The following is a 115,343-nucleotide window of genomic DNA, read 5'->3' as shown; positions in this document are numbered from 1 at the left end:
TTCGAGTCCACCATGAACCCGGCCGCGCCACACGCGGCCTGACCAACTTGTCACCTACCCGTGCAGCAGGCCCGCCAGGTGAATGTTTGACCACCGAAGCTGGAGATCTGGCCCACCATGTCGAGACTGATCAACGCGGACAGAATCATCACGGCGACGTCGAACCTGCGCAGCGAATGCCGCAGCCGCAGCGGCTCACCGTCCGCCGCCGATCTCGGAGGATCCTTCTGCACAGGGGGATTCGTTCCCATGGTCGCCAGCTCCTGTCGATGGCCTTCGGAGGTTTCATCAAGCCTGCGACCTCGAAGACCCTCTGTACAGTCGTTGTTTTCTAGCTTTAAGATCGATTCAATCGAACTTGCGAGGTGCTCCGTGGCCGACTACACGCTCCGACAACTGGAATACTTCGTGGCCGTGGCGGAGGCCAACAGCATCACGCGTGCAGCGGCGGCGGTCCACCTGTCGCAATCGGCCATGTCCACTGCGTTGGCTGATCTCGAAGGCGCGCTCGGGGTACAACTGGTGGTCCGGCATCACGCCAAGGGCATCACCCTGACCCCGGCTGGACGCGAGTTGGTGGTCGCGAGCCGCCAATTGCTGGCCTCCGCAGCCGATCTCCGATCCGCAGCCCAAGGACTCGGCAGCTCGCTGAGCGGCACACTCTCGGTGGGGTGCTTCCAGGTAGTCGCGCCGTATGTGTTGCCGACGCTGTTGTCCGTGGCGTCACAGAAGCTTCCGAGACTGGAGCTGAGAACGACCGAGGTCGACCTCGCAGATCTCGCGGAGGGCGTAGCCGACGGGACGTTCGAGCTGGGAATCGGCTACGACCTGGTGGACGACCCCCGCCTCAAACGTTGGCCGCTTCGCACGATCTCTCCTCACGTCCTGGTATCAGGGTCACATCCGTTGGCCCAGAACGCCAGCGTGCACTTGTCGGAGCTCGCGGACGAGCCCATGGCACTGCTCGATCTGCCGCACAGCCGGGACTACTTCCGGCGCATCTTCGCTGCCGCAGGGGTCGAACCGAACGTCCGCTATCGGTCGACGACGGTCGAGACCTGCCGCGCCCTCGTAGGGCGTGGTCTGGCCTACACGGTTCTGAACTTCCAGTCGGCGGTTCCCATGGCCCTCGACGGACATCCCGTCGCAAGCGTTCCCATTGCGGATGCATCGCCAGCGCTGACGATGGTGCTGCTCAATGCGGTGGCGGCGAAACCCACCCGCCGAGCGACAGTCGTAGCCGAGCTCTGCAGGGACCTGTTCGGCAGCGAGGGGGCGTAGCCGGACGCGGCTGTCCGCGATCGTCCCACCGTCAAGACGAAGATGCCGGCCGTGGGAAGACGGGTTCGATCGTGAGTTGCGTGACCTCGCGCCGGAATGGCACCGGAGCGTCACCGAGCGGTGCATCGAGCTCCTCCGCGAACCGGTGCCCGGACCACACCGCCGCCGCGATCGTTCCGGGCGCCCATGCGTCGCCAACACCGCGCACACTCTGAACTCCCGCATCCGACCACTCGCTCGCCCGGTCATGCAGGGCCGTATACAGATCGTCGTGCGGAAGGCGAGCGGTGACGAGAACCACGGAATCCGCATCGATCCACCCCGTACGACCGGTGAACCTGCACGCCGTGACGACGCCGTCCACCATGACGGTCGATACCGCAGTATCGGTGCGCACTTCGACTCCCGCTTCGATGATCCGCTTGCGGATCCGATGAGCTTCCATCGTGTTCGTCGTCCACTGCGAGACCTGCGGAACCGGCGTCACCAAGGTCACCACGAACCCCTCACTGGCCAGGAGTTCGGCGATGACGGCGCCGAGGTAGTAGTGATCGTCGTCGAACAGAACCACTCGGTGGCCCTGCGGACGCGCACCCGCGATGATGTCGTCAGGAGTGAGAACGTCGACACCGGGCTCGATATCGATCGGTCGAGTATGCCAGCGCCCCACCCCATCCCGCCGCCACGAGGCACCGGTCGCCACCACGACGTGATCGAATCCGACGTCCAGGACGTCGTCGGCATTCATCGCCGACTCGCGGTAGAGCTCGACGTTGTCGAGTCGGGCGATCTGATGTAGGCGGTAGTCGATCACGCGGATCCACGCTGACAAGCCCGGAAGTTTCGATTCCCCTACCACCCGGCCACCGAGAATCCGGCTCGCCTCTGTCACCGTCACCGGGTACCCACGATTTCCCAGTGCTCGGGCCGCCTCTAATCCGGCGGGGCCGGCGCCGATGACGAGGACCGACGACGACGATCGCTTGGGAGCGATGGACTCGGGGTGCCATCCGCGACGGAACTCTTCCCCCATGGTGGGGTTCTGCGTGCAGCGGATCGGCGACATGGTGAAGTCGCCCGAGACGCAGATGTTGCAGCCGATGCACTCGCGGATGTCGTCGAGGTCACCCCGCTCGATCTTGTTCGGCATGAACGGATCGGCGATCGACGGGCGCGCGGCACCGATGAGGTCGAGGATGCCGCTGGTGACATGGCGCACCATCGTGTCGGGTGAGGTGAATCGCCCCACGCCGACCACTGGTTTGGATGTGAGGTCCCGGAGGCCGGTAACGAACGGCTCCTGCTCCCCCTCTGGACCGAATCGAGAGGTGACGGAGTCATCTTCCCAGCTGCCGAGCACCAGATCCCACAGGTCGGGGAGTTCGCCGATGAGACCGAACACGTCCTCCATCTCAGCGCGGGTGATCCCTTCGTCTCCGAGCAACTCGTCGACCGAGATCCTGCACGCCACAGCGGCCTTCCCCTCGACGATCTCGCGAGTGTCCTCCAGTATCTCGCGGATCAGCCGGACCCGGTTCTCCAGGCTTCCGCCGTATTCATCGGAACGGTTGTTGTATCTGCGTGACAGAAAGTGGTGTAGGCCGCCTATCGCGTGCCCGGCGTAGACGTAGACGATGTCGTAGCCAGCCTGGAGCGATCGGCGGACCGAATCCGCGTGCCAACGGCGCATATCAGCGATATCGGCCTTCGTCATCGCCCTGGCCTGCACGGGATCTAGATTCCACGAGACCACCGGGAGGTGCTGCGGCGCCAACGGCGTCTCCCGACTGATCAGGTTCGGGCTGTTCAGACCGTTGTGAGCCAGTTCGATTCCGGCCAATGCCCCACCTTCGTGGATCTGCTCCGCGATTCGCGCGATCGCCGGTAGGTCATGGTCGTCCCAGAGGCGTAGTTCGATGAAAGGCCCGATGTCGGATGTCGGATGGATCTCGACCTGTTCGGTGCACACCACGGCCCACCCGCCCTCGGCTTTGACACGGCGCATCGCCGCCTCACCGGACGGGTCTCGATATCCCATGCCATTGCAATGCGGCACCTGGAAGAAACGGTTGCGTGCCGTGACGGGTCCGATCCGAACCGGCTCGAACAGGATGTCATAACGAGGGTCGCGCATGGACTTTCCTCCGTCGGGGATGATCAGCGAGCTGATCGACGTGTATCGGCTGTGTGGAACTACGGCTGACTCAAACGGACTCCAGTCGCCGCCGGATAGAGGACCGGGTCGCGGCGTCGACCACTGTCCCGGCGAGTGCGACGGCACCCTGAGCGACCGCTGTACCGGCCGCCGCAGAGAGCGTGGCGGCGGCGAACTCGGGCTGGTGATTGACCGCGGGGAGTGAGTCGATCCCGATGTACGGGTGTATAGCCGGCAAGGCCTGTGAGACGTTTCCCATGTCGGTGGAAGCGCGCGCCATCATCGCGTCGCCCCCATCGTCGAATCGCCGGCCGATCGCACGAGCCCGAGACTGACAACAGGCCAACAACTGCTCATCGGTTCGGAATTCGGCGTAGGGCTTGGATTCTGGCGACACGGTGAGTTCGGCCCCGGTGGCCCATGCCCCTGCTTCGAAACAGCGCATGACTCTCGGCTCGATCGATTCCAGTTCTGCCAGGGTCTCGGCGCGAACGTACCATCGGCCCTCGGTGTGCTCAGCGATCGAGTTCGGCGCCTCGCCGGCGTGAGTCACCACGCCGTGCACCCGCACAGATGACGGGAGTTGTTGGCGGAGCAATCCGATCGCAACCTGAGCCACGGTGAAGGCATCAGCGGCATTGACACCGCGATCCGGGTATGCGGCGGCGTGCGCCGCCTTTCCTCGGTAGTCGATATGACTGTGCGACACCGCGAAAGGCTTGGCACGCGCAACATCGACCGGCCCTGGGTGCACCATGGCCGCCGCATGCTGACCGGCGAATGCTCCTCTTTCGAGCAACTCGATCTTGCCGCCACCGCCCTCTTCGGCCGGCGTGCCCAGCACTGTGAGCGTCAGGCCCAGATCATCCACCAGCGGGGCCAGCGAAATCGCTGCACCGACTGTGATCGCTGAAATCAGGTTGTGCCCACAGGCATGGCCGAGTCCCGGCAGTGCGTCGTACTCCGCACAGAGGGCGAAATGCAGTCCCCCGGTGCCGATTGTCGCCGCGAAGGCGGTATCCACACCGACATAGCGCTCGGTCACCTCGAAGCCGTGGTCCGACAACTGTGCGGCAACACGTCGCGCAGAACGCACTTCCTCCCAGGCGACTTCCGGGTGGTCGAACAGATCACGCGCCAGGTCGAGTAGGTTCGGATGCACTCCGGCGACGACGGACTCAATGGCCTCGTCCAGCGAGGTCATAGATCCCCCTCAACGCCGTACGACGGGGCACGGGTGGGATCGAGAGCCCGAAGCCGGTAGTCGCCTTTCTGGGGCTCCCAGATCCGCCACAGCCGTTTCAATTCCGATATCGGGTCGTCGGCATCGTCGATACGCAGATCCGTCACGGGCCAGGCCACATCCTCGACCACCATCAGACCTGCGGAGCGAACCGGCCCCGCCTCGCCGCCCGCGCCGAGTGCTGCGCTCAGTCCATCCAGCAGCCGGACTTCGAAAGCTGGTGCGGAGCTGTGCCGATAACCCGCCAGCATCTCCCTCACCACCGCCTCATCCGCCAGGAGATTGCCTGCGGCCACGGCCTGCTCTCCGACGGCATGCCCGTGAACCCCGAGACTTCGGGCGCCCGAGTGAACTGCTGTCCTACCGCGGGCATCGACAATCGTCACTTGGCGATAGGCGGGAAACTCTTCCCGCGCCAGAGCCCACTCCAGTGCGGAACGGGCATCAGCGCCTCCGGCGAGTGAACCTAGAACCATGGTCCCCAAGCCGGGATTGGTCACGTTCTGCGATGCGACGACGCCGGTCCCGGCCCGAATGTGGGCACACCGGGACGCCACCGCGGGACTCGACGAGGCGATGAGGGCCTGCTGCACGGGTAGGTGACAAGTTGGTCAGGCCGCGTGTGGCGCGGCCGGGTTCATGGTGGACTCGAATGCGATGGGTGTCAATCGTCCAAGGCGGCGTTGTCGGCGCCGGCGGTGGTAGGTCCGTTCGATCCAGGTGATGATCGCGGTCCGCAGTTCCTGCCGGGTGGCCCAGCAGTGGCGGTCGAGGACGTTGTTCTGCAGCAGGCTGAAGAACGACTCCATCGCGGCATTGTCGCCGCAGGAGGCGACTCGGCCCATTGATCCGCGTAGTCCGTGATATTCCAAGGCACGTCGGAATTTTCGGCTCCGGAATTGCGATCCTCTGTCACTATGAACTATGCATCCGGTGACATCACCGCGCATCGCGACAGCGTTGTTGAGGGCGTTGACGGCGAGCCGGGCCTTCATCCTCGAGTCGACGGAGTAGCCGACGATCCGCCCGGAGTAGGCATCTTTGATCGCACACAGATACAGCTTCCCTTCCCGAGCCCTGTGTTCAGTGATATCTGTGAGCCACAACCGATTCGGTGCATCTGCGGTGAACCGGTGACGAGTCCTGCCGTGCTCGTCGGTGACGGTGCATAGATCGTCGTGGACCGCGGGCCCGGGTTTGCCGCCCTTGCTCGAGCGTTTCTTTCCGAAGACGCTCCACCACCGGTTGTCGCGGCAGATCCGCCACGCAGTGCGGTCCGCCATAGGCTCACCGGCAGCGCGGGCCTCGTCTGCGAGTAACCGGTGACCGAACTCCGGATCATCAACGCTGGCGTCGAACAGGGCGTTCGCGCGATACGCCTCGACCAGCTCCGTCGCGGGGACCGGGGCGGCGAGCCAACGGTAGTAAGGCTGACGGGAGAGCTTCAAAACCCGGCACGACACCGTGACGGGAACACCGTCGTCGGCGAGCTCTTTCACGAGCGGGTACATCATTTTCCCGGCAGGTTCGCCTGCGACAGATACGCAGCCGCACGACGCAGGACCTCATTCTCCTGCTCAAGGAGCCGAATCCGCTTACGCATTTGCCTCTCGGTCGCCGACTGCGCCGCACTGCTCCCGGACTTGGAGCCGGCCTCGACATCGGCGGTCTTCACCCAGTTCATCAGGCACGACTCGCTAATGCCGAAGTCGGCAGCGATCTGCTTGAGACGGACTCCCGGCTCACGATTACGCGCGACACGGACCACATCGTCGCGGAACTCCTTCGGATACGGCTTAGGCACAGTGCACATCCTTCCAGCGGCACCCCTCGGCACCACAGATCAGATGTCACCTACCCGTGCAGCAGGCCCTGATGATGCCGAAGGCCCCACTGTGCGGATCACGCGCTACCAACGACAGTGTCACCGGGCCACACCCTCTGGCGCGCTCAGCACCGCGACCGCATCGATCTCCACGAGCCACTCGGGGCGGGCGAGCGCATCGACGACCAGTCCGGTGGACACCGGGTACACACCCGCGAGCCATTCCCCCATCACCCGGTACACCACCTCGCGATAGCGCACATCCGTGAGATAGACGGTGACCTTCACGATGTCTCTCAGTGAGCTTCCCGCCTCCTCCAGCAGCTGAGAGATATTCCTCATCGCCTGATGCGCTTGGACCTTCACGTCTCCTACTCCGACGGATTCCCGCGTATCCAAGTCTTGACCGATCTGGCCGCGAAGGTAGACGACACCTCCGGCCACCACCGCCTGACACAGGTCGTTGTCGAGATTCTGTTCCGGATAGGTGTCTCTCGTATTGAACGGGCGGATACGACGATGGGTGGGTCTCGCGGCGGGAGTGTTCATGGTCGGGCTCCTTGAGCGGATCGGTCGTTCCGGTCTGCGCCCCGCTCACTGCGCGCACACTCCGAACCGGTGTATCGCAGATACCCCTGCTGGATGGCGATCTGGTCCGCAAGGTGTCTGGCGTCGTGCCACACGCCCCAGATGAAGCTGGAACCACGCCGTGAAAGCCAAGGAAGTCCGAGGAAGTAGATCCCCGGCTCAGTGCAGACACCTCGCTGGTGCTCGGGTCGACCGCGATCGTCGAATACGTCCACCTTGAGCCAACCGAAGTCATTCGCGAAGCCCGTTGCCCACACCACCGATCGAATGTCCTCCGCGGCAAGATCCACTTCTCGCACCGGATCGAGCATGCATTCCGGGTCCGGGAGGGAAGTCCTGGCCTGCGGGTCTTCTGGCAGATCGAGCCCGTTCCGCAGAACGTAGTCGTCGGCTTCATCGAGCATCGATAGATAGCTGGCATCGCCTGCTTCGATGTTCGCTCGAAGATCATCCGAGAAACGCAACGCACCACGCTCGAAACGCTCTGCGCGTCCGAGCAACGTGATGCCGTCGGCGGCGAGTGCGCGGAAGTCGACTGTGCGTCCCCCGTTCGCCCCGCTGACGGCGATCGTCACATGTTCAGCACCGGCAGGTGGCGTAGCAGCATCCCATTGACCGAGGACTCCCAACCACCAACAGAAGTCCCGTCCGCGGTATCGGCGCGGTGGACGATCGTGCGGCCCCACCGACAGGAATACTCTCCTCCCGGAACTGCGCAGTTCGTCAGCGATCTGGACCCCCGACGATCCGGCACCGATCACCAGTACCGCGCCTCCTGGAAGTTGCTGCGGGTTGCGATAGTCGACCGAGTGGATCTGATGAATGCGTGCGTGCTGGGGAAGGATGGCCGGTATCACTGGCTTCTGGAATGCTCCCGTCGCCGATATCACGTATCGGGCGTGGATCACACCCTGCGAGGTGTCTACCCGAAACCCAGCTCTCCCAGTGCACTTCGTCACAGACGTGACCTCGACACCGGTCCGGATCGGGGCATTGATCATCTCAGCGTAGGCGCAGAGGTAATCCGCCACTTGCCTCTTTCCCGCGAAATCATCTGGCCGGATATCGAATTCGAGGCCAGGGAATCGGTCGTGCCAGGCGGGTCCATTGGCGACCATCGAATCCCACCGCCAGGAATGCCAGCGCTCGGCGATGCGATCACGCTCCACGACGAGGTGGGGTATTTCGTGCGCGCCGAGATGCTCACTCATCGCGATACCGGCTTGGCCGGCGCCGATGACGAGGGCCTCGACTTCCGTGTCCGACATCTCCACCTCGCTGGTCGTAAAGAGAACAGGTCGCTTCGGTCCATGATTCATCTGCGGAACGAATCAGTACAATAGATACTTTTGACGTTTTACATCGACTAGGCCGATCCATGGTGCTGACGCATCGAGTGCGGACCCACGGCACGCCCCGAGTGCGCACCGGGCGCATACTCAAACCATGTCCTTCGAACATGAAAGTGTCGAGGCGCTGATCCGGGAGTCCATCGGCGATCCGCTGGCGCCCTTCGCACTACGCCCCGAGAAGCACCACGTCTTCTCCCCCCGGCGGCGAGGCGGCGCTCGCCTACGCCGTGCGCCTCGGCGTCGCGGTGGCCAGCGGCGATCCGGTCGGGGCGACCGCCGAGGACCGTGACGCCGCGATCGCCGAATTCGTCCGCCGGGCCGGCCGCCGCCCGATCGCCGTGCTCGGTGCCGGCGAGGCGCATCGTCGCACCTGGGAGGCGCACGGCCTGCGGGCCGCCCCCATCGGCCGCGACGTGGTCATCGAGACCACCACCTTCCACCTGACCGGCCGACGATTCCGCAACCTCCGGCAGGCCATCGCCCGGACCCGTAATGCCGGCGTCACCGTCGAGATCGTGCGCGAAGGCGACCTCCCCACATCCGGTGCCACGGCCATCCGCGCGATGGAACGCGCCGCGGGTCACGATCCCACTCGCGGCTTCTCGATGATCCTCGGCCGCATGCTCGACGGCACCGCTCCCGACGGAGTGATCGCACTCGCCCGGACCGCGGACGGCACTCTCTGCGCCGCGCACCGCTACCTTCCCGCCGGCCCCGAGGACCTCTCCCTCGACGAGCCACTGCGTGCGCCCAGCGCGCCTAACGGCGTGGACGAACGGCTCACCGACGATGTCTTCACCTGGGCCCGCGACCACGGGTACAAGCGGGTCTCGCTCGCTTTCGCGCCCTTCCCCGACCTGTTCAGCCGGGACGGCCACCCCCTGCTCCGGCGGGCCGCGCACGCCTTCGACCCACTGATCCACGTCGAGCGGCTATACCGGTACCTGCGCAAGTATCACGCCTTCGACCAGGAGCGCGCCGTCATGCTGCGGTGGCGCCACCTGCCCCGCGTGGCCGCGGCGCTCCTTCTCCTCGAATTCGGCAGCTACGGGCGGCGCCGCGCCCTCTAGCGGGGCATCAATTTTGTCGCAGGATCGGGGAGTCCTCTGCGATCGCAGTCCCCCGCATGATCGACTCGGGTACGGCCCGCACACCCCCGCGGTCCGCATTCGATGAGACCGGAGGACCATGACCGACAACATCTCCCTGGGAGTCGTCTTCGGATCCGAGGTGGCGGGGACCGCCATGCTCACATTGCTCGGCTGCGGTGTGGTGGCGAACGTCCTGTTCACCCGCGGTAAAGGGTCGGGCGCGACGATGACCATCGCCTGGGGCTGGGGCCTCGCCGTCTTCGCGGGCGTCTACGTGGCGGCGAAATCCGGCGCGCACCTCAATCCGGCGATCACCCTGGGCCTTCTATCCAGAGGCGCAAGTGAATACGCCCCCGGCGTACCGGTGAGTGCGGCATCGACCGCGGTCTACTTCTCCGCTCAGTTGATCGGCGCGTTCCTCGGCGCAGTGCTGTGCTGGCTCACGTTCAAAGCGCAGTTCGACTCCGCCGCGGACCCCGCCGACAAGCTCGGCGTGTTCGCCACCGCCCCCGCTATCCGCAGCTACGGCTGGAACGCGGTGACCGAGGTCGTCGCGACCTTCGTGCTGGTCTACGTGGTGCTCAACTTCGGTGGCACACCAACGGGACTCGGACCGCTCGCGGTCGCCCTGGTGGTCGTCGGCATCGGCCTCTCCCTCGGCGGTCCCACCGGATACGCGATCAATCCCGCGCGTGATCTGGGTCCGCGCCTGGCCCACCTGCTACTGCCGATCCCCGGCAAGGGCGGCAGCGACTGGAACTACTCGTGGGTGCCCATCCTGGGACCGATCGTCGGTGGCGTGATCGCCGGCCTGGCCGCACGGTGGCTGCCGTTCGCGGTCGGCGGCTGATCGCAGGCGCCGGCGGCTATCGCACGTCGGGCACCAGTAGGCGCATTCCCTGACAGGTAACGGGTTCTGACAGACGCACCCGCCCACGATCCTGCGTGGACGGGTGCGTCGATGCGGCGAACCGCGAGGTATCAGCCGAGTCGCTGCTTGAGCGCGTCCAGCTCGTCCTGGAGACCGGTGGGCAGCTTGTCGCCGACGAACGAGAACCACTCCTCGATCGACGGGATCTCGCCGCGCCACTCGTCGACGTTCACGGCGAGCGCCTCGGCGACGTCCTCGACCGGAGTGTCCAGGCCGGTGAGATCCAGCTCCTCCGGTGTGGCGACGATGCCGACCGGCGTCTCCTTACCCGCGGCGTTGCCCTCGATACGATCGATGATCCACTTGAGCACGCGGGTGTTCTCACCGAATCCGGGCCACAGGAAGCGCTTGTCCTCGCCGCGACGGAACCAGTTGACGTAGAACACTTCCGGCAGCTTCGACTCATCGGCCTGCTTACCGATGTTGAGCCAGTGGTCGAAGTAGTCGCCCACGTTGTAACCGAGGAAGGGCAGCATCGCCATCGGGTCGCGGCGGACGGTGCCCACCTTGCCCTCGGCGGCGGCGGTCTGCTCGGAACCGACGGTGGCGCCCATGAACACGCCGTGCTTCCAGTCGCGGGCCTGCGTGACCAGCGGCACCGTGGTCTTGCGACGGCCGCCGAACAGGATCGCCGAGATCGGCACACCCTGCGGATCGTCCCATTCGGGGGCGATCGACGGGCACTGCGACATCGGGGTGGTGTAGCGCGAGTTCGGGTGCGCGGCAACGGTGACCAGGCCGTCCTCGTTCTCCGCCGAGGAGCTCTCCCAGTCGTTGCCGCGCCAGTCGGTGAGGTGCTGCGGCGCGGCCGACATACCCTCCCACCAGACATCACCGTCGTCGGTCTTGGCGACGTTGGTGAACAGGGTGTTGCCGGCGTCGATGGTCTTCATCGCGTTCGGGTTCGAGTCCATCGAGGTGCCCGGCGCGACACCGAAGAAGCCGAACTCCGGGTTGACCGCGTAGAGGCGGCCGTCCTTGCCGAAGCGCATCCACGCGATGTCGTCGCCGACGGTCTCGGCGCGCCAGCCCGGCAGGGTCGGCTGGATCATCGCGAGGTTGGTCTTACCGCAGGCCGACGGGAACGCCGCGGCGATGTAGTAGACCTTGTCCTCCGGCGAGATCAACTTGAGGATCAGCATGTGCTCGGCGAGCCAGCCCTCGTCGTGCGCCATGGCCGAGGCGATGCGCAGCGCGTAGCACTTCTTGCCGAGCAGGGCGTTGCCGCCGTAACCACTTCCGTAGGACCAGATCTCGCGGGTCTCCGGGAAGTGGGTGATGTACTTGGTCTCGCTGCACGGCCACGGCACGTCGGCCTCGCCCGGCGCGAGCGGCTTACCCACCGAGTGCAGGCCCTTGACGAAGAAGCCGTCCTCGCCGAGCTTGTCGAGCACGGCGGTGCCCATACGGGTCATGATCTTCATCGACACCACGACGTACGGGCTGTCGGAGATCTCGACGCCCAGCTTCGGGTCCTCCGCGCCGAGCGGGCCCATACAGAACGGGATGACGTACATGGTGCGGCCCTGCATCGAGCCGCGGTACAGATCGGTCATGGTGGCCCGCATCTCGGCGGGGCGCACCCAGTTGTTCGTGGGGCCCGCGGCCTCCTTGGTCTCCGAACAGATGTAGGTGCGCGACTCCACGCGTGCCACGTCCGCCGGATCCGACAGCGCGAGGAAGGAGTTCGGCTTCTTGTTCTCGTTGAGCTTGGTGAACGTGCCGGCCGCGACCATCTCGGCGGTCAGCCGGTCCCACTCCTCCTCGGAGCCGTCGGCCCACACCACCCGCTCGGGCTGCGTGAGCTCGGCGACCTCCCGCACCCATTCGATGAGCTTCGCGTGCTTGGTGGGGATCGAGTCCCCGTCAAGGCCATCAATGGTGGCTGAGGTCATGTGTCATCTCCCGAGATGTCGTGCCGACTCCTTTAACCAGTGTCACACATCGAGCAAGGTCCCAGCTCCGAGGGTGACGTGCGACTGCTCACATCACCTCGCCGCGGTCCAGCAGGTGCCATGAGCCACCGGAGAACCGCCAGGTCTCGAATGTGCCGTCGGGCCTGATCCGGTGGTACACGTCGGCCACCCCGTCGGCGTCGAGGTCGGTGAAGACGGCCGTGCCGCCGGGCCCGGAGAGGGTGCCCGTATCGGGGTGGCCGTCGCCGTCGGTATCCAGGGCGTGCACGTCGAACCAGCCGCCGTCGGCGCTCACCCAGAGCCCCTCGGACGACGGTGCCGCAGCGGGGACGGCACCGTCGAACAGATCGGGGCCGGCGGCGTCGGAGTCGCCGCCGGCGAACAACCCGAACTCAGGCTCCATGACCATTGGACGCATCAGGTCGCGGTTCGGTTCCCGGACCGCGGGCGAGCCGGAGCGCGGCATCGGACTCGGCCGCCACCAATGCCGCCGCGATCTCGTACTCGACACGCTGCCGGTGCGCCGCCGCGGCACCGTCGGACCAGGCGCGGCGAGAGGCCCGAGCGCTGGTCCGGCGACGCACTCGCAGCAGCCACAACGCCGCCGCGAGGCCCACGACCAAACTGATCGGCAATGCCAGCCAGCGCAGCGTGCCGAGCGCCTCCAGCGGCGCGGCCACCGCCCGGCCGATTCCGAGTCCGGCCGAGGCACCCAGCACCAGTACGGCCGCGTCCTCGGGCCGCCGACGGTGCGCCGGCGGCTCCGTCGGGTCCGGACGGGAGAGCACCGGCACGGCGGGCTCCGGCGGCGACGGCCAGCCCGCGAAGGTACCCCGATAGGCGGCCCGGAGGTACTCGTGCAGCGACAGTTCCAGGCCAGCCACGGTCCGCTCGAGCCGCGCCCGCACCCGCTCCGGGCTCGCGTCGTCGTCCCGCCCGCGGAACCGCTCGGCGGACTCGGCGAGCAGCGCAGCCCGCATCCGCGCGACCGTGGACCTCAGGTACGCCGAGCGATCGGCCCGCTCCAACGCCGGATTCGGTCGCGCCGGGACCGCGGGAACGCACGGCTCCGGAGCGGGCGCGCACGCCAGCGCGGCACGGATCGCCGCCAACCCCGGTTCGACGGGCAGCACGGCGACGCCCAGCCGCCGCGCCGACTCCGCACAGGTCGCGGCGCTATCCGGATACGCCTCGGCACCGGTCGCGGCGACCACGGTGCCCCAGCGTGCCCGCAGTCTCCCCAGCGCGACCGAATCGACCGGGTCCGCGGGCACACAGGCATCGAGGACGTAGACCGCGGCGTCCACCTCCCGAGGCTGCTCCGCGAGCGGGGTCAGCGCGCCGTCCGCGCCGACCACCGCCGGGGCCCCGTCCAGAGCTCGCGCCACCGCGATCGCACCGGCCGCGTCCTGCGCCGCCACCAGCACCGTCATGAGACCCGCGCCAAGCGATCGAGCAGCAGGTGTTCGGCCTCGTCGCGCCGCGCACAGTCGGTCCGGGCGACGGTGCGCAGCGTCTCATCGAACTCGGCCTCCCGTCGCGCTTCGAATCCCGCGAAGGCGGCGATCACCGGCTCGGCGAGAAGGTCGACCCCGCTGAGCTCGTGCAGCCGGGGCAGCAACTCGTCCGTGGAGAGCGACGGAGTCTCGCGCAGCGCACCGATCGCGCAGGCCAGACCGTACCCGCCGGTCCGCACCAGCACCGAGGCATCGTCGCCGAGCGCCGCCGCGGCCTCGGCGACCGACTCGGGCAGCGCGAACGCGGACGCGGCGAGCCGGCGCGCGATGTCCAGCTCGTCGGTACCGATCACGTCGAGCAGCGCCATCACCGCGAGAACGGGCCGGCCCAGCTCACCGGCGAGCTCGGCGGCGCGCGCGTCGGCCGCCCGCCAGGAGCCCGCCGCATCGGCCTTCGTCCAGGCCACCAGCAGGGGTGTTCGGCCGGCGGCGAGCGTCGCGATCGCCGCCCGGTCGGTGGCGCGCAGCCCGCCGGCCAGGCAGTAGAGGTTCGCGTCGCCGCTGTCGCGCTTCGTCGTCGCTATGCCGCGGCGCTCCAGGGCCGCGGCCAGTACCGACTTGCCCACGCCGTCACGGCCCAGCAGCCGCACCCGTGGCGGGCCGCCCCGCACAGTGAGATCCCCCATGGTGAGCCCCCAGCTCCCCCGGCGCCCCCGCGCCGTTCCTAGGAGGAGGTTACGAGCGCATCGCCGTCCTCGGCGGACGATTGCGGCGATTGGTGCCGCCCGCCCGCGACGAACGCCGCGAACACGGCCCCGACCAGGCAGATCACCGCCGTGACGGCGAAGACCTCGCCGAACATGATCGCGTAGGCGTCCTGCACCTGACCGGCCATGGCCTTCACCCGCGCGACGAAGTCGCCCTGCACCTGCGGGGCGGGCATCCCGGCCTGGATCGCGGCCAAGCGGTGCAGCCCGAACACGGTGAGCGCGGCCACGCCGATCAGCATGCCGCTCATCCGCGCCACCACGAGCAACGCCGATGCGATCCCCGCCTGCGAGAGCGACACCGCACGCAACGCCGCCGACGACAGGGGACCGATCACCAGCCCCAGGCCGAAGCCCGCGACGGCGAGCGAGGTATCGAGGACGGGCAGCGCCCCGAAGTAGTCGGCTGCGAGTACATCCCGCGGCCACTGCGCGATGAGCAGGTAACCGGCGGCGGCGACGAGCAGGCCCGCCACCGAGATCCATCGATCGCCGATCCGCGCCGCGATCAGGCCACCCAGGATCGCTCCGATCGGCAGCGCGATCAGGAAGCGCACCAGCAGGACCACGGAATCGACTTGCGACCGTTCCAGCACCAGCCGCGCATACAGCTCGATGTCGACCAGCGTGATCATGAGTGCGGCGCCCGCGCACACCGACGCGGCGCACGCCGCGAGGAAGGGCAGTACGCGCATTCCCGCCGGGTCGATCAGCTTGGTGCGGGCGAACTTCTCCCACACCGCGAACGCCACGAACGCCACCGCCGCACCACCGAGCAGCACCGGACCGTTCGGCGGCAGGATCTGCTCGCCGTTCGGGTCGGGGTTGTACAGGCCCATCACCGACAGGCCCAGGGCGACCGCGAGCAGCAGACCGCCGACCACATCGACGCTCTGCTTCTCGGTACCCGACCGTGTGGGTACCGACAGCTGTATCAGCAGTATCGCGACCAGCGCGAGCGGCACCTGCACCCAGAACACGACGCGCCAGGCGTCGTCGGCGGGGACGGAGGTGAACTTGTCATGGACCAGCGCGACCACGCCGACGCCCACGACGGGGCCGAGCACGCTGCCCAATTCCTGCGCGGCCCCGACCCAGCCCAGCACCGCGGCGCGGCGCCGCGCGGACCACAGGTCAGCGGCCAGCGCCAGGGTCACGGGCAGCAGGGCACCGCTCGCGACACCCTGCACCACGCGCCCTGCGAGCACCGTCGGGACGGTGTCGGCGGTGGCCGTGATCACCGAACCGACGATGAACAACACCAGACTGGCCTGCAGCACCAGCCGCCGGCCGAATCGGTCCGAGAGCCGGCCGAGGAGCGGCATCGCCGCGATGTACCCCAGCAGATAGCAGGTGACGATCAGGGTGGCCTCTTGCAGCCGGTTGATCGGGATCTGCACGCTCCGCATGATGTCCTCGAGCACCGACACCACCACATAGGTGTCGAGTGCCCCCAGGAGCACCGCCAACCCCGCCGCCCCGATCGCGACGCCCCGCCCACGCACCGGCCCGGCCGCGGGGGCCGCGACCGCTGGGGCCTGCGTCACTTGGCGGTCTTCGGATCGATCAGCTGCTGCTTCTTGCCCCAGTCCGACAGGGTCACGGTGAGGGTGCCCGCGTCGAAGCCGACGTTGGCGCGCACCAGGTTGTTCGGCGCGGCCTCCTGCACCCAGAAGGTGACGGGGCGGTCGCCCAGATCGGCCTTGGGCACGATGCCCGCGAGTGCGCTCCCCGGGATGATGCCGGACAGGCGAACCGTCTCGACGCCGCCGATCTGCTCGCGGCCCTCGGCCTTGGGCTCGCGGACCGAGGCGATCAGGTTCGCGATGCCCTTGTTCGGATCGAGGATGGCCGAGGCGTCGTAGATGTCGGCCGCGAGGCCCATGTCCTGATACGACTGACCGGCGCCGAACTGCGCCCACAGCTTGGAATCGACCACCACGAACTTCGCCTTGACCTGGGTGCCGTTGAAGATCACATCGGCATCGCCCTGACCGGCCACCTTCGGATCGTTGGTGAGATACGCGGAGACGCTCTTGACCGGCAGCTTCGGCACGGTGCCGTCGACCGACAGATCGAGATACACATCCCGCAGCGCCTTCGCCGCGGCCGACGAGGAGTCGATCATCGTCGTGGCGTCGGGTAGCGGGGCATCATTCTTCTTCGCCTCGCCTTCGGCCTTGGAGCAGCCGGCGACGAGACCGAATGCGGCGAGGAGCGCCACCATCAGGGTGGCCAGGCGAAGTGCCGTGTGGCGACTGTTACGCACGATCATGCGGCCAATGCTAGGTCACATTCGTTCGGCTGGGACGATGGAGAGCGTGCCCGAATCTCAAGACCCCCGCGCCGAACACCGTCGGCTGTACCCCCGTGTGACCAGTTTCCGCTCTCGCCGTGGAGCGTTGACTCCGTCACAGCAGCGGGCGATGGACGAGATGTGGCCGACGATCGGGCGCGACATCCCGCCGGCGCGTCCCGTCGACGGTGCGCCGAACGAGGATGCCTTCCCGGCCCCGTCACACCCACTCGACGCCCCGGCCTGGTTCGGCCGCACCGCACCGCTCATCGTGGAGATCGGCTGCGGAACCGGCACGTCGACGGTGGCGATGGCCGAGGCCGAGCCGGAACGCGACGTCCTGGCGGTGGAGGTGTACCTGCCCGGGATCGCACAGTTGGTCGGCGGTGTGCAGCGCCAGGGCCTGACCAACGTGCGGGTGGTGCGCGGCGACGGCGTCGCCGTCCTCGAGGACATGATCGCGCCGGGCTCGCTGGAAGGCGTGCGGGTGTACTTCCCGGACCCCTGGCCGAAGGCCCGGCACCACAAGCGCCGGCTGCTGCAACCGCGCATGTTCTCGCTGATCGCGGACCGGTTGCGGGTCGGAGGGATTCTGCACGTGGCCACCGATCATGCAGACTATGCGGAGGCGATCGCGGAGGTCGCTCCGAGCGAGCCGCTGTTGCGGCCCGTGGAACTACCCCCGCGGCTCGCCGACGCGAACCTGCCGATCAGTGTCGACCGGCCGGTCACGAAGTTCCAGGACAAGGCCGCGCAGGTGGGCCGTGAGATCCACGAGTTCGTCTGGGAACGGGTCGTGGAGGAAGGAGCGCACCGGTGACGGGAACTGCGACCGATCCCTCCGAGGCGTCCCTCGACGCGGCAAGACGGGTTCTGCTGGTCTGGGACGCGCCGAACCTCGATATGGGGCTCGGTTCCATCCTCGGCGGCCGCCCGACGGCGGCGCACCGTCCGCGATTCGATGCGCTGGGCCGGTGGCTCCTCGAGTACACCGCCGCCCTGGAATCCGATACCGACAGTCGGCTCGAGCCCGAGGCCACCGTCTTCACCAACATCGCTCCCGGCACCGCCGACGTGGTGCGTCCCTGGGTCGAGGCCCTGCGGAACGTGGGCTACGCCGTGTTCGCCAAGCCCAAGGTCGACGAGGACAGCGATGTCGACGCCGACATGCTCGATCACATCGAGGTACGGCGCTACCGCCCGGGCCTCGGAGGGCTGCTGGTGGCCTCGGCCGACGGCCAGGCCTTCCGCGAACCGCTGGAGGAGATCGCCGCCACCGGGGTCCCGGTAAAGGTACTCGGGTTCCGTGAGCACGCCGCCTGGGCGCTGCAGTCCCCTACTCTGGAGTTCGTTGATCTCGAAGACATCGCCGGGGTGTTCCGCGAGCCGCTGCCACGTGTGAGCCTCGATTCGCTGCCCGACGAGGGTGCGTGGCTGCAGCCGTTCCGCCCCCTGTCTTCGCTACTTTCGAGTCGTGTCTGAGTTCGGGCCCGGCCACCGGAAAGGAATTTTCGCTTGTTCGCAGCGATAGGGCGCTTCTCGTACGCGTTCCGATACACGATCATCGCGGTCCTGTTCGTCTCGATCGCCGCCACCGGCGTCTGGGGCTTCCTCGGTCTCGGCTCGAAGACCAAGATGAACGGCCTCTACGACGAGAAGAGCGATTCGGTCGCCGCGTCGAAACTGACGGACGAGGCCAATGGCCGGTTCGCGCAGTCCGACATCCTGGTGCTGGTGAAGGCCGCCGACGGCAAGAAGGTCACCGACGCAGAGGTGAAGGACTCCGTCGAAAGCGCACGGACCAAGATCCTCGATCAGTTCGCCAAGGGACCGGACGCGAAGCTGTACGGCGCGGATGCAGAGAACACCTCGATGCGCCCGGCCAGCTACACGACGCTCCCCGCGGCCGACAATCCGTTCGTCCGCAACGAGGCCAACGGCGAGTCGTGGGGCTTCTTCACGCTGCCGCTCAAATCGAACGACGACACGCAACGCGGCCTTGATTGGGCGGATATCCGGGAGCCGATCCGGGACATTCTGAAGACCCAGGCCGACGGGAAATTCGAAGCCAGATTCGCCGGCCTCGTACCGGTGACATCCGAGGTCACCGAGGGCGTTCAGCGCGATCAGAAGAAGGCGGAGCTCATCGCCCTGCCGCTCGTCGCAATCGTGTTGTTCTTCGTCTACGGCGGCATCGTGGCGGCGGTGCTGCCGATGATCATCGGTGTGATGACGATCGGCGCATCGATGGCGATCGCCTCCGTCCTCGCACAGTTCATGGAAGTCAACCTGTTCGTCGGACCGATCATCTCGCTGATCGGCCTGGGCATCGCGCACGACTACGGCTTGTTCATGGTGTCCCGGTTCAGAGAGGAACTGGACGAGGGGTACGACACACCGACCGCGGTCAGACGCACGGTGATGACGGCGGGCCGCACCATCGTGATGTCCTCCCTGCTGATCGTGGGCGCGCTCGCGTGTCTGTACATCTCGCCGCTGGGCCTGCTCACCTCGATGGCCACCGGCGCGCTGCTGGGCGTGTTCATCGCGGCGCTCCTGTCGCTGGTGCTGCTGCCCGCGATGCTCGCCGTGCTCGGCCCGCGCGTGTTCGCGCTGAGCTTCCACTGGTTCCTCACCATCTTCGACAAGTGGAAGCTGCCGCTGATCGGCGGCATCATCCACTGGGCCGCGGAGAAGACCGGTAAGCCGAAGACCAAGGCCAACATCGAGAACGGCATGTGGGGCAAGGTGACCGATGCGGTCATGCGCAAGCCCATCGCCTACACGGTCGGTGTGGTCACCCTCCTGCTGGCGATCACCATTCCGGTGATCGGCCTGCAGTTCGGCGGTATCTCGCAGACCTACCTGCCGCCCACCAACGAGACGCGGCAGGCGCAGGACAAGTTCTTCGAGACCTTCCCGGCGTATACCGGTCAGTCGATTCAGATCGTGTTCACCAATGCCGATGACGCCCAGATCAAGCAGGTGCTCGACGAGGCGAACAAGATTCCCGGATTCGTCCACACCGATCCGGCCGATCGCAATTCAAGCCGCTTCAGCCCCCCGACTGCAGCGGTCGCGACCGCCAAGTCCGATGGCTCCCCGCTCCAGATCCGAGGCGAAGGGCCCGAGGTCAAGGTCCGTACCTCCAACGGCAACCTCCAGGATCCGAACGACACCAAGGCCGTCAGTCAGGCGGTGGAGCAGATCCGCGGCATCACGATGGACGGTGCGGACGCCAGCAAGGGCGTCGGGTTCATGGTCGGCGGCATGCCGACGCTGCAGAACGACTCGATCGACTCGATGCTCGGGAAGTTGCCGCTACTCATGGGGCTGTTGGTCGTGGTGACCACGCTGATGATGTTCCTGGCGTTCGGATCGCTGGTGCTGCCGATCAAGGCGGTGCTGATGTCGATCCTGTCGCTGGGTTCCACCCTGGGCTTCCTCACCTGGATGTTCGTGGACGGGCACGGCGGCTCGATCTTCAACTTCTCCGGCGGCCCACTGATGGCGCCGGTGCTCGTGCTGGTGATCGCGGTGGTCTTCGGTCTCAGTACCGACTACGAGGTGTTCGTGATCTCCCGGATGATCGAGGAGAGAGCCGCGGGAGCCACCACGGTGCAGAGCATCCGCGCCGGCACCGCGAACACCGGCCGGATCATCACCGCGGCTGCGATTCTGCTGGCCTGCGTCGCCGCGGCCTTCGCCACATCCGACCTGGTGATGATGAAGTACGTCTCGTTCGGCCTGATGTTCGCGCTGCTCATCGACGCCACCGTGGTCCGCATGGTGCTGGTGCCCGCGGTGATGAAACTTCTCGGCGACGACTGCTGGTGGGCTCCCGAATGGATGCGCAAGATCCAGCACGCGATCGGCCTGGGCGAGACGGCGCTGCCCGCGGAGACGCGCGACGGCCGTCCGCTGGCGTCGGTGCGTCCTCCGTCGGCGGTGCCCGGCCGTGCAGCGCCGCAGCTGGTGGGCGCGGGCGCGCCCGTGGTCCCCGGATCGTTGGGGAGTGCCGAGCAGCGTCCGATCCCGGACAGCGCGGCCGATCCCACCGCACCGTCGAACAACGAGCGTCCGTCGGGCCAGATCCGGATGGGCAATCGTCGTCCGGGACCGCCGCCCGCCGGCCAGCCGCCGCGCCCGTCGGCGCCGATGCAGCGTCCCCCGCAGGACCCGCGGAGCTATCAGCCGCCGGTCCCGGGGCAGCGGCGCCCCGGGCCTCCGCCGCAGGGGCCGGGCGGTCCGCGCGGGCCGCAGGGGCCCTACGGTCCCCCCGGACAGGGCGGCGGTCCGCGCCCGAGCGGCCCGATGCCGCGCCAGCAGCGACCCGGCGGCCCCGCCGGACCGGGTGGTCCCGGTGGGCCGCGCCCGCCGTACCCGCCCCGGCCACAGGGCCCGGGTGGGCCCGGTGGACCGGGCGGACGAGGGCCGGGTCAGCGCCCCTTCCCCGGCCCGTCCGGTGACGGCCCCCGCCCGCACCAGCAGCGCGACCGGGACGAGTAGCGACGAGAGCGGAGCCCCGCAGGAGAATTCCTGCGGGGCTCCGCTGTGCTCGGGACCGGCGAACCGGTGTCAGGCCTTGGGATCGGTCTTCGGCGCCGACGGTGCCGGCTTCGGTGCGGCGGCCTTGGGCGTCTCGGCCTTCGCGGCGGGCTTGGCATCCGCCTTGGCTGCGGGCTTCGCTTCGGCCTTCGCCGCGGGCGCGCCATCGGACTTGGCCGCGGGCGCGCCATCGGTCTTGGCCGCGGGCGCGCCATCGGTCTTGGCCGCGGGCTTCGCATCGGATTTCGCGGCGGGCTTGGTCTTGACGCCCTTGACGGCGGCGATATCGGCGGAAACGTTGGCCGCGGTGGATTTGACGTCGGAATCGAGCTTCGATCCCGCCGACTTCAGATTGGACACGCCCTCGGTGACCTCTTTGCCGGCGGACTTCACATCACTGACATCGGAGGTGATCTGGGACTTCTCATCCGCGGCGCGACCGGCCGCGCCCCGCGCCTGTGTCAGCCCGTTGATCACCTGGCTGATCTTCTTGACGACGGCCTTGCCCTGCTCTATCGCGCTCACGACGGACACCTCTCCCGGAAAAGATTGTTGGATTGCAACCTTCTCACGCCGGGAGCGTCGCTGCCACCGTTCTCTTCACGGTGGCTTCATCCGCGCGGCTTAGGCCTCGTCGTCGCGGGTCGCGGTCCGGTGCGCAGTACGGGCCTCGTCGGCGGCGGCACGCTTGGCCGCGTTCCGCATCTCGAGGCCGTCGCTCACCGCGTCGCCGATCTCGCGGGCGACGTCGGCGACGGCGGTGGTGATGATCGTGGCGATCCGGCCCACTCGGATGGCCGTCGATTCGACGGCCTCCTGAGCCAGGTCCTTACGTCGCTCCAGCTTGCCCACGATCCACCACCCCGTCGTCGATGTCCTAGGCAGTCACCATCTCACGCGCGGCGCCGCGCTGCCAGCCCGCTTGCGCGAGAGCCTTCTTCGCGGCGTCCTCGGCCTTGACCCGCTCGATGGTGACAGCGAGGTCGGGCTCCTGCTTGGTCCAGCTGTTGGGCAGCGACAGCTTCGCGATCTTCTTCCACGTCGAGGTGAGCTGGTTCCGCAACGACCCGGTGTTGTAGGGCAGACCGAACTCCTCGCACGTGGCGCGGACCTCGGCGGCGATCTCCGGGTACCGGTTGGCGGGGATATCGGGGAACAGGTGGTGCTCGATCTGGAAGCTGAGGTTCCCGCTCATGATGTGGAAGAGGCGGCCGCCGTCGATGTTGGCCGAGCCCAGCATCTGCCGCACGTACCACTCGCCCTTGGTCTCGTTGGCGGTCTCCTCCTTGGTGAAGGTCTGCACGCCCGACGGGAAGTGTCCGCAGAAGATGATCGAGTAGGTCCACAGGTTGCGGATCAGGTTGGCGGACAGGTTGCCCGCGAAGGTGAGCGGGAACAGCGGGCCGGTCAGGAGCGGGAACAGCACGTAGTCCTTGAGCACCTGGCGGCCGGCCTTCTTGCGCATACCGCGCACCAGGTCCTTGATATCGGACCACCTGCGCTCGCCCTTGATCAACCGCTCGGCCTCGAGATCGTGCAGCATCACGCCCCACTGGAAGAGCACCATGAGCGCGCTCGCGTAGGCGAGGTTGCCGAGGTAGTAGGGGTGCCACTTCTGCTCGGGCGCCATGCGCAGGATGCCGTAGCCGATGTCACGGTCCATATCGAGCACGTTGGTGAAGGTGTGGTGCAGGTAGTTGTGGCTGTGCTTCCACTGGTCTGCGGGACATACTGTGTCCCATTCGAACTCGCGGGAGTTCAGGCCCGGCTCACGCATCCAGTCGTACTGGCCGTGCATTACGTTGTGGCCGATCTCCATGTTGTCGAGGATCTTCGACACTCCCAGCGATCCGACCGCCAGCGGCCACAGCGGGGGGAGGTACATCATGGCGCGGCCGGCGATCTCGAAGCCGCGCTGGGCACGGACGATGGAATAGATGTATTCGCGGTCCTTTTCGCCCAGGTCGGCCAGGATGCGGGCGCGGATGGCGTCGAACCGTTCGCCGATGGCCTCGACTTGGTCCGCGGTGAGGGTGATGTGCTCGGTCATGAGATGTCCCTTCCGATCATGGTGGGGTTAGAGCGCGATCTCGACGTCGCCGACGGGCGCGCTGATGCAGAGCTGAATGTGCTGGTCGGGTTCGGAATCGGTCTCGCCCGTGAGGATGTTGGTGGTGCAGCCCGATGTGCGGACCGCCGTGCAGGAGAAGCAGATGCCCATGCGGCAGCCGCTCTCGGGGAACAGGCCGGAGGACTCGGCCTGGTCGAGGATGCTGCGGCCGTCGTTGTCCACCTCGGTGCCGGCCTCGGTGAATCGGAGGGTTCCGGTCGCGTCGCCCGACGGTGCGGCCGCCGCCGGCGGGGCGAACTCCTCGACGCGCAATTCCACGCCGGCCTCGGCGTAGAGCGCCTTCGCGGTCTCCAGCAGCGCAGCGGGGCCGCAGGCGAAGCCCACGTCGCCGAAGTCGGGCAGGTGCTCGGCACCCAGGTGGCGTCCGCCGGCACGGGTGTACACGTAGGTCACGGACACGCCCGAGCGCCGGGCGAGAAGGTCCAGCTCGGCGCGGTAGGGGTTATCGGCACTGTCCCGGCAGAAATGCAGGAGATCGACGCTGCCGGTGTATCCCTCGTCCACGAGCGTGCGCAAGATCGAGAGCACGGGTGTAATGCCACTGCCACCACTGATGAGGCGGATCCGGCCCGGACGGTCCCCCGGTGCGCCGGGCAGGGTGAAGCTACCGGCAGCGGGAGAGAGGCCGAGCACGTCGCCCACCCGCAGATTGTCCCGCAGGTGCGTACTGACCTGGCCGCCGGCGTCGGCGGTCACGGTGAACTCCAGATCGCCGGGCCACAGTGCGGAACCGGCCGGCGAGAAGCAGCGGGTCTGCCGGACACCGTCGATAACGACGCTGACCTGGATGAACTGCCCGGCCTCGAAGCCGGTGAACTGACGAGTGGGGGTCACAGTGAACGTGACGGACCGGTCGGTGCGGCGGCTGACGGCGGTGACCCGGCCGCGGATCTCGGTCCAGGTGACCATCGGGTCCACCAGCTCGAGATAGCGATCCACGGCGTGCGGGGTCAGCACGGCCTCGATGACGTTTCCGGCGATTCGAGTGAAGCGGCTCATGGCTGTGTTTCTCCGTTCAGTGCACGCTTGTACACTGACAGTGTCCACCAAGTTGGGCACATCGCGTCAAGGAGATGATCGGTGACCTCCGCCACAGCGGTTTCGGCGCACACGGATACACTGAAACCCATGCCCCGTCCGTCTACCCGTGCCGTCGAACGGCACACCCCGGGTCCGACGCGAGCCGAGGCCAAGGAGCGCACCCGGCAGGCCCTCCTGGACGAGGCGCTGGCACTCGCGGGCGAACGCGCGTTCGCCAGCCTGTCGCTGCGTGAGGTGGCCAAGGCCGCCGGCGTCGTCCCTACGGCCTTCTACCGGCACTTCGCGTCCATGGACGATCTCGGGGTCACCCTGGTCGAGGATGCGATGCGGGTGCTGCGCAGGATGCTGCGCGAAGGTCGTCGCGACGGTCGGCCGAGCGGCGAGGAAGCCGTGCGCGTGGTCGCCAAGCAAGCGCGCGCCAACGACGCGGAGTTCCAGTTCCTCGTGCGGGAGCGCTACGGCGGCTCGCCCGAGCTGCAGCGCGCGATCGATGTCGAGCTGCGCCTGTTCGCCAAGGACCTCACCCACGACCTGTCCCGGATCCCCGCCCTGGCCGACTGGAGTGTCGAAGACCTGGACATGATCGCCGATCTCTACGTGACGATCATCTTGGGCTTCGTCGCGGAGTTGGTGCGGATCGATCCGCGCAACACCCGCGACGAGAACGAGTTGATCGACCGCACCAAGCGACAGCTCACTGTGGTCGCTTTGGGCCTGGGCTCGTACCGGCCACGCGAATAGCGTTCATCCGATCGCCACACGACGATTACCTGCGTCCGCTAACTTTCGGTGCATGCGTACCGCAACCCGCACCGCGGGGGCGCTCCTGGTCGCTTTCGGCCTGAGCACCGCCGTCACCAGCCTCCCGTCCGCCTCCGCCGCCCTCCCCTCGTGCGCGCTCTCCTCGCTGCCGCCCGAGGCGACCGACACCGTGAACCTCATCCATCAGGGCGGCCCCTTCCCGTATCCGAAGAACGACGGCGTGGTCTTCCAGAACCGCGAGGGAATCCTGCCGGCGAAGGCGTCGGGCTACTACCACGAGTACACGGTGCCCACGCCCGGCTCATCGACCCGCGGCGCCCGGCGGATCGTGACCGGCGGCACCCCGCTCACCTCGCCGCCGGTCTACTACTACACCGGCGACCACTACTCGTCGTTCTGCACCCTGACGGGAGCCTGAGATGACCACGACGTACACCGTGGACGGCCGCCGCGTGGTGGACCGCGACAGCTTCTACGCCGAGCTCGGCCGTGCCGTGAACGGCCCGGGCGGCTACTTCGGCGGCAACCTGGACGCACTCGTCGACTGCCTGCGCGGCGGCTTCGGCACACCGGAGGACGAGCCCTTCGACTTCCGGATCACGCACGCCGACGATGTGCGCACCGCGCTGGGCCCGAAGCTCTACGCCGAGGTGGTCGATGTGTTCGCCACCTCGGGCGTCCCACTGCAAACCGCTTAATCGCGGCGAATCGGTCTGCCTCCGAACCATATCCCGCAAGACACTGGCATCCTCGCGCGGGCACGGGACAATCATGGGCATGACCGAAACCACCCGCAGCGAGCACGACCTGCTCGGCGACATCGACGTTCCCGCCGACGCGTACTACGGCGCCCACACCGCGCGCGCGTTGCTGAACTTCCCGATCACCGGCATCCCGATCGCCACCCACACCCACCTGGTGAACGCGCTGGCATGCGTGAAACAAGCTGCTGCCGAGGCTAACCGGCAGCTCGGCGTACTCACTGACGAGCGCACCGAGGCGATCGTCGCAGCGTGCGAGCGGATCCGCGGCGGCGGTCTACACGAGTGGTTCGTGGTGGACACCATCGCCGGCGGCGCCGGAACCTCGACCAACATGAACGCCAACGAGGTGATCGCCAACGCCGCGCTCGAGGAACTCGGCCGGCCACGCGGCGACTACGCCACACTGCACCCGCTCGATCACGTGAATCTGGGGCAGAGCACCAATGACGTGTATCCGACGGCGATCAAGATCGCGCTGATCACCCAGCTGCGCGACCTGCAAGAGGCGCTCACCGGGCTACGCGCCGAATTCGCCGCGAAATCAGAAGAATTCGGCGGGATCGTGAAGATGGGCCGAACCCAGTTGCAGGACGCCGTTCCGATGACATTGGGCCAGGAGTTCGGCGCGTTCGCGACCACGCTGGGCGAGGACATCGTGCGTCTGCAGGAGGCCACCCGATTGCTGCACGAGCTGAACATCGGCGGCACGGCGATCGGCACGGCCCTCAATTCGCACCCCGGCTACCGCGCCAAAGTGATCGAGCGGCTACGCGAGATCACCGGCATCTACGAACTGGTGGGCGCCTCCGACCTGATCGAGGCGACCGCCGATGTCGGCGTCTTCGTCCAGCTCTCGGGTGTGCTGAAGCGGATCGCGGTCAAGCTCTCCAAGACGTGTAACGACCTGCGGCTGTTGTCCTCCGGGCCGCGGGCGGGTCTCAACGAGATCCACCTGCCCGCGGTGCAGGCCGGATCGTCGATCATGCCGGGCAAGGTGAACCCGGTGATCCCCGAGGTGGTGAACCAGATCGCCTACGAGGTGATCGGGCACGACGTGACGATCACGATGGCTGCCGAAGGCGGCCAGCTCCAGCTCAACGCCTTCGAGCCGATCATCGCGCGATCGCTGGTCGAGTCGATCGCGCACCTGACCCGCGGGGCGCGCGTGCTCGGCGAGCGGTGCGTCGCCGGGATCACCGCCAACACGGCGCGACTGGAGCAGTCGGTCGCCGAGTCGATCGGTGTGGTCACCGCCCTGAGCCCGAGCATCGGCTATGCCGCGGCGACCGCGGTGGCCGCCCAGGCGCTCGAGGAAGGACGAGGCGTGGTGGAGATCGTGCGCGAGCGCGGACTGTTGGACGAGGCCACCCTGGATTCGCTCCTGAGCCCCGAGTACCTCACCGGGCACCCGCCGCACGCGCTGCACCCGGGGTCCGCGGAGAAGCACGACTGACCCTTGTCACATACCCCTAGGGGGTATATCTTCGATCGCATGAACCACAGCGGGATGAACCACGCGTCGATGGATCACACAGCCCTGGATCACACGGCGACCGATCACGGCGGCGGCCACGGCGGCCACGGCGATCATGTGGCCCAGTTCCGGCGGCTGTTCTGGATCATGCTGATGCTGGCCGTTCCGGTGGTGGCGCTCTCGGACATGTTCGCGATGATCGCCGGGTACTCCCTACCGGCCGTTCCGGGCCTGGCGTGGGTCTCCCCGATCCTCGGCACAGTGATGTACGTCTGGGGTGGACGCCCGTTCCTCACCGGTGCAGTCTCCGAGATCAAGGCCCGCCGGCCCGGAATGATGCTGCTGATCGGGCTGGCTATCACCGTGGCTTTCGTCGCCTCCTGGGGCGCCAGCCTGGGCCTGCTGCACCACCAGCTCGACTTCTGGTGGGAGCTGGCACTGCTCATCGTGATCATGCTGTTGGGCCACTGGATCGAGATGCGCTCACTGGCCCGAACCACCTCCGCGCTGGACTCGCTCGCCGCGCTACTGCCCGAGGAGGCCGAACGCATCGAGGACGGTGCGGTCGTCATCGTGGCACCGTCGGAGCTGCGCGTGGGCGATGTGGTCGTGGTCCGCCCCGGCGGCAGCGTGCCCGCGGACGGCGCGGTGGTCGAGGGCCGCGCCGCCATGGACGAATCGATGATCACCGGCGAATCGCAGACCGTGGAGCGGACCGTGGGCGAGACCGTGACCGCGGGTACCGTCGCCACCGATTCCGGTCTGCGCGTGCGGGTCACCGCCACCGGCGACGACACCGCGCTCGCGGGAATCGGCCGGCTGGTGGAACAGGCGCAGAACTCCACATCGCGGGCACAGGCACTCGCCGATCGGGCCGCGGGCTGGCTGTTCTGGTACGCCCTGGGGGCCGGCGCGCTCACCGCCGCGGTCTGGACGGTGCTCGGCGAGCCCGATCAGGCCGTGATCCGCACCATCACCGTGCTGGTGATCGCATGCCCGCACGCCCTCGGCCTGGCGATCCCGCTCGTGGTCTCGATCGCCACCGAACGCGCCGCGAAGGCAGGCGTGCTGGTCAAGGACCGGATGGCGCTGGAGACCATGCGCACCGTGGACACCGTGCTCTTCGATAAGACCGGCACGCTCACCCGCGGCGAGCCCGTCGTGACCGAGATCGTGGGCGGCGGCGAGGTGCTCGCGCTGGCCGCGGCGGCCGAGGCGGACAGCGAGCACCCCCTTGCGAGGGCGATCGTGCGCAGCGCCCGCGACCGCGGCCTCACCGTGCCCGCGGCCACCGGGTTCACCAGCTCTCCCGCCGTGGGCGTGACGGCTGTCGTGGACGGCGCGACGATCCGCGTCGGCGGGCCGAACCTCCTGGCGGAGGAGAACGTTCGCGAACTGCCCGCCGCCGACGCCTGGCGCGAGCGCGGCGCGATCATCCTGCACGTGCTGCGCGACGGTGCCGTGATCGGTGCGCTCGCCCTCGCCGACGAGGTGCGCCCGGAATCCCGCGAGGCGGTGGATGCATTGCACGCCCTGGGAATCCAGGTGGTGATGATCACCGGCGACGCCGAGGCGGTGGCGCACGCCGTGGCCGATGAACTCTGCATCGACCGGGTGTACGCCGGCGTCCGACCGGAGGACAAGGCCGCCAAGGTCGCCGAGCTGCAGGGTGAGACCCGCATCGTCGCCATGGTGGGCGACGGTGTGAACGACGCACCCGCACTGGCTCAGGCGAACGTGGGACTCGCGATCGGCGCGGGCACCGACGTCGCCATCGCCTCGGCCGGGGTGATCCTGGCCGGCGACGATCCTCGGTCGGTGCTGTCGGTGATCGAACTGTCCCACGCTTCGTACCGGAAGATGAAGCAGAACCTGTGGTGGGCAGCGGGATACAACCTGATCTCGGTGCCGCTGGCCGCCGGCGTGCTGGCCCCGATCGGGTTCGTCCTCCCGATGTCGGTGGGCGCGATCCTGATGTCGTTGTCCACCGTGGTGGTTGCGCTCAACGCGCAGCTCCTGCGCCGGCTCGATCTACGGCCGCAGACCGTGACCGCCAGGATCCTGCAGCGCCGCTAGTCCAGGCCGTTCTCCAAGGCGTACCGCGCGAGCTCCACTCGGTTCCCGAGTTGGAGCTTGCGCAGCGTCGCCTGCACGTGGTTCTCGACAGTACGGTGACTCAGATGCAATCGGGTGGCGATCTGCTTGGCGGACAAGCCTTTCGCCACCAGCCGCAGCACCTCGGTCTCGCGGGGAGTGAGCTGCGGGCCGGCCGGCTCGGGTTCGGCGGCCATGCGCCGGAATTCACCGAGCACCAGTCCGGCCAGACCGGGGGTGAACACCGGCTGGTGCGCCGCGGTGGCGCGGACCGCCGCCACCAATTCCTCGGCCGAAGCACTCTTGACCAGATAGCCGCAGGCTCCGGCCTTCACGGCCTCGACCACGTCCTCGCGTTCGTCCGAAGCCGAGAGGATTAGCACCGCGGCCTGCGGTGCGTGCTGGAGCACCAGTGTGGTCCCGGCGGCACCGTCACCATCGGGCAGCGACATGTCCATCAGCACCACGGTCGGCTGCACTGCGCCCGCGATCCGGCCGGCGGCCGCCACCGAATCGGCCGTACCCGCCACGGTGAAGCCACGTGCCTCCAGGTCGCGGGCCACGGCGTCGCGCCACATCGGGTGATCGTCGACCACCAGTACACGGATCGCCGCATCGTCTAGTTCCGAGGTACCCACAGTTCCCACTCCACCCCTTCTCCGATATCGGTGGTGAGTTCGGCGCGGCCACCCAGTGCCCGTATCCGGCCCACGATCGACTCCGATACACCCAGTCTGCCCTCCGCGCGCGCTTCATCGAGCCGTCCCGGTGCGATTCCTGTGCCATCGTCGCGCACCGTCACGAGCACGGCGTCCCCGACGTCTTCGATGAGGAGGAAGGCGCGTACACCGGGCCCGGCATGCCGGGCGGTGTTGTCGAGCGCGTTCCGGACAGCGGCCGCCACCTCTGCGGCGGTACCCGCGGGCAGGGCCACCGGACCGCCGGGCTCGGCCAGGGTCACCGGGCTCCGCGCGGCAGTGGCCAGCGGGCGCACCAGCTCCCGCAGGTCGACGGTGCCGCCGGCCTCGTCCGGTCCAGCCGTATCGGGGCTCTCGGCGATGAGCCGGCGCAATGCGCGCTCCTGCTGTGCGGCCAGCTCGCCCAATGCGGTCGCCGCACCGCCGAGCTCAGCGCACCGCCGAGACAGGAAGGCCAGCGCCTGGAGCACCCCGTCGTGCACCTCCCGGGCCAGCCGCTCCCGGGCCCGGGCCTCCGCGGCGACTCGTTCGGCAGCGCGCACCTGCTCGCGGGACTTGGTGGCCATCCGTGCGGCCACGCCCAGCCCCAGGCCCACGGACATGAACACCGGGTAGTTGGCATCGCGCAGCGTGCTCTCCGGAAACACGTCCCGGTAGATCGCGTTCACCGCGGCGATCACGACGCCGCCGATCAGTCCCGCGACGGGGCCACCGAGGATCGCGGCCGAGACCACCGGGTTGGTGAGCCACAGCGTGGTCGGCAGCGCCTGATTGAACTGCGTGAAACCGGGCGAGGCCACGAGCCACGTCGACAATGCCAACGCCGCCGCGACCACGAACTCCCCGCCCACGAACCACCGGTTCCGGCCGAACCCGCGCACATAGGCGAGGGCCGCGAGCGCGCTGAAGGCCACGAGCAGCCCGATCAGCACCCAGCTCCACCCGATCCGCTCGTACCGCCCGGCCTCGTCGATGTGTCGTCCCACGGCGTAGATCACGGAGATCGCGCGGAAGTACTGCGCACCCCGCCACAGCGGTGCCCGGGGGTCGTCGTCGCCGGGCCGGTGCGACTCGTCGTCGCGTCCGGTGGGTACGACGCGCCGCAGCCGGGACACGGTGCCATCCATGTGCTCACGGTAACCGGTGAGTAGGCTGGCGCCGATCGTCCCGGACAACGGGGAGAAGTCAGGGCGCACCACGCGCACACGAACGGGCAGGACGGTGATGAGCGACCGCGAATCGACCGATCCGGACGAGCCGACCCCGGACGATGACGCCGGGAAGTCCACGCTCATCACCCGCGAGCGCCTGAAGTGGGTGCGCCGCGGCGTCCTGGTCCTGATCGCGGCGATCCTCGCGTTCGAGGCCGTCTACTTCTGGCCCACCGTCGCGAAATCGCTGCGGGAACTGCGCCATATCCAGTGGGAGTGGGTGATCGCCTGCGTGATCGCCGTGTGGTTCTCCTTCGACTCGTATGCGCAGGTGACCCGGGTGCTCCTGCGATCGGCCGGAGTGCGGGTCAAGCAGATGCAGGTCCTGGGCCTGCAGTTCGCCTCCAACGCCGTCTCGCAGTCCCTTCCCGGCGGCCAGGTGTTGGCGCCCACCCTGGTGTACCGGCGCACCCGCATGTGGGGCGCGTCCCGCGTGATCGCGGCCTGGCAGATCGTGATGAGCGGCCTGCTCATGTCGTCCGGTCTCGCCGTCCTCGGGCTGGTCGGAGGCCTGCTCGCGGGCGCCAAGACCAGTCCCTACTCGGTCGTCTTCTCCGTGGCGCTGCTCGTCGTGTTCATCGTGATGATGCAGTACGTCGCCTCGCACCCCGACGGCCTGTACGTGGTGGGCGCGCGTCTGATCCGCTGGGTGAACGACCTGCGGAACAAGCCCGAGGACACCGGATTGGCCCGGTGGAAGGAGATCCTCGATCAGCTCCAGGCGGTGAAGTTGAGCCGCCGCTACGGTGTCGAGGCCTTCGGGTGGTCGCTGTTCAACTGGGTCGCCGACGTGGCCTGCCTCGCCTTCGCCTGTTACGCCGTGGGCGATGCGCCCGGCCTGGCTGCGCTGGCGGGAGCCTATGCGGCGTCGAAGGTGGTCAACACGATCAGCCCGATCCCCGGCGGCCTCGGCCTGGTCGAGGCCGCGTTGGTCCCCGCCCTGGTGCTGGCCGGGATGCCCGCCAGCCAGGCGCTCACCGCGACCATCCTGTACCGCCTGGTGAGCTACCTGCTGGTGGTGATCATCGGGTGGATCGTGTTCTTCGTCAGCTACCGCGACACCATGGATGTCGACCCGGACGCCGGTGCGGACGGCGGCCCGGGCGACGGATCGGACGCCGAGACCGGCACCGCCCCGGGCACCGACGCGGCGAAGAGCGGGCCCGACGACGACTCCCCTGGCACACCGCCGGGCCCCGCGTAGCCCATTACCTGCGCCTTAAGCGACGTGCAACCGCAACAGAAGCCCGCCCGGGCATCGTCTTCCTCGTGAGCGGGCGACCAACACGCTCACACCGCGTCCCTGGGGGGAGGGGCGACGGGGGGAACCGGGGGGGTAAGGCCCGGCCGGGGCGCGTCTGGGAGGACCGCGTCCCGGCCGAGTGCCGACCCCACGGGCGTGGCCGCCCCACCACCGCCGGAAGTCGTCGGAGCCGGTCCCGCAGGCGGGCAACCGCAGTAAAATCTGTGTCGTGCCCGATGTCTCGCCGGACCACGGCCGCGAGAACCTGCGGACCCTGGTGGCCCTGTGGTGGCGGGGTGGGCCGAGCTACGACCAGCGGATCGCCTACCTCCACAACCGATCCCTGCTACCGATGATCCGCGTGGTGGTCAGCGTCTGCGCAGCGCTGCTCGGCCTGATGTCCATCGCCCTGATCCCGTTGGTACGACCGCTCACCGTCGTCGATGTGGTGCGGCTGACGGTGTGCGGTGCGGTGGCCCTGTTCTGGGCCGTCCGCTGGCAGCTCGGCGAGGTACCCAATGCGCGCTGGGCGAGCGTCTTCGTGGCGTCGTCGATCATCGCGATCTACGTGGCCTCGTCCACCCAGAACGAACCGCTCGCGGCGGCACTGGGCGTCGCGAGCCTGGCGATGATCGCGACGTTCGGCGCGCTGATCCTCTCCACCCGCGCCTTCCTGGTGAACGCGGCACTGATCTTCGCCGCGATCGCCGCGTCGACTCTCCCGGTGCTGCCCGGTTACGGCTGGGCGCAGACGCTTCTGGGGGCGGCGATCCTGATCGGCGCCACGATCGGCGTGCCGGCGACGATGCAGTTCGGTATGTCGTTCTCCTGGTTCGACACCGCCGAGGCCGGCACAGACCCGCTCACCGGCGCCTTCAATCGACGTGGCCTGCACACCATCTGGGCGACATGGGCGATGCGCCGCTCCCCCGCCGCCGAACACGCCGCGGTGATCGTCGTCGACCTCGACCGGTTCAAAGCGGTCAACGACACCCACGGTCACACCGCCGGCGACGAGATGCTGGTGCAGGTGGCCCGGACACTGCGCTCGATCGGCGCGAGCGTCGACGCCCTGGTCGCGCGGCTCGGGGGCGATGAGTTCGCACTGCTCGTCGTAGGTCATGACGAGGCCGAATGCACGAATCTGGCGCATCGGATCCGTCGCGGAATCGCCGCCGTCCCCCCGGTCGGCGCGAGCGCCGTGACCGCGAGTATCGGAGTGGCGGTCGACGATGCCCCGGCCACCGATCCCGGCCTGATCGACCGCTTGCTGGCCGCCGCCGACGAGGCCATGTACCAGGCGAAACGAACCGGCGATGCGGTCGCGGTGGCCCCCGGGAACCCGGTGCTCTGAGGTCCGCCGCCGCATCGCCGGGACGACGGCGTACGGGAATGATCTACGGTGGAGTTCATGCGAATTCCGGTCATCGCCGTCATCGACGCACTGCTCGTGGTGCTGTTCGCATCCATCGGGCGGTTCAATCACGGCGAATCGCTCTCGCCCGCGGGTGTCGCGGAGACCTCGTGGCCGTTTCTGCTCGCGCTCGCCGTGGGCTGGGCCTTCGCCTACGTGCTGTCGGCGATCCGGGGGCACGAGCCGGGCCGGGCGCAGACCTTCTCCCCCGGTCGGATCTTCCCCGAGGGCGTCATCATCTGGGTCTCGACGGTGGCGGTCGGTATGACGGCGCGGGGCCTGCTCACCGAGGACGGCGTGCAGGTGAGCTTCGTGATCGTCACGGCGATCGTGCTGGGAATCTTCCTGCTCGGCTGGCGTGCGATCGCGCAGGTGGTGCTGGCGCGGCGTGCCCGTAGCGCCGAGGCGGTCTCGGGTCCCGACGTCCCTACTGCGTGAGGTAGGAACCGGCGACTTGCAGCGATCCGCTGCCCGACCGTTCGCCGCTGACCATGATCGCGAAGGCCTGGTCGCCCCGGTAGCCGACGAACCAGCCCGGTCCCTGCGGACCGTTCGTACCGACCAGCCCCTTCACCTTGCTGGACACCAGGTCACTGCCGTCGCCCGACGGTGACACGGTGGCCTCCATCTTCGCGCGCACCGCCGCGAGGATCGTGCCGTCGACATCGCCCATCGGGGCGCTCGGCGTGGCGGTCTGCCCCTGCACGACGTAGGGCGCGGTGGTCTTGCCCTTCGCGATCGCCGACGCGAACACCGCGAGCCCGAAGGGCGAGGCCTTCATGGTGTCGGCGCCGAGTTCGGCGGCGGGCCGGCCGCCGGTGCCGGGCAGCTCGGCGGTCACGGTTGTGACCCCCGTCATCGCGAAGGCGGTGCCCAGCCCGAGCGGCGACAGCAGTCCCGCCTGCTTACCGGTGTCCTTGCCGGCGGCGGAGTTCACCTCGGAGTACACCGGCGCCAGCACGGGGCCGGTGGTGGAGAGACCGGTGAGCGCCCAGTCCGGCGATTCCAGACTGGCCTGGTTGTTCTGGGCCGCGGCGAGGACGGCGCCGCTGCTGATGGAGACAACGACCATCGCGGCGGGCTGGCCCAGCTGGACCACGGCGTTCTCGGCCGCGAGTTGCACCTTGGGGTCCATCGAGGTCTTCAGATCGGGACCGGGCGGCCCCTGGAACCCCACCACCTGCGTGGGCGGCTTCTCCTCCGTCACCAACTGCACTGCCCACCCTGCGGTGGCGTCGCGGTTGGCCTGCCAGGCCCCCTTGATCCCGGTGAACAGCGGGGAGAACAGCTGCCGGTTGGCGATCAGCAGATCGGGTGCCTCGGTATCCCGCAGGCCGGGCACCGCCTTGAGCTTGTCCTCGAGCACCGCGTAGTCATCGCCGCGCAGGTCCACCACCGGCACCGGCTTACCGGGATCGGCCTTGGCCTTCGCCGCGAGGCTCTCCGGTGTCACCAGTGGCGCGACCGGGGCCACGATCTTCGCGACCCGGGTCAGACTGTCGGTGAGGTTCGTGGTCTGGTTCGGGTCGACGGTGAGTTTGTGCACGGTACCGGCGAACATCAGCTCGGAGTTGTCCCGGGCGAACACCTTCGGAGGACGGGCGTCGGTGCGGATCTGCCGGATCGCGGTGCTGGTGGTGAGGCCGGGAGCGAGCACGGCGGGATCCCAGGAGATGCGCCAGCCGATCGACAGACTCGACGCGCTGCCCTTGGTGGTGTACTCCCAGTCGCGGCCCTTGCCGAAGTTCCACTGCGTTTTCAGATCGAAGGTGGCGTTACCGCCGGAGTAGCGCTGCACGTTCTGGGCCTTGACGCTCACCTTCTCGGGCCGCATATCGCGCAGGGTCCGGCCGATCACGCCGCTCGCGGCATCCGGCGAGGAGGTGAAGCCCGCCGCGGCCACCGCATTGCGCTCGCCGATCGCGGCGGCGTATCCGTCGAGCATCTTCGTGACGTCCGCGGTCTCGTCGTCGCCGCAGGCAGCGAGCGTGAGGAGCAGGAGAGAGACCAGCGCGGCAGCCCCGGTACGTCGCCCCACGCTCGGTCTCACATCGTCTCCCGCCTGCCGCTGTCACGACCTTCGCCACTCCTGACGCCGCAGTTTACCCACTTACACGTGGCATCCTTGGGATATGCACGTGCTCGTCACCGCCGCGGACCGGGCGGCGTCCGAGATGCCCGGAGTTCGATCGCGCCATTGCTTCTCGTTCGGTGATCACTACGCCCCGGCGAACACTCACCACGGAGTGTTGTTGGCTTGCAACGACGAAAGCGTTGCAGCCGGTCGCGGCTTCGACACCCACCCGCATCGCGCGGTGGAGATCGTCACCTGGGTGCTCGGGGGCGCATTGGTCCACCAGGACAGCGAGGGGCATGCCGGAGTGGTGTATCCGGGTCTGGCGCAGCGGATGAGCGCGGGCACCGGCATCCTGCATTCCGAGCGCAACGACCGGCCCGAACCGGCCGGGGCCGGCGTGCGTTTCGTCCAGATGTGGCTGGCGCCCGACGATGCCTCCGCCGCGCCGTCGTACGAACAACGCGAGGTGAGCGCGGACGTGGACCGCGGCGGCCTGGTGACCGTGGCCTCGGGCGATCCGGCGCGGGACGCCGCGATCCGGATCGGCGCCCGCGGCGCAACGCTGCACTGTGCACGACTCGCGCCGGGAGCCACCGTCGACCTTCCGGAAGCGCCGTTCGGGCACCTCTACGTCGCGGCGGGGTCGGCGGTCGCCGATGGCACGGGAGCGCTCGTCGACGGCGACTCGCTGCGGACGATCGCCGACGGGATCCGGATCACCGCGGGAGCCGGCGGCGCCGAACTCCTCTATTGGGAGATGCACCGGCGGCTCGGCGACTGACCTGTCACCAGCTCACGGCAGGGGCCGATCCGATGGCACCACCAGGTAGCTGGGCTGCTTCGGATCGATCAGTACGTGCTGCGGCCGGAACTGCGTCTCCGCGGTCACCGGTCCGACGGTCATCGCCTTGATCAGATTGAGCGCGAAGACATCGACACGCAGCCGGTGCCCGGGTTTGAGCACGGCACTCACGGCGTGGGTGCCGATGTCGAGCGGCACCACCTGTCCGGGGGCTACCAGCTGCCGGTCGGCGAGATTGAGTTTGTAGTACGGATCGACCATGTCTCCACCCGCAGTGCGGGTGCTGCGGGATTCGTCGATCTGCCGCAGCGAGGTGGTGAGCTGACCGGAGCTGATCTTCTCGGACCTGCCGTCGGGGCCGACGTCGGTGACCATCACGCTCCAGTAGGCGTCCTTGGCGTCCTGGGTTGTGTTGAGCCGCAGGTTGATCGGTCCGGAGATCACGGTCGGCTTGCCCACCGGCTTGGAGGTGAAGGTGAGCGCGTTCATCTCGGCGACGCGATTGTCCTTGGTGCACCCCTGGAATACCAGCAGACCGAACATCGCCTGGCCGGTGTCGTTCGAGCACAGCGTCGACAGCCCCGGCCCCACCGTGCGGCGCGCCGGAACCTTCGGAGGTGACGTCTGAAGACTGTTGTCCGAGAGCGCCGTCGGGGCGGTACCCGAGGGCAGGCTGGAGAGGTACATGCGCTGGTACTTCTGCTCGGGCTCGGGGAAGGTGTCCCCTTGCCACCAGCCGCCACCCATCCGGTGCACCGTGACCGGCGCATAGTTGTCGATACCGTTATCGGCGTCCTTGAGCCATTTGTCGAACCACGCCTTCTGCAGGACGTCGGCACGGGTCGGCTGCCCCACTCCGCCCATATCGTTGGTGACGGTGACGTGTGCGGCGTCGCCCATGATGAGCTTCTTCTTGGCCGTGGACAGCGCACTCAGCGCCGTGGGCAGACGCCATTCGGTGTTGGTGAACAGGTCGTTCCAGCCACCGAGCGCGAACGTGGGCGTGGTCACCTTGTCCAGAGGCGTCTGGAAGGCGGCGCGCAGCGTCGAGTCCTTGTTGATCAGTTCCTTCGTGGTCGGGGTGAGGCCCTCCACGGTGGGCGAGAAGACACCGGTGAGAAGCTCGGGGACGAACACCGCGGGGTTCTGCAGCCTGTCCTGCAACCACTTCCAATCGAAGGTGCCGTTGAGCAGCGACCGGAGATCGGGAATGAACTTGAGGATGTTGACCATGGCGAGCCAGGGACCGATGAAGCCGACGCCGAGCCCGCCGCCGGGCGCCACGATGTCCGCGGCGATATCGGCGCCGGGCACCACCGGGAACAGGGCCTGTAGTCCCTCGGGATTCTTCGACGCCACCTGCAACTGGTTGATCGCCGAATACGACACGCCTGCCATACCGAACCGGCCGTTGGTCCAGCTCTGCTTGCGAATCCAGTCCAGCACCTCGACGGTGTCCTGCTGCTCGCGCTGAGCGAAGACCTGCCACACGCCCTGCGAATTGCCGGTGCCGCGCACGTCCACCACCACCTGGGTGTACCCGCTCTGTACCAGCTTCTGATCCACGGTGAAGGTGTTGAGCAGGCCACCGTTGAGCGTGTTGCGCAGATCGTCCACCCCGGCGATCGGCGTGCCGGAGAAGTTGAACAGATTGAGCAGTCCCACCAGTGCCGGATACAGCACCGGGACGTTGGTCACCAATGTCACGATGGTGCTGATGAACTTGGTGTAGGGCGTCATGTTGACGATCGTCGGCATCGCGGTCTCGATCGCCTTGCCGGACGCATCGGCGGGCCGGAAGATGTTGGCGCGCAATACAGTGCCGTCGGACATGCGAATAGGAACATCCCACTCGGTGGCCATCCGCGGGTACTGCGAAGGGCCGTCGTGCGAGGCGATCCACTCTGGATTGATCATCCCCGCCACACCGGCACCCGGCTTCCACGGTTCCGCGGCCGCCGGCGCGCGCAGTGCGGGCACCGCCGCTCCGGCGACGATCACGGTTACTGCGAGGAGCGCGGTGAGCGCGCGCCCGAGCCGATTCAGAATCATGGAGTTCCTCCGTGGAGTGTCACGTCACACCGCAACCCGGATTGTGGAATACATCGCACGAAACCCTAATACTCAGGTTCGCTACAGAAAAGACTGGTGAATAACATTCCCACATATTGGGATACCTGAAGGTTCGGCCGCTACCTGGCAGGATGGTCGGGTGACCAGCGAACCAGCACTCGACCTCAGCTTCGTCGACCCGGATATCCGCGTGCAGGACGACCTGTTCGGCCACGTCAACGGCAAGTGGCTCGACGGTCACGAGATCCCCGCGGACCGCTCCTCCGACGGCGCCTTCTACGCCCTGCGCGATGCCGCAGAGCTGCACGTGAAAGAGATCGTCGAGGAGGCGGCGGCCGACGCCGCGGCCACCGGCGACGCCGCCAAGATCGGCGACCTCTACTCCAGCTTCATGGACACGGCCGCGATCGAGGCGGCCGGCGTGGCTCCGGTGGCCGACGAGATCGCCGAGATCCGGTGGGCCGACTCCGCCACCGATCTGGCGACCGTGCTGGGGCGGCTGCAGCGCACCGGCGTCGGCGGCCTGCTCGGCTACTACGTCGACACGGATGCCAAGCGCTCGGATCGGTACCTGGTGCAGGTCACCCAGAGCGGCATCTCGCTCCCCGATGAGGCGTACTACCGCGACGAGCAGTACGCGCCGCTGCGAGCGAAGTTCACCGCCCACGTGGCCGACACCTTCCGGCTCGCCACCCGGCTCGCACCCGCTCTCCTCGAGGGCATCGTCACGGCCGGAGAAGAAGACGCCGCTGCCGCCTCCGTGCTGGACCTCGAGACCGCGATCGCGGCGGGCCACTGGAACGTGGTGGATCGCCGGGACGCCGACAAGTCCTACAACCTGCGCACTTTCGCCGACCTCGGCACCGAGGCGCCCGCCCTGCAGTTGCGGGCGTGGACTGCCGCACTCACCGCCGCCGAGGCCTTCGCCGAGGTCTTCGCCGAGGTCAATGTGCGACAGCCGTCCTTCGTCACGCACGCGGCGGCGCTGCTGTCCGACCGCCCGCTGGCGCAGTGGCGCACCTGGCTGGCCTGGCGGGTGCTGCGCGCGCGGAGCCCGTACCTCTCGGATGAGCTGGTCGCGGCGAATTTCGCCTTCTACGGGACCGCGCTGACCGGTGCGACGGAGAACCGAGAACGCTGGAAGCGCGGCGTCGGGTTGGTCGAGGAACATCTGGGCTTCGCGGTCGGCGAGCTGTACACCGCCCGGCATTTCCCCGCCGATTCGAAGGCGCGGATGCAGGCCCTGGTCGCCGATCTGGTGGAGGCCTACCGCCGACGGATCGTCGAGCTCCCCTGGATGACACCGGCCACGCGGGAGCGGGCGCTGGAGAAGCTGGGCAAGTTCACCCCGAAGATCGGCTACCCGGATGCGGCCCGCGACTACTCGTCGCTGCAGATCCAGCGCGATGATCTGCTGGGTAACGTGCGCCGCGGCAACGCCGCCGAGCACGACCGCGAGTTCGCGAAGATCGGAGCGCCGGTGGACCGCGACGAGTGGTTCATGACCCCGCAGACGGTCAATGCGTACTACAACCCGGGCATGAACGAGATCGTCTTCCCGGCCGCCATCCTGCAGCCGCCGTTCTTCGCTCCTACCGCTGACGATGCGGTGAACTTCGGCGGAATCGGGGCGGTGATCGGCCACGAGATCGGACACGGCTTCGACGATCAGGGTGCCAAGTACGACGGTGACGGCAACCTCGAGGACTGGTGGACCGACACCGACCGCGAGGAGTTCGGCAAGCGCACCCGTGCGCTGATCGAGCAGTACGACGAGCTCACCCCGCGGGAGCTGGGCGCCGACTCGGAGCACCACGTCAACGGCGGTTTCACGGTCGGCGAGAACATCGGCGACCTGGGCGGCCTCGGTATCGCCCTGGTCGCGTACGGCATCGCACGCGAGCGCGCGGGCGGCACCGTCGACGACCCATCGACCGAAGCCGACGGTCTCACCGGCCTGCAGCGGGTCTTCTACAGCTGGGGCCAGATCTGGCGCGGCAAGAGCCGCCCCGAGGAGGCCATCCGGCGCCTGGCGATCGATCCGCACTCGCCGCCCGAGTTCCGGTGCAATGCCATCGCCAGCAACCTCGACGAGTTCTACTCCGCGTTCGGCGTCACCGAGGGCGACACGCTGTTTTTGGCCCCGGAGCGTCGCGTCTCGATATGGTGATTACTGATCGGTAGCGATTCTGTAGCAAACTGTCGAAAACGAGAACAGCCGTCCAGCAGCCGGCGGACTGACCACGTACGTAAGCCCGCACCCCGCATCGAGGTGCGGAGAACGGGTGGCCGTGCCAGCACATAAGCAGTCCACAGAACAGCTCCCCTCGGTCCTCGGCACCGTGCACGAGGCACCGCCGGCGGAAGAGGTCCCGCTCGAGGAACTGACGCTCAGCGAGCGGATGGGCGAGATCGCGCGACTGCTGCGGGAGCAGTCCTCCGATTCGGAGTCGCTGCTGACCGCGGTGACGCAGTTCGCGGTCGACCAGGTGCCGGGCGCCTCGTTCGCGAGCATCACGCTGGTCGATCCGAAGGGCGGCATCACCCATCCCGTCGTGATCGGGGACGCCGCCCAGCGGGTGGCGGATGTCCAACGCGAGCTGGAGGAGGGGCCCAGCGTGGGCGCCACCTTCGAATCGACCACGATCCTGGTCGAGGACACCGCCACCGAGCCGCGTTGGCCGCGATTCGCGGAGGCCGCCAAAGAGGCGGGCGTGGGGTCGATCCTGTCGTTCTGCCTGTACGTGCAGAACGACGCGTACGGCACCCTCGACCTGATGGCGCGCGAGGCGAACGCCTTCGACGCGGAATCGCAGTCGATCGGCTCGCTGTTCGCGGTGCACGCCGCGGTCGCCTTCTCGGCGGTACGCGAGAAGGAGCAGATCCGCGCCGCACTCACCACGCGCGATGTGATCGGCCAGGCCAAGGGCATGATCATGGAGCGTTACAAGCTCGACTCCGACGGTGCCTTCCGGCTGCTGGCCCGGCTCTCGCAGGACAGCAACGTGCGCTTGGCCGAGGTGGCCGAGCAGGTGATCGAGGCGGGTCCGGACTAGACGCCGCAGACGTCGCCGCCGATCCTCCGGGGCGCCACACCGGTGCGCGACGCGTCGACCGGTTCACCGGGCGTTCACATTTTCGATTCCCGCCGTTCAGGCGACCCTCTCGGATAACCTGATCTGATTCGCCATTGCGATCATCAAGAACGTATCGCGCATACTGCGAACTTGTCGCAAACCAGTAGCTTTTTGCGCCCCCACAGTGCAATCGCACGGCTGCCGTGCTCCACTGTCAGCGGCGTGCCGCCCGTCGACGCGCTGCATTAGACATCGCAGTTTGATCGGGAGGAGATTCACTGTGGCTTCAGAGGAGAACGTCGTCCTACTGACGTGGCCCACCACGGCACCCGCGTACGAGGCGCAGAGCCGACTCACGGAGCTCGGCAACTCCGGCGCCGTCGAGGTCCGCGAGTCCGCGGTCGTCGAGCGCGGTGCCGACGGTACGCTCACCGTTCCGCAGGGCGATTCCGGCACCGTCGGCCTCGCCACGCTCGGCGGCAGCACCCTCGGAGTGCTGGTTGGAGTACTCGGCGGCCCCGTGGGCGCCCTGCTCGGCTGGGCCAGCGGCGCACTCATCGGCGGCGCCTGGGACCTTTCCCGCGCCGACGATTCGGACTCGGTGATCGCCGCCCTGTCCAGCTCGATCCCGCCGGGCGCCAATGCCCTGCTCGCCGATGTGGTCGAGGGCTCGCACGATGCGATCGACGGGCTCGCCGCGCGCTCCGGCGCCCGTCTGGTGCGCAAGCCGACCGGCGAGGTGCTCGACGAGATCGACGCTTCCGAGGAGGCCGCCGACGAGGCCGCCGCGGCGGCCCGCAAGAAGGTCCGCGAGGAGAAGAAGGCCGACCGGTCGGCCGACCGACACGCCCGCGTGGACAAGCTTAAGGAAAAGCTGAACATCTCCAGCGGATCGTAAGATTCTTCCCGTCGACACCGTCGGCGGATTCACACCATCAAATCGGACCCAAGAAACGGGTCCACCAGGAAAGTAGGAAGTAAGTGACTACTGACACCACGTCGTCGGCGTCGGCTCCGCAGGAGCAGCCGCCGCGCCACTCTCTCGTCGACGAGGTCCGTGGGTACGCCTCCGATGTTGTCACCAAGGTGTGGCAGTCCGTTCTCGGTATCGGCATCGTCGCGATCGTCCTCGGCGCCGTGATCCTCGCCTGGCCCTCGCCCACGCTCCGCGTGGTCGGTGTGCTGTTCGCGATCTACCTGCTGCTGATCGGTATTCTGCAGCTCTACACCGTGTTCGGTCCGATCAAGTCCGAGAGCAACTGGTGGCGTTTCCTGACCTTCATCTCGGGTGCGCTGTCGATCGTGCTCTCCGTGCTGGCCTTCCGCAGCGAGGGTGACTCGCTGGTCATGCTGGCCATCTGGATCGGTGTCGGCTGGCTCATCCAGGGCATCGTCGGCTTCGCCGTCGGCCTGGACCTGCCGAACGGCACCCCGCACCGGATCCTGAGCATCTTCGCCTCGATCCTGTTCACGATCGCCGGTGTGATCGTGGTGATCTACCCGTACGACGCCATCGCCCCGCTCACCTACGGCACCGGCATCGCGCTGATCATCATCGGCCTGGTGCAGGTCGTGCACGCGTTCCAGATCCGCTCCTCGGCCAACAAGGCCATCCCGCAGGTCTGATCGCACCGCTCCACCCACGCGAAACGCCCCGGCCCTCCATCGGAGGTCCGGGGCGTTTCGTCGCGCGCTAGCGTGAAGCGGGAGGCCTACTCGTAGGTCTCGCCCGCCTCAGCCTTGGCCACCAGCGACTCCGGCGGGGTGAACTGCTCGCCGTACTTGGCCGCCAGGGCGTTCGCCTGCGCGACGAAGGCCTTCGGACCGGTGAGGCCCTCGGCGGGCGTCCCCGGGCGGCCCTCGTAGCCGTTGATGTACTGCAGCACGCCACCGGTCCACGCGGGGAAGCCGATGCCGAAGATGGAGCCGATGTTGGCATCCGCGACCGACTCCAGCACGCCCTCGTCGAAGCAGCGCACGGTCTCGATCGACTCGATGAACAGCATGCGCTCCTGGAGCTCGGCGAAGTCCGGCGTCACACTGCCCGACTTGAAGTGCTCCTGGAAGCCCTTCCACAGGCCGGTGCGCTTACCGTCGGCGTAGTCGTAGAAGCCCGCACCGTCCTTCTTGGAGGTGCGGCCGTTCTCGACCATCCAGTCGACCACGGCGAAGGCACCGTGCTGCGGAACCGGCTTGCCCTCAGCGGTGAGCGCATCCTCGGTGGCCTTGCGGATCTTCTGCATCAGGGTGAGCGTGAGCTCGTCCGTCAGCTGCAGCGGCGCGGCCGGGTAGCCGGCCTGCTGGCCCGCCTGCTCCAGGTACACCGGGTCGACGCCCTCACCGATGGCGGCGAGCGCCTCGTTGATGAAGGTGCCGATCACACGGGAGGTGAAGAAGCCGCGGCTGTCGTGCACCACGATCGGGGTCTTCTTGATCTGCAGGGTGTAGTCGATCACCTTGGCCAGCACGGCGTCGGAGGTCTTCTCGCCCTTGATGATCTCGACCAGGGGCATCTTGTCCACGGGGGAGAAGAAGTGGATGCCGATGAAGTCCTCGGAGCGCTTGACGCCCTCGGCGAGGATGGTGATCGGCAGGGTCGAGGTGTTCGAGCCCAGGATGGCGTCGGGTTCGACGATGTCCTCGATCTCCTGGAAGACCTTGTTCTTGACCTCGACGGACTCGAACGCGGCCTCGATGACGAGATCGACACCCGCGAAGTCCTGCGGATCCACGGTCGGGTGGATGCGGGCGAGCAGGGCGTCGGACTTCTCCTGAGTGGTGCGACCCTTGGCGAGCGCCTTCTCCTCCAGCTTGACGCTGTAGTCCTTACCGCGATCCGCGGCGGCCTGATCGATGTCCTTGAGGACCACCTCGATACCGGCCTTCGCCGAGACGTACGCGATGGCCGCGCCCATCATGCCGGCGCCGATCACGCCGACCTTCTTGGCCTGGTACTTCTCGTACCCATCGGGACGGCTACCGCCACCGTTGATGTGCTGCAGATCGAAGAAGAACGCCTTGATCATGTTCTTCGACACCTGACCGGTGGCCAGCTTGGTGAAGTAGCGCGACTCGATCTCGAGCGCGGTGTCGAAGTCGACGTAGGTGCCCTCGAAGGCGGCGGCCATGATGGCCTCCGGTGCGGGCATGGGCGCACCCTTGAGCTGCTTGCGCAGGTTGGCCGGGAACGCCGGGGCGTTGGGGGCCAGCGTCTTGTCGATCGGCGAGCCACCGGGGATGCGGTGTCCCTTGACATCCCACGGCTGCGTCGCGGCCTCGGGGTTCGCCTTGATCCACGCCTTCGCGGCGGGGACGAGCTCCTCGACGGTGCCGACCAGATCGTTCACCAGGCCGGTCTTCTGGGCCTTGCCCGGAGCCATCTGCTGCCCCTGGAGCAGCACGCCCATGAGAGCGCCCTGCAGGCCCAGCATCCGCACGGTGCGGGTCACGCCGCCACCACCGGGGAGCAGGCCGAGGCTGACCTCGGGAAGGCCGATCTTGCTGCCCTTGACGTCCGCCGCGATGCGGTGGTTGGCGGCCAGGGCGATCTCCAGGCCACCGCCCAGAGCGGCGCCGTTGATGGCGGCCACGACGGGCTTGGGCAGCTTCTCCAGGCGGCGCAGATCCTTCTTGATCTCCTGGACGTTGTCGAAGACCTGCTGCGCATCGGCCTTGGTGGCCTTGCGGATCTCGGTCAGGTTGCCACCGGCGAAGAAGGTCTTCTTCGCGGAGGTGAGCACGACACCGGTGATGCTGTCGACCTCGGCCTCGAGGCGATCCACGGTGGCCCGCATCGAGGTGCCGTACAGCTCGTTCATCGTGTTCGCGGAGCTGTTCGGATCGTCCATCGTCAGCGTGACGATGCCGTCGGCGTCCTGCTCCCAGCGAATCATGTTGTCAGACATGTATTTCTAGTCTCCTGTTGCTGAAGTCGGGGCGTCAGATGCGCTCGATGATGGTGGCCGAGCCCATGCCGCCGGCGATGCACAGGGTGATCAGGCCGTAGCGGCCGCCCGTGCGCTCGAGCTCGTCGAGCACGGTGCCCACCAGCATCGCGCCGGTGGCGCCCAGCGGGTGACCCAGCGCGATCGCGCCGCCGTTGACGTTGACCTGCTCGCGGTCGAGCTTGAAGTCCTTCATCCACTTCAGGACCACGGAGGCGAAGGCCTCGTTGAGCTCCCAGACGTCGATGTCGTCCTTGGTCAGCCCGGCCTTGGCCAGCACCTTCTCGGTGGCCGGCGTGGGACCGGTCAGCATGATCGTCGGATCGGCGCCGGTCGAGGCGGTCGCGACGATGCGGCCGCGCGGGGTGAGCCCGGCCTTCTTACCGCCGGCCTCGTTGCCGACCAGCACGAGGGCTGCACCGTCGACGATGCCGGAGCTGTTACCGCCGGTGTGCACGTGGTCGATCTTCTCGACGTGGGTGTACTTCTGCAGCGCCACGGCGTCGAAGCCGCCCATCTCACCGACCACGGTGAAGGCGGGACGCAGCTTGCCCAGGTCGGCGGCGGTGGTGCCGGGACGACGGTGCTCGTCGTTATCGAGCACGACGAGGCCGTTCTGGTCCTTGACGGGCACGACGGACTTGGCGAACCGGCCCTCGTCCCACGCCTTCGCGGCGAGCTCCTGGGACTGCGCGGAGTACTGATCGACGTCATCGCGGGAGAAGCCCTCGATGGTGGCGATGAGGTCGGCACCGATGCCCTGGGGCGCGATGTAGTTGTCGTAGCTGTACTGCGGGTCGTAGAACAGGGCGCCGAAGTCGGAGCCCATCGGCACGCGCGACATCGACTCGACACCGCCGGCGAGGACCAGGTCATCGCCGAGCGCCGAACCGACCTTCTGGGCCGCCATATTGGTGGCCTCGAGACCCGAGGCGCAGAAGCGGTTGATCTGCACACCCGCGACGGTGTCCGGGAGGCCGGCCACGATGGAGGCGGTGCGCGCGATGTCGGCGCCCTGCTCGCCGACCGGCGAGACGACGCCCAGCACGATGTCGTCGACGGCGGCCGGATCCAGATCGGGGTTCCGGTCCTTGATCTCGTCGATGAGCCCCACCACGAGGTCGGTGGGCTTGATGGCGGTCAGCGAGCCGCCCTTGAGCTTGCCACGCGGCGTACGGATCGCCTCGTAGATGAATGCGTCAGACACTTGGTCTTCCCGTCCTTTCGAAGAAGGGTGTTCGCAGCTCCCTTGTCCAGCTCGGAGCCCGTCCTCCTACAGGCTAACCGGGTGTAGCTTATTTGGAAAGATCCGCATGTAGAACGACACATAGAACCGGTTTCATGGGCTATCGTTGCGTTAACCATGGCACCATCGAACACGCGCCTGCGCCCCGCCGAGCGACGCCGACAGCTGGTCGACGTCGCCACCGGCCTGTTCCTCGACCGCGGCTACGGGAACGTGGCGGTGGCCGATATCGCGCGGGCCGCCGGAATCAGCGGGCCCAGTGTGTACCGGCACTTCCCGGACAAGGAGGCCATCCTCGCCGCAGCGATGCGCTCGGCGGTCGACGAGATGTCCGCGGCGACCGACAGCGCACTCGCCCGCCCCGGCGCCACGTTCGACGATCTGGCGGCCGCGGTGTTCGCGATGGCCGTCGACAAACCGGGCCCCCTGGCGCTGTGGCGCTGGAACCGGCGGCACCTGACGGCCGAGCAGGCACGCGAGATGATCGCCGCCAGCGAAGGCGTCCTCGGCCGGTGGACCGAGGTGCTGCGCCGCGATCACCCCGAGGTCACCGACGACGACGCCCGGGTTCTGGCCTGGGCCGTTCTCGCCGTCGGCGGTTCGGTGCCGCCGAGCCGCGGGCGGATCGGGACTCGGCGGTACCGCACGGATCTCGAGCGGATCAGCGAGCGGGTGCTGCGCGCCGCACCGTCGATCGCACCGCACTTGCCCGCTCCGCCGCCGCGTCGCGCGCCCGTGGTCCGCAGCGACGAGATCCTCGACGCCGCATCGGAGCTGTTCTTCTCTCGCGGTTACAGCACGGTGGGTATGGACGATATCGGTGCCGCCGTGGGTATTTCGGGCCCCAGCGTGTACGGTCACTTCCCCTCGAAGGGGTCGATCCTGGTGGGCATCGTGGCACGCGCCCGCGCGGCGCTCGAGATCGGGGTACTGGGCGCAGCCGCCCACGCCGAGGGCGATCCCATCGCCGAGCTGCGTGCACTGGTGCGGTCGTACGCCGCGAACCTGGTCTCGTCCACCGATCTCGCGGTGGCCTTCACGGTGGGACGCGAAGTGGTCATCGAGTCCGGCGGCGAAGCTCTGCTCGCGGCGCAGAAGGCCTACCTCGCACGGTGGGTCGCGCTGTTGGAGGCCGGCGGCGAGGTCGACGGCGCAGGAGCGCGCATCGCCGTGGGTGCGGCCATGACCATCGCCAACGACTTCGCTCGCACGCGGCGGCTGCGGCGCCGGGCCCGGTTTCACGATGAGCTCGTCGCGCTCATGGACGCCGCACTCGGCATCTGATCGCGTTCTCCGGCAGTGCGGCGGTGGCTATCGTGAGCGCAGGCGTCGCAGCATCCGGGCGTCGGTGAATCCGACTGCCTGCGCTGCGGACTCCATCGTCGCCCCGTGCTCGATCAGCAGGCCGGCGTGCTCCACCCGCACCGCCTGCTGGTACCGCAGCGGCGTGATCCCGAGTTCGGCATCGAATGCCCGGGTGAGAGTGCGTGCGCTGACCCCGGCGGCAGCGGACAGCTCGCTCAGCGGCAACGACTCGGCGAACCGCCCGTCGATCACGTCCAGTGCACGATGTACCGCGTCGTTGACGTGGGACCGGTGCCGCAACATCACCGAATGCTGTGGGGCGTGGCCGTTCCGGCGGGCGTACACCACCATCGCACGCGAGACCGCGGCGGCCACGGCGGACCCGTGACGATCCGCCAGCAGTGCCAGCGTTGCGTCGATGCCGCTCGCGATACCCGCCGAGGTGCGCACGGTTCCATCCGTGACGTGCAGGACGTCCCGCACCACGGTGGCGGCCCGATGGCGCCGCTCGAGCCGGTCGCACAGCTGGTGGTGGGTGGTGCACCGTCGGCCGTCCAGCAGGCCTGCCGCGCCGAGCGCGAACGCACCCGCACACACCGACATCACCGTGCCGCCGGCAGCGTGATGGTCGGCGATCCTGTGCAGGGTCGTCGCGGAGAGCGGAACAGCTCCGGATTCGGTGCGCCAACCCGGCACCAGCGCGATGTCCGATACCCGTAACCGCGGGAAGTCCGTCTCGGCCACGAGCGGCAGCCCCTGATGGCTGGCGACCCGAGCGGATTCGCCGATGTACCGCAGCGCGTACTCGTGCCCGAGGTCGGTGGCCGTGCCGAAGGCCTGGGTGGGCCCCGCCACGTCGAGCAGGTGCACCCCCGGGACCAGGAGGACGGCCACCGTCGTCGGACTCACGGGTGCATCATGCCGCGCCCGCGACCGCCTCGTCGAGCGTGCGGATCCGCGCGAAGCGGCCCGCGAGCGCGAATTCGGTTCGCTCGATGATCGCGTCCGTCCCGAGGACCGCACCGGTATCCGGGCGCACGATCGGGAAGGTGGCGGTGGCCTCGGTGACGAAGTCCACGTCGAAGCCGAGATCCGCGGCCAGCCGCGCCGTCGTCTCGCAGCACTGCTCGGTCTGGATACCCGCGATCGTGAGGCCGGTGACGCCGCCGCGCTGGAGCAGTCGCCCGAGTTCGGTGCTGGTGAAGGCATTGCGCGTGGTCTTGGTCAGCAAGGGTTCTCCGGGCAGCGGCACGAGCCCCGGCTGCAGCACGACGTGACCCGACGCCGGGTCGAATACGCCACCGCTTCCCGGTTCGCTGTGCAGGATCCACACGACCGGTTCGCCCCGCTCACGCGCCGCCACGACGAGCCGGTTCACATCACCGACGATGCCGGGATTCGAGACCTCGGACCAGTTCGCGCGCTGACGGAAGGACTCCTGGACATCGATCACCACGAGTGCGTTCATGCCCCCATCGTGTCCGGTCCGCACCGATCCGACGAGACACGATCAGGCCGCGCACCGGAACGATCCGGTCACGCCACCGGCACGTCACCAGCCGTTGACGTGCAACACCGTTTCCAGCGGTGCCCGCTTAGCGGGCTTGAAATCGGTGCCCTTGGTGTAGGCGACCGGCAACAGCACGCCCTGCCGGATGTTCTCCGGCAGGCCGAGTGCCTCGGCGACCTCACGCTCGTACACCAGATGCAAAGTGGTCCACGCCGAACCGAGGCCGCGCTCGCGGAGGGCGAGCGACAGGCTCCACGCGGCCGGCAGCAGCGATCCCCATACACCGGCCTGATTGCCTTCGGGCAGCTCCCCACCGGGCACGTGGATCGCGCCGATCACCAGCGCGGGCACCTCGTGCATGACATCGGCGAGATACTGCGCACTGGAGGCCACCTTCTCGGCGGTGTCCAGGTCCTTCGGCGGGTTCGCGGCACGGGCCTGCGCACCGGCGGCGGCATAGGCCGCGAACGAGCGGGCGTAATGCTCGGCGACGATCCGCTTCTTCTCCGGGTCGGTCAGCACGATCCAGTGCCATCCCTGGGCGTTACTGCCCGACGGGGCCTGCAGCGCCACCTCGAGTGCGTCCGTGATCACCTCCAGCGGGACGGGCCGCTCGAGGTCGAGGCGCTTGCGCACCGACCGGGTGGAGGTGAGCACCTCATCGGCGCTCAGGTTCAGGTGATGAATCGACTCCGTCATGACTCGATTCAACGACCGCGAGTGGTGCTCGCATTCCCGCGCTTGGCGCGATCGAGTGAGGCCAGCGACTTCTTGGCGGCGGCCAGCTCGGCCTGCAACTGCGCCACCCGGTCGGCGGCGGCCTCCCGAGCCGTGGACAACACCTCGTCAACGGTGCCCTGTGCCTCTTTGTCACCCAGCCCGGCCAGCGCCTTCTGCACTGCGGGAAGCGCGACCTCGCGCGCACCGGCGGGCTTGTTCGCATTGCGCGTCACCTTCACCGCCGCAGCATTGTCGGCGCCGACGAACACGGTGATGGCCACCGATTTCGCCGTCGCCGGCGCCGCCTTCGGCGCGGCCTTCGCCGCCGTGGCTGGCTTGACCGGCTTCGGCTGCTTGGTCGCGCGCAACTCCCGGGCGTCGTATGGCAGTTGATCGTCGACGCCGGCGGGACGGACGGTCACCGTGGTTCCCGAGACCTCCACTACCTTCGCCGATGCCCCACCGGCCAGACCGAGACTGGGTACAGCCTCGATGAGATACACGGTGGGCCGCTTACCGGCCGCCAGTGCGGCGGCGAACCGGTCCAGATCCGCCGCGGTGAGCGTCTGCTCCGCCACTATTTGACTCCCTTCGCAATCGCCGGGATCACATCATCGGCAACGGTATCGATGGCCAGCGGTCCGCCGTACAGCAGGGCATCCACTCCGGAGCCCGTGTCCAGAATGACGATCGGCGCACCGTAGGTCAGTGCGGCCGGAAGCCCGTCGTAACCGCCGTTCCCGGCGCTCGGATCGGTCCGTGCCACTACCGTGCGGTCCACCGAGCTGGTGTTCACCACCGCATACAGATCCACCGATGCCACCGTCAACCACGACGATCCGCTGCCCTTGGCCGGCACCTGCATGGTGAAGCCGAGCTGCCCCAGTAGTTGAAAGGGGCTCGCCGCATTGGTGGCAAGCCGCGTCGCCTGCCCGTCGTAGTGCACCAGGTCCACCTTCTTACCGGTGAAATCGGGGTGCGCGGCGCGCAGTTCGGTGATCCTCTGCTCGTAGGTCTTGCGGACCGCTGACGCACGATCCTTGGCGCCGAGCGCCTCGGCGATGTAGGCCATCTGCTCCTGCCAGGTCCAGCCCTTACTGCCGGCCGGCGAGACCGCGATGCTGTTCGCGACGGATTTGAGATCCTTCGACGCGGCCGATCCGGCCGGATCGGTGTCGATGATGAGGTCGGGCTTCGCCTTCTCGATCGCCGCTCGATCGGGGTTGGTCGAGGTGCCCGCCGTGGGAACCTCCTTCAGCGACGGAACCCAGGACGGCAGTTCTGATTTCGGCCCGTTGCCACCGGCGACCACATCGAAGCCGAGCGCGGTGACGATCTCCGCATCACCAGGACCGAGCGCCACGATTCGAGTGGGCCGCTCGTTGATCCTGGTGTCGCCGTTGATATCTGTGACCGTCCGTGCGCTCCAGGAGTCGAGCGCCGGCCGGCCGTCCGAGGCCCCACCACCGGTGAGGGCGAACGCACCGATGGCGATCGCGACGAGCACCACCACGGCCGCAGCGGCACCGACGATGAGCGGACGCCGACTCTTCGCCGGAGACGGCGGCACCATGCTCGGGTTACTCGGGCTGCTCGGCCCACCGTAGAACTGGGCCGGCACTGCGGCACCGGGCGGAGGTCCGGAGTACCCGGCCGGGGCTCCGGGATTGAACCCGGTGGCCAGAGCGGGATTCGACGGGGTGCCCTGCCAGTTCGTCCCAGCCGGCGGAGGCGGCGGAGCGATGCCGGCCGCGCCGGACATCCGGCGCGCGGCCGAGGACAACGCATCGGCGAACTCACCGGCCGAGTTGTACCGATCGGCGGGATTCTTGGCCATGGCGCGGCCGAGCACGTAATCGATCTCGGGGGACAGATCGGGCCGCTTGACCCGTATGCTGGGCGGGTTCTGGCTGATGTGCGCAAGCATGAGCTGCCCGGAGATCGTGGTGTTGAACGGCGGCGCGCCGGTCAATAGCACCACCGCTGCGCACGCCAGCGAGTAGATATCGGCACGGTGATCGATCGGATTGCCCAACAACGCTTCCGGCGCGGTGTAGGCCAACGTTCCCACTACCGTGCCGGTCTGCGTGTGCTGTCCGACCTCGGTCTGCGCGGCGCCGATGCCGAAGTCCGCCAGTTTGATCTGTTCGCCGCGCCGGCCGCGGTCGACGAGGAAGTTGGCGGGTTTGACGTCGCGGTGCAGAATCCCGTGGCCGTGCGCCTCGTCGAGCGCATCGGCGACCTGCTCGATCACCGCGACGGCGCGGTCCAGGCTGAACGGGCCCTCGCGCTGCACGATCTGCGCGACGTTGCCACCCTCGACCAGTTCCATCGCGATCCACAGATGGCCGTCGGACTCGCCGCGGTCGTAGACATCGACGATGTGCGGGTGCTTGAGCCCGGCCACGATATCGGCCTCGCGATCGAACCGCGCGCGCACCGACGGATCGGCGGAGAACTGACTCTGCAGCACCTTCAGTGCCACCGATCGGGGAAGCGTGCGGTGCCGCACGCGGTAGACCGTGCCCATACCTCCGGTGCCCAGCACCGACTCGACCACGTACCCCGCGATCACCTCACCCGGTTCGGCCACCTCGCCGACACCTCCATTCCCTGCTCGTCCGCAGCGAGACGAATCTACCGCGCCGCAGGTTGTCGAGGGCTTAACGCGAGGTTGGCGGCGGACCGGGCGGTTCGTCCTTGGGCTGCGCCCAGCGTGGGGCGCCCGGTTCCCGGCGGGGCCGGCGAGCGGGGCCGCCGGGCTCGTCGTCACGGCCGCGGCGAACCCACCGGCCGGCGTCGGTCTTGCGCTGCGCCCCGCTCCCCCGCTCGAAGGGCGGGGGCGGCGCGGGCCGGACCGGCCTCCGGATGCGCGGCTGCTGCGGTGCGCCCTGCGGCGGGAGACCCGCTGCGGGAACGGCGGGGGCCGGCGCTCCGGACGGCGGAACCGGGGGCACCGCTTGCTGTGCCCCGGCGGGTTGCGCAGCCGGCGGCACGGCCGGTGGAACAGCCGGCGGCACTGCGGGCGGAACCGGGCGCGGCGCCGGCGGTGCGGACTGCGGGATCGCCCGCGACCACGGTGCGGGCGGTGCGGTCGGCACGTGCCGGGGCGGTGCCGGGGGCTGCCGCGGTTGCCGCTGCTGCACCGGGAGCTCGCCCGCGGTGGACGCCAACGGCGGCACCACCACGTCGCAGTACCGCAACTCTTCATCGGTCGGGTTGAGCACCATCTCGATCGGAGCCCGCCGGCCGATCCGCACGATCACCTTGGACTGGGTGGTCTGCGCGACGGTGACATCGGCCTTGTCACCGAGTTCGGATCCCGCGCCGTGCACGGTGAGCAGAGTGCGCTCCGGCACCGCGTCCACCTCGACCCCATCGAAAACGGTGATGTCGGCCGGCCTCCGGTCGCCGGCGTCGACGATCCGGAACCGGGAGGGGTCGGCGAGCGTGTTCGCCAGCATCAGCCAGCGATCGGGCCGCTCGGTACGCACCGCCACGGAGGCGCCCGCACCCACCGAACGCAACAGGATCAGTTGCACCACCGTCAGATCGGACGCGAACTCGACCTGCAGGGTCTCGGGCACCGGCGAGCCGTCGAAGAGCGGTAGCGCGATGGCGGCACCGTCGGCGATGCCCCAGACCGGGCCCGCTGGACCGACCGGAATCTCGACGGCGGCCAGCTTCGTGAGCGGAGCCGAGGGGAGGTCGGCGACGCTGGTGGCCCCGCCCGGTAGCGTCGCCAGCGCCAGTTCTCGCTGGCGGCCCGCCACCAGGATCAGCGAATCGTCGTGGTTGTCGATCTGCGGTGTCGCGGTGTCGTATCGCACCAGCCCGCTGATCTCGACGGGTGCCTGGGCGGACCGCTTGCGCAGCCGCAGCACCACGGCGGTGCTGTCGGTGTCCAGACCCCACCACCGGTCCAGCTTCTCCGTGGACATCCGGCCGGGATCGACGAAGTACGTGGTGGCATAGGAATTTCCGTAGGAGACGTGATTCCACTGCTCCTCACCGCGGCGCGCATCGGCACCGAAGGACAGCAGCGAATCCAGCTGGGCGAGTTCCGCGGGCGGCAGAATCCGCGCCCGGATGCGGCGCTCGTGCAGGCGTTGCTCGAGCCGCCGGGTGGCGGCCATGAGCGCTGTGGGCCCCGCGGTGCGCGATGGACCGCGGCGCACGATGCCGGCGAGATTGCGGCGGGTGTTCACCCGGAGGATCAGCCAGGTGGAGCGCTCGGCCATCGCGGAGTAGAACCGCACGCCCTGTGCATAGGAGGCGCGGTACGCCGGTCCCGGAGGTACGCGGCGACCGGCGGAGGAGACATCGATGTCGACGTTCAGGCCGTACTGGGTCATCATCGATGCCAGCAGATCGAGGGGCACGGTGTCCGCGGCGTACGCGCGGCCGTCCCGTAACCGGGTCTCGGCGAGGTCGGCGGTCAGCTCGATCGCCGACACCAGCTCGTAGCCGTCACCCCAGCGGACACCGCAGCCGTCGACGTCGATCACCCGGCCCGGCAGCCCGTCGTAACCCGCACGGCGTCTGCGGAGGTAGTGCGCCCGTGCGGCGATCCGCTCGCTGAGCACCGATCCGTGCACGGAGACGAACGCGACGAGTGCGCCGATCACCGGGATCGCCGTCACCGCCCAGGTGGGCCACCGACCAGCGGTGAGCGCGACGAAGACCGTCGACAGCACCGCCCACACCAACGCGCGGCGCAGCGTCACGCTCAACCACACCGGCCGCCGCAGCCGCGTCACCTCGGGATGCGGCGGCGCGTCGTCGACCGTTCGCCCCGGCTGCGCCTCGGTAGTCATCTACGACCTCCGCTTCCCGGTGCGCCGCGGCCGTAGTGCGGCGACCACACCGGCCACCAGTACCACCACGATCAGGCCGACGCCGGCGACCAACGCCGCGGTCCGCCGCGGACGGGTGTCCGGAGACGGCGGCGGTGCGGGAACCAGCAGCTTCTCGACGGACTGGACGTCGATGTCGACCCCCTCCTCGGGCACCTTCGCGGTGAGCGCGGCGACCGGATCGATCAGTCCGCGGCCCACCTTGTTGTCGGTTCCGCGACCGGGCGCGTGCGCGGTCGCGACGATGCGCGCGGCGACGTCCTTCGCACGCATCTGCGGGTACCGGGAGCGCACCAGGGCGGCGGTGCCCGCGACATAGGCGGCGGCGAACTCAGGTCCGGCGAAAGGCACCAGGGTTCGGTCGGCGGGCAGTGCGTTGACCACGCCGTCGCCGCCGCGCGAGCTGAGCGAGACCAGTCCGGCACCGGGTGCGGCCACGTCGAGCCAGGGGCCGTTGAGCGAGCCCGGTAACGGGGATCCTTCGGCGGTGGTGGCGCCCACGGAGAGCACCTGTCCGTCAAACCAATTGGGAGTGGCGACGGTGCTGACCCGCCGCCAACCGCGCGGATCATCGGGCGATCCCGGGTCCGGGTCGGGATTGGGCTTACAGGTGTTCGCGCCGGTGTTACCGCCGTTGCGGTCGGTAGCGCCCGCGCCGACCACGAAGAGTGCGTCCTTGACCTGCGTGGCGTAACCCACGGCGCCGCCGATCTCGCGCTGGCGGAACTGCGCATCGGCCGCCATGCACACGGGCTCGGGGATCACGATCACTCGGGCTCCGCGGTTCGCGGCGCGGACCACGGCGCGGGCGATGCTGCGCGCGGTGACAGCGGCACGGGAGGCGTTCGGATCATCGTTGTCCGCGGGCGAATTCTGCAGCGCGAAGGCCGTCGAATCGACGCGGATGGACATCACCCGGGAATCGGGGGCCACGCCGACGAAACCGTCGCCCACAGCGGGCTGCGCGCCGACGATCCCGGCCACCAGCGTGCCGGTGGAGTCGCAGTCGAGCAGGCCGCGGTCGGCCGGGTTCATGTTGTCGCCCGCACCGTCGAGCGCCCGCAGCCGCGCCTGTGGCCGGACACCGGTACTCAGCACCGCAACGGTGACACCGGCGCCGGTGGAGAACCGCTGCGCCTCGTCGATCCGCAGAGTCGTCGACGGTGCCGGCGCCGCCGCGAGGTTCGAATTCGGAAGCACCCCCGGCTCCACACAGCGCGGATTGTTGTAGCGCAGTGGGCGTTCCGGGCCGTCGGTGTCGGGCGGCGCGCCACCGATGTCCGCGACGGGAGGAACCACGGCGAGCGCCTGCGGAGGCACCGTACCGCCGAGCAGAGCCACGATGGCACCGACCGCCACCGCGGCGGCGGCCCTCGTCGCGAGGGATCGGGTGGAGGCGAGCATCTACTTCAGGAACGACAGGTCGAGTTCACGCAGGAAGGCGAACAGGCGAGTGGTCCATAGCGCGAGCATCACGACCACGAAAATGGCGGTCTTCTCGCCGAACTCGATGCGTCCCATGAGCCGTGCCGACAGCGGTTTGGCCATCAGGCCCTCCTCGGCGGAGACGCGGTCGGCCAGTAGGAGGGCGCCCGCACCGAAGGCGAGCAGCACCACGGCGCTCACCACGATCACGGTCAGTCGCGCCAGGTTCGATCCCACGGCGCCGACCAGTACGATGGCCAGCCCCGCGGCGATGAGGAAGCCCGCGATGAAGAAGACGGTGGCGTGCACCCGGTCGTCGAGTGTGCGACCTCGCAGCACACAGATCACCGAGACCAGCGCGGCGATCACGACCTCGCCCCAGAAGTAGTGGGTATCGGGCACCAGGATGGTGAGCGCGGAGACCACCAGGATCGCGGCGACCGCCACGTAGAAGCCGGTGAGCAGCTTCGCCGCGGTACGGGACTTGCGCTCGAGCGCGGTGTTCTCGTCGCCGCGGGCCAGTTCGGTGGTGGACTCGTCGTCGAAGGTGTCGACGTGGTACGCCACGTCCAACTCCGACCTGTCGATGTCCTCGCCGGGCGGGGGCAGCGTGTCCGGGCGGACCCGGGCCAGCATCAGCGCCCAGCCCTGCACCCAGTTCGCCAGCAACAGACCGCCGATCACGCCGATGGCGGGGATCGCCGGTCGGCCCAGCGGGGTGTAGGCGAACAGCGCACTGGCCACGACGGTGGCGGCGGAGACGAGTCCGAGGCCGGCGAGCACGGCGGCGCCGAGACCGCTGCTCCGGCCGAGGATCACCACGCCGATCAGGGTGAAGACAGCACCCGTGAGCACGTTGGCCGCCGTGAACGCTCCGTCGGCGCCGCCGTCCGGCGGGATCAGGACGAACCCCGTCGAGAAGAGCACCGGCGCGGCGGCCAGTTGCAGCGCGTAGGCCACCTGTTGCGAGTGGTACTGGCGGTCTGCCGAGACGGCCGCGGTGATCACGGCGATCGAACCGATCGCGGCCACCGGGAACCACCACAGCACACTGGAATCGGCCATCCACGCGAGCAGCACCAGCGCGGCGAAGACCGCGGCACCGAGGACCAGTGCGATCAGTCCGAGGGTGCGGGCGGTGCCGGAGGTGAACCGGCGGAAGCGCTGGCGACAGAACTCCTGGATCGCGTCGGCGGTGCTCTCGATCAATGGGCGGAACGTCTGGTTCGAGAAGGTCTCCGCCAGGATCAACCGATCACCGTCGAGCACACCGGCATCCGCGAGCGACTTGTCACGGGAGAGCGGCGTTCCCCCCTCCCGGGCGAAGGTCCACGCCCCGGCGGTGCTGAAGTCGTGGTCCGGGAAGATCTGCTCGAGCCCCGGGATCACCGAGTCCATCACCACCGACAGGCGGCGGCGGGCCAACAGGCTGCGCTCGACGGAGCTCTCCCCCACCTCGACCAGTACCCGGACCTGTTCGGGCACCACGGGCTTACCCGGTGCGGCGCCGGCCTGATGCGGCGACGGTGCGCCCCCGGGCGCGCCGGGGGTGGTCGGAAACGCCATCGGGTCAGCGTCCCTCGTGCGAGCGCACCTGCAGTTCGGCCAGCTTGGTGGCGGCCGGCGGCTCGTATCCGGAATTGAAGGTGTCGGCGAGGTCGGCCGCGAGCAGCTCGAACGCGCGCACGGTGCGCGGCTTGAGCAGATCGAGGTCGATCGGGGTGTCGGCATCGAGGTGCGGGTCGTAGGGGATCTCGTGGACCCGCAGCTTCTGGCCGGCGCGGAACAGCTCGTCGAACTGCTCGACGGTGACACTGCCGCGCTTCTTGGTGTGATTGATGACCACGATGGTGTTGGCGAGCAATCCGTGCCACCCGTGGTGACGCAGCCAATCGATGGTCGCGGCCACCTTGCGCACGCCGCGGGTCGTGGCCGAGGCGGGAAGGATCAACGCGGAAGAGATCTCCAGAACGCCGGTGCCCGTGACGGTCTGGAGTCCTCGGCCCGCATCGACGAGCGCCAGGCTGTAGTGCGGGCGGAATATCGAGTACAGATCGAGCACGTCATCGTAATCGGCGACGTCGCGGCCGTTGAACCGCCACGGGGTGGGCAGCACGTGCAGATTCGTCGACGTGACGGCCAGGTGCTTGTCCACCTGGTTGCGGTCCGACAGATCACTCTGCTGGATCAGGGTGCGCGCGGTCGAACCGCCCTGATGCCACGCGGTCACCTGGTCGAGATCGCCGCCGTCGGGATCGAGGTCGAGCGCGACCACGTTGTCGGCGCGGGTGCGCTCCAGAATCTGGCCCAGCACGCCCACCAGCAGGGTGCCGCCCGCGCTATCGGCGAAGACGCTGGTGACGTGGAACTTGTTCTTCGGGACGCGGATCCGGTGCACCCGCTCCGCATGCTCTTGATCGGAGGTGCTGGGGCCCACGTCGATACCCATGCGCTTGAGCCACGCGCGCCAGCCGGTGACCCGCATCGCCGAATCGGACATCCGGATGTGCTGCTGGAACGATGACGAGGCCGTGGACATCGGCGCGGAGACCGACTCCCCCATCGGCCGCATCGGCATACCCGCGTGCTGGGGCTGCGGCGGTGCGATCTGGCCGGGTGCGGCGTGGCCGAACGGCAGCGGTGACGGCGGGCGGCCCTGCACGGGAGCCTGGAACTGCCCGGTGGGCGGCTGGCCGGCGAACTGCGGCTGCTGGAACTGACCGGTGTGCGGCTGCGCGAACTGATGCTGGCCGGGCTGCGCCTGCGGGGCCTGGCCCTGCCACTGCTGCTGGGGCTGCTGCGCCGGAACGGGCACGGTCCGCGCCTGCTGTGGGGCCTGCGCCGCCGGCTGCGGACCGGTGACCTGCGGGCCTCCCTGCGGCGAGGCCTGCCCGCCCGCTGCCGCCGTGTCGGCGGTGGGGGCGGCCTCCGCCTCCGGCCGGCCGGCCGGCTCGTCGACGATCACGGGCTGCTCCCGGGTGGGTCGGTCGTCGTCGGACGCGACGGCGTCGGCGACCGCGGCGGCGTCGGCGACCGCGGCGGCGGGGGCTTCCTCGGCGGCGGTGGGCACGGGGCCGGCCTCGCCCGCGTCGTCGACGACGGGGAGCTCGGGTTCCTCCCACTCCGTGGTCGACGGTGCCGAATCCGTGCCCTCGTCGGACACCGGCCCGGGGGTCACCACGGGTCGCACGGCCGCCGCATTACTCGCCAGCGCGCCCGCGACGGACTGCGGCGTGGTGGGCACCGGTGTGCCCTCAGTCTTGTTCTGCTCTGCAAAAGGCAGGTGAACGTTCGTTGCACCGTCGCTCATCAGATGAACCTTCCATCCAGGTCAAATCGCTTGCACTCTAACGCACAATGCCTGCTCGCGGGGATTCGGACAGTCGTTGTCAATTTGCTATATCGAACCATCCGACGCAGCCTCCGCGGGCCACGAGTTCGTTCAAACCCTCCGCGAAGCGCCGTCGGGTGCCCGGACTGAGGATCACATCGTTGTCACCGCCCCGGCCGCGGGTGGTGGTGGAGAGCACCCGTCCCTGGTCGGTGTCCATCACGCCGAGTGCCCACTGAGCTTGAGTTCGAACACCATTGAGATCGACACGGTGATAGACCACCTCTGCGCGCCGCCCGCTGTAGCGAGCAGCGTCCACGAGGACGTCCACGGTGTGCGGGGGGAGGTCGTGCTCGCGCAGCCGTCCACGGAATTCTCGTTCGCCCCGCGGATCAGTGGAAGCGGGGTTGTACATCGACACGATTTCTCTCAGTTCTGCAGCACCCAGTGTGAGCGAATCGAAGTCCGCGGGGTCGCAGGAACCGAGGACCCGCCACACGGGATCGACCACCGTCGAGTCGAAATCCTCGCCGTCGGTCCGGTACCCCTGCAGAGTCAGCAGGTCGTCGTGCCGGAACACCACCACCACCAGATCGTCGTGGCGCACGATCGCACCGCGCAGCGCGGAGTCGCCGTCGAAGACGCGCAATGCGATCTCCGCCGCCGGCGCCTGCAATGCCCGCAGCCACCGCGCCACCTCGGGGTCGATGGCTCCGTCGGCATCCACCAGACCCGCCGCGATGAGTCCGGGAAGCACGGCCAGGTCGACCGCAGACTGATCGTCGGGGCGGTACACGTTCGGGTGCACGGCCAGCACGATCGGTGCGAGCTCGGTGACATCGGCGAGCCGCATCAGCAGGGAGAGCTCGTCGATGGAGACGCCGAAGGCGGAGAGCCCGCCTCCGGAATCGTTGTCCGGCACGCTAGAAGTACAGGCTGGCGGCCTGCGCCTGACCTGCCTGGTGGATCGTCGCCGCGGTCTGCACCTTGATGCCGGCCTTGCGGATGACCTCGGCGAGCCGCTCGTTCGCCTCCACACACGCGTTGTGCACGTCCTGGTAGCTGCCCTGGTCCGGGCCGACCCAGTTGCCCGCGTTGAGGTTCGCGGTGTTGTTCCCCACGAGTTCGGCGATCAGTCCGTCGGCGATGGCGGCGGACTTGCCCAGGAGGGTCGACGTGGTGTCGTAGTTGGCGTAGTCGACCTTGATCAGATCGATGGGCATGGTGTTCCCCTGTCTTCGATTCGGTGGTGTGAGCGCCCGCTAGAGGCCGATGTAGCCCTGGAAGATGTCGCCACCGTCCATATCGGTGTTGGTGATCAGCCCGTTGTTCTGCTTGAGCGAGATACCGACGTTCTCGAGCTTCTTCTGCTCCGCGTCGCACACCGCGATGATCTCGTGCATGTGCGCGACTGCCTTGAGCGAGGTCTGGCCCGAGTTCGCGGCGGCGTAGGCCTCGGCGGTGGTCCGAACGAACTTGATGTTCGCCAGGGTCGCCTGGGCGATCTGTTCCGTGGTGGCGGTACCTGCGGCATGGGCCGCGGTGTTCATTTCGTAGATCATGGATTCCTCCTGCTTGAGAAGCCTGATGGGCGACGAATCGGTGTCCGGTGCGCCGTGGCCGGCGCGGCGGACGCAAGGGCGGGCGTGCTCGCGGTTCAGCCCTCCTTTCCGGCCGACGGGACATCGACCGGCACCGTCTCGTACTGCGGTGGGGCGTCCTGATACACGGGGATGGGAATCGCCGCCGTCGCGGGAACCACGACTCGGTCGCGCTGCTTACCGTTCGACCGCGTCACGGGGGCCGTGCTGCTGACGGGCTGGGGTGCACGCACCGGCTCGGCGAGGAGTCGAGGCGGAGGCGGGGGCGGAGGGGCAACGGTGAGCCCACCGGTATTCCACGTGGCCGGGGCGATGATCTGCGCGGGCATGGCGCCGCGCATCACGCTGGCAGCGCCGGCGATGGTTCCACCGCCCGCCAGCGTCTCGAGCCCGGGTGACCCCGGGCGGGCGCCGAAGTAGCCCACCGATGCGGTCCGATTGTCGTTGTCGATCGACGCGACCAGTTGGCTGAGCGGCTGAACGGTCACGCCTGCGGACGTCGCCACTTGAATCGACTGCTGTCCCGCTTGCTGACCGAGGCCGAGCAGACTGCTCGCGGCCACACCCGCTCCACCGATGCCCGCGGCACCGGCCTGCTGCACGAGCTGAGCACCCAGTTTCGGTCCCGTAGTCGCGTGCTCGCGGTCCGTCGCGTTCTGGGCCGACGTCGTCGCCGAGTCTTCGGTGCGGAGCGCACCGCTCACGATCGACTGCACCATCTTCGTGCCGATGAGTACCGAACCGCTCGTGCGCATCGCCAGCGAGGAGGCGATGGCCGCGGCTCCCTGCGCCGCGAGGGAGAGCTTGGTGACCACCGCATCGCCGACCGACGCCGCACCGGCCGCGGCCGGCGAGATGGGCGAGGTGGACGGGCTCGCGATGGGCTTCGGCGGCAGGAAGGGCTCGAAGGTCATGTTCGCCGTCGAGTTCGCGAGGTAGCCGAACATCATGCTGGCGTTCTGCGCCCACATCGCGGCGTACTGTGCCTCGTTCGCCGCGATCGCCCCGGTATTGATCCCCAGGAAGTTCGTGGCCTCAAGCACCCCGTGTGTCACGTGGTTCTGCGCGATCTCGGGGATCTGTGCCATACCCGCGAGCGCGGCCGAGTAGTCGGCGGCCTGTTTGGTGTGCCGCGTGGCCGCTAGCAGGGCATGTACCCGGACGCTTTCGTTGTAGGCCAGGTACATCGCGACGTTCTTCGTCATCAGAGCCGTCTCGGGCGCCTGCCACGAGGCCGCGAGCCGGGGAAGCAGTGAGGTGAGGAAGACGGATCGGGCACTCGCCGCCGATGCCACCACCGACCACCCCGCCGCAGACGCGGTCAGCGGCGCCGGACCGGGACCGGTCATGAGGCGGCCGACGTTGACCTCGGGAGGAAGCGCTGGAAACGTCACCGGTGCCCCCGCGTTAGAACTGGACCGCGTTGTCCGCGGCCACGTACGTGGCCGCCACCGCAGACAGGCTGACGGCGTACTGCGCCACGGCGGCGTGGTCGACGACGGTGACCGCGAGATAGTTCGCCGCGTGCGCCGCCGATCCGGCCGCGACCATGAGCGAGACATCATCGATTCCGGCTGGAATCACGGCTCCCAGAGTTCCGGCCGCGCCACCCACGAGACCCGAGGTGGTCGCGACATTCGCGATCACTTCGTTAGTGCCAGACAAAAGCTGAATAGGCGCCACGTTCAAACCCACCATGCCCTACCCCTCACGCTTGCGTTTTCAGGTTGCAACAATGTCAGAATCCTGCACTTCAGTCAATCCCGAGGGGAATCCCATCGGTGAAAGTCGGTCAGCCCCACAGGTCGTCTCCCTCGTCCGCCTCGCCCCGCCGGATGCCGTTCCATGCGATCTGCACCAGATCGGACTGCGCCCCCCTGCCGGGGTGGAAACGTGCACGTCCAGGCACTCCGAACCGCTGTCCTCGCTCGCCGCCGATGGTGACGGTGAACTTGTCCGCGGAGGTCACCAACGCCATCGCGCTGTTGGTGTCCAGATACTGCACCAGCGGATCGGAACTCATCTTGTACAGGTATTCCGCATCGTTGAGAATGAGGATCACATGGAAACCGCGAATCACACCATCGTTCATCAACTTCACTGTTTGCGTGATCGGATTCGTTCTATCACCGCGCGCGACGATCGTGTCGTAGTCGTCGATGATGAGGAATACCTCCGGACCGGACCACCAATCACGCCGGGCCAGTGCCGCACTATCGATGCCGTCCGGCACTCGCCGATAGGTCACCTTGGCGGGGTCGGTCTCCCCCTCCCCCATCCATTCGACGAGTTTGTCCTGCCATTTCTGCAGAAAGTCCATGAGGTCGGATCCGTGAACGCCGATGTTCTTGGGATTCGGCGCGAACGCACCGCGGTGCACGCGCTTGGGGTCGAGCAGAGCAATGGCTCCGTCGTCGATCGTCGGGTAGCGCTCGCTGATCGCCTCGATGAGGGTGTGCACGAGCGCCGATCGACCGGAACCGCCCTCGCCCACCGCGAACATGTGCGCCTCGCGCCCGAAATCGGCGAAGGCGATACCGCCGTCCGACTCGCGGACACCGAACGGCAGGCGCACCCGTTCCCGCGCGGTCGTCGCCACGGGTATGTGCGCGAACAGATCCCGCTGCAGCACCACCTCGGGCAGCGCCAGCAGCTGCGGAGCGGTCGCGCCGGTCGCATTGCCACGGCGGATCCTGTCGACCACCTCGGCGATGCCGTCGCTGAGCGTGTCCGGTGACGAATCACCGTCGGCCCGAGGAAGAGCCACCAGCGCCATCAGCTCGCGATCGGTCGTGATCGCGTGGCCGGCGCGGTCGGGAACCGCTCGGTTGCGCTGCGAGTTCACCACCGACATGTCGTAGCTCGCCGTCGAGATGCGGCCCTCGACGATCGTGTGCATGTGGCTGGACAGGCCGCGCAACACGGTGTTCCGCGCCGTGGTGATCACGAAGTGCACGCCGTAGTTGAGGGCACCGGACGCCAGCGCCTCGAGCGTCGGAACCTTGTCCTCGAAGACACCGCCGTCGGTCACCGTCGCATCGAAACCGTCGATCACGATGAAGACGTCACCGAAGGCATCCTCCTGCAACACCGGTGCCGACTGGTCGGCGCGGAGTCGACGGTACTCCGCCATCGAATTCACCCGGTACTTGCGGAACAGTTTGACGCGCTGATTGATCAGGTCAGACATCTGCGTGATGATGCGGTTGATCGCATCATCTTCGGAGCGAGTGGCGATCTTGGAGATGTGCGGCAGGTCTTCGAGCCGCATCCAGCCGCCGCCGGTGTAATCCACGACGAAGAACTGCACGTGCTCCGGCGAGTGCGTCAGCGCCAGCGAGGTGACCAGTGTCATCGCCGCGGTCGTCTTGCCCTTCTGCGGGCCGGAGTACACGAGCACGTTTCCCTGGCCGCCGGAGAGATCCAGATGCCAGACCGGCTGCTGGTGCCGTGCGGGATCGTCGAAGACGCCGAACGGCACCTTGAGAGTCGCCGGCGTGGTCGGCGCCGGCGCCACCCACACGTCTTCGGCGAGAGCCGGTTCGACGGCGTCGAGCGTGGTCGAGGTCAGCTCCGGGAGCCATGGCTTGTAGGCCGGGCGAGCCGGAGCCTTGGCGAGCAACTCCTTGACCACGGTGAACACGGTCGGCGCGGCGAGGAGCTCCTCCTCGGTGCGGACGATCTCCTCCTCTTCCACGATCTCGACCTCGAGGTCGGGGATATCGACCGGCCCTGCGGTGAACCCGTGAGCGACCGAGTCCGAGGTGGGCGCCACCGGAGCGTCCCGCACCACGACGGGTGGCTCGGCCGCCGTCGGCGCGAAGTAGGGCTTGCCCGTGAAACCGGCGTAGAACCGGATCAATTCGTCCTCGTGCAGTGTCTTCATCAAGCCATTACCGGGCTTACCTGGAAGATTCTTGGCGTCCGGTACGCCGATGACGGAACGTGAGTCGCCGGCGGTGCCGGTCCGAAGTGCGATGTGGTAGTGAATATTCGACTCGAGGCCACGTGACCGGGCCATCTCGGCGTTCTGCGAGGCGAGCAGCAGGTGCACTCCCACGGACCGGCCCACCCGGCCGATCTGGGAGAAGATGTGCACGAACTCCGGCTTGGCTTCGAGCAGCTCGGTGTACTCGTCGATCAACACCACCAGCGCGGGCATCGGATCCAGGTCGGGACACAGCCCCGTCTCACGTGCCTTCTCGTACTCGGTGAGCCCGATGATGTTGAACGACGGATACTTCGCCGCCGCATCGTCGAAGATTTGCTGGCGTCGCTTGAGCTCGCCGGTGATGACCTCCATCATGCGGTCGACCATGCTCTCGGACTTCTCCAGGTTGCTAACCACCGCCGCGACGTGCGGAATCTCCTCCATACCCTGGTATGTCGCGCCGCCCTTGAAGTCAACGAGGAGCAAGTTGAGCATCGCCGGCGAGTGGAACAGACAGGCGTCGAGCACCAGGCAGCGGAGGAACTCCGACTTGCCCGAGCCCGAGGTACCGATCATCTCGCCGTGCGGTCCGGTTCCCCCCTGGCTCGCTTCCCGGATGTTGAGGTGGATCCGCGTACCGTCGGGCGCGAAGCCGATCGGGAAGTTGAGCCGGCGCGGATCGTCGAACCGCTTGATGCGCTGCCAGAACTGGACCACGTCGATGGCGCCGGGGTCGTCGACTCCGACCAGGCTCGCCCAATCCCGGCCGGTGTCCTGGCGCTCCTTGGACTGCAGTGACGCGGTGGTCTCCAGCTCCCACCGCGCCAGCTTGCGCGCCGCGGTATGCGCGTCGATGGCGTCCACGTAGTCGGCGCGCGCGATTTCCTTGGGCGCTTCCAACGGCAGATCGGCGTCCCACCGGTTGACGATCCCGGTGTCGTCGACATCGAGGCGTACCGCGTGCGGGAAACCGTCGATCACCCCCTCCGGAGGGTGCATCAGAATCCACGTGACGTCGGCGAGCGAGGAGATCGCCTGATCCGTCATCCGGGCTCGTTCGGCGGAGTCGACGATGACCACCGTGTGCCGGGTGCGGCCGGAGACCTCGGACTCGGTGGTGAACGGCCGGGTGTAGTCGACGATGCGGTCGGTGTCGGTCACGGGGGTGTCATCGCCGCCGCCGACCTCCTCGAGGAAATCGGTCCAGTTCGCGTAGATCATGCGGCGCGAACCGAGGGCATCGACCAACGTCGGATGCTGGTTGTGCGGCAGCCATTTCGTGTACTCTCAGGGGCCGCCATCGGGCTGGTCGGTGACCACGGCCACGCGAAGGCGGTCGGGCCCGTGAGTCACCGTCAGGTGGGCCAGCATCGCGCGCACCATTGCGGTCGCGCGGTCGCGGTCGCCGCCGCCCCCCGAGCACCGGGAGGTTCCGCAGCGTGAGTGCGAGCGGCATATCGGCGACGGTGGAATGGGTGTGCAGGAACTTGACGGTCTCAGTCCACTGCACCGGGTCGAGGAACTCCCCGTCGGGTGCTTCGGGTGTGCCTACCCCGGTCTACCAGCACTGACGCCAATACGACTGTGTCGCATGTGGCTGGTGGGGCTGCTGTGGTCGGCGTGTCGCCTGACGCGGCCTGGGATTTCACTCGTGCGATGTCGCTGCGTTCGCATGTGCGTGGCCTTAGTGCTGATGGTTACAGCGAGTTCATTTCGTGCGATCGCGCGGCGCCGGCCGGTGTGTGGGCGGTTTACCTGACTGATGCTCGGCTGCGGTATCGGCTGCTCGGGTTCGACTTCGATGCCAAGGGCGATACTGCGGAGATCGCCGCGGTCGCTCGGACTGCGGCTCAGCACAGTGCCGACCAGCTGGTGTCGATGCTTCGGGCGTGCGGTATTGAGCACGTGGTGTGCGAGTCGGGCCCGTCGGGTGGCCGGCATGTCTGGGTGGGCCTGGCTACGCCGCTGTCGGTGGAGTATGTTTCGGCGCTCGCTGATCTTGCTCGCACGGTTTTCGGCCGCGTTCAGGCCAGCGGTGAGTGGGTGCTTGATATCGGCATGCTCAGCAACCGCAAGACCGGGCTGCTGCGCCCACCGGGCTCCCCGCACGCTGCCGGTGGCGCGTCGACGGTGATCGCCGGTGATCCGACGGTGCTGCTGCCGGATGCGCGCTCGACGACCCGTCAGCAGGTCGACGCGCTTGTGCAGCTGCTTCAGGAAGCGAAGGCTGCGCTGCCCGCAGACGCAGGCGACCCGATTGATGGCGGTGGCCACCAGCGGTCCGTCACGGTCGCCGAAGCCCCGGATGGGCACTTGTGGATTCCGGGCACTTTCCGTGAGCTGTCGGGCCCGGCCCTGGCGAAGGTCCATGCCCCTATTACCGCTAGTACGGACGCCTCGGATGTGTTGTTCTCGATCCTGTGTAGCTGTGCCCGCGCGCACTGGAGTTTCACCGACGTTCACACGCGTCTCGCCGGGCTCCCCGGTCTCGAGCACGCCCGCACCCGCCGCAGCAAACACCACCCCGGCACCCGCGAGCGCCGCCCCCGCAAGGGCAGCCAGTCCCCCAAACAAGTCCTTGCCGCCGACTGGCGCCGCGCGATCGCCTACCTCGCCGACCACAGCACCACATCAGAGGACCACGACCTCCCCGACGATCCGGACTTCGCCCGCCGTACCGCGGCCATCTGCCAGGCCACCACCGGAATCCGCCAGCGGGCCGATGCGAACATGCGCCGTTGGAGCATCCGCGGCGGCGCCGCCGACCGCCTCGTCCTCGACGCACTCTGCGAGATCGCCGACAACGTCGTCCAACTCACCATCGGCGCCGACGTGCGCACCCTCGCCGAAATGGCCGGCATCACCCGCGAACGCAGCCGCAACGCCCTCCACCGCCTCTCCCGCGACGGCTGGATCACCCTCGCCGCCGAACACACCGGCCCCCACGCCGCCGTCTGGACCCTCAACAACACAAGCCCGCAGCCTGCCGAGGTGCCTACTGCAACACCTGCTGAGACGGCACCGGAGAGGGGACCACACGTGGATACCGAGGAGAGCACTACTCGCGTGTCACTCGGGGCCATAGGCCCCGGAGAGCCCACCCCACCTGTTGCCGAAGGGCCTCCCGCGGAGGATGGAGGGAGTGTCAGATTTTCGGTGTAAGTGGCGTTGTTAGCCCTGGTCTCGGTTGAGGCCGGGGATGCGGTCGGCGAAGGTGATCGCGAACGCGTTCAGGGCGGGTTTCCAGCGGGCCGCCCACCGGTTCTGGCCCCGACCGGACGGATCGAGCGCCCTGGTCACAAGGTACAGCGTTTTCAACGCTGCCTGCTCGGTCGGGAAATGCCCGCGGGCTTTGACTGCCCGCCGGTACCTGGCATTGAGACTCTCGATGGCGTTGGTGGAGTAGAGCACCCGCCGGACTTCGATGTTGTAGTCCAGGAACGGAATGAACTCGTCCCAGGCATTGCGCCAGAGCCGGATCATCGTCGGATACTTCTGCCCCCAGGTGTCGTCGAGAGCGTCCAGAGCTGCCTCTGCGGCGGTGGCGTCGATGGCGGTGTAGATCGGCTTGAGATCGCGTTTGAGAGTGTCCCAGTGCTGGCGAGGCACGTACTTGAAGCTGTTGCGCAGCAGATGAATCACGCAGGTCTGCACGATCGTCTCCGGCCAGACCGCGGCCACCGACGCCGGCAAGCCCTTCAATCCGTCACAGACGAGGAAGAACACGTCGTTCACGCCGCGGCTTTTGAGGCTGCTCAGCACCGCGTACCAGAACTTCGCCGACTCCCCGCCGCCTTCGCCGGCCCAGATCCCTAGGACATCCTTGTGCCCGTCGAGATCAACGCCGATCGCCGCGTAAAACGGCCGGTTAGCGACTTGCCCGTCGCGGACCTTGATGTGCAGGGCATCGATGAACACCGCGACATAGATCGGCTCCAGCGGCCGGTTGAACCAGCCGGTCATCTCCTCGACGATCTTGTCCGTAATCCGGGAGATCGTGTCCTTGCTAATCGAGGCGCCGTAGATCTGATCGAAATGCGCGACGATATCGCCGCTGGTCAGCCCCCTCGCAGCGAGGGATAAGACGATCTCATCAACCCCATTCAGACGACGTTGATGCTTGGCGACGATCTTCGGATCAAACGAGCCCTCCCGATCGCGTGGCACCTCAATCTCGATCGGCCCGACGGTCTCGGTGATCACTGTCTTCGTCCTGGCACCGTTGCGGGAGTTCCCGCTTCCTCGACCCTCGATGTGGTGTTTGTCGTAGCCCAGGTGCTCGGTGATCTCCTCATCGAGGGCGGTCTCGAGCATCGTCTTCGTCAACGCCCGCAGCATCCCCGGCGCGCTCATCGACGCACCCTGCTCCCGGGCCTGCGCGACGAGCTCCCGCGCGAGCTGCAGCTCCTGCTCAGTTGGTTGCCTGCCATCGTCCATGACATGCAGTGTCTCGGTCATCAGACCCTCTTTCCCACCAACCAGCTCTGGTCAGCGAGTCGGGCCACTTACACCGAAATTCCGATACTCCCAGGATGGACCGAGCCGTCGTCGGCGCCAACTGCGTGAGGCTGCTGCTGCTCGTGAGCTCGCGACTCACGACTGCTTCACAGGAACAGGCGAAGAGGGTCTGTCGACGTGGGATGGCTTGGTCTATGCCCGGATCCCAGTAGCGCCGACAGCACTCGAAGAGGTACTGCCGTGCTCGACTCCTCCGGAGGTATCCTCGGCCGCGGTACAGGCGCTGCATAGCAGCGGTTTGATCGATATCGATGCGTCCGGTCGGGTGTATCGGGTGCATGAGGCCGCGCGAGCGAGTTACGCGCAATGGGTCGGTACCACCGGCACCCTCGCCGCCCGCAAAGAACAGCACCGCATCGAACGTGAACTGTGGGCATGGTGGCTCGACGAGATCACCTGGACCACCACCTCTCGCACCACCGTGCGCGGCACCGGATATCGCAGCGCACGCCGACGACCAGACCAGCACAGTCTCGACCTCGGGCTTGCCCGCTGGACAGACCGCGCCCCCTATCCCCGCCGTCCCGGCGGCCGTCGCGACCACCGAGCCGCCCGCGCCAGTCTGTGTGCGACTTAGCTGTGCTGATGATCGTTCCCCGGCAGCTCCCATGCAGCTGTCTTTATCGTGATCGCCGCCTGCCTCCCCTGCCCCGAGTGTGGCTCCGCCTGACCGGTGGCCACCTTGTCCAAGAACTGGACCAAGGCTGTCGAGTTCCTTGCCGACAACGCCCACAGTGGCCACCAGCTCACCGCTACTGACCCCCGGCTTCGAGGAGCGCGGCGCCGCGGTCCTCGCCCTCGCCAAAACCACCGGATTATCCCGCGACAGCGGCCTCCGCGCGCTTTACAGCCTCGAGGACGACGGCTGGATCACCCTGCACACCCCCCCGCCGATCCGGCGGACGCCGAGATCATCGCGCAGCGCGTAGGCAGCTCTCGGAATCGCTCGGTCAGCAAACAGAAAGTCCAAAGGTCCGCTAAATCCCCAGCTGACGGGGGACCCGAGGGGCGTCGATCAGCTGGAGGTATAGGCGGGCGCCCTGGCGCAGTTCGTCACGAAGTGGAGCGATCGGCTACGCATGTATCTTGCGCCGCATAACTGGCAGAACTGCGCCCCGGCATCGGTACAGCTAGCGAGCGAGATCGCATCATGTCCAGGAAGCGACAAGAGGCGTTGGGCTGAATATCTTGTGGCACTCTGTGCGGCAGTGGAGGTCGGTCTCGACCTCGGATGAGTCGCCATCGAGGCCTGGCCGAAGGAAGCGGCCGGCGCGATGCTACCGGGGTTACGGAACTGCGTAGGCGCAAGTATGTGCGCTTGACGGTGAGCTGGCGATCAGTGCGGTCACGCCTGCGGAGATGCACTTCGATGTTCTGGTGTAGTACGCAGCAGGTCGTTCTGAGCGGCGGCTGAGGCGGCTGCTTGTTTTGGAGCGCAGCTTCGATGTGCTGGCGCACGGTGAGGCCGTGGCGGAGAGCTGCGGGCACCCTGGCGGGCCGCAGTAGTCGATGTTGAGCGTAAGCGTCGTGGTCGGGCGATGGATTTGCTCATCACAGCCTTCGCGCACGCGCTTGTACAGCAGAAACCCGGCGGACCTGCGTGGCTTGGACGCCATCTTGAGGGGGTAACGATCTGAGCCGCGCGCGTAATCGCAGGTCGGGGCACAGGGCCGACCTCGAGCGCTTCTCAGCCAGCGGGGGCCAGCAGGGACTTGTATTGCGGTTCGGAGAGAGGGCCGCACGACATGCCCTCCATCTGCCCTCGAAAAGTGATGTTCCGCACCCAGGCGGTGTAGCGAAGGTTCACCGCTGTGCCGTAGGCAGCACAAGTGGGATGAAGTCCCTATCAGGGACGTCGAGTTCGTGCAGTGGGGCGATACATCCTTTAGATTCCCCGGGACATTTAACCCGATTTCCGCGACCTCAAAGAGCTGCGAAACAGTGCTTAAAAAAAGTGCCGCAGAGCATCTAATTAATCACCATAGAGATATGTAGAAATCTTCACACGAACAGCCTTGAAAGGCGGTCTTTACTTCGGCTACGTTTGTTGGTGGCACCGCTTAATCGGCAGTTTTAGATGACTCCTAATTCTCCCGGGTGGTGCTGCCTCCATCGCAGATGAATTGAAAGGACGCCCACATCATGTTCCAGACTATGGAAGCACCTTCACTAAATCGAAGTGTAGTTGCCGATGCATCCGAGGTTTTGGATGCTATCGATTTCGACCTCCAATCCGGAGTTGTGTACGAATTCACAGCGAATTCACAGCGGTACTGGACGACCGCCTGCCTAATGGCCTCCCAGGCAAGCGTGGATATCGCTTCCGGAGCGGCCGCAGAGGCAGCAGAGGCCGCCTTCCTCTGAGGGGCGCGCAGAGAAGTACATAACGTGCCACTGAAGGAAAGTCGTTTTTGGTCAGGCGGTCGTCGCCGCCTGACCAAAAACGCGACGCCTAAAATTAGCAGCCGCAAAAAGATGCTTTCTCGAATAGATAAAATTAGCGCAGCAACAACACTACTCAGCAGCCTTGAATCTATCCTAGTCTCCAACTCCAAAGAATATCAGGCAATATATGAAGATCCTTACGCGGCGAACCTTGCACCTACCACACCAACGTGGTGGAGTGCAATAGGAAGCAAAAATGGAACACGCACGCTTCATTGTGTGCGTATCGTAAGCTCAGTTATATGCTTGACCAATGCAAATAACCGGGTCAAATCAGTCACGAGTATGGCAGTTCTGCTCTCATCGGCTCTATTGCTTCCCAAACACCATTATGGTGCTGAGGGATCAGATCATGCAGCGTTCGTATCAAGACTTTCCGTTACATTGGCGCGATGCTCGGGTCTGCGGCCAACCGAGGTTGACGCTTGCCTGTGGTATGCAGGACTGCAATCGGTTCTTTCTTACACCGTAGCCGGCGTGACCAAACTGACCAATCCAAGTTGGCTAGATGGCTCAGCGCTAACAGGAATCATGCGAACGCGAACCTTCGGAAACAAGACCGTGTGGGATTTCATGAATAACCACCCCGGATTCGCGAAGACGGCCACGTGTATTACAGTATTCGGAGAAGCCCTATATCCCGTGGTATTCGTGCTGCCCGCTAGGCCGCGCGAGTGGATGATACGCGGTGCCGAAATTTTCCATATAACGACAGCCTTCACGATGGGGCTGAACCGCTTCCCCTGGGGCTTCGGTTCGATGCTCCCAGCTGTTCGCTACATCACCGCGAAGCACTCAGAGCTCTCTGAAAAACGATACGACAGAGTACCTGTATTTGTAGGGATAACCTCGTGTGTAGGGCTTGCTGTCGGCTTTATGGCGCAGCGTAGATCAACCGCAGAGTATAGAACTCTAAGGGCAGCAACAAGCAATTTCAACTCGACCGACGGCGGGAGCATAAGGTATCGAAGCTACGGTGACCCAAATAAACACACAATCATAATTGAACCTGCAATCGGAGAGAGCGGCTTAGACGCAGAACGTCTGGCGCATGAAATTGCGCAAGAGTATCACGTAGTGGTGCGATTTGAGGAGCTTCTATGTGATGGTGTGCCGTACAGCATTTCTCGTACACTAGCCGATTTTATTGGTTTTTGGAACGAAGAGAGCGGCGCGGCACCGACCCTACTTGCTCACAGATCAGCGGCCTCGAATTCGATTTTAGCTGCAGCTCTATGTCCAGACCGTGTATCCGGTCTAGTTCTGATGAATCCAGAACTTCCATCTGCTGCCGGCACTCCCGAGGAAGTCAACCGAAGGAAGCAGATGGACCAAAACCTGGCAATTCGTCAGTTCACACTCCAGATGGGGCTCGGGTGGACAGCTATCACTCCGCACGAAGGACCGGATAAAAGCAGTCGCCACCTGCGATCTGCTTTCAACGTCCCGCACAGGTGGCGAAATGCACGATCTTCCCTACGCAAATACTTCTCCCTCGACCCCTCGGCACTGATTGCACCCCTAACAATATTGGACTGCCAAATAAGCTTAGTCGCAACGAGAGAAGTAAATCCGAAAACCCGGGAAATATTGGGCAAAGCTCAAAAACTCTGCGAATTTAATTGCGTCAACGAAAATAATTCAAGCACCTCCTCGCTAACTGACCCGCATAGTATCCGCTACTTATCTCGAGAAGTATTGCCGGCATTGTTTCCGCCGACGCCACGGGAGTGAATTATGATCACTTTTATACTCGCTTCGCTTCTGAGCATGACAGTATTTTCGCAGCATCCGCTTCGCGCGTTCGACCGGTTACGAAAAGCCGACCGTAACGGACTAGTGCTCCCGGACTGGCGATTTTTTGCACCCGACCCCATTCGGTATGATTTCGCCCTCCTCTTTCGCACCGGAACAGGGAGCGATAACGTCACCGAATGGCAGTTCGCTCAACCAGCAACGTGTAGCCGTCAGTGGCGCCACGGGCTGTGGTACCCGGAGCAAAGGCTAAATAAGGCGCTCCTTGATGTGTGCCAGTCTGCTCTCAAGAGCCTAAGAAACACCAATCCCGGATCAGCTGAAGCGCCGCTGCTGATATTACGATCTCTGGCTGAGATATCGGCACGGCAAACCAGTCCGTCAGAACAACTATCTGAGAATATGAAATATCCCTACATCTCGACAGAAAAAATGCAATTCGCAATCACTCGGTACGGAGGATTCGACTCAAAAGCAAGAATGGAAGTCCTATACGTTTCTGAAGCCAGCGCCCTCTGGAAAAATCGAATTGCAAAATCTGACAGAAGCTAGAAGTGATATGTCCAGCGAATCATCCTCTGATCTTCAGGAAGTTAACGCGCGCCTAGAAGCTATTGAACAACGACTGCATGCGCTGGAGGCTAGCGGAGACGCTAAAATAGTTTCAAGCCTGCGAACCCCGCCGGATGACGCCGCGTCGAGCACCGAATTGCCACTGGTCCGGATATCCAACTTCTTCTCAGCCATAGGAAATCCGACGCGACTGTCTATTATACGAGCTCTAGCCGAAGGCGCGAAAACACCTGCGGAAATTCTGAGCGCCGTAGAAATCGAGTCGAAAGGAAAAATGTACCACCACCTGCGAACCCTTACCGGCACCTCAATCCTAGCCCGCACCGCAGGAGGCGCCTACCAAATTTCGAGTGACTACATGGCGCGTGTCATTGCCGAGATGAGTGCTGTGGCGCTAGAGGTGACCGCGAGCCACTAAACCCGTCTACATGCTCGCCCGGCGACAGACGCACCTCACCCAGCCAACGTCTCTAATTGACGTACGGGGCGCGACGAGTCATGCCACACTGTGCTGCGGAACGTCGCCAACAGGCAACTCCGTGCTCCTGATGGTCGGGCTGATCATTACGGGCTGAGCGCGTCACCATACGCCGGGAGGGAACGTAGGTAAACCGACAACGCTCTTGGGAGCGTTGAACCAGGGGCACTGGCACTAGACGGGTGCGTGCGCGAACGCCCTGTCACCGGGATCCGGTGACAGGGCATTGCATTCTTCTGTCTTCGTCGGAGCAGGTGAGCAGCCCTGGGCTGGGCTAGTTCGCTGCGACCTGCTTGCCGTTGACGGTGACCTCGACTTTGCCGGTCGTGGTGTCGAACGTGATCTTGCCGTGTTCGAAGGTGCTCGTCTTGACCGTGCCCTCGGTGGTCTCGTCGCTGGTGGGAACGCCGAGGGGGCCGACGGAGCCGTTGGCGCCGTTCGCGGCCGGGTTGCCCGTAGTGTCGCGGTTAACGTTCCAGGCGTCGCGGATCTTGCCCCACGTGATGAACGCAGGCGTGTCAGCGTTGTTGTTCTTTGCAACGATCACCCCGCCCTTGAACTGCTGGAAGACGACGCCATTGTCACGCTTGCCCGAACTACGTTCACCAGTCAGTGCTGCGCCCAGATCGGCGCGCTGCTCAGGTGTAGCGGCGTTGTACTTCGCGGCGACCGGACCGATCAGAGTGATCTCTTTGCCATCTGAATCTTTGACCTTGGCCTCCGGGGTTGCGCCAGCGACCGCCGAGGACACGCTAGCGGCAGCACTCCCCACAGCAGCGGTCGCATCCGAGGCGGCACTGCCGGCAGCGCTGGTCGCCGACGACGCGGTATCGCTCGCGTTGCTGCATCCGGTCACGATCACTGCAGCGGCTCCGAGGCCTGCAATGACGCCGACAAACCGACGAGTCACGTACTTCTTCATGAAAACTACCTCCGATTGCATTTGGTGGAATCAAGCATCGATAACTGTAACCAGTGTCGGCGACGCACCGCAGAGCGCTATGTGGGCCGCCGCAATGTGGGCGCTTGCTGTACCGAGCTACAAGCTCGTCAACAGCGCGCGTGGAAGCGCAAGCCGTGCGCGCATAGTGCAGTGTACGGGCAGTTACAGAAGGCGCCCCGCAGCAAGCTGCCCACGCGACTCGAGCTCGCGCCCGAGCATCCGCAATACCGTCCGACACCATGCACTGCACAGGCTGGCCTCGAAGCGAGATCAACCTCGATTGATTCCGCAACGACGACACCACTCTATCCAGCCGGAGAGCGCCCGCGGCTCGCGCTGCGGCTAGTGATGGCGGTGCCCTACTCCGGTATGCGGTAGACCCTCACTCTCAGCGAGTACGTGTCCGTATTGTTTATCATTAGGTGCGGATAACTCGTCGGTCGTCGGCGACGGTCATCAGGATCACTGTGGTGTCGTCCGTGAGTCCCCGCCAGCGGTGGATGGTTTCTAGCGATGATGTAGAGGCAGTCGCCTGCATGCAGTTGCTCGGCGTCGAGAGAAGTCCCGGTCGTCGGCGGCGCGTCCGGTGATCTCCAATGCGCGGAGGCGCGTCGTCCGCGCACCAGCGCACGCACGCGCGCATCACCGCTGCGGCTGAATATTCAGTACTCCTGCCCCTGATCCAATGAGGTGACCCGTGGAACAGAACACTCTCAAGCGACGTGGCGCCGGCCTCATCGGCCGGGACGCCGAGCGATCAGCCGGCGGCTACACGCTGTACGCGCCGCTGAGCGGCGACGGCGCGGTGTACCTCGTCGACGAGGACGGTGCCGAGGTGCACCGGTGGAACCTGCCGTACCGCCCCGGACGGCACGCGCGGCTCCTCGCGGACGGCAGCCTCGCGTACAACGGGAACCTCGTCGGCAGCGGGGAGGGGCCCGCGCTGTTCGACATGTGGCGCAAGTACAGCGGCGGGTCGATGGCCCGCTACGACCGCGACGGGAAGATGCTCTCCGAGGTTGTCGACCCGCTGCAGCACCACGACGCCCACCACCTCGATGACGGGCGGATCCTCTACGCCGCGCTCGAACCGCTCACCGGCAACCGCGCACGCGCGGTCCGCGGCGGCCACCCCGGCACCGAGGCCGCCGGCCCCGACGGGACGCCGACCGTCTACGCCGACACCATCCAGGAGGTGGGCCCCGACGGTGAGCTGCTGTGGTCCTGGAACGCCTTCGACCACCTCGACGTCCTCGACTTCCCCCTGCAGGCGCACTACTGGCGCGAGCACTGGCCACTGATCAACAGCGTGCAGCCGCTCGGCGACGACGCCGTGGTCGCCAGTCTGCGCAGCGTCTCCGCGGTCGTCGTGATCGACCGCGCGACGGGGGACGTCCGCACCGTCGCCGACCCTGAGACCGTGGCGCAGCAGCACCACGTCACCCCTCTCGACAGCGGAACCCTCCTGGTCTTCGACAACGGGACGTTCCGGCACGGGGAGTCCGTGACCTACAGCCGCGTGATCGAGCTCGACCCCGCGGACGGCTCCGTCGTCTGGCAGTACGCCGACAACCCGCGCGAGGCCTTCTTCACGCCCTTCATGGGAGGCGCGCAACGGCTCTGGAACGGCAACACCCTAATCACCGAGGCCGCGTTCGGGCGGCTGTTCGAGGTCACGGCCGAGGGCCGGGTGGTGTGGGAGTTCGTGGTCCCGCAGTTCTCCGCCTACCCCGATCCTTCGACGCGAACGGTCTTCCCTGCCGTGGGGAACGCAGTCTTCCGCGCCTACCGCTATCCCGCGGAGCAGGTCCAGGCCTGGGGCCTCGCGTGACGCGCACGCAGGGCCCAACCGATGCTGTCGCATCCTCGGGTACCGCTGCGGTCGACCAGCACCTCGGCTGACCCTGCCGATGGCGGCGCACTACGTCGTCGTCGGACTGGCCGCCGCGACGATCGGTGCGACGGTGCTCCTGCAGCGGGTACTGCCCGGAGGATTGCGATGCGCGTCCGTCCTTCTCGCATGGCCGTGGGCACTGCCCTCGCCGCCACGACCGGACACATGGCTGGCCATGCGCTCTGGATCCGGCCTGCTGCAGCTACCGGTGCTCCTGCCCTCCGGGAACCCGCGTTTGGACCTGGTGGCGGCCATGCCACTGCTGCTCTTCGGCGTGGCGTCGATGTCTGAGGCGACGGAACAGACGGTGTTCAACGCCAGATAGTAGGTGCGCGCATCAACACTGGACGAACGGTGGGCCGGGTGATCCGCACCGACGCGATCACCTCACTGTTCGTGGGCCTGTTCGGCGGACAAACGATGATCACCACCGGCGAGAACATCGGCATCGTCAGCGTCACCGGGGTGCGCAGCCGATACGTGACTGCCACCGCTGGACTGCTCCTTGCGGCGGTGGCGCCCCTCGCCCCACTGGGTACACTCATCGCCTCGCTGCCCGCCCCCGTGATCGGCGGTACCGCCGCCTACGTCTTCGCGATGATGGCGGTGGCCGGCCTGCGGACGCTCGGCTCCCTGGCCCCGTGGACGACCGGAATTCCGCCACCGCTGTCGCCGGCCTCACTGCAGGTCACTGCCGATCCTCGGCCCCGGCCTCTACCAAGGACTCCCGCAGCCGTCCGCCCCGTTCTCTCGAGCGGCGTCACTATGACCGCCGCTGTCGCCGCCGTATTTGAGTACAGGCGACAAGCATAAAGTCAGGGGGCTAGATGACCTACAGCCCCACACGAAGTTGAACGGCATACGACAGAGCACTCCGGTGAGCGAACCGCCGACTCCCGGAGATCCGTGGGCAGGGCGGGACCACCACGCGCCGATCTACACCGCACTGCGCCGCCCCGCGATCTGCTCGGGCATCAAGGGGCTAGCCGGGCCCCCGGGACGTCGATACCAGGTGAGATGTGCATCGCTGCTGAGCGCCACCTTGCGCTATTCGAAGGCGCTTCCGGCTCGCGGTTAGGAATGAAGACACCCCTCCACGCACAGCGGCGAATGCAGCGCTGGAGGAGCGCCCGTAAACTTACGTGGCGCTTTAGCTGCTTCGGCGCCTTCGCCGAATCGGGAACCCTCGAATCGACACACTAAGACACTGCCGTTAGGCCGAACGTAAGCAATCGCTTATGAACTATGCGGATCCGGTCGCGATTACACGTCGGTGATCTTCAGGCCGTCCACGAGGGTCTGGACGTCGCCCCGCAGCGTCTGCGCCTGCTTCTCCGTCGTGGTCACCAGGAGCTGAACAGCGAGGCGCTGCTGCGCACCGGAGTGGATCACGTAGGTCGAGGAGACCGCGAGTCGGCGACCTTTGCCGTCGTCGTAACTGCCCCGGATCGTCGACGACGGATCGCCGTCGCGGGTACCGATCTGCACGGAGTCCTGGCGGAATCCGGGATAGCGGGTGGTATCGACCGGTCCCCGGCGGATGGCTTCGGCGGGGTCGATATCACCCGTGAGCCGGTGCACGAGGACCGTTGCGTTCGGCGTGAATCCTTCGCTGGTGGCACGGGTATCGGCGATCACCGCGAACGTGTTGGGCAGCTGGAAAGCGCTGTCGACGAACCAGTTCGGTGGCTGCTGCACAGCGATGCGGACGCCTTTGAGGTCTGCCGCCGTCTGCGCGACGACGGCGACGCCGTGCGACTTGAGGTATTCATCGAGCGTCATATCGGTAGCGGCCGTGGTGGTCGTAGCCGGGGCCTCGTCGCTCGAACCCGAACATCCGGCGGCGACGAGCACCGCAGCCGTGGTGAGCAGTGCGAAGAGCGTGCGCCGCACTACTTCTCCTTGCCGAGCGTGACTCCGATGAGTCCGCCGATGGTGCCGATCGCGAGGTTCGCCGCGCCGCCGATGCCACCGCCGATCGTGCGCCCGAGGAGTTCGGCGGTCGGTCCGACGATCCGGGGCAGGCCCGGCACGTCGAACGGGGAGGCTCCCACCTTGCCGATCAGCTCACCGATCGCCGCGCCGAGACTGGGGAATCCGGTCGCGGCACCGACCACGGCGCCCGCCGGACCGGCGCTCGCGGCGCCCTGGAGCCCGGCCTCGGCACTGGCTCGCAGCGCGGCGAGCAGCGGAGTGCCCGTGGTCGCGGAATCGTAAGCTCCGCCGATGATCCCGCCGATGCCTCCGCCTGCCGCGGCACCCCGGAAACCGCCGGTGAGCGCGTCTCCGACCACATCGCCGACGACGCCGCCGATCGAGCCGCCGATCCGAGCGCCGGCGTACGGCAGACCCGCAGCGAGGAAGGGGACGAGGACCACTCCGACACCGGTGGCGGTGGCCGCCGCGGAAGCCACGGCCGCGAGGGACGTGCCGATCGCCCCTCCGACCGCCGTGCCCGTGGCACCGGCGACTGTCTTGGACAGCGGGACCACGACTTGCTCCGCCGAGGTGAGGACGGCACCGCCGAGGCCGGGAAGGCTACGCCCGAGCTCGGTCGCGGCTCCCTTGACCGTGGCACCGGCGATCCCGAGGCCACCACCGATCAGATCCAGTCCGTGGTTCCAGCCCAGCAGCTCGCTCGCGGCCCCCTCGGCGGCACCAGCGGCGACCGCGGCGATCGCGGAGCCGATCGACGAGCCCAGGGTTCGCGCGGGCGTGGCGAAATCAGCGCCGCCGACCACGCCGACGAGGCCACCGGTGCCGGTGCCGATGAGGCCGCCGAGGGCGCCGCCGATGTCCCGGGCGAGCTGCACGAACGGGCTCGACGGTGCGGCGGGCACGGTCGTGTCGCCGCCCGGCGAGGCGGTATCGGTGCGCGGCGAGGCGGACGGTGCGACCGTCGGCTGCTGCGCATCCGACTGTCCTGTCGCGGTCTTCGGGGTCGCGGTCGCCGACGTGCTGGCGCCCGACGGTGAGGGTTCGGACGACGCCGTGGCCGACGGCGCGGTGGCGGACGGTACGACCGCCGCGCTGGGCGCGGCGGTTCCCGCCTGCGTCGTGGCGGGCGCTACAGCGGTCGTCGGCGCGGCCTCGGTGGTGCCGGTCGGCGTGGTCGTCGCAGTGGGCTGCTCCGGGGCGGACCCGGTCGCGGTCCCGGTGGTCTGGGTTCCGGTCGCGGCAGCGCCGTTCGCAGTCCCGGCCGACGCGGTCCCGGTGGTCTGCGCACCGGTCGCGGTCCCGGCGGTGCCGGACTTCTCCGCCGCGGTATCCGTCGCCGTGGGCGATCCGGTCTCGGTGCCGCTCGCTGAACCCGCAGCGGTGGGCGCGTCGTTCGACTCCCCTGCGGCAGAGCCGGATCCGGACGAATCAGATCCGGACGAGGCCGAACCGTCCGACGGATCGCCGGCCGTGAGCACGTACTCGACACCCGGCGACGACCGCTCCGCGGTCGGCGGTACTGCGAGTTGGGCACCGACGACGCCCACGACGGTGGCGACGGCGAGTACCGACGTCAGCGCACCACTACGAATCGACTTCAGCTTCATGAGCGCCCCAGGGTTATCGAGGACCGGCACGGGAGGTCGGCCCCGTGACGACGTCGCGAGGCCGGAATTCGGAAGGCCGGCACACCATTTCGCTGTGCAATATCAACAACCAGGGTTGTTGTTCGGCCGACGTTGGTAACCCTAAGCCCGGAGGGGGAACGCCGCTACCCGACGGCCCTGTGAGGACCGTCTCAGTCGAAGGGTGGGACGGCGTCAGACGATGGCGCGGCGCCAATGCTGCGCTACCTATAGGGTTCGTGCCGCGGAGGTCGCGTTCTGAAGCACGACGCCCCGCCCCAGGTGACCATGCCTGGGGCGGGGCGTCTGCTCGAACCCCAGCGCCCCGACAGGAGGATTGGGGTTCTGCCCCGGCGATTGTTTTGCGTAGGAGGTCCCCGGGGTACGGTTAGATTAGCTCAGTACCAAACGCACCGCTGATCGCACACCAGTGAAGATGACTAGTGCCACCACACCCTGCCTCCAGCGAGCGAGATCACAGCACAGTCGGCCTGCGGCCCACACCAATCGGCGCTATCAATACAGAGCCTAAGCATCCATTCCCAGGCCGCCGCCGACCCCGTGGAGCACGCCGTGACCGAATCGCTGGAGCACACCACCCCACGCGTGCGGCTTCGCCACCTCGCAGGCTGGGCCCTCGTGGCCTACGGCCTCGCCGCCGGCACCATCAACGCCCTTGACAACCACGGCCTCAGCGGCCGACTCAGCGGCCTGTTCGCTGGCATCGCGCTCGTCATCTTCGGAATGATGATCGTCTGGAGAAGCACGTCAACGCGCATAGCCGGAACCGCAGCAGCTCTCCTCGTCCTCGGCCTCACCCTCGCACCGCTAGCAGACAACCGCGCCGCCCAACACGCAGAAACCGACACGCCACCTAACGAACAAATTCTCAACGCGATCCACAGCGATCCCGCCGCCCTTGCTGGCGTGACCGCGGTCAGCGCCGACGGAGACGACATCCGAATCACAACGGCCAACCCAAACGAAGCAGAAGCACTACTCCAGGTCACACTGAAACACGTCAGTACCGGCAAGTACGGCACCTACAGATGGGTAGTCGTCGAGAACACCGACGGAACCACGCTAGTCCAGCAGGCTTCACGGACGTGAAGCACGCATTCCCGGCAGCCAACCGCGAAAGCACCCCGCCCTATGGATGGTAGGGCGGGGTGCACACCGTCGTCTGGCTTGAGCAACCTGGTGAGATTCCAGACGGGTTACACCCTACCTAATTTCATTAGCTTGTCCAGCGAATGATTACCAGCTGCGGACGGAGATCTTGCAGCCTGCATACGGACTTCGATGCTATAGAACAAGGCCGCATCCCGCGTCTGCTCGGCAAGCTGCGCGAACCGCTCCATGCCGAGTGGTTGCCGAACAGCGATCAGGCTATAGGTGTCGCGCCGGGCTTCCGATCAATAGGTGGCTTCGACGGAACCCACGGCCGTCCATGGCGTCATCCAACCGGCATCTCATCAGAAACACCTAAAGACTCCGTTGTAGGGCGCTGCGTTGCTCTTACTCCTGCGAATCCCCGCCCGGGGCTGTATTCGAGCCTACAGAGAGCTTATGTCCAGCGCGCTTCGATGGGTATCGTAGTCGTACGTCCCAGGCCTATCTAGGCGCAGCGGGATATGGCGGTAAAAGGGGTTGTCCATATCTTTTCGACGACTGTGGACCCGTGAATGTTCCTGAAAACGCTTAGTTCTGTCTCGCCGCAGAAGTTCGTATTTGGACAGGCAATCGGTAATGTTTCCACTGGAGTTAGCAATCAAATCAGCGATCGCAATCCCGTCTTCGATTGCAGAGTTTGCGCCCTGCCCTATCATGCGGAAGCATCGGGTGGGCAGCGTCGCCAAGCAGGACAACCCGGTCGCGATGCCATTCAAGGATTGGGTCCCGATCGAATAGTGCGTAGCGCGCTGTGGTTTGAACTTGTTTCAGGATATTTATCGCTAGAGGGTCCCAGTTCTTGGAGGGAAATTCTTTACGTAATTCGTCTGGGTTCCCTGGTAATGTCCAGTTCTCGCTGAAAATATTATCGGTGGGCACCACCGCGATCCAGTTAAGAAGTTGGCCGTTACGCAGGCGGTAGGCGCGGATAAACCTGCCGCCACCCATCCAATCGATCGCCGCCTCTGCGGGGAAATCAGGTACAGCGGATGTTGGTAAAACGCCTCGATATGCCATCAATCCAGAGAATACGAAACCGTCATTATCGCTATTCAGGGAGCGCCGAAGGGTCGATCGGATACCGTCAGCCGCGATTACGACATCAGCTAATTCCGTCGTGTTGTCGGCGAATTCAACCAGTGCTTTGTTTCCGCTCTCAGTATATCCAATAGCCTGTTTTCCTAGCTTGATGTTCTCCGGAGGAAGTTTCGATTTGAGCACTTCAATAAGGTCCGGTCTGTACACTCCGATCCCGGTGTAGCCTTCTTGCTCGACCAAAGCCCCGCCTGCGGTTAAGTAGAGCGTGCGATTCATCGGTGATCCGATATCTTTGATATCGTCAAGGATGCCAATTTGTTCGTACACGCGGAGAGCGTTCGGTTGGAGAGACACTCCGGCTCCTACCTCTCCTAGCTCTGGCGCCCGCTCGTAGACGGTGGCATCAATTCCGACACTCATCAACGACACTGCGGCGCTCAACCCACCGATGCCGCCGCCAACTACTGCTACCTCAACTGTAGATGTGCCTATCATCTCTCTCCTATTTCGTAGCGTTCCTATAGGGAATCGAAACGGTCCTCTACGGGCGGATGCCCTCTAGTCAGTTAGAGTAAGGAACGTATTGTTGCACGTCCAGGACCAGGATAGGACCAGGTAGTATGGCACACGTCACAGACAGTGGTAACAGTGGTAACGGCATTGACGCGCACGAACGTCGCCGGGAGATGGGGCGGTTCTTAAAAGCTCGCAGGGCTAGGGGAAGTCTGCCTGCCGGAAAAGCGATGACACGACAGCAGGTCGCGGAGTTGGTACATGTTAGTATTGACTACTACACCCGCATCGAACAAGGGCGCGCCACTCCGAGCGCTTCTGTGACTAATCAGATCTTCGAGGTGTTCAAATTCAACGCCGACGAGAGAAAGTATATCAAAGACTTAGTTGATCCAGGAGCCACTTTACCGCCTTCAGAGCCGAGCGGCTTTATGCACACATTTCTCGCTGGCGTAAGAGAGGTGCCGGCTATTATTGTGGGGCCGCACACCAGTATTCATGGATGGAATGCTGCTGCTAACCGTATCATCGTCAATTTCGATGAGATTCCAGCAGCTGAACGAACGCTCGCGCGAATGATTTTCGGCAACGCCAACTTTCGCGCTTTGTTCGCCAATATTCGCGAGTATGAAATACTTGCGGCTGGAGTACTTCGATCCACCAGCGCCCCCTCCCCCGCGTGTCCAAAACTAGTAGAGGAAGTGGAATATCTGAGTTCTCGGTACCCGACTTTCAAATATTTGTGGGCTCGTTTCACGGTTTCCCAACCGCGCGGGCGCCGGGAGCTAACCCTAGTCGACAATAAGGGTAATGAGAAATGTTTCGAATTAGCATCTTTCCAGAACATCGACGATCGATGGTATCGAATTCTAATGCTGATCCGCCCGGGTGCGACTTGATTCATCAGTATCGTCCAAACCGAATTCCGGTAGGTGCCTGCCTTATATCTGGTGTAGTCTTGGCCGCGACGCAACATGAATTCATGGCAAGTTTTGCTAAGCCTGTCTGCCTTACTGCTCTGCCGCCCGTTAATAATACAGGTAGGCAGCATCGATTCAGCGGAAATGATTACCATTGGCACTGCGCAGCGCAGGCATCGCACAGCGGTGGTGCCGATTCCCCACTGCACCCATTTTCGGTTCCTGGGGTAGCGGTGGCCATCATAGGGCGCGGAGGACGCGAATAAGAGAGGACTTCAGGTCCGACTGTCGGTGCGTCGATGCGCGAGTAGTGCGGTTGATCTCTAGGTGAACGAACGGGCTACTCCGACTAGCCGCTTCAATCGCCTGGACGTTCGTCCGTCCTTCGATCTCTCCGCATCGGCCGTTCCATGCACGGCATACGTCGAACCCGTTGTCGAGCGCATCGGCGATGTCTTGTGCGGGCGGGGATGCTAGACCCGGTCCTGCAGAAACTACGATGTCTCGGTGTTGGAGTGAACTATCTGCGAACCCGTGTAGCTGGAGCTGCATCGCGCCGCGCATGCTGTATTCGACGGCAATCTGGTGAAACATCGATTCCGGGTTGTGTGCGACGTCGGCGTTTTCCGAGTCGGCCCGGCGGTGTGCGCCCGCGATTAGCAAGGCCGATCTAGGCAATGAGCGCAATAGATCAAGGCCCAGGAACTCAGTTCCTAGATCCGCGCGAGGATGCGGCACTTCCAGAAGGATATCAGGAGCGGGAGTCGATGCCGCCAGAATTAGCATACCCCATGCGCGCTCGGTCCCGCGTTCGGAGCGCGCGACGACGTAGTCGCGGCGTGACTGTGCGTCTGGCACCAGCTCAGCGCGGAAGCCGACGGTAGCTAGTTCCGCGCGCGCTGCGTTAATTCCGCCCGTGTGTAAGGAGCGGATGCCGCGAGTGACGGATGCGCGCTCGTCAGGATTCGGCATCCGGTATGCCTGTGACGGACTCAGTGAATTTGATAGTTCGGTGACGAGCCCGTCCAAGGTCGTTGCGTGGCCACCGAGCGGCCCACATCCGGTGACGGGGCTCGTCATGGAAAGGCCCGCGGTAGCGATTAGCAATCTCCGTCTGCTCATCCGGAAGCGCCGCTCTGTCATATCCGTTTCACTGCACGCAGCGCTGAGGCGAACCTCCCGCGGTCAACCACAGACCGCCCACCCGTATCGCCCATCGTCGGTCCGTCAGCTTCGCGGCGGCTCATGATGAAGCGGTGCTCGCTGCGTTGATCTACTCCCAGGTAGATCGCCACTTGGTCCAAGGTAGCGTCTGGATCGGTATCGAAGAAAAGCAGATCGCCCGGCTGGAGCCGACCGAGATCACTGACGGCGGCACCCGTCACAGGTGCGATCGTGGCACCCGCACCGTAAAAGAGTTCATCGACCGTCGGCGCCATCCCTGATGGATCTCTTACGTGGCCTGATAACGGCATCCCACCACGATATCCGAACACTAACCGTACCAAACCGGCACTGCTCAGCGCACGTGATCTCGTCGGAGGAGCCTGTCGGGTAGCGCCGTCAGAAAAGGTCCACGCCACGCCCAGGTAATCATTGAAGTCCCCGGGCACCCTCTCCCCTGTCGCTGAGACGCCCGGGTAGTGGGCATCACCTCGATATTCGATGCCACGTGCGTCGAAATCAGAATCTGCGCCGGTCAGGTACTGGGTGGCGGCCTCGAGCAGGTCGACGCTGGTCTCTCTTGCAGCGAGATACCAGGTGCTGAACCACGTGTCACCCTCGCCCCCTGCGGACCAGGAGCGAGGAAGCAGTAGCACCCGTGCGTTCGAGGCGACGATTGCCGCCGTCGTCTCGGGTTCCACGAAGGTCCGCAGTCGGCCTGCGAGGACGACTGTGCGGGCGCCGTCCGTCATGATCGCTACAACTCTCCCCCGGTCGTCGCGGGCGAGGGTGCGAGCGGGGTCGGCCAGACGCTCGAAATGCAGCGTGCTGAACGCGGGCAGTAGCTCAACGGCCTCCGTGCTGTTCGCACGGCTATATACTCGGGCGGTTCCGATACCGATTCCGGTGCCGCCGATGATCACGAACACGAAGCACAGAACAGCGAGGCGTCTGCCACGCGCCGACAGCTCACGCAAATCCAGGCGAATCATGTAGCGGGTACCAAATCAAGCAGGATGCCGCTGGCGAGGAGGCCGTATGCGCCGAGTGTCACCGCGCACGTGCACGCGATGGTGGGGACCCGAGGCTGGCGCACCAACTGATAGGCGATCAGTCCCGGGATAATGAAACCGAGAGTCTGTTGAGCGAATAGCAACGGGTATTGACCGTGCACAACAAGGTAGATTCCCAATGAATATACGACGCTGATCAATATCACCGACGCAAACAGTCTTTTGCCGTAGAGAATCACCCATTTCTGGACAAGGATAGTAGATATCCAGGTCGCTACAGTCATCCCGAAGATTAGTGGCACGCGTTGAATGTCCTCCAAGAATGCCACCGCGAGCCAGCCCGGAGTAATCATGCCACCTGGTGAGAGATTAGTGACGAGATAACAGCAAAGGGCTAGCACGATGCCAATCGCGAGCGCGATCGACGCGACCTGCGGGCTGAGTGTGCCACTCATTATGGAGCCTCCAGCGGGTTGTGATCGAGTGTTTCGAAAGCATGGAGCAATATCTCGCCGTTACCGTGAATATTGCCAATAGTCACGACCGAAGCTTCACCATCGTCATCAGATGCAATTGCGGCGAGTACCCGGTCGAAGTCCAGACGTCCACCGAGATCGGCGATTCGGACGGCGAGCTGATCTGGAACGGTTACCCGAGCTGAACGCGTCGGCTCTCCTATCAAGATGATCCGTTCGGGATCGAGTGCGCTGGTGAGAGCGCCCATCTGGCCGTTGCGCTCAACACGATCCGGCCGACAATTAACAATCACATTCAGCGGACGCCCGATTAGCCCGCGCGCTGTGAGCAGTTCGACGTTCATTCGAGTCGACTCGGGATCGTTCGCCGCAAACAGGTTCGCCACGGTGATGACTGTCCCCCGATAGCGATATTCCTTTACTGCAACGGTTCCAGGATCCGCGGGCGACTCGATCATGCCGCGCAGTGCCGCCCGGTAATCGACTCCGCACAGCTCAGCGACCGCTAAGGCAATGGCGATATTCTCCTTGAACGTGATGAAGGGAAATTCGGCCAAGATCTCGTCCCCAATGTCGTCGGACTCGACCTCGACGAGCCGACAACCGCGCTTTCGCGCTTCCTCGCGCAAGATGTGCACGTATTCTTTCTCGGCGGTAATACACACTCCTCCCTCCGGCATCGAGCGAGATAGCGATCGGGCGATGTCTTCCAAGGTTGGCCCCATCTCATCGACGTGGTCTTCTCGGACGTTGCAGATCACACAGATAGTCGAGTGGATCAGCTTGCGCTCGTTGATTTCCTGGAGATCTGGAAGCACGGCCATGCACTCGATGACGAGCGCGTCCGGGCGGAACGAGGCGGCTCGTCGGACGATGCCCACTTGCTCGATCACATTCGCCAAGCCGAAGCGACGATGGATCTGTTCATCGACACCGTCGGGCGGGATGAAGCGGGCCGCGGTTCCGGTAGTCTTCGCAACGGTGACCAGGCCACCACCGCGCAGCGCGCCGGCACACAGCCGGGTAATCGAGCTCTTCCCGCGGATGCCGTTCACTACTACTCGAATAGGAATGGAATGTAGGTTCCGGTGATGTCGATACTGTTCCAGTACTCCACATCCGAGCAAAGCAAGGCAGGCGCTCACGACAAGTGCGTAGAGAACAATCACCGCGGGCCCCGCTTCACAAGATATAGAAGACCGGATGTCAGCGCACCGACCTCGTCAAAGCGCCGAGGAGCGGGAGCCAACGGGGGTGTGGCCGCGCCGTGGTCGTGAACGACTAGCTCCAGCCAGGCGATCACTTTGCGTAGCGGTACTGTCGTCGAGGCATAAAGCCACAACAGCAGGGCGCCCGTCGACAGTCCGATTAGCCCGAAAGCAACTAATGCTGCGCGCTTAGAAACAGGTAGCGAGAAGATGGCAGGTTTGACAGGAGTGCGCTGTACAACAACCCAGAGCAGGTCCGATACAGGGCCTTGCCCGCCGACCCGTTCACTTGCCAGAACCGCGGCATCGTCTCCAGACCCAAGTATAGTAGCGAAAGGCACGGAAGTAGCTTCGCCCCCGAGGCGAGCGGTTTCGGCGCCTGGCATCGAAAATGCGCGATACCCCTTCGAACTCAGAATCACTTTGCCTGTTCGCCCGAGGACGACGGAATCGCCCGCGAAGCGCATTAGCAGGGAATTGAGCTTACGTGGCTCAAATTCAGCGACCACCGTGACAGATTGATCATGACTGAGTGCGATAGCTAAGATAATTGGCTCGGCGCCCGACGTACTGGCTTGCAGGAGCCCGAAACCGCCCGCTGGGGGTTCGATTCGAGTACCCCCGGCTATACGCGAAGGCGTGTTCCCAGCCCGCGCGAGAACAGAGCCATCACGATTTGCAACTGCGTATACCGAACGCAACTCAGACCTGCGACCGAGCACTGTCGTAACATCGCGCTGCCAGTCGACCGCCTTCCCTACAGCGGGGGCCGCCACAGACTGAACCTCACTGAGACCACCAAGCAATGCTGCATCCAGCCGCATCTGCGTTTCGTGCACCTTCTGCTCGGCTGCGACCACATCGTCACGATTCCCATTGGGAGCGCGATGCGACACAGAAACAGCCCCTAGTATGAGGGCTACCCCAACCACTACGGCGGCGACGATAATTGGTACGACTCCAGGGAAAACAGCACGTCGGCCAGAGCTAGAGGTGAGATCTCGGTCCCTGTCGAAGATCCCCGGCATGCGCCAGACGAAGCCGGCGATGCGATTCACTTCCGAATTCGACGAACGTGGCATCTGAACTGGTGAGGTACGGGCGTCGTTGCAGAGGGAGGGCCTTACCCCCTGTTCTTGGACACGTGTAATCCAGCACATGGCTGGGGGAAGTGAGAATCCAAGGATGGCCAGGAAGAGTTACACCGATGAGTTCCGGTGCCGGGCGGTGGACTTGTATGAGTCGACGCCGGGTGCGACGTTGCAGGGGATCGCGGCGGATTTGGGTGTGTCCCGGGGATCGTTGAAGGGGTGGGTCGACAAGCTCGGCTCCGGGACGAGGACCGCGTCGGCTGCGGCGGGGGTGTCAGTGGGGCGGCGGGAGTCGCAGGCGGCGAGGATCACGAGGCTGGAGGCCGAGAATGGGGTGTTGCGGGTCGAGCAGGCAAAGCTTGCTGAGGAACGCGACATTCTCCGTCAGGCGGCGAAGTATTTCGCCGGGGAGACGAGTTGGTGAACCGCTTCCAGTTCGTTGAGGACCACAAGGACGCCTACGGCGTGAAGCGGTTGTGCCAGGTGATTGGGATCGCGCGGTCGTCGTTCTACGCGTGGCTCGCTGCAGCGCAGGGGCGGGCCGCGCGGACGGCGGCTGACTCGGTGCTGGCGGGCCGGATCCGGGTGCTGCAAGACCCGAAACAGGGCGGGGATCGTGCTTACGGAGCGCCTCGGATCACCGCTGACCTCAACGCCGGCGCAGCCGAGAGTGAGCGGGTCAACCACAAGCGCGTGGCGCGCGTGATGCGTGAGCACGGCCTGGCCGGAATCCGGCTCCGCAAGCGTGTGAAGACAACCGTCCCGGATCAGTCCGGTCGACGCTTCCCAGATCTGATCGGCAGGAACTTCAGCACCGGCGGTCCTGGTCGCCGCTACGTCGGCGACATCACCTACCTGCCCATCGCCGACGGCAGCAACCTCTACCTCGCGTCGGTCATCGACCTGGGCTCACGCAAGCTGGCAGGCTGGTCGATGGCCACTCACATGCGCACCGAGCTCGTCGAAAACGCACTACGGGCCGCGCAGCGCGAACGCGGCACCCTGGCTGGGGCGATCTTTCACTCCGACCACGGGTCGGTCTACACCTCGAAGGCCTACACCGCCCTCTGCGAGCACTTCGGCGTGACCCAGTCGATGGGAGCGATCGGCTCGTCCGCGGACAACGCCCTCGCTGAGAGCTTCAACGCGACCCTCAAACGCGAACTCCTCCAAGGCCGACCAGCGTTCGGCGACCAGGCCACGGCCTACCGGGCCGTGTTCCGGTGGGCCAACCGCTACAACACCCGCCGCCGGCACTCCGCGATCGGCAACATCACACCAAACACCTACGAAACCGCCTACGGGCCTGCTGCACGGGTAGGTGACATCTGATCTGTGGTGCCGAGGGGTGCCGCTGGAAGGATGTGCACTGTGCCTAAGCCGTATCCGAAGGAGTTCCGCGACGATGTGGTCCGTGTCGCGCGTAATCGTGAGCCGGGAGTCCGTCTCAAGCAGATCGCTGCCGACTTCGGCATTAGCGAGTCGTGCCTGATGAACTGGGTGAAGACCGCCGATGTCGAGGCCGGCTCCAAGTCCGGGAGCAGTGCGGCGCAGTCGGCGACCGAGAGGCAAATGCGTAAGCGGATTCGGCTCCTTGAGCAGGAGAATGAGGTCCTGCGTCGTGCGGCTGCGTATCTGTCGCAGGCGAACCTGCCGGGAAAATGATGTACCCGCTCGTGAAAGAGCTCGCCGACGACGGTGTTCCCGTCACGGTGTCGTGCCGGGTTTTGAAGCTCTCCCGTCAGCCTTACTACCGTTGGCTCGCCGCCCCGGTCCCCGCGACGGAGCTGGTCGAGGCGTATCGCGCGAACGCCCTGTTCGACGCCAGCGTTGATGATCCGGAGTTCGGTCACCGGTTACTCGCAGACGAGGCCCGCGCTGCCGGTGAGCCTATGGCGGACCGCACTGCGTGGCGGATCTGCCGCGACAACCGGTGGTGGAGCGTCTTCGGAAAGAAACGCTCGAGCAAGGGCGGCAAACCCGGGCCCGCGGTCCACGACGATCTATGCACCGTCACCGACGAGCACGGCAGGACTCGTCACCGGTTCACCGCAGATGCACCGAATCGGTTGTGGCTCACAGATATCACTGAACACAGGGCTCGGGAAGGGAAGCTGTATCTGTGTGCGATCAAAGATGCCTACTCCGGGCGGATCGTCGGCTACTCCGTCGACTCGAGGATGAAGGCCCGGCTCGCCGTCAACGCCCTCAACAACGCTGTCGCGATGCGCGGTGATGTCACCGGATGCATAGTTCATAGTGACAGAGGATCGCAATTCCGGAGCCGAAAATTCCGACGTGCCTTGGAATATCACGGACTACGCGGATCAATGGGCCGAGTCGCCTCCTGCGGCGACAATGCCGCGATGGAGTCGTTCTTCAGCCTGCTGCAGAACAACGTCCTCGACCGCCACTGCTGGGCCACCCGGCAGGAACTGCGGACCGCGATCATCACCTGGATCGAACGGACCTACCACCGCCGGCGCCGACAACGCCGCCTTGGACGATTGACACCCATCGCATTCGAGTCCACCATGAACCCGGCCGCGCCACACGCGGCCTGACCAACTTGTCACCTACCCGTGCAGCAGGCCCTACCGCGCTACGCTCACGCAAGCGGCATAACCGAAATGACATCGTGTCCAAGATCCAGGGGCAAGGCCCGGATTCCACACCGTCACGCAAGGTCCGAATCGGCCGCACTACTGTTAGAAACAAGAGCAGAAAGACCGCTATGGCGGCTGTACCAATCACAGATGCCGCGAGCAGTCCGGGCCGGCCCGCCGGCCCCTCTACCGCTGGCACCTCGCCTGCGATCGCTACCGCTACGTCGGCATCCGCCGCCAAGCCCGGAATCCGGGCTGCTGCCGCAGCTCGAGCGCGCCGTGCTCCGCCACTGTCGCCATCGTCAAAGACGGATTCAGACGACGACAAGAAGCCTTGGTGCTCAGTCGTACTCATGTTCGTGGCCGCCCGGACCAAGGACGACAAGCGCGTATCATACTGCAGTTGTCCGCTCACCGGTGTTCCATCGAGTGTCACCACGGTGGCGGTGTGGCCAGCTTCCCCATGTTCGAACTGACGAGTGCGCAGTTGCGCTACGACCAACCTGCCCGGCGACGTCGGTACCAGCACCAGGAGTGCACCACCTTTTCGTACCACTCTCGGCTCCGCACTGCCTGGGAGGTCTCTGGCAGACGTGCTCACCGCGTTTCCAGCGCCCGTCAAAAGCGCACCCGACCGATTAAGCACCTCGAAGCCATCGAGATCCGTGCCTATAGGAAGTGTCGATGCATCACCGTCTCCTATAGAGGGGTTCGATCTGACCGATGAGATAACCCGATCAATCGATTCCGACAGTGAACGAGCCGTAGAGACAGCCTCGCTGCGCATCGAATCCTTGACCGAGTTAGGAACGGTAATTGCGGGGGCTGATGTCAATAAGGCGATCCACAAGGCTCCGGCCGCCATTGTTGCACATAGCAATGCAGGAATTGCAGTCACAGTCTCCATCGGCCTGCTCCGCGGGAACCTATGTGAACGAACACGTGCTAAGACTTCATTGGAACGCGCGCCGAACACGTCTCCATCACTGTCGAATTTTAAGTGCGAAGTTGTCAATGAGTTTCCTAACACGCGAGCATGTGAACAATACGCTTCACGCTCTAAAACCAGACTGGGCATGTAGCGTTCTTGAACGCATCAGACAAAACAGTCCGTTCGCCAGTCTGGCAGGGTTTCCTCAGCGACGTCAGCGCGCCTCCGCGACGAGACTTCCAAGCCCTTCTGCATGGATACCCCAGAGTTCGTGAGCTAGCTACGAGGCCAGGGCGAAAGCGACCCCGAACGATTAGAGACCCAATCGTCGATCTCCAACACAGCACATCGTGCGATAACACACCCTTAGGTTGTTCGTGGAACATCGATCACTATAAACGAGCGACAGGTAAGGCGCTACCCGCGGCGTCTGTGAGGCTCGTCTCCCAAAGATCGTTTGAAGACATGATATAGATCACGTGCTGCGGTTACCTAGTGCGTATTAAGGGCAAACGAGGTGGACAGGGATGTACATGTGTGCCACAACTAATGATTTGCGGTCCGCGTCGACATACAGGGGTTGCGTTGCGCGCGTCAACCATCCATGGTTGTCCGGCAGGCAGCCTTGAAGGCTCGCAGCAACAACCTCATTCAGGCGGTGGCAAGCGGCAACGGGTCGAAAGCGACCTATTGTCGCCTTGGGTCAATTCTGACCCGTAAAGATAAGGAGCAATGAAACTGTGACCAAGAAGAGCAACTATCGACCGATCATGGTCGCGCATCCCCTCGGCCGGCGGAGTCTATCTGCTGCAATAGCGACTGGAATTCTGCTGGTCGCAACTCCTCTGCAGGTGCAAGCGTCCCCTGTTTCCCCCTCGAACGAACGCGCTGGTGCAGTGCAGGAAAGAATGGTCACCAAGACCACACCAACTGGAGTCGTGATGAAGGTGGGCCTGCGATCCCCGCGTGTAGAAAGTTACCCTCCTCTCGACTCTTCTCCCTTTAGTCGGGAAGCGTTTCTATCCATGCGTGGAAGCGCGATATTGACAGGGCAGAAGGATGCAATTAAAAGCTCGAGAACGAAACTGGACATGGGATACCAGATTGGATACCCAATGTCCGTTGCGAAAGATGGCGCCAAGATAGGAATTGTTACACCAAACCTGACCGTGAATGCCGGAGTAAAACCAGAAGCGGGTGTGGGAGCCAACGCTGGAGTAACACCAAAATTCGGTGTGAATGGATCAGCAACAGGTGGCGGGGGAACCTCGGGTGGTAATGGTAGCGGAACTGTCGGAGGTAATGTGGGAGCGGATGTCCCTCTCGGGGTAAACGCGTCCTCGAAGGTTGGTGCCGAACTCGGGGTGAAAAGCGACATCATTCCTAGCCAGAAGATCGACTTCACGATTGGTCACGGCGAAATAAAAGAAATTTCGGTAGCGAAATTTGAATTAAAGCAAGACGACGCAATCCTCGATGTTGATGGCACTGAAATCAGTGTCACAGCGATGGCGGGGCGGGTCAGTATACGCCCATACGTGCGCGCGAGTATTGAAACCGCCAAAGGTATTTCCACAACTGTTGTCTACGGCGCAGTAGCTTACTTGTAGACATTTCGTCGCCGGCGACCTAGAGCGCAACTAGAACTTAAGGCGGTGGCAGTGACAACACGACGAGTGGGGTTACCTAAGCATCGAAGCATGCTTGAAGGTGTGGGTGCCGTCTCTGTTGTTGTGTGCGTGCTGGCTCTTCGCGGTGACGACGGGAGTAGCGGTGGCGGCCGACAGCATCACATGGTGCACCAACACGCTACCCCCTGACAGCGCGGCTGAGACGCTGGGAGAATTAGGCGGCGTAACCGTTGGCGTCATAGTGGGTAGCGGACTTAGCGGTTTAGGCGTGGTTATGGTGCGAGAGATGTACGCTCAATACTAAGCGAAATCGCCCCTCGAATGGGTTGCCTAACACTCTTCGATAATGTTGAATTCCGGCAAACATGAGGCTTGCATAAAACGACTGTCGCGAATGGAGAGTTCTATGATTTCGGGATTCGCGGAACACTGGCAGTGCCCCACCGGCGAGTGGGTCGTCTGGGCCCCTGATGCGAACACGTGCGAGGCCATGCGCAACGCTCCCGACCTGGGCGTTGAGACCTCCTTCATCCAGGCCGATCACCTTCGCAGTGGCATCGAGGGTGAGTCCTGCGTACGACGCCTGGTATTCACTTCTTTTACCGTGCACGATAAATTCGATGCAGAAACAATTGCGAAGGTCTTCACTGATTTCGTGCGCGCACATGAAACTTTTCATACGGCGTTCCCGGTGTCGACCGATCTTCGACCACGCGGCCGGACGCTGCGGCCCGAGCAAATCTCGCTCGCCGTCACAGCGCGTTCGCAGGATCATCCGGAGCGCACCGTCAAGGACCATCTGATCGAGTCGGTGCCCACGCTGCACGAGTGGGCAGCCTTCGCGTTCGCCGTGAACGGCATCGAGAACGCGGGCCCGGATGCGGTCGATCCGCACTTCCAGGTGGTGGTCGGCTCCGACCACATGTTCACCGACGGGGTATCGCAGGCGATCAGCTTCTTCGAGATCCTCTCCCGCTACACGGCGGCCCGCACCGGCACGCCGTACGAGCCGGTGCCCGTGCGCCCGTATCCGCAGTTCTGCGCCGAGCAGCGGGCCCTCGCGGCGACGCTCACCCCCACCCACCCCGACGTGGAGCAGTGGCGCGACACGCTCGCCCGCGCTGGCGGTATGCCCAAGTTCCCGCTCCCGCTGGGCCTGGGGCCCGGTGAAGCCGCTCCCGGCAAGATCGCGGTGCACGCTTCGTTCGTGGATGCCGCCCAGGCAGCCCGCTTCGGTGCCGCCGCAAAACAGGCGGGCGGCAACACGAGCAGCGCGCTACTAGCCGTCTTGGGCCAGGTGCATCACGCCCTGACCGGGGAGCGCCTGTTCACCATGCTGATCCCGCGGGCGGACCGCTCCGCGACCGGTGATGCAATGGCGGTCGGCTGGTACGTGACGCTGGTGCCGGTGCAGTTCGACGCCAGCGGCACCTTCGCCGAGGCGACGCGCAACGCCCAGGAGGCGCTCGGCGTGGCCCGGCAGCTCGACCGCACACCGGTGTTCCCCGTGATCGACATGCTGGCCAACGATCCCGGTTTCCCGGTGCAGCACGGCTTCACCTCGCCGATGCTCTCCTACATCGACGTCACCCGGGTGCCGGGCGCCGAACTGGCCCGGCAGCACGACTTCTCGGTGTTCGCCAATGCCACTCCCTCGCGGGAGGTGTTCATGTGGATCAACCGCGACGAGTCGGGTCTCGACTTCAACGCACAGCATCCGGAGACGGTGGAGGCGACCCGCGCCGTGGACACCGTGTTCCGACTCCTGCGCGATCGGATCATCGAAGTCGGAAAAGCCTTGGGCTTGAGAGAAACCGGTCTGTCCACCGTGAGCGTCGACAGCTCGGGTTCCTCTGCAAACGGCATTGCCCCGGGACAATTGTGACGAGTTTAACCGGATGACAATATTCGGTGCGATCCATGCCTCGACGCCCTTGCTAAGGCGTTCCTCCGGCCAGCTTTCCGTCCGGGCGAATCGAGGTGCCGAACTCACCGCTACGCCCGCAATCACCGCCGACCTACCAGCCCCCACCGCCACGGCCACATCGAGCCCGACGATGAGCAGCCTGGACGCGGGAGCCAGCTAGCAGGCGCTATGGCCTACCTTGCCCCATCACCGGCGTGTCATGCCTGTGGTTGGCGTACCGCGGGGGTGTGGTCCTGGGCGGTAGCTACGAGGCGTTGGGCGTTGTCTCGCACTTGTTCGGCGTAGGCGGGTGCGTGCTCGCGTAGGTCGGTCAGTGTTTCGGACGCTGCGGTGGAGAGGCGAGCGGCTTGTGTGCCCGCCGCTTGTGCGAGCGTTGATGCCACCGGTGCCGCCATTTCACCGGCGTGAGCGATGTTCCGCTCGATCACCTCGCGCGTGTCTGCGAGGCGGTCTCCGAGCTTCTCGGCGGTGTCATGCGCCTTCTCCTGAAGCTCTGCAGCAAGATTCTTGGTGTCTGAACCGTTGTCCGCGGCAGGGTTGAGGACTGCGACGGCGGCGGCGGCGCGATCGGCCGCTCGCCTACCGGCTCGTTTAGTGCGCCACACGACGCCAGGTTCTCCCTCGGTGTCAAGGCCGACGATGACTAGCCCGCCGATCAGTGAGATGTTCTTGAGGAAATGGACTGTGGCTTCTTCCCGAATACCCGGATCGGATTCGGACCAGAACCGGTTCTCCGTCGCGGTGGCTGCGGCGAGGCTGCCTGCCAGTGTTAGGGCGCTCAGTCGGGGCAACCGGTCGAGTGCGAGCAGGGTGCCGGCACTGAGTTGAACACCGCCGAGTGCCCGCGCCCAGGCGGCGGGGCTAGCCGGGAGCGGCGCCTCGGGAAAAGTCTCCTGCGCCTTGTGCACAACGCCGGCCGCAGCATGTGCGGTCTCACCGGGGCGGAGCAGGGTGTTCGCGCCTGAGTAAATGAAGTAAGACCCGAGCAAAGCGCGGGCGATGCGACGAATCATGTTGGCTTCCTTCTTTTCTCGTGCGGCGGGTAAAAGATGCGGCGTCGATGCCCCGGTGGGGGAAGTCACCACCGAGACATCTGGCGTGCCCAGGGCGGCTCTAGTTGCCGCTGAGCTTGTCCTTCACCGCGTCGACGCCGCTCTTGACCGCATCGGCGACATCGGCGACCTTATCCTTGATCTGTGCTTCGACCTGGTCAGCTTTGCCCTCGGTCTTGAGATCCTCGTTGCCACTGACTGCGCCCGCGGCTTCCTTTGCCCGACCTTTGAGGTCTTCGGCCTTGTTCTGCGCGTCATCAGAGATCGACATGTCTACTCCTTGTGCTGTGATGGGTCTTCTAGTAGCGCGAATGCACTACTAGATGCCAACGGCGGTCTCGGGATGCGCTGTGCGGTAAGCCTCGGCTAGGGCCCAGAGACGCTCGCCGAGACCGTAGCCTTCAAGCTGGTTCGATATACGTCGCCCCTCCGGACCATCAAACCACTCGCCGAACAACGTTGTGGAATCCACGTCGAACACCTCCGGTGTGCTGAGTTGTTTCCGGTGAGCGCTGACCGCCCCGGCGCTTTCACGCTATTGGCTGTGCGGGCGATTCCGCTAGCCCTCGTAGCGCGCGGCCGGCCCGCGGCGTTCGAAGACAACTTTCGTCAAGCCGGTTCTGCGATCTGACAGAACGGCGGAAGTTGTTGTGCACCAACCTTTGTGGAAACCACAGTGTGTGATCTGAACGTGCAAAGTTATCAAGTTGTTACCGCGTACCAATTCGGTAACTACCATCGGATCGGCTGGAGTTGCGAGTCGCACGCAGGCACGATCGATAGGGCGAGGCGACGACACGCCTCGCGCCGCGAACTGTGATTGACTCACACTGTGAAGCGAGTCTTTCCGTTACCGGTCCGCGAAGTAGCCGGAATCGAGGTGGAAGTGACCTTCGCTCCCGTGCGCCGACTGTCAGACGGTGCACTCGCCGCCGTCGAGCTCCAGCTCCACGGCAAGGCCGAGCAATGATCAGAACCTGTGGATCACCCCGGGAAGTGTGTCTTCCCGGAGGATGATTTGCGAGGTCGCAGGAATCTGATCAAGTCCAGCTCGTCATGGCTGGCGGGAAGGGCATGCCCGTGCTCGCGGTGGTGGAGAATAAGCGCGACGGCTCCGGCGAGACCGGCGACTCGGAGGCGCCGCGGTCGTTGTTGGATGAGATTGTCCGGGACGGTGCGCGGCGGATGCTGGCGGCGGCGTTGGAGGCAGAGGTCGCTGCCTACGTGGCTTCGTGTGCCGGGGAGGTTGATGAGGCGGGGCGGCGGCTGGTGGTCCGTAACGGCCATCATGCGGCCCGGGAGGTGGTGACGGCAGCGGGAGCGGTGCCGGTGAAGGCGCCGCGGGTCAACGACAAACGTGTGGATGAGGTCACGGGCGAGCGGCGGCGTTTTTCTTCGTCGATTCTGCCTGCGTGGGCTCGCAAGTCCACGCAGGTGGCGGAGGTGTTGCCGCTGCTGTATCTGCATGGTCTTTCGACCAGCGATTTCACCCCGGCGCTCACGCAGTTCCTCGGGACCAGTGCAGGGCTTTCACCTGCCACGATCACCAGGCTGACCCGGGACTGGCAGGCCGAAGCAGCAGCGTTCGGCACTCGATCGCTGGCCGAGACGGATTACGTGTATGTGTGGGCTGACGGCATCCACCTCAAAGTCCGACTGGCGCAGGAGAAGGTGTGTCTGCTGGTGCTGATCGGGGTGCGTGCTGATGGTTCGAAGGAGCTCATCGCGCTCGATGACGGGTACCGAGAATCCACGCAGTCCTGGCTCGATCTTCTCCGCAGCTGCAAGCGCCGTGGGATGCGCTCACCGGTGCTGGCGGTCGGTGACGGCGCGCTCGGGTTCTGGGCGGCCTTACGCGAGGTGTTCCCCGAAACTCGGGAGCAGCGGTGTTGGTTCCATAAGATCGCCAATGTTATCAACGCTTTGCCGAAGTCGGTGCAGCGCAGCGCGAAAGCCGCGCTGACGGAGATCTGGAACGCGCAAGACCGCGAGCACGCCGAGAAGGCCGCGCGGGTGTTCGTCGCCGACTACGCCGCTAAGTGGCCCAAAGCGGCCGCGAAAATCACCGACGATCTCGATGTACTGCTGGCGTTCTACGACTACCCCGCCGAGCACTGGGTGCACCTGCGGACGACGAACCCGATCGAGTCCACTTTCGCTACCGTCCGGTTGCGCACCAAGGTAACCAAAGGTCCCGGATCACGGGCGGCGGGGATCGCTATGGCGTTCAAACTCATCCAAGCCGCCCAAACTCGCTGGCGCGCAGTGAACGCACCGCACCTGGTTGCCCTCGTCCGCGCTGGAGCCCGCTTCGACCAAGGCCGACTCGTTGAACGCGCCGCCACCACACCCGAAACCACGGCTGCCGACGACGCTGCCGCCTGACCCTCGTGGCCGTGGCTGCCCCGCTGCGGCCGTGCCATGATCGACAGTATGGGCCACGACCGGCAAGACCGCTTCCCCGACGACCACGTTCCTGGCGGGAACGCCGGCCGCCCCTGGCAGCCGCGCGGCGATCTCGGGGACCTCGACCCGGATGCATTGTTCGGTGCGTTCGGCCAGCCCCTCACCGATGGCCCCACCATCGAGTGGATGCCCGGCATGGCCGATCAGATGCTGCGTGAGTTGGCACCGCTGCTCGCCGAGGACGGCATCGACATCACCGCCGATGCCCTCGACACCGACCTGGCGACCCTGCAAGCGGCCCTCGACCGCGCCGTCGCACGTCACAACCACACGCTCGCCACCCCGACCGGTGAGCAACGCAGCTGGTGCACCTCCACCCTCCGGCTGCTCGCCGAATCCATCGATACCGACAATCTCGACCTCGCTGAAGGGATCCTCGAAACCGTCCCCCCGGAATCACCCGACGGCAAAGCCACAGTCGCCGGCGTCATCGGCGTCGGCGCCCAGCTCCTCGATTCCTGGCTCACCACACCACCGGCAGGCATCAACAAAACCGCGGCAGCAACTATCGTCATCCGACCCCCACGATGGCACGGAGAACGCGCCGCCATCGACCTCCTCGCCCTGGCCCGCAAGAACAAAGCCCACCTCAGCCACGGCAAAATCATCGCGGCCCACGGCGGCCACACCACCCTCTACGGCACCGCTCTCGCCGTCACGGCCGTCCTGGCAGCCTGGGCCGACCACACCAAGACCACCGTCACCAACCTCGCCGGCACGCACCTTCGCTAACACTAGGCAATCCACAGGATTTGACTATTCCTCGGCAAGGCCGGCAGTGCTCTGGAGTACTCGCATGAAACCCGGCGCGCGATGCGTCTTCTAAAGCAAAGGGATCAACTGGATTCTGCGACGGCTCAAGCCGCTGCTAACCAACCCGCCTCCGCACTGGCCCAGGCGTTGCCGCTCATCGTCGCCCTCGATGCCTTCAGCCTGGACGAAGTACTCGCCGAACACCCGATGGACGCAGGGCAGCGAGTCTTCGTCTGCGTCTCATCACAACTGTTCGTCGAGTCTCCGCACGAGACCATGGCCGCGATCTCGTCGGCCCGCAAGAACGGCTTCACCATCTGTCTCGAAGTCGGAGGTGACGACGAACACGCCATCGCATTCTTAGCTTTGATCGAACCAGATGTCGTGCTTACTGCCCCGGCTCTCTTACGCACCCTACTTGCCACCGAAGCAGCTCGAATCACCCATGCGCTTGCGGCGCACACCGAGCGCTCGCATGCTGTCATTATCGCCGAAGGCGTCGACGATCAGGCGACGAGAGCCGTGGCTGAAACGATCGGCGCCGCCTACGGCATCGGCGCACTCTATCCTCCGCAACCCACAGAGACTCTCTTCGCGGAACCGACTGTCGCTTTCCCTCCTCACCCGGTGTGGGCGGCACCAGAGATCGGAATCACGACTCCCTACGCGCTCGCCACACGCGACAACACGCCGCGCCGCGGCACCAAAAGCCTTCTCGTCGAGATGAGCAAAGCCCTCGAAACTCAAGCCAGCTCGATTGGCGCATCGATGATCGCCATCGGGACGTTCCAGCACCGCCGACACTTCACCCAACGCACCTCAGCGCGCTGGCAGATGCTCTCGCAAACTATTGGGTTCGCCGGAATCTACGGAGCAGAGATCACCCCGATCCGGGAAGAAAACATTCATAAGGCCGCCCTGCGCCCCGATGACCCCCTTGTCGACGAATGGACCGTCGCAATACTCGGGCCACACTTCAGTGCCCTCATCGCCGCTAAGGATCTGCACGACAACGGTCCGGACCTAGAACGAACCTTCGACTTCATCCAGACCTTCGACCGACTCACCGTGGTCCAGGCCGTGCGTAGCATCCTCAGTCGCTTCGACTGACACCCACAGCGATACTCGGTCCCGCCACTGCGGGACCAAGCCACATGTGCGCGTTTTCCGCGGGTGCAGAAAGACGTAGACAGCGCAATTTTCGGACAAGGCCGAGCCAGCTGAGTTCATCTTCCGTAAAGCGCGCTCATGATTGATGGTGCCAAAGATCAGGCAAATCACTTCGAAGGCGCCTCGCTTCGGCTGCAGCGAACAGCGCGGATGCGGCGCCACTTGAGGTCCAGGCGAAGTGGTCGTTGGGGCTGGCAGCGCAACTCCTCAGTCCTTTATCGTCTCGTTACGTAATCGGTACGCGATAACGAAACAGCAACACAGACTCGCGCGGCGCCTGCATACGCTGGGGCAATTCCACTGCGCCCCTGGGTATTACGAAACAGTTGACATCGTGCTGGCGCACTGCCGCTGGCTGCCCCGCTCGTCTTCGCTCCAGTGTCGTCGCACCCTTCGGCTAGCGCTCACGATCGTCACCGATTAGCCTGAGTTCGGTCGGGATTTTCACTGAACCGTAAAGAGGGAAAGATGAAGCGTTCGCTATCGGGCGTAGTGCTGATATTTCTGGGTATCGCCTTGCTGGCGTTCGGCGTAGTTGCTCTTGGATTTCAGAACAGCGTGGCGGGATGGGCATTTGTCGCGGTTGGTGTGATGACAATCATGCTCGGCGCCGCCGCGCTTTTGAGTATCCGTTACGGAGCGGACCGCCATGTCGATAAAGATCGCGGCGAACTGGACCCTATTTTGGGTGACGGCGCAACTTCCTCGGCGGAGGAACGCAAGTTCGCCGAACGTTACAGGGAAAATTCGCACGAGGCAGGTGGAAGGCACAGGGCGCGGGGCGTCTAACCTCCGCGTGAACCGTAGTGTGACTTAGGTCTCATGGGCGCGCTGAGCGTGGCGCGCGTGGCGACACATATTTGCCGGAAAAACTGCTCCGGTTGACACACCAATCTAAAAGGAGATCATCTCATGGCCTCGAACACCAGCACGTCCACCGCGTCGGACAGCGCAGAGAAGAAGGCGACCGGTTCCGAGCTTGCGACCTCGAACGGACGAGGCGGAACCAGCATCGCTGATGTGGTTGTTTCGAAGATCGCGGGCATTGCTGCACGGGAGATTAACGGCGTCTACGACCTCGGCGGGCAGGCAGCCCGTGTGGTTGGAAAGATCCGTGAGACGCTCCCTGGCTCGCCTGATTTGACTCAGGGAGTCAACGTCGAGGTCGGTGAGAAGCAGGCTGCGGTCGACATCGGGATCGTCGCCGAGTACGGCGTTGCCATTCATGACTTGGCAACGGGTATCCGCAACAACGTCATCGACGCTGTTGAGAAGATGACCGGACTCGAGGTGACCGAGGTCAACATCACCGTCCACGATGTTCACCTTGATGAGGAGGACTACGACGATGATGCTTCGTCGTCGCCGTCTGAACCTCGCGTCCAGTGAGTAACAACCGGGCTGTCCTCGTTGATCGGGTCGTGGAGGTCGTCACTGCGATCAACGGTGTCGCAGGACTTCACGCGGGCGGTACCGGTGCCCCTGCGACGTATTTACCCGGGCGCACTATCACCGGTATCCGTTTCGACGGCCGCCGTGGACAGGTGGATATTGTCGCGGAGTACCGCCGCGACAGCGATTTACGCGCCCTTGCCGAGCGGGTGGGCGAGGCTGCCACGGAGTCTGCCGGCGTACCCGTCGACGTTGTTGTTGCCGACATCGTCCCACCGTCCAAGCCTGACTACGGCAACGGCGTATCACCGAAGGAGTAGACATCATGACACCAGGCAACTTCACCGTGTGGGGCACTGTGATCGGCCTACTTGTAGCGATCGCGATCGTCACCGGGGGAATCGTAGGCTTTCTCCTCGCTGTCGTTTTTGGTGCGGCCGGTCTTGCTATCGGGGCTCACTTTGACGGCCTGATCGACTTGACAGCGCTCCGAAAGAGCGGCCGGAGCTGACCATGACCACCGAACCGGTAGCGCTAACAACAGACGGCAGCGAACGGGAGGCTCCTGATCGCACTGCGCGTAACGATAAGGGCAGCACCGTCATTGACGATCGTGTTCGTCGCCGGCTCGTCGAACACGCAGTGCGCTCAGCTTCAGGCACCGCGGAGGAGCGGGGGTTGACGAGCCTCATCGGATTAGGCCTGCCCTCAGTGGAGTTTTCCAATAACGATCGCAGCGTTGACGTCAAGATCGCAGCCATCTGGCCATTTAATTCCGCACACCTGGTCAGCGAAGTGCAGTCATCGATCAATAATGAGCTCGCACGCAGTCTCGCTGAACGGCCAAACACCGCACGCGTTCACATCGCCCGGGTCATCGAACGCCGACCGGGATCAAAGGCACCGGCAGCGTCGGGCTCGGCGCTAAAGGAAGGCGAACCCTCTGATCCCAGCGTGCGCACCGTGCCACGAAAAACAGCCGGGTCTGTGTTCGTCGCAATCCCAGTGCTCCTTGTGCTCATGGCAGTAGGGATCGTCGCGATCCGCGACACCGTCATCTGGTTCGGGTGGGCGCACGGTAGTCGATGGATCGACGCGGTCTTGCGCATCGCAGATGATCTGAAATGGGAATGGTGGACATGGCCAGCAGCGATAGCCGCCGTCGCGCTCGGGGGCATCTTCGTCACCGCTGCGCTTAAACCCCGCCGACGCAGCCATACCGCGGTCACCGATCACCTCTGGTTTGGCCGGACTCTGCATTCCAGGCGTCGTGAAGAATTCGAGGTGCCATCATGAGATCGTCCACGCGCCTTGTCGACCGCTTCATCACGCTTCTCACCGGCTTGGTACTGCTCGGCATCGGTGGCTGGCTACTCGCCTACCGACTGGGGGAGCGGCACATCGTGTCAGCTTCGCAACGCCTGATTCCGGACAAGATCGCCGACACGCCCGATTCGCCGTGGTGGAACCCTGCAGTCGGTATCGCCGGCGTAGCGCTCGTCTTACTCGCACTATGGCTACTGCTACAGCATCTAAGGACCAACACCGCCAAAACAGTCGCTACCGCCCATGGCGGGACCGTCGACCTCACCAAAGTGGCCACCGCCGTGGCTGAGGACCTATCGACGAGCCCCCTCATCCGGAAGGCACGTTCTACGACAATCCAGCACAAGGACCAACCGACCATCCAAGTGAGAGTCACCATCGCACCTGGAGCGCCTGTGCAGGAACTTGCCGAGCTGGCTCGCGCCGCGCAAACAGAGGTCACTGCGGCCACCAATCCCGACATCGGGTTACAACTGCTCGTAGACAGCGAAGACAAGTAGCCAGATCGCGGACACCGCTGACCCAGCCGAAGATGGCGTCGAGGCACACGCAACGCTGTCGAACGACAAGCTGTCAGACAAATAATCTAGGTGACGGCATGCGAAGTATTGGCGTCCGCTACCAACTAAAAAGCTTTTGTGATGCTTGTGCAACCGGTTTATACCTATGTTAGGTTGTACCGATAAACCCTACCGCTGAAGTTCATTCCTCAAATCTGGCGAGATCGAGCATCTGAGGGTGCAGTCTTGCGCAGAGTTGGATCAACCGCCGGCTTGTGACATCCATCTTCCGGAGCTGATCACCATAGTACTTTTTGCATTGATCAATTACTTCATAGCCGTAGGAGGTTATTCGCGCTGTAACCCTTCTCGAGTCATACGGATGCGGGCAACGAATTACAAGTCCAGACTGTTCTAGCAAGTTTAGAAATCCGGTTAAAGTTGAACGGTTAATCTTCTCGATGCTGGCTAGTTCTTTAAGTCCAACGGGCGCTCCATTGCAGGCGAGGGTTGTCAGCAGGGATAACTGTTCAGGGCTCACCGGTGCGCCGTTCCTCGTATCGCGCAAAAATCTCAATGCTGCGATTGTTATATCTAGGCCGAGATCGTGGTCTGAACTATCCGCTTCAGGCAAGGTATACCCTTCTTTGCGGGATGGCCTGCGATGACTGTCTGTAGCGGATTAACGTCATGGTGGTAACCTTATCATGATTAATGAAATGTTCATTAATCATGATATCAGACCTGCCGGCGCGGCGCATGCCGACGCTTATTGCAGTATGGCAAATACGCGCCGCAACCCCGAGGGCCGCCCCGGGCGAAGAGGAAGATGACGGGCTGTGACGACGGCGCCCGGGTGTGGCGCTGGCGCAGTTGTGCCTATGTTAGGGCTGTTTTTTTAGCTGCGTGATCGATTGAGGGCCAACCGGGTTACGCGTGCCTATCGAGGCGTCCGGTGGTCACCTCATTGAGGTCGAGCGGTCCGATCCCGGTGCCCGGCACTTTCGGTCCGCTGTGCGTGCGTGTGACTCTGCCCCCAGGTATCGGCTTGCTGGTGCCGTCCGGTTAACGGGCTCGATCGAGGTTGTCGTTTCCGTCCGCGTGCTGGCACGCTTCAGGACTACTTGCACATGAGGATCGCATGCGGCAGGGCGAGAACGTTCAACCCGATCGGCTCGCTATGCCGTGGTTGCTGAGGCAGAAACTCGAATCAGGAATATAGCGATCAATCATCGGACCGTACGGCTCGAACGGGCCTTGGTGCTGGCTGTCCGGGCGGCAGCTCTCTGTGTTTGTCGTGCGCTACGGACGCAACGGGATTAGCTTAGATGGCAATTGATCTGTCGGGAAGGTTGTGTGGTTGCAGTGGGTGCTGGGACGGTTGCGGATTCGATGGTTAGGACGCTGCACGCCAGCGGTGTCCGTCGAATGTACGGTGTGGCAGGGGATTCGCTCAACGGGCTGACGGATGCGTTGCGCCGGGATGGCAGGGTGGAGTGGGCGCATGTGCGTAACGAGGAGGCAGGGGCGTTTGCCGCGGGGGCTGAAGCTGAGCTCACCGGTAATCTTTCCGTTTGCGTTGGAAGCTGTGGTCCGGGCAACCTGCATCTGATCAACGGGTTGTATGACGCAAATCGGAACAAGGTACCGGTTTTGGCGATCGCGGCCCACATACCGCGCGTGGAGATCGGCAGCTCCTACTTCCAGGAGACGCACCCGACGGCGATCTTCTCCGAGTGTGCCTCGTATGTGGAGCTTGTCAGCGATGTCGAGCAGTTTTCGTGGGTTTTCTCGCAGGCTCTCGCGCATGCGGTGGCGACTTCATCTGTCGCGGTGGTGGTGATTCCGGGGGAGATCTTTTTCGCCGATGCTCCTGCGAAGGATGTGCCCGCCGTGCGACCGCCGGACTCTGCCACCGTGCCTGGAGCAGAGGCCGTGGCGAGTGCTGTTGCCGCGATCGACGGTGCGCAGCGTCCGGCAATTTTGGCCGGAGTTGGCGCCGCAACTGGTCGCGCGGAGGTTCTCGCGTTTGCCGAGCGGATCAAGGCTCCGATTGTGCACAGTCTGCGCGCGAAGGTGTGGGCCGAGTGGTCGAATCCTTTCGACGCAGGGATGACCGGACTATTGGGGTACGATTCGGGCTATCGCGCAATTGAGCACTGCGATCTGTTGGTCTTGCTCGGCACAGACTTTCCCTGCCGGGCGTTCTTGCCTGATGACACGCCTGTCGTGCAACTTGATGCCCGCGGTGAACATATTGGTCGGCGCGTCCCAGTCCAGTACCCCCTGGTTGGAACAGTCAAAGAGACAGTCGCAACCATGAACAGGCTGGTCCAGGAGAAGACGGATCGAACCTTCCTCGATACCGTGCGTGAGCACTATCGTCGGCGCCGGGCCAAGTTCGACGCGCTCGCCGAGTCCGGTGGGCCGGAAACCTCTCCTCTGCACCCGCAACACGTTGCTGCCATCATCGATCGGCTAGCCGCAGACGACGCGGTATTCACCTGCGATGTCGGGACCCCGACGGTGTGGTTTGCGCGGTACATCAAGATGAACGGTTCCCGCAGCATGATTGGATCGTTCTGCCACGGTTCGATGGCCAATGCTCTTCCACAAGCCATTGGCGCCCAGTGCGCCGCACCTCATCGACAAGTGATCGCGCTTTGCGGCGACGGCGGCCTGTCAATGCTGATGGGTGAGTTGCTCACTCTTCGCCAGTTGAACTTGCCTGTCAAGATTTTCGTCTTCACCAACGAATCTCTTGCATTCGTTGAGCTCGAGATGAAGGAGGCCGGGCTGATCAACCACGCCACGAGTCTGACCAACCCTGACTTCGCAAAGGTCGCCGACGCAGCGGGATTGCACGGTCTCCGAGTCCAGCAGGCATCGCAACTCGAAGGAGTGGTGCGTGACGCTCTCGCCTACCCGGGGCCGACGCTAGTCGATGTCGCAGTTGCACGGCAGGAACTATCGATACCGCCGAATGTCACCCTCAAGCAAGCCAAGGGATTCTCCCTCTACGCCACCCGCACAATCCTATCCGGCCGCGGGGACGAACTAGTCGATGTCGTCAAAACCAACCTCAGAGAAATACGTGCACTGTAGAAGCTCTCACCCGAGAATCAGTACGCCCGCTTCCAATCGATTATATTGGCACTGACCGCGACGCTAAGCGCGAAGTCACTCGGCTAGGCAGCGCGTAGGCGCTCAAGGAGCGGTCCCGCTGCCTCTGCTAGGAACTGTTCCTGCGTGTCTCCGCCGACCTGGACGAGTGCCACGTCTGTGAAGCCAGCATCTCGGAAGGGGCGCACTGCCTCTACAACGGCGTCTAGATCCGGACCACACGGAATGGAGCCAGCGGCGTCCTCAGGAGTAACGAACTGGGTAGCGGCTGCAAATCCCTTAGGGCGTGTTGCTAAAGGGTGTGAACCTGGCCTGCTTCTGCGCCGCTGAGGTCGGTATGTTGATGCCGTGGGATTCAGCGCGTTCCGGGTCTGGGCGTCCAAGTTCGGCTTGACCGTTTCGGTGGAGCCCGAGGCGCAGAACAGTGACTACGAGTCGGGTGTGGCGCAGATTGCGGGCCGCGAGTGGCACGTCCGGACCGCTCGGAACACGCCGACAAAGCCAGGCGCCTTCGTCGCCTTTTGGCGGCGGGGTATGGACGGGCAGACGCTGCCGTTCAGCGTCGAGCGGCTCGATGCTGGGCTATTGGTGTTTGTGGAGAGCGAAGGTCGGCGCGGCGTTTTCAAGTTCTCCGCCAGCCATCTTGCGGAGTTGGGGATTGCCTCGGCGAGTGACCGTGGGGGCAAGCGCGGCTTTCGCGTGTACCCGTCTTGGTGTGAAGGTTTAAACCCGCAGGCCAGGGCTACGCAACGCGCGCAGGCGCCCGCATTTGACGAGTACTGAAGTCACACGGCGCTTACCCAGTCGAGGGCCGCAGCGAGGCAGATGCCGGCGTGGTAGTTGCGGGCGTACTTGTCTGATCGCATCGCCAGTCCGCGCCACTGCTTGATCTTGTTGAAGCAGCGTTCGACGACATTGCGGCCGCGGTAGCGGTGGCGTTGTGTATCGCCGAACTCTATAGGCCTGCCGGGCTTCTTACGCCGGTGGGCGATTTGATCGTCCCGTTCGGGGATGGTGGTGGCGATGCCGCGCTGACGTAGCCAGGTCCGGTTCGCTTTCGAGGGGTAGCCCTTGTCGGCGAGCAACCGGTCCGGGCGGGTGCGGGGACGACCAGCGGTCGGGACTCGGATTTGCTGCATAGTCTCGGGCAGCATGCTCGTATCAGCCACCTGACCTGGCGTGAGGATGAACGCAAGCACTCTCCCTTTCCCGTCGCTGACTAGATGATTCTTGGTTGTCAGGCCGCCTCGGGAGCGGCCGATCGCATGATCGGAGGGCTCATCGCCGAACTTCTTGTAACTCGACCGATCCCCCTGTGTCACGCGGAAGGGTCGCGCCGTGCTGATGCACCCGCACGATGGTCGAATCAATCGAGGCGACCCAGTCCAACGCCCCGCAGCCATGCGCCATCGCCTGCAGCTGCTCCAGCAGCCGAGCCCAGATACCCTGTTCAGCCCAGCGACTGAAATTCTTGTAGATCGTGTTCCAGTTGCCGAACCGTTCCGGCAGGTCACGCCACGGAGCCCCTGTCCGGAACCGCCACGCCGTCGCTTCAACTACCAGCCGACGATCAACCGGAGGCCGCCCCACCGACTTCACCGCCGGGAACAGCGGCTCAATCACCGCCCACACTTCATCAGAAATCACATCACGCGACATCCGCCAAGCGTGACCGACCGGCAGCCGAAACCTCTTTAGCAACACGCCCTAGGTGTTGGCAGGTCTGCGTTCACGCCCCAGCCGCCAGCGAACCAGCGGAACAGGCCGTGGGCACGCTCGATAGCGGCGTTCTTTTCGCGATCCCAGCAGATCGGAAGCTGACCAATCGCACGGGCGCCTTGTCCGATCAGTGTGGTCCCAGGGTTCGCGTTCCACTTCTCCACCAGCGACCTTCTCGGGTCGGTTGAGATCAGATGGTCTGCGAGCGTGGCGAACTCGCTAACCCCGCGATCGCCGGAGACGGCAACACCGATCGGAACTCCGTTGTCAGGGAGATCCCAGATGCGTGCCGAATCGACCTGGAAGTACTCGCCTCGGAAATCGACGGTGCCACCCGCGTGCAGCTTGCGGATAATTTCGATGGCCTCGCTGAGCATCGCTTGGCGATCGCGGATGCCGGGCCATCCTTCGCCGACGACGTGTTCGTTGAGGTTCTCTCCCGAGCCGAGCCCTAGTGTGAATCGGCCGTCAGCGAGCAGCTGCATCGTCGCCGCTTTCTGCGCAACGACGGCAGGGTGGTACCGGATCGTCGGGCAGGTTACATAGGTCATAAGGTCAACGCGCGAGGTTACGTGGGCGACCGCGCCGAGCACCGACCACGCGTACGGCGCGTGCCCTTGCGCCAACAACCAGGGAGAGTAGTGATCACTGCTGACCTCGAAGTCGAAGCCTGCTTCCTCAGCAGCTACGGCGTCCCGGACTAGCTGGGCGGGGCCTGCCTGCTCTGTCATTAGCGTGTAGCCAAATCGCATATCCATGCTCCCCTCAGGAGATTCGAGCGTACAGTTGTGGTGAGAGGGGTTGGGCCTTGCCCCTGGATCTTGGACACGATGTCATTTCGGTTATGCCGCTTGCGTGAGCGTAGCGCGGTAGGCGGTTTCGTAGGTGTTTGGTGTGATGTTGCCGATCGCGGAGTGCCGGCGGCGGGTGTTGTAGCGGTTGGCCCACCGGAACACGGCCCGGTAGGCCGTGGCCTGGTCGCCGAACGCTGGTCGGCCTTGGAGGAGTTCGCGTTTGAGGGTCGCGTTGAAGCTCTCAGCGAGGGCGTTGTCCGCGGACGAGCCGATCGCTCCCATCGACTGGGTCACGCCGAAGTGCTCGCAGAGGGCGGTGTAGGCCTTCGAGGTGTAGACCGACCCGTGGTCGGAGTGAAAGATCGCCCCAGCCAGGGTGCCGCGTTCGCGCTGCGCGGCCCGTAGTGCGTTTTCGACGAGCTCGGTGCGCATGTGAGTGGCCATCGACCAGCCTGCCAGCTTGCGTGAGCCCAGGTCGATGACCGACGCGAGGTAGAGGTTGCTGCCGTCGGCGATGGGCAGGTAGGTGATGTCGCCGACGTAGCGGCGACCAGGACCGCCGGTGCTGAAGTTCCTGCCGATCAGATCTGGGAAGCGTCGACCGGACTGATCCGGGACGGTTGTCTTCACACGCTTGCGGAGCCGGATTCCGGCCAGGCCGTGCTCACGCATCACGCGCGCCACGCGCTTGTGGTTGACCCGCTCACTCTCGGCTGCGCCGGCGTTGAGGTCAGCGGTGATCCGAGGCGCTCCGTAAGCACGATCCCCGCCCTGTTTCGGGTCTTGCAGCACCCGGATCCGGCCCGCCAGCACCGAGTCAGCCGCCGTCCGCGCGGCCCGCCCCTGCGCTGCAGCGAGCCACGCGTAGAACGACGACCGCGCGATCCCAATCACCTGGCACAACCGCTTCACGCCGTAGGCGTCCTTGTGGTCCTCAACGAACTGGAAGCGGTTCACCAACTCGTCTCCCCGGCGAAATACTTCGCCGCCTGACGGAGAATGTCGCGTTCCTCAGCAAGCTTTGCCTGCTCGACCCGCAACACCCCATTCTCGGCCTCCAGCCTCGTGATCCTCGCCGCCTGCGACTCCCGCCGCCCCACTGACACCCCCGCCGCAGCCGACGCGGTCCTCGTCCCGGAGCCGAGCTTGTCGACCCACCCCTTCAACGATCCCCGGGACACACCCAAATCCGCCGCGATCCCCTGCAACGTCGCACCCGGCGTCGACTCATACAAGTCCACCGCCCGGCACCGGAACTCATCGGTGTAACTCTTCCTGGCCATCCTTGGATTCTCACTTCCCCCAGCCATGTGCTGGATTACACGTGGGCCTGCTGCACGGGTAGGTGACAAGTTGGTCAGGCCGCGTGTGGCGCGGCCGGGTTCATGGTGGACTCGAATGCGATGGGTGTCAATCGTCCAAGGCGGCGTTGTCGGCGCCGGCGGTGGTAGGTCCGTTCGATCCAGGTGATGATCGCGGTCCGCAGTTCCTGCCGGGTGGCCCAGCAGTGGCGGTCGAGGACGTTGTTCTGCAGCAGGCTGAAGAACGACTCCATCGCGGCATTGTCGCCGCAGGAGGCGACTCGGCCCATTGATCCGCGTAGTCCGTGATATTCCAAGGCACGTCGGAATTTTCGGCTCCGGAATTGCGATCCTCTGTCACTATGAACTATGCATCCGGTGACATCACCGCGCATCGCGACAGCGTTGTTGAGGGCGTTGACGGCGAGCCGGGCCTTCATCCTCGAGTCGACGGAGTAGCCGACGATCCGCCCGGAGTAGGCATCTTTGATCGCACACAGATACAGCTTCCCTTCCCGAGCCCTGTGTTCAGTGATATCTGTGAGCCACAACCGATTCGGTGCATCTGCGGTGAACCGGTGACGAGTCCTGCCGTGCTCGTCGGTGACGGTGCATAGATCGTCGTGGACCGCGGGCCCGGGTTTGCCGCCCTTGCTCGAGCGTTTCTTTCCGAAGACGCTCCACCACCGGTTGTCGCGGCAGATCCGCCACGCAGTGCGGTCCGCCATAGGCTCACCGGCAGCGCGGGCCTCGTCTGCGAGTAACCGGTGACCGAACTCCGGATCATCAACGCTGGCGTCGAACAGGGCGTTCGCGCGATACGCCTCGACCAGCTCCGTCGCGGGGACCGGGGCGGCGAGCCAACGGTAGTAAGGCTGACGGGAGAGCTTCAAAACCCGGCACGACACCGTGACGGGAACACCGTCGTCGGCGAGCTCTTTCACGAGCGGGTACATCATTTTCCCGGCAGGTTCGCCTGCGACAGATACGCAGCCGCACGACGCAGGACCTCATTCTCCTGCTCAAGGAGCCGAATCCGCTTACGCATTTGCCTCTCGGTCGCCGACTGCGCCGCACTGCTCCCGGACTTGGAGCCGGCCTCGACATCGGCGGTCTTCACCCAGTTCATCAGGCACGACTCGCTAATGCCGAAGTCGGCAGCGATCTGCTTGAGACGGACTCCCGGCTCACGATTACGCGCGACACGGACCACATCGTCGCGGAACTCCTTCGGATACGGCTTAGGCACAGTGCACATCCTTCCAGCGGCACCCCTCGGCACCACAGATCAGATGTCACCTACCCGTGCAGCAGGCCCGAACTCGGCTACGCCGCGACCATCCACCGCGCCCAAGGCTTGACCGTGACCGTCTGCCGCGCACTGATCAACCCGGCCTCGGCGAACCTACGCGGCCTCTACGTCGCCTTGACCCGCGGCAAGGCCGAAAACCACGCCTACACCGCCACCCCCGCCACCATCGACGAACACACCGAAGACCAGCACCTGCACGGCGCCGGCGACGAGAGGGCCGCCGATAACAGTCGCGCGATCCTCGCAGTCGTCCTCGCCAAGGACGACGGGCATAAGGCCGCGGTCGAGCACATCCAAGAGGCCCTCGCCGCGTCCACTGACCCGCAGACCGCGCGGGACGCCTACACCGCCGCCCGCGATCTTCTGGTGGCTGATTACACCGACCACCTCCTCGC

The 115,343-nt window shown here is 65.6% G+C and carries 99 protein-coding genes and 3 pseudogenes (2 of these 102 running past the window's edge); 48 read left to right on the top strand and 54 right to left on the bottom strand.

From position 1 onward, the window contains the following. Positions 1–42 (top strand): IS3 family transposase gene (locus TPAU_RS01860; RefSeq protein ID WP_245537794.1); it begins 1,151 nt to the left of the window's first position. Within the gene, positions 1–42 belong to an annotated coding region that runs on past the window's edge; the region does not span the whole gene. A gap of 8 nt (positions 43–50) precedes the next feature. On the opposite strand, the gene TPAU_RS01855 is transcribed toward TPAU_RS01860, so the two are convergent. Continuing rightward, on the bottom strand, positions 51–251 hold the full coding sequence (locus tag TPAU_RS01855) for a hypothetical protein (protein ID WP_245537829.1): 201 nt from the start codon (positions 249–251) through the stop codon (positions 51–53). Between the two features lie 121 nt (positions 252–372). Here TPAU_RS01855 and TPAU_RS01850 point away from each other — a divergent pair, with 121 nt between their 5' ends. After that, positions 373–1,281 (top strand): LysR family transcriptional regulator, encoded by a 909-nt coding sequence (locus TPAU_RS01850; protein ID WP_013125068.1) that lies wholly within the window; start codon positions 373–375, stop codon positions 1,279–1,281. Between the two features lie 31 nt (positions 1,282–1,312). On the opposite strand, the gene TPAU_RS01845 is transcribed toward TPAU_RS01850, so the two are convergent. The 6 genes from TPAU_RS01845 to TPAU_RS01815 form a co-directional block, all read right to left on the bottom strand. Continuing rightward, entirely contained in the window at positions 1,313–3,415 is a 2,103-nt protein-coding gene (locus TPAU_RS01845; protein ID WP_013125067.1) for an oxidoreductase, read from the bottom strand. Positions 3,416–3,485: 70 nt separating this feature from the next. Further along, a complete protein-coding gene (locus tag TPAU_RS01840; protein WP_013125066.1) occupies positions 3,486–4,640 on the bottom strand; it encodes a M20 family metallopeptidase in 1,155 nt (384 codons plus the stop codon). Further along, a complete protein-coding gene (locus tag TPAU_RS01835) occupies positions 4,637–5,272 on the bottom strand; it encodes a DUF1028 domain-containing protein (protein WP_013125065.1) in 636 nt (211 codons plus the stop codon). The genes TPAU_RS01840 and TPAU_RS01835 overlap by 4 nt, the downstream gene beginning before the upstream one ends. Before the next feature lie 18 nt (positions 5,273–5,290). Next, a protein-coding gene (locus TPAU_RS01830) for an IS3 family transposase (RefSeq protein WP_245537794.1) occupies positions 5,291–6,483 on the bottom strand; the annotation gives its coding sequence in 2 pieces (ribosomal slippage) (positions 5,291–6,196 and positions 6,199–6,483; 1,191 coding nt in all). 120 nt (positions 6,484–6,603) lie between these two features. Next, positions 6,604–7,053, bottom strand: coding sequence for a RidA family protein (locus TPAU_RS01820; RefSeq protein WP_013125064.1), 450 nt, complete (start codon positions 7,051–7,053; stop codon positions 6,604–6,606). Continuing rightward, a complete protein-coding gene (locus TPAU_RS01815; protein WP_013125063.1) occupies positions 7,050–8,360 on the bottom strand; it encodes a flavin-containing monooxygenase in 1,311 nt (436 codons plus the stop codon). Before TPAU_RS01815 ends, TPAU_RS01820 begins: the two co-directional genes overlap by 4 nt. 230 nt (positions 8,361–8,590) lie before the next feature. On the opposite strand from TPAU_RS01815, the gene TPAU_RS01810 reads away from it, so the two are divergent. Then, positions 8,591–9,514: a phosphatidylglycerol lysyltransferase domain-containing protein gene (locus TPAU_RS01810; protein ID WP_083773746.1), complete on the top strand. Its 924-nt coding sequence runs from the start codon at positions 8,591–8,593 to the stop codon at positions 9,512–9,514. 118 nt (positions 9,515–9,632) lie between these two features. Beyond that, positions 9,633–10,385 (top strand): MIP/aquaporin family protein, encoded by a 753-nt coding sequence (locus TPAU_RS01805; RefSeq protein WP_013125062.1) that lies wholly within the window; start codon positions 9,633–9,635, stop codon positions 10,383–10,385. 131 nt (positions 10,386–10,516) lie between these two features. Here the strand turns inward: TPAU_RS01805 and TPAU_RS01800 are convergent, their stop codons facing one another. The 6 genes from TPAU_RS01800 to TPAU_RS01775 all read right to left on the bottom strand — a co-directional run bounded on the left by TPAU_RS01800 (position 10,517) and on the right by TPAU_RS01775 (position 16,881). Next, complete coding sequence (locus TPAU_RS01800) at positions 10,517–12,361, bottom strand: phosphoenolpyruvate carboxykinase (GTP) (protein ID WP_013125061.1); 1,845 nt, start codon at positions 12,359–12,361, stop codon at positions 10,517–10,519. 88 nt (positions 12,362–12,449) lie between these two features. Continuing rightward, positions 12,450–12,785 (bottom strand): DUF6802 family protein, encoded by a 336-nt coding sequence (locus TPAU_RS01795; protein WP_013125060.1) that lies wholly within the window; start codon positions 12,783–12,785, stop codon positions 12,450–12,452. Next, positions 12,775–13,815, bottom strand: a complete 1,041-nt coding sequence (locus TPAU_RS01790; RefSeq protein WP_013125059.1) for a hypothetical protein — start codon at positions 13,813–13,815, stop codon at positions 12,775–12,777. Before TPAU_RS01790 ends, TPAU_RS01795 begins: the two co-directional genes overlap by 11 nt. Further along, positions 13,812–14,525: a hypothetical protein gene (locus TPAU_RS01785; protein WP_013125058.1), complete on the bottom strand. Its 714-nt coding sequence runs from the start codon at positions 14,523–14,525 to the stop codon at positions 13,812–13,814. The genes TPAU_RS01790 and TPAU_RS01785 overlap by 4 nt, the downstream gene beginning before the upstream one ends. A gap of 38 nt (positions 14,526–14,563) precedes the next feature. Further along, positions 14,564–16,153, bottom strand: coding sequence for an MFS transporter (locus tag TPAU_RS01780; protein ID WP_013125057.1), 1,590 nt, complete (start codon positions 16,151–16,153; stop codon positions 14,564–14,566). Then, positions 16,150–16,881: an LppX_LprAFG lipoprotein gene (locus TPAU_RS01775; protein WP_013125056.1), complete on the bottom strand. Its 732-nt coding sequence runs from the start codon at positions 16,879–16,881 to the stop codon at positions 16,150–16,152. The genes TPAU_RS01780 and TPAU_RS01775 overlap by 4 nt, the downstream gene beginning before the upstream one ends. A gap of 37 nt (positions 16,882–16,918) precedes the next feature. Here TPAU_RS01775 and trmB point away from each other — a divergent pair, with 37 nt between their 5' ends. From trmB to TPAU_RS01760, 3 genes are read left to right on the top strand one after another with little or no spacing between them, the layout of a single operon-like run. Beyond that, a complete protein-coding gene (trmB, locus tag TPAU_RS01770; protein ID WP_013125055.1) occupies positions 16,919–17,722 on the top strand; it encodes a tRNA (guanosine(46)-N7)-methyltransferase TrmB in 804 nt (267 codons plus the stop codon). Beyond that, positions 17,719–18,384 (top strand): NYN domain-containing protein, encoded by a 666-nt coding sequence (locus tag TPAU_RS01765; protein ID WP_013125054.1) that lies wholly within the window; start codon positions 17,719–17,721, stop codon positions 18,382–18,384. The genes trmB and TPAU_RS01765 overlap by 4 nt, the downstream gene beginning before the upstream one ends. A 33-nt stretch (positions 18,385–18,417) precedes the next feature. Next, positions 18,418–21,411, top strand: a complete 2,994-nt coding sequence (locus tag TPAU_RS01760; protein ID WP_013125053.1) for an MMPL family transporter — start codon at positions 18,418–18,420, stop codon at positions 21,409–21,411. A 69-nt stretch (positions 21,412–21,480) separates the two neighbouring features. Here the strand turns inward: TPAU_RS01760 and TPAU_RS01755 are convergent, their stop codons facing one another. The 4 genes from TPAU_RS01755 to TPAU_RS01740 all read right to left on the bottom strand — a co-directional run bounded on the left by TPAU_RS01755 (position 21,481) and on the right by TPAU_RS01740 (position 24,580). After that, positions 21,481–21,975 carry a hypothetical protein gene (locus tag TPAU_RS01755; protein WP_013125052.1) on the bottom strand — a complete coding sequence of 165 codons (495 nt, stop codon included), beginning with the start codon at positions 21,973–21,975 and terminating at the stop codon, positions 21,481–21,483. Between the two features lie 99 nt (positions 21,976–22,074). Further along, positions 22,075–22,302, bottom strand: a complete 228-nt coding sequence (locus TPAU_RS01750; protein WP_013125051.1) for a hypothetical protein — start codon at positions 22,300–22,302, stop codon at positions 22,075–22,077. Positions 22,303–22,327: 25 nt separating this feature from the next. Next, the gene (locus tag TPAU_RS01745) at positions 22,328–23,500 is read right to left on the bottom strand and encodes a fatty acid desaturase family protein (protein ID WP_013125050.1); all 1,173 of its coding nucleotides are present in this window, start codon (positions 23,498–23,500) and stop codon (positions 22,328–22,330) included. A 27-nt stretch (positions 23,501–23,527) separates the two neighbouring features. Then, positions 23,528–24,580 (bottom strand): flavin reductase family protein, encoded by a 1,053-nt coding sequence (locus TPAU_RS01740; protein ID WP_013125049.1) that lies wholly within the window; start codon positions 24,578–24,580, stop codon positions 23,528–23,530. A gap of 129 nt (positions 24,581–24,709) precedes the next feature. Here TPAU_RS01740 and TPAU_RS01735 point away from each other — a divergent pair, with 129 nt between their 5' ends. The 5 genes from TPAU_RS01735 (at position 24,710) to TPAU_RS01715 (ending at position 29,698) form a co-directional block, all read left to right on the top strand. After that, positions 24,710–25,363 (top strand): TetR family transcriptional regulator, encoded by a 654-nt coding sequence (locus TPAU_RS01735; protein WP_115329754.1) that lies wholly within the window; start codon positions 24,710–24,712, stop codon positions 25,361–25,363. A 52-nt stretch (positions 25,364–25,415) separates the two neighbouring features. Continuing rightward, entirely contained in the window at positions 25,416–25,802 is a 387-nt protein-coding gene (locus TPAU_RS01730; RefSeq protein ID WP_013125047.1) for a guanyl-specific ribonuclease, read from the top strand. Position 25,803: 1 nt separating this feature from the next. After that, a complete protein-coding gene (locus TPAU_RS01725) occupies positions 25,804–26,082 on the top strand; it encodes a barstar family protein (RefSeq protein WP_013125046.1) in 279 nt (92 codons plus the stop codon). 73 nt (positions 26,083–26,155) lie between these two features. After that, complete coding sequence (locus TPAU_RS01720; RefSeq protein ID WP_013125045.1) at positions 26,156–27,601, top strand: aspartate ammonia-lyase; 1,446 nt, start codon at positions 26,156–26,158, stop codon at positions 27,599–27,601. A 69-nt stretch (positions 27,602–27,670) separates the two neighbouring features. Continuing rightward, entirely contained in the window at positions 27,671–29,698 is a 2,028-nt protein-coding gene (locus tag TPAU_RS01715) for a copper-translocating P-type ATPase (RefSeq protein WP_245537950.1), read from the top strand. Here the strand turns inward: TPAU_RS01715 and TPAU_RS01710 are convergent. Together TPAU_RS01710 and macS are read right to left on the bottom strand one after the other, a co-directional pair. Next, positions 29,695–30,354 carry a response regulator gene (locus TPAU_RS01710; protein ID WP_041944243.1) on the bottom strand — a complete coding sequence of 220 codons (660 nt, stop codon included), beginning with the start codon at positions 30,352–30,354 and terminating at the stop codon, positions 29,695–29,697. The genes TPAU_RS01715 and TPAU_RS01710 overlap by 4 nt on opposite strands. Next, complete coding sequence (gene macS / locus TPAU_RS01705; protein WP_013125042.1) at positions 30,336–31,541, bottom strand: MacS family sensor histidine kinase; 1,206 nt, start codon at positions 31,539–31,541, stop codon at positions 30,336–30,338. The genes TPAU_RS01710 and macS overlap by 19 nt, the downstream gene beginning before the upstream one ends. A 97-nt stretch (positions 31,542–31,638) precedes the next feature. Here macS and TPAU_RS01700 point away from each other — a divergent pair, with 97 nt between their 5' ends. The 3 genes from TPAU_RS01700 (at position 31,639) to TPAU_RS01690 (ending at position 34,720) form a co-directional block, all read left to right on the top strand. Next, positions 31,639–32,829 carry a lysylphosphatidylglycerol synthase transmembrane domain-containing protein gene (locus TPAU_RS01700; protein WP_013125041.1) on the top strand — a complete coding sequence of 397 codons (1,191 nt, stop codon included), beginning with the start codon at positions 31,639–31,641 and terminating at the stop codon, positions 32,827–32,829. 268 nt (positions 32,830–33,097) lie between these two features. Continuing rightward, on the top strand, positions 33,098–34,222 hold the full coding sequence (locus tag TPAU_RS01695; RefSeq protein WP_013125040.1) for a GGDEF domain-containing protein: 1,125 nt from the start codon (positions 33,098–33,100) through the stop codon (positions 34,220–34,222). A gap of 57 nt (positions 34,223–34,279) precedes the next feature. Next, on the top strand, positions 34,280–34,720 hold the full coding sequence (locus TPAU_RS01690) for a DUF3054 domain-containing protein (protein WP_013125039.1): 441 nt from the start codon (positions 34,280–34,282) through the stop codon (positions 34,718–34,720). On the opposite strand, the gene TPAU_RS01685 is transcribed toward TPAU_RS01690, so the two are convergent. Then, positions 34,710–36,320 carry an NTF2-like N-terminal transpeptidase domain-containing protein gene (locus TPAU_RS01685; RefSeq protein WP_049825746.1) on the bottom strand — a complete coding sequence of 537 codons (1,611 nt, stop codon included), beginning with the start codon at positions 36,318–36,320 and terminating at the stop codon, positions 34,710–34,712. The two genes, TPAU_RS01690 and TPAU_RS01685, sit on opposite strands and share 11 nt — an antisense overlap. Before the next feature lie 94 nt (positions 36,321–36,414). Between TPAU_RS01685 and TPAU_RS01680 the strand changes: the two genes are divergently transcribed. After that, complete coding sequence (locus TPAU_RS01680; RefSeq protein ID WP_013125037.1) at positions 36,415–37,140, top strand: pirin family protein; 726 nt, start codon at positions 36,415–36,417, stop codon at positions 37,138–37,140. 12 nt (positions 37,141–37,152) lie between these two features. Here the strand turns inward: TPAU_RS01680 and TPAU_RS01675 are convergent, their stop codons facing one another. After that, on the bottom strand, positions 37,153–39,213 hold the full coding sequence (locus tag TPAU_RS01675; protein WP_013125036.1) for a CocE/NonD family hydrolase: 2,061 nt from the start codon (positions 39,211–39,213) through the stop codon (positions 37,153–37,155). A gap of 160 nt (positions 39,214–39,373) precedes the next feature. Between TPAU_RS01675 and TPAU_RS01670 the strand changes: the two genes are divergently transcribed. The 4 genes from TPAU_RS01670 (at position 39,374) to TPAU_RS01655 (ending at position 43,937) form a co-directional block, all read left to right on the top strand. Continuing rightward, positions 39,374–41,404: a M13 family metallopeptidase gene (locus tag TPAU_RS01670; RefSeq protein ID WP_013125035.1), complete on the top strand. Its 2,031-nt coding sequence runs from the start codon at positions 39,374–39,376 to the stop codon at positions 41,402–41,404. 121 nt (positions 41,405–41,525) lie between these two features. Next, positions 41,526–42,290 (top strand): GAF and ANTAR domain-containing protein, encoded by a 765-nt coding sequence (locus tag TPAU_RS01665; RefSeq protein WP_245537828.1) that lies wholly within the window; start codon positions 41,526–41,528, stop codon positions 42,288–42,290. A gap of 301 nt (positions 42,291–42,591) precedes the next feature. Then, positions 42,592–43,209, top strand: coding sequence for a DUF1269 domain-containing protein (locus TPAU_RS01660; RefSeq protein WP_013125033.1), 618 nt, complete (start codon positions 42,592–42,594; stop codon positions 43,207–43,209). A gap of 83 nt (positions 43,210–43,292) precedes the next feature. Beyond that, positions 43,293–43,937 carry an HdeD family acid-resistance protein gene (locus tag TPAU_RS01655; protein WP_013125032.1) on the top strand — a complete coding sequence of 215 codons (645 nt, stop codon included), beginning with the start codon at positions 43,293–43,295 and terminating at the stop codon, positions 43,935–43,937. Positions 43,938–44,023: 86 nt separating this feature from the next. On the opposite strand, the gene TPAU_RS01650 is transcribed toward TPAU_RS01655, so the two are convergent. Further along, a complete protein-coding gene (locus tag TPAU_RS01650) occupies positions 44,024–46,216 on the bottom strand; it encodes a 3-hydroxyacyl-CoA dehydrogenase NAD-binding domain-containing protein (RefSeq protein ID WP_013125031.1) in 2,193 nt (730 codons plus the stop codon). Between the two features lie 34 nt (positions 46,217–46,250). Next, complete coding sequence (locus TPAU_RS01645) at positions 46,251–47,462, bottom strand: acetyl-CoA C-acetyltransferase (RefSeq protein WP_013125030.1); 1,212 nt, start codon at positions 47,460–47,462, stop codon at positions 46,251–46,253. A 156-nt stretch (positions 47,463–47,618) separates the two neighbouring features. Here TPAU_RS01645 and TPAU_RS01640 point away from each other — a divergent pair, with 156 nt between their 5' ends. Then, positions 47,619–48,785 (top strand): TetR/AcrR family transcriptional regulator, encoded by a 1,167-nt coding sequence (locus TPAU_RS01640; RefSeq protein ID WP_013125029.1) that lies wholly within the window; start codon positions 47,619–47,621, stop codon positions 48,783–48,785. 27 nt (positions 48,786–48,812) lie between these two features. On the opposite strand, the gene TPAU_RS01635 is transcribed toward TPAU_RS01640, so the two are convergent. The 15 genes from TPAU_RS01635 to eccCb form a co-directional block, all read right to left on the bottom strand. Then, positions 48,813–49,715 (bottom strand): GlxA family transcriptional regulator, encoded by a 903-nt coding sequence (locus TPAU_RS01635; protein ID WP_041944242.1) that lies wholly within the window; start codon positions 49,713–49,715, stop codon positions 48,813–48,815. A 7-nt stretch (positions 49,716–49,722) separates the two neighbouring features. Then, positions 49,723–50,274 (bottom strand): isochorismatase family protein, encoded by a 552-nt coding sequence (locus TPAU_RS01630; RefSeq protein ID WP_013125027.1) that lies wholly within the window; start codon positions 50,272–50,274, stop codon positions 49,723–49,725. 84 nt (positions 50,275–50,358) lie between these two features. Continuing rightward, positions 50,359–51,015 carry a nitroreductase family protein gene (locus TPAU_RS01625; RefSeq protein WP_013125026.1) on the bottom strand — a complete coding sequence of 219 codons (657 nt, stop codon included), beginning with the start codon at positions 51,013–51,015 and terminating at the stop codon, positions 50,359–50,361. An 8-nt stretch (positions 51,016–51,023) separates the two neighbouring features. Then, entirely contained in the window at positions 51,024–51,614 is a 591-nt protein-coding gene (locus TPAU_RS01620; RefSeq protein WP_013125025.1) for a hypothetical protein, read from the bottom strand. Next, positions 51,614–53,629, bottom strand: a complete 2,016-nt coding sequence (locus tag TPAU_RS21705) for a serine/threonine-protein kinase (protein ID WP_013125024.1) — start codon at positions 53,627–53,629, stop codon at positions 51,614–51,616. The genes TPAU_RS01620 and TPAU_RS21705 overlap by 1 nt, the downstream gene beginning before the upstream one ends. Positions 53,630–53,699: 70 nt before the next feature. Next, positions 53,700–55,853 carry a type VII secretion protein EccE gene (gene eccE / locus TPAU_RS01610; protein WP_013125023.1) on the bottom strand — a complete coding sequence of 718 codons (2,154 nt, stop codon included), beginning with the start codon at positions 55,851–55,853 and terminating at the stop codon, positions 53,700–53,702. Next, positions 55,854–57,296 carry a type VII secretion-associated serine protease mycosin gene (gene mycP / locus TPAU_RS01605; protein ID WP_013125022.1) on the bottom strand — a complete coding sequence of 481 codons (1,443 nt, stop codon included), beginning with the start codon at positions 57,294–57,296 and terminating at the stop codon, positions 55,854–55,856. It lies immediately after the preceding gene. Next, positions 57,297–58,883 carry a type VII secretion integral membrane protein EccD gene (gene eccD, locus TPAU_RS01600; RefSeq protein ID WP_013125021.1) on the bottom strand — a complete coding sequence of 529 codons (1,587 nt, stop codon included), beginning with the start codon at positions 58,881–58,883 and terminating at the stop codon, positions 57,297–57,299. 4 nt (positions 58,884–58,887) lie between these two features. Further along, positions 58,888–60,627, bottom strand: a complete 1,740-nt coding sequence (locus TPAU_RS22815) for a MinD/ParA family ATP-binding protein (RefSeq protein WP_013125020.1) — start codon at positions 60,625–60,627, stop codon at positions 58,888–58,890. Between the two features lie 79 nt (positions 60,628–60,706). Beyond that, positions 60,707–61,570, bottom strand: coding sequence for an ESX secretion-associated protein EspG (locus tag TPAU_RS01590; RefSeq protein ID WP_013125019.1), 864 nt, complete (start codon positions 61,568–61,570; stop codon positions 60,707–60,709). 1 nt (position 61,571) lies between these two features. Beyond that, a complete protein-coding gene (locus TPAU_RS01585; protein ID WP_013125018.1) occupies positions 61,572–61,871 on the bottom strand; it encodes a WXG100 family type VII secretion target in 300 nt (99 codons plus the stop codon). Positions 61,872–61,910: 39 nt separating this feature from the next. Then, entirely contained in the window at positions 61,911–62,210 is a 300-nt protein-coding gene (locus tag TPAU_RS01580) for a hypothetical protein (protein ID WP_013125017.1), read from the bottom strand. A 95-nt stretch (positions 62,211–62,305) separates the two neighbouring features. Continuing rightward, complete coding sequence (locus TPAU_RS21700; protein WP_013125016.1) at positions 62,306–63,643, bottom strand: PPE family protein; 1,338 nt, start codon at positions 63,641–63,643, stop codon at positions 62,306–62,308. A gap of 13 nt (positions 63,644–63,656) precedes the next feature. Continuing rightward, positions 63,657–63,947: a PE family protein gene (locus TPAU_RS01570; protein WP_013125015.1), complete on the bottom strand. Its 291-nt coding sequence runs from the start codon at positions 63,945–63,947 to the stop codon at positions 63,657–63,659. A gap of 94 nt (positions 63,948–64,041) precedes the next feature. After that, positions 64,042–67,428, bottom strand: coding sequence for a type VII secretion protein EccCb (gene eccCb / locus TPAU_RS01565; RefSeq protein ID WP_147291137.1), 3,387 nt, complete (start codon positions 67,426–67,428; stop codon positions 64,042–64,044). 408 nt (positions 67,429–67,836) lie between these two features. Between eccCb and TPAU_RS01560 the strand changes: the two genes are divergently transcribed. Further along, positions 67,837–69,342 carry a hypothetical protein gene (locus TPAU_RS01560; RefSeq protein WP_187290999.1) on the top strand — a complete coding sequence of 502 codons (1,506 nt, stop codon included), beginning with the start codon at positions 67,837–67,839 and terminating at the stop codon, positions 69,340–69,342. A gap of 9 nt (positions 69,343–69,351) precedes the next feature. Here TPAU_RS01560 and TPAU_RS01555 read toward each other — a convergent pair whose 3' ends face one another. Further along, positions 69,352–70,617: an IS256 family transposase gene (locus TPAU_RS01555; RefSeq protein ID WP_245537922.1), complete on the bottom strand. Its 1,266-nt coding sequence runs from the start codon at positions 70,615–70,617 to the stop codon at positions 69,352–69,354. 319 nt (positions 70,618–70,936) lie between these two features. On the opposite strand from TPAU_RS01555, the gene TPAU_RS23065 reads away from it, so the two are divergent. The 4 genes from TPAU_RS23065 (at position 70,937) to TPAU_RS22205 (ending at position 75,889) form a co-directional block, all read left to right on the top strand. Continuing rightward, positions 70,937–71,275 carry a hypothetical protein gene (locus TPAU_RS23065; protein WP_041944237.1) on the top strand — a complete coding sequence of 113 codons (339 nt, stop codon included), beginning with the start codon at positions 70,937–70,939 and terminating at the stop codon, positions 71,273–71,275. A gap of 157 nt (positions 71,276–71,432) precedes the next feature. Further along, positions 71,433–71,627: a hypothetical protein gene (locus TPAU_RS01545; RefSeq protein WP_041944236.1), complete on the top strand. Its 195-nt coding sequence runs from the start codon at positions 71,433–71,435 to the stop codon at positions 71,625–71,627. Between the two features lie 1,459 nt (positions 71,628–73,086). Further along, positions 73,087–74,877 (top strand): hypothetical protein, encoded by a 1,791-nt coding sequence (locus tag TPAU_RS22800; protein WP_147291136.1) that lies wholly within the window; start codon positions 73,087–73,089, stop codon positions 74,875–74,877. Positions 74,878–75,457: 580 nt separating this feature from the next. After that, positions 75,458–75,889, top strand: a complete 432-nt coding sequence (locus TPAU_RS22205; protein WP_013125008.1) for an ArsR/SmtB family transcription factor — start codon at positions 75,458–75,460, stop codon at positions 75,887–75,889. A 334-nt stretch (positions 75,890–76,223) separates the two neighbouring features. Here the strand turns inward: TPAU_RS22205 and TPAU_RS01540 are convergent, their stop codons facing one another. After that, a complete protein-coding gene (locus tag TPAU_RS01540; protein ID WP_013125007.1) occupies positions 76,224–76,871 on the bottom strand; it encodes an LGFP repeat-containing protein in 648 nt (215 codons plus the stop codon). 718 nt (positions 76,872–77,589) lie between these two features. On the opposite strand from TPAU_RS01540, the gene TPAU_RS01535 reads away from it, so the two are divergent. From TPAU_RS01535 to TPAU_RS21690, 3 genes are all read left to right on the top strand, one after another. Then, on the top strand, positions 77,590–78,723 hold the full coding sequence (locus tag TPAU_RS01535) for an aryl-sulfate sulfotransferase (RefSeq protein ID WP_013125006.1): 1,134 nt from the start codon (positions 77,590–77,592) through the stop codon (positions 78,721–78,723). Between the two features lie 79 nt (positions 78,724–78,802). Then, positions 78,803–79,111, top strand: a complete 309-nt coding sequence (locus TPAU_RS21695) for a hypothetical protein (RefSeq protein WP_049825744.1) — start codon at positions 78,803–78,805, stop codon at positions 79,109–79,111. A gap of 38 nt (positions 79,112–79,149) precedes the next feature. Further along, the gene (locus tag TPAU_RS21690) at positions 79,150–79,599 is read left to right on the top strand and encodes a solute carrier family 23 protein (protein WP_245537827.1); all 450 of its coding nucleotides are present in this window, start codon (positions 79,150–79,152) and stop codon (positions 79,597–79,599) included. A 450-nt stretch (positions 79,600–80,049) separates the two neighbouring features. On the opposite strand, the gene TPAU_RS01525 is transcribed toward TPAU_RS21690, so the two are convergent. Both TPAU_RS01525 and TPAU_RS01520 read right to left on the bottom strand, forming a co-directional pair. Continuing rightward, entirely contained in the window at positions 80,050–80,679 is a 630-nt protein-coding gene (locus TPAU_RS01525; RefSeq protein WP_013125005.1) for an LpqN/LpqT family lipoprotein, read from the bottom strand. Continuing rightward, positions 80,679–82,331 carry a RodZ family helix-turn-helix domain-containing protein gene (locus TPAU_RS01520; RefSeq protein WP_013125004.1) on the bottom strand — a complete coding sequence of 551 codons (1,653 nt, stop codon included), beginning with the start codon at positions 82,329–82,331 and terminating at the stop codon, positions 80,679–80,681. The genes TPAU_RS01525 and TPAU_RS01520 overlap by 1 nt, the downstream gene beginning before the upstream one ends. Positions 82,332–82,922: 591 nt before the next feature. Here TPAU_RS01520 and TPAU_RS01515 point away from each other — a divergent pair. Continuing rightward, positions 82,923–83,459, top strand: coding sequence for a hypothetical protein (locus tag TPAU_RS01515; protein ID WP_013125003.1), 537 nt, complete (start codon positions 82,923–82,925; stop codon positions 83,457–83,459). Positions 83,460–84,125: 666 nt separating this feature from the next. On the opposite strand, the gene TPAU_RS22200 is transcribed toward TPAU_RS01515, so the two are convergent. Continuing rightward, positions 84,126–85,055 carry an FAD-dependent monooxygenase gene (locus TPAU_RS22200; protein ID WP_013125002.1) on the bottom strand — a complete coding sequence of 310 codons (930 nt, stop codon included), beginning with the start codon at positions 85,053–85,055 and terminating at the stop codon, positions 84,126–84,128. A gap of 125 nt (positions 85,056–85,180) precedes the next feature. Between TPAU_RS22200 and TPAU_RS22195 the strand changes: the two genes are divergently transcribed. Next, the gene (locus TPAU_RS22195; protein ID WP_013125001.1) at positions 85,181–85,972 is read left to right on the top strand and encodes a helix-turn-helix domain-containing protein; all 792 of its coding nucleotides are present in this window, start codon (positions 85,181–85,183) and stop codon (positions 85,970–85,972) included. A gap of 1,160 nt (positions 85,973–87,132) precedes the next feature. On the opposite strand, the gene TPAU_RS01510 is transcribed toward TPAU_RS22195, so the two are convergent. The 3 genes from TPAU_RS01510 to pgsB are packed head-to-tail and all read right to left on the bottom strand — an operon-like array spanning position 87,133 to position 89,791. Further along, on the bottom strand, positions 87,133–88,086 hold the full coding sequence (locus TPAU_RS01510; protein ID WP_147291135.1) for a hypothetical protein: 954 nt from the start codon (positions 88,084–88,086) through the stop codon (positions 87,133–87,135). A gap of 59 nt (positions 88,087–88,145) precedes the next feature. Next, on the bottom strand, positions 88,146–88,625 hold the full coding sequence (locus TPAU_RS01505; protein ID WP_013124998.1) for a poly-gamma-glutamate biosynthesis protein PgsC/CapC: 480 nt from the start codon (positions 88,623–88,625) through the stop codon (positions 88,146–88,148). Further along, positions 88,625–89,791, bottom strand: coding sequence for a poly-gamma-glutamate synthase PgsB (gene pgsB / locus TPAU_RS01500; protein ID WP_245537948.1), 1,167 nt, complete (start codon positions 89,789–89,791; stop codon positions 88,625–88,627). Before pgsB ends, TPAU_RS01505 begins: the two co-directional genes overlap by 1 nt. 1,248 nt (positions 89,792–91,039) lie before the next feature. Between pgsB and TPAU_RS01490 the strand changes: the two genes are divergently transcribed. From TPAU_RS01490 to TPAU_RS01475, 4 genes are all read left to right on the top strand, one after another. Continuing rightward, a protein-coding gene (locus TPAU_RS01490) for an IS3 family transposase (protein WP_115329748.1) occupies positions 91,040–92,277 on the top strand; the annotation gives its coding sequence in 2 pieces (ribosomal slippage) (positions 91,040–91,355 and positions 91,355–92,277; 1,239 coding nt in all). A 39-nt stretch (positions 92,278–92,316) separates the two neighbouring features. After that, positions 92,317–93,509 (top strand): IS3 family transposase gene (locus TPAU_RS01480; RefSeq protein WP_245537794.1). Its coding sequence is split into 2 segments (ribosomal slippage): positions 92,317–92,601 and positions 92,604–93,509, totalling 1,191 coding nucleotides; the frame shifts between segments, so codons are not numbered across the junction. Between the two features lie 1,713 nt (positions 93,510–95,222). Beyond that, a complete protein-coding gene (locus TPAU_RS22190) occupies positions 95,223–96,092 on the top strand; it encodes an MspA family porin (RefSeq protein WP_013124994.1) in 870 nt (289 codons plus the stop codon). 427 nt (positions 96,093–96,519) lie between these two features. Next, positions 96,520–97,998: a condensation domain-containing protein gene (locus TPAU_RS01475; RefSeq protein ID WP_013124992.1), complete on the top strand. Its 1,479-nt coding sequence runs from the start codon at positions 96,520–96,522 to the stop codon at positions 97,996–97,998. A 239-nt stretch (positions 97,999–98,237) separates the two neighbouring features. Here TPAU_RS01475 and TPAU_RS21685 read toward each other — a convergent pair whose 3' ends face one another. Next, positions 98,238–99,122, bottom strand: coding sequence for a DoxX family membrane protein (locus tag TPAU_RS21685; protein WP_147291134.1), 885 nt, complete (start codon positions 99,120–99,122; stop codon positions 98,238–98,240). 31 nt (positions 99,123–99,153) lie between these two features. After that, the gene (locus TPAU_RS01465; RefSeq protein ID WP_013124990.1) at positions 99,154–99,363 is read right to left on the bottom strand and encodes a CsbD family protein; all 210 of its coding nucleotides are present in this window, start codon (positions 99,361–99,363) and stop codon (positions 99,154–99,156) included. A gap of 561 nt (positions 99,364–99,924) precedes the next feature. On the opposite strand from TPAU_RS01465, the gene TPAU_RS23060 reads away from it, so the two are divergent. From TPAU_RS23060 to TPAU_RS01420, 10 genes are all read left to right on the top strand, one after another. Beyond that, positions 99,925–100,062 carry a hypothetical protein gene (locus TPAU_RS23060; RefSeq protein ID WP_160160290.1) on the top strand — a complete coding sequence of 46 codons (138 nt, stop codon included), beginning with the start codon at positions 99,925–99,927 and terminating at the stop codon, positions 100,060–100,062. Positions 100,063–100,172: 110 nt separating this feature from the next. Then, the gene (locus TPAU_RS01460) at positions 100,173–101,477 is read left to right on the top strand and encodes an IS256 family transposase (protein WP_041944585.1); all 1,305 of its coding nucleotides are present in this window, start codon (positions 100,173–100,175) and stop codon (positions 101,475–101,477) included. Between the two features lie 48 nt (positions 101,478–101,525). Continuing rightward, the gene (locus TPAU_RS01455) at positions 101,526–102,290 is read left to right on the top strand and encodes a hypothetical protein (RefSeq protein ID WP_041944233.1); all 765 of its coding nucleotides are present in this window, start codon (positions 101,526–101,528) and stop codon (positions 102,288–102,290) included. A gap of 81 nt (positions 102,291–102,371) precedes the next feature. Next, entirely contained in the window at positions 102,372–103,421 is a 1,050-nt protein-coding gene (locus TPAU_RS01450) for a DICT sensory domain-containing protein (RefSeq protein WP_049825742.1), read from the top strand. A 528-nt stretch (positions 103,422–103,949) separates the two neighbouring features. Next, the gene (locus tag TPAU_RS01445) at positions 103,950–104,270 is read left to right on the top strand and encodes a hypothetical protein (RefSeq protein ID WP_013124987.1); all 321 of its coding nucleotides are present in this window, start codon (positions 103,950–103,952) and stop codon (positions 104,268–104,270) included. A 123-nt stretch (positions 104,271–104,393) separates the two neighbouring features. Then, on the top strand, positions 104,394–104,870 hold the full coding sequence (locus tag TPAU_RS01440; RefSeq protein WP_013124986.1) for an Asp23/Gls24 family envelope stress response protein: 477 nt from the start codon (positions 104,394–104,396) through the stop codon (positions 104,868–104,870). Beyond that, positions 104,867–105,193 (top strand): hypothetical protein, encoded by a 327-nt coding sequence (locus tag TPAU_RS01435; RefSeq protein WP_013124985.1) that lies wholly within the window; start codon positions 104,867–104,869, stop codon positions 105,191–105,193. The genes TPAU_RS01440 and TPAU_RS01435 overlap by 4 nt, the downstream gene beginning before the upstream one ends. Positions 105,194–105,198: 5 nt before the next feature. Next, positions 105,199–105,384: a hypothetical protein gene (locus tag TPAU_RS23365; protein ID WP_013124984.1), complete on the top strand. Its 186-nt coding sequence runs from the start codon at positions 105,199–105,201 to the stop codon at positions 105,382–105,384. Between the two features lie 2 nt (positions 105,385–105,386). Further along, complete coding sequence (locus TPAU_RS22185) at positions 105,387–106,169, top strand: hypothetical protein (RefSeq protein ID WP_013124983.1); 783 nt, start codon at positions 105,387–105,389, stop codon at positions 106,167–106,169. Continuing rightward, a complete protein-coding gene (locus TPAU_RS01420; protein WP_013124982.1) occupies positions 106,166–106,699 on the top strand; it encodes an alkaline shock response membrane anchor protein AmaP in 534 nt (177 codons plus the stop codon). Before TPAU_RS22185 ends, TPAU_RS01420 begins: the two co-directional genes overlap by 4 nt. Before the next feature lie 202 nt (positions 106,700–106,901). Here TPAU_RS01420 and TPAU_RS23810 read toward each other — a convergent pair whose 3' ends face one another. Next, entirely contained in the window at positions 106,902–107,240 is a 339-nt protein-coding gene (locus TPAU_RS23810; RefSeq protein ID WP_425358576.1) for a MarR family transcriptional regulator, read from the bottom strand. An 824-nt stretch (positions 107,241–108,064) separates the two neighbouring features. Here TPAU_RS23810 and poxB point away from each other — a divergent pair. Beyond that, positions 108,065–109,804 carry a ubiquinone-dependent pyruvate dehydrogenase gene (gene poxB, locus TPAU_RS01415; RefSeq protein ID WP_013124980.1) on the top strand — a complete coding sequence of 580 codons (1,740 nt, stop codon included), beginning with the start codon at positions 108,065–108,067 and terminating at the stop codon, positions 109,802–109,804. Positions 109,805–109,887: 83 nt separating this feature from the next. Here poxB and TPAU_RS23360 read toward each other — a convergent pair. Further along, a pseudogene (locus TPAU_RS23360) lies at positions 109,888–110,106 on the bottom strand (LLM class F420-dependent oxidoreductase); the annotation flags it as partial. A gap of 64 nt (positions 110,107–110,170) precedes the next feature. On the opposite strand from TPAU_RS23360, the gene TPAU_RS01410 reads away from it, so the two are divergent. Next, a complete protein-coding gene (locus tag TPAU_RS01410) occupies positions 110,171–110,605 on the top strand; it encodes a MepB family protein (RefSeq protein ID WP_013124979.1) in 435 nt (144 codons plus the stop codon). A 2-nt stretch (positions 110,606–110,607) separates the two neighbouring features. Here TPAU_RS01410 and TPAU_RS22170 read toward each other — a convergent pair. From TPAU_RS22170 to TPAU_RS01380, 4 genes and pseudogenes are all read right to left on the bottom strand, one after another. Further along, positions 110,608–111,481, bottom strand: a pseudogene (locus TPAU_RS22170) (IS5 family transposase). 53 nt (positions 111,482–111,534) lie between these two features. Then, a pseudogene (locus TPAU_RS01395) lies at positions 111,535–112,299 on the bottom strand (TIGR03557 family F420-dependent LLM class oxidoreductase); the annotation flags it as partial. An 84-nt stretch (positions 112,300–112,383) separates the two neighbouring features. Further along, a protein-coding gene (locus TPAU_RS01390; RefSeq protein ID WP_086012687.1) for an IS3 family transposase occupies positions 112,384–113,618 on the bottom strand; the annotation gives its coding sequence in 2 pieces (ribosomal slippage) (positions 112,384–113,309 and positions 113,309–113,618; 1,236 coding nt in all). A gap of 74 nt (positions 113,619–113,692) precedes the next feature. Then, positions 113,693–114,885 (bottom strand): IS3 family transposase gene (locus TPAU_RS01380; RefSeq protein WP_245537794.1). Its coding sequence is split into 2 segments (ribosomal slippage): positions 113,693–114,598 and positions 114,601–114,885, totalling 1,191 coding nucleotides; the frame shifts between segments, so codons are not numbered across the junction. 114 nt (positions 114,886–114,999) lie between these two features. Here TPAU_RS01380 and TPAU_RS01370 point away from each other — a divergent pair. Further along, positions 115,000–115,343 carry the start of a hypothetical protein gene (locus TPAU_RS01370; protein WP_013124977.1) on the top strand. 1,762 nt of this gene lie beyond the right edge of the window, so only the first 344 of its 2,106 coding nucleotides appear in the window; the start codon lies at positions 115,000–115,002; its stop codon lies off the right edge, out of view.

Origin of the sequence: Tsukamurella paurometabola DSM 20162, assembly GCF_000092225.1 — a bacterium.
Lineage (GTDB): Bacteria > Actinomycetota > Actinomycetes > Mycobacteriales > Mycobacteriaceae > Tsukamurella > Tsukamurella paurometabola.
The sequence above is the reverse complement of the archived record's forward strand: the minus strand, read 5'-3'. Positions and strand labels throughout refer to the sequence as shown.

Coding starts and splice junctions, on each gene's coding strand:
- TPAU_RS01855 (WP_245537829.1), bottom strand. CDS start 251: ATGGGAACGAATCCCCCTGTGCAGAAGGATCCTCCGAGATCGGCGGCG.
- TPAU_RS01845 (WP_013125067.1), bottom strand. CDS start 3,415: ATGCGCGACCCTCGTTATGACATCCTGTTCGAGCCGGTTCGGATCGGA.
- TPAU_RS01840 (WP_013125066.1), bottom strand. CDS start 4,640: ATGACCTCGCTGGACGAGGCCATTGAGTCCGTCGTCGCCGGAGTGCAT.
- TPAU_RS01820 (WP_013125064.1), bottom strand. CDS start 7,053: ATGAACACTCCCGCCGCGAGACCCACCCATCGTCGTATCCGCCCGTTC.
- TPAU_RS01815 (WP_013125063.1), bottom strand. CDS start 8,360: ATGTCGGACACGGAAGTCGAGGCCCTCGTCATCGGCGCCGGCCAAGCC.
- TPAU_RS01805 (WP_013125062.1), top strand. CDS start 9,633: ATGACCGACAACATCTCCCTGGGAGTCGTCTTCGGATCCGAGGTGGCG.
- TPAU_RS01800 (WP_013125061.1), bottom strand. CDS start 12,361: ATGACCTCAGCCACCATTGATGGCCTTGACGGGGACTCGATCCCCACC.
- TPAU_RS01795 (WP_013125060.1), bottom strand. CDS start 12,785: ATGGAGCCTGAGTTCGGGTTGTTCGCCGGCGGCGACTCCGACGCCGCC.
- TPAU_RS01790 (WP_013125059.1), bottom strand. CDS start 13,815: ATGACGGTGCTGGTGGCGGCGCAGGACGCGGCCGGTGCGATCGCGGTG.
- TPAU_RS01785 (WP_013125058.1), bottom strand. CDS start 14,525: ATGGGGGATCTCACTGTGCGGGGCGGCCCGCCACGGGTGCGGCTGCTG.
- TPAU_RS01775 (WP_013125056.1), bottom strand. CDS start 16,881: ATGATCGTGCGTAACAGTCGCCACACGGCACTTCGCCTGGCCACCCTG.
- trmB (WP_013125055.1), top strand. CDS start 16,919: ATGGAGAGCGTGCCCGAATCTCAAGACCCCCGCGCCGAACACCGTCGG.
- TPAU_RS01745 (WP_013125050.1), bottom strand. CDS start 23,500: ATGACCGAGCACATCACCCTCACCGCGGACCAAGTCGAGGCCATCGGC.
- TPAU_RS01740 (WP_013125049.1), bottom strand. CDS start 24,580: ATGAGCCGCTTCACTCGAATCGCCGGAAACGTCATCGAGGCCGTGCTG.
- TPAU_RS01735 (WP_115329754.1), top strand. CDS start 24,710: ATGCCCCGTCCGTCTACCCGTGCCGTCGAACGGCACACCCCGGGTCCG.
- TPAU_RS01730 (WP_013125047.1), top strand. CDS start 25,416: ATGCGTACCGCAACCCGCACCGCGGGGGCGCTCCTGGTCGCTTTCGGC.
- TPAU_RS01725 (WP_013125046.1), top strand. CDS start 25,804: ATGACCACGACGTACACCGTGGACGGCCGCCGCGTGGTGGACCGCGAC.
- TPAU_RS01720 (WP_013125045.1), top strand. CDS start 26,156: ATGGGCATGACCGAAACCACCCGCAGCGAGCACGACCTGCTCGGCGAC.
- TPAU_RS01715 (WP_245537950.1), top strand. CDS start 27,671: ATGGATCACACAGCCCTGGATCACACGGCGACCGATCACGGCGGCGGC.
- macS (WP_013125042.1), bottom strand. CDS start 31,541: ATGGATGGCACCGTGTCCCGGCTGCGGCGCGTCGTACCCACCGGACGC.
- TPAU_RS01700 (WP_013125041.1), top strand. CDS start 31,639: ATGAGCGACCGCGAATCGACCGATCCGGACGAGCCGACCCCGGACGAT.
- TPAU_RS01690 (WP_013125039.1), top strand. CDS start 34,280: ATGCGAATTCCGGTCATCGCCGTCATCGACGCACTGCTCGTGGTGCTG.
- TPAU_RS01680 (WP_013125037.1), top strand. CDS start 36,415: ATGCACGTGCTCGTCACCGCCGCGGACCGGGCGGCGTCCGAGATGCCC.
- TPAU_RS01675 (WP_013125036.1), bottom strand. CDS start 39,213: ATGATTCTGAATCGGCTCGGGCGCGCGCTCACCGCGCTCCTCGCAGTA.
- TPAU_RS01650 (WP_013125031.1), bottom strand. CDS start 46,216: ATGTCTGACAACATGATTCGCTGGGAGCAGGACGCCGACGGCATCGTC.
- TPAU_RS01640 (WP_013125029.1), top strand. CDS start 47,619: ATGGCACCATCGAACACGCGCCTGCGCCCCGCCGAGCGACGCCGACAG.
- TPAU_RS01630 (WP_013125027.1), bottom strand. CDS start 50,274: ATGAACGCACTCGTGGTGATCGATGTCCAGGAGTCCTTCCGTCAGCGC.
- TPAU_RS01625 (WP_013125026.1), bottom strand. CDS start 51,015: ATGACGGAGTCGATTCATCACCTGAACCTGAGCGCCGATGAGGTGCTC.
- eccE (WP_013125023.1), bottom strand. CDS start 55,853: ATGACTACCGAGGCGCAGCCGGGGCGAACGGTCGACGACGCGCCGCCG.
- mycP (WP_013125022.1), bottom strand. CDS start 57,296: ATGCTCGCCTCCACCCGATCCCTCGCGACGAGGGCCGCCGCCGCGGTG.
- eccD (WP_013125021.1), bottom strand. CDS start 58,883: ATGGCGTTTCCGACCACCCCCGGCGCGCCCGGGGGCGCACCGTCGCCG.
- TPAU_RS22815 (WP_013125020.1), bottom strand. CDS start 60,627: ATGAGCGACGGTGCAACGAACGTTCACCTGCCTTTTGCAGAGCAGAAC.
- TPAU_RS01585 (WP_013125018.1), bottom strand. CDS start 61,871: ATGCCCATCGATCTGATCAAGGTCGACTACGCCAACTACGACACCACG.
- TPAU_RS01580 (WP_013125017.1), bottom strand. CDS start 62,210: ATGATCTACGAAATGAACACCGCGGCCCATGCCGCAGGTACCGCCACC.
- TPAU_RS01570 (WP_013125015.1), bottom strand. CDS start 63,947: ATGGTGGGTTTGAACGTGGCGCCTATTCAGCTTTTGTCTGGCACTAAC.
- TPAU_RS01560 (WP_187290999.1), top strand. CDS start 67,837: ATGTCGCTGCGTTCGCATGTGCGTGGCCTTAGTGCTGATGGTTACAGC.
- TPAU_RS01555 (WP_245537922.1), bottom strand. CDS start 70,617: ATGGACGATGGCAGGCAACCAACTGAGCAGGAGCTGCAGCTCGCGCGG.
- TPAU_RS22205 (WP_013125008.1), top strand. CDS start 75,458: ATGTCCAGCGAATCATCCTCTGATCTTCAGGAAGTTAACGCGCGCCTA.
- TPAU_RS01540 (WP_013125007.1), bottom strand. CDS start 76,871: ATGAAGAAGTACGTGACTCGTCGGTTTGTCGGCGTCATTGCAGGCCTC.
- TPAU_RS21695 (WP_049825744.1), top strand. CDS start 78,803: ATGGCGGCGCACTACGTCGTCGTCGGACTGGCCGCCGCGACGATCGGT.
- TPAU_RS01520 (WP_013125004.1), bottom strand. CDS start 82,331: ATGAAGCTGAAGTCGATTCGTAGTGGTGCGCTGACGTCGGTACTCGCC.
- TPAU_RS22200 (WP_013125002.1), bottom strand. CDS start 85,055: ATGATAGGCACATCTACAGTTGAGGTAGCAGTAGTTGGCGGCGGCATC.
- TPAU_RS22195 (WP_013125001.1), top strand. CDS start 85,181: ATGGCACACGTCACAGACAGTGGTAACAGTGGTAACGGCATTGACGCG.
- TPAU_RS01505 (WP_013124998.1), bottom strand. CDS start 88,625: ATGAGTGGCACACTCAGCCCGCAGGTCGCGTCGATCGCGCTCGCGATT.
- TPAU_RS01475 (WP_013124992.1), top strand. CDS start 96,520: ATGATTTCGGGATTCGCGGAACACTGGCAGTGCCCCACCGGCGAGTGG.
- TPAU_RS01465 (WP_013124990.1), bottom strand. CDS start 99,363: ATGTCGATCTCTGATGACGCGCAGAACAAGGCCGAAGACCTCAAAGGT.
- TPAU_RS01455 (WP_041944233.1), top strand. CDS start 101,526: ATGGGCCACGACCGGCAAGACCGCTTCCCCGACGACCACGTTCCTGGC.
- TPAU_RS01450 (WP_049825742.1), top strand. CDS start 102,372: ATGCGTCTTCTAAAGCAAAGGGATCAACTGGATTCTGCGACGGCTCAA.
- TPAU_RS01445 (WP_013124987.1), top strand. CDS start 103,950: ATGAAGCGTTCGCTATCGGGCGTAGTGCTGATATTTCTGGGTATCGCC.
- TPAU_RS01440 (WP_013124986.1), top strand. CDS start 104,394: ATGGCCTCGAACACCAGCACGTCCACCGCGTCGGACAGCGCAGAGAAG.
- TPAU_RS23365 (WP_013124984.1), top strand. CDS start 105,199: ATGACACCAGGCAACTTCACCGTGTGGGGCACTGTGATCGGCCTACTT.
- TPAU_RS22185 (WP_013124983.1), top strand. CDS start 105,387: ATGACCACCGAACCGGTAGCGCTAACAACAGACGGCAGCGAACGGGAG.
- TPAU_RS01420 (WP_013124982.1), top strand. CDS start 106,166: ATGAGATCGTCCACGCGCCTTGTCGACCGCTTCATCACGCTTCTCACC.